The 115,343-nt window shown below is 54.3% G+C and carries 98 protein-coding genes and 2 pseudogenes (1 of these 100 running past the window's edge); 48 read left to right on the top strand and 52 right to left on the bottom strand.

Features of this window, described 5'->3' with window-relative positions; all coding sequences use genetic code 11:
• Together VFA09_02010 and VFA09_02005 are read right to left on the bottom strand one after the other, a co-directional pair.
• Nucleotides 1-186, bottom strand: partial view of a hypothetical protein gene (locus VFA09_02010; protein ID HZU66026.1) — the 5' portion only. The gene continues 1,266 nt to the left of window position 1, outside the view; 186 of the gene's 1,452 nt are visible here — the first part of the coding sequence; its start codon is at nt 184-186; its stop codon lies beyond the left edge, outside the window.
• An 82-nt stretch (nt 187-268) separates the two neighbouring features.
• Nucleotides 269-1,120 (bottom strand): alpha/beta fold hydrolase, encoded by an 852-nt coding sequence (locus VFA09_02005; protein HZU66025.1) that lies wholly within the window; start codon nt 1,118-1,120, stop codon nt 269-271.
• 355 nt (nt 1,121-1,475) lie between these two features.
• On the opposite strand from VFA09_02005, the gene VFA09_02000 reads away from it, so the two are divergent.
• From VFA09_02000 to rlmB, 10 genes and pseudogenes are all read left to right on the top strand, one after another.
• Nucleotides 1,476-2,615, top strand: coding sequence for a cystathionine gamma-synthase (locus VFA09_02000; GenBank protein ID HZU66024.1), 1,140 nt, complete (start codon nt 1,476-1,478; stop codon nt 2,613-2,615).
• A gap of 380 nt (nt 2,616-2,995) precedes the next feature.
• A complete protein-coding gene (locus tag VFA09_01995) occupies nt 2,996-4,705 on the top strand; it encodes a L,D-transpeptidase (GenBank protein ID HZU66023.1) in 1,710 nt (569 codons plus the stop codon).
• Nucleotides 4,706-4,880: 175 nt separating this feature from the next.
• Nucleotides 4,881-5,144: a 30S ribosomal protein S20 gene (gene rpsT, locus VFA09_01990; GenBank protein ID HZU66022.1), complete on the top strand. Its 264-nt coding sequence runs from the start codon at nt 4,881-4,883 to the stop codon at nt 5,142-5,144.
• 99 nt (nt 5,145-5,243) lie between these two features.
• Nucleotides 5,244-5,618: pseudogene (gene rplS / locus VFA09_01985) on the top strand (50S ribosomal protein L19).
• Nucleotides 5,619-5,691: 73 nt separating this feature from the next.
• The gene (locus tag VFA09_01980; GenBank protein ID HZU66021.1) at nt 5,692-6,378 is read left to right on the top strand and encodes a ribonuclease HII; all 687 of its coding nucleotides are present in this window, start codon (nt 5,692-5,694) and stop codon (nt 6,376-6,378) included.
• 17 nt (nt 6,379-6,395) lie between these two features.
• Nucleotides 6,396-6,698, top strand: coding sequence for a hypothetical protein (locus VFA09_01975; protein HZU66020.1), 303 nt, complete (start codon nt 6,396-6,398; stop codon nt 6,696-6,698).
• 85 nt (nt 6,699-6,783) lie between these two features.
• Nucleotides 6,784-7,395 (top strand): TetR/AcrR family transcriptional regulator, encoded by a 612-nt coding sequence (locus tag VFA09_01970; GenBank protein ID HZU66019.1) that lies wholly within the window; start codon nt 6,784-6,786, stop codon nt 7,393-7,395.
• 207 nt (nt 7,396-7,602) lie between these two features.
• Nucleotides 7,603-9,912, top strand: a complete 2,310-nt coding sequence (locus tag VFA09_01965) for an efflux RND transporter permease subunit (GenBank protein ID HZU66018.1) — start codon at nt 7,603-7,605, stop codon at nt 9,910-9,912.
• A gap of 369 nt (nt 9,913-10,281) precedes the next feature.
• Entirely contained in the window at nt 10,282-11,304 is a 1,023-nt protein-coding gene (locus VFA09_01960; protein HZU66017.1) for an alpha/beta hydrolase, read from the top strand.
• 7 nt (nt 11,305-11,311) lie between these two features.
• Nucleotides 11,312-12,061 carry a 23S rRNA (guanosine(2251)-2'-O)-methyltransferase RlmB gene (gene rlmB / locus VFA09_01955; GenBank protein ID HZU66016.1) on the top strand — a complete coding sequence of 250 codons (750 nt, stop codon included), beginning with the start codon at nt 11,312-11,314 and terminating at the stop codon, nt 12,059-12,061.
• Between the two features lie 204 nt (nt 12,062-12,265).
• Here the strand turns inward: rlmB and VFA09_01950 are convergent, their stop codons facing one another.
• The 6 genes from VFA09_01950 to VFA09_01925 all read right to left on the bottom strand — a co-directional run bounded on the left by VFA09_01950 (nt 12,266) and on the right by VFA09_01925 (nt 20,813).
• The gene (locus VFA09_01950) at nt 12,266-12,541 is read right to left on the bottom strand and encodes a hypothetical protein (protein HZU66015.1); all 276 of its coding nucleotides are present in this window, start codon (nt 12,539-12,541) and stop codon (nt 12,266-12,268) included.
• A gap of 143 nt (nt 12,542-12,684) precedes the next feature.
• A complete protein-coding gene (locus tag VFA09_01945; protein HZU66014.1) occupies nt 12,685-14,445 on the bottom strand; it encodes a proline--tRNA ligase in 1,761 nt (586 codons plus the stop codon).
• 11 nt (nt 14,446-14,456) lie between these two features.
• Entirely contained in the window at nt 14,457-14,786 is a 330-nt protein-coding gene (locus VFA09_01940) for a tRNA-binding protein (protein ID HZU66013.1), read from the bottom strand.
• 12 nt (nt 14,787-14,798) lie between these two features.
• Nucleotides 14,799-16,250 (bottom strand): proline--tRNA ligase, encoded by a 1,452-nt coding sequence (gene proS, locus VFA09_01935; GenBank protein ID HZU66012.1) that lies wholly within the window; start codon nt 16,248-16,250, stop codon nt 14,799-14,801.
• Nucleotides 16,251-16,832: 582 nt separating this feature from the next.
• On the bottom strand, nt 16,833-18,269 hold the full coding sequence (locus VFA09_01930) for an aldehyde dehydrogenase family protein (GenBank protein HZU66011.1): 1,437 nt from the start codon (nt 18,267-18,269) through the stop codon (nt 16,833-16,835).
• A 126-nt stretch (nt 18,270-18,395) separates the two neighbouring features.
• On the bottom strand, nt 18,396-20,813 hold the full coding sequence (locus VFA09_01925) for a protease pro-enzyme activation domain-containing protein (protein ID HZU66010.1): 2,418 nt from the start codon (nt 20,811-20,813) through the stop codon (nt 18,396-18,398).
• A 258-nt stretch (nt 20,814-21,071) separates the two neighbouring features.
• On the opposite strand from VFA09_01925, the gene VFA09_01920 reads away from it, so the two are divergent.
• The 5 genes from VFA09_01920 (at nt 21,072) to VFA09_01900 (ending at nt 28,259) form a co-directional block, all read left to right on the top strand.
• Nucleotides 21,072-24,362 (top strand): ATP-binding protein, encoded by a 3,291-nt coding sequence (locus tag VFA09_01920; GenBank protein HZU66009.1) that lies wholly within the window; start codon nt 21,072-21,074, stop codon nt 24,360-24,362.
• A gap of 439 nt (nt 24,363-24,801) precedes the next feature.
• Nucleotides 24,802-25,812 carry an ABC transporter ATP-binding protein gene (locus VFA09_01915; GenBank protein ID HZU66008.1) on the top strand — a complete coding sequence of 337 codons (1,011 nt, stop codon included), beginning with the start codon at nt 24,802-24,804 and terminating at the stop codon, nt 25,810-25,812.
• Nucleotides 25,813-25,899: 87 nt separating this feature from the next.
• Entirely contained in the window at nt 25,900-26,565 is a 666-nt protein-coding gene (locus tag VFA09_01910; GenBank protein HZU66007.1) for an ABC transporter permease, read from the top strand.
• A gap of 18 nt (nt 26,566-26,583) precedes the next feature.
• Complete coding sequence (locus VFA09_01905) at nt 26,584-27,246, top strand: ABC transporter permease (protein HZU66006.1); 663 nt, start codon at nt 26,584-26,586, stop codon at nt 27,244-27,246.
• Nucleotides 27,247-27,308: 62 nt separating this feature from the next.
• Complete coding sequence (locus VFA09_01900; GenBank protein HZU66005.1) at nt 27,309-28,259, top strand: glycine betaine ABC transporter substrate-binding protein; 951 nt, start codon at nt 27,309-27,311, stop codon at nt 28,257-28,259.
• Between the two features lie 177 nt (nt 28,260-28,436).
• Here VFA09_01900 and VFA09_01895 read toward each other — a convergent pair whose 3' ends face one another.
• Nucleotides 28,437-29,678: an FAD-dependent oxidoreductase gene (locus VFA09_01895; GenBank protein HZU66004.1), complete on the bottom strand. Its 1,242-nt coding sequence runs from the start codon at nt 29,676-29,678 to the stop codon at nt 28,437-28,439.
• A gap of 184 nt (nt 29,679-29,862) precedes the next feature.
• Between VFA09_01895 and VFA09_01890 the strand changes: the two genes are divergently transcribed.
• The gene (locus tag VFA09_01890; protein HZU66003.1) at nt 29,863-30,303 is read left to right on the top strand and encodes a TIGR03668 family PPOX class F420-dependent oxidoreductase; all 441 of its coding nucleotides are present in this window, start codon (nt 29,863-29,865) and stop codon (nt 30,301-30,303) included.
• Nucleotides 30,304-30,311: 8 nt separating this feature from the next.
• Here the strand turns inward: VFA09_01890 and VFA09_01885 are convergent, their stop codons facing one another.
• The 3 genes from VFA09_01885 to VFA09_01875 form a co-directional block, all read right to left on the bottom strand.
• Complete coding sequence (locus VFA09_01885; GenBank protein ID HZU66002.1) at nt 30,312-30,932, bottom strand: FMN-binding negative transcriptional regulator; 621 nt, start codon at nt 30,930-30,932, stop codon at nt 30,312-30,314.
• A 17-nt stretch (nt 30,933-30,949) separates the two neighbouring features.
• Nucleotides 30,950-31,519 carry a DinB family protein gene (locus tag VFA09_01880; GenBank protein HZU66001.1) on the bottom strand — a complete coding sequence of 190 codons (570 nt, stop codon included), beginning with the start codon at nt 31,517-31,519 and terminating at the stop codon, nt 30,950-30,952.
• Nucleotides 31,520-31,639: 120 nt separating this feature from the next.
• Nucleotides 31,640-32,671, bottom strand: a complete 1,032-nt coding sequence (locus VFA09_01875) for a protein DA1 (protein ID HZU66000.1) — start codon at nt 32,669-32,671, stop codon at nt 31,640-31,642.
• A gap of 297 nt (nt 32,672-32,968) precedes the next feature.
• Between VFA09_01875 and VFA09_01870 the strand changes: the two genes are divergently transcribed.
• A complete protein-coding gene (locus tag VFA09_01870) occupies nt 32,969-34,249 on the top strand; it encodes a zinc ribbon domain-containing protein (GenBank protein HZU65999.1) in 1,281 nt (426 codons plus the stop codon).
• Between the two features lie 60 nt (nt 34,250-34,309).
• On the opposite strand, the gene VFA09_01865 is transcribed toward VFA09_01870, so the two are convergent.
• On the bottom strand, nt 34,310-34,699 hold the full coding sequence (locus tag VFA09_01865) for a hypothetical protein (protein HZU65998.1): 390 nt from the start codon (nt 34,697-34,699) through the stop codon (nt 34,310-34,312).
• 214 nt (nt 34,700-34,913) lie between these two features.
• Here VFA09_01865 and VFA09_01860 point away from each other — a divergent pair, with 214 nt between their 5' ends.
• Complete coding sequence (locus VFA09_01860) at nt 34,914-35,324, top strand: MSMEG_6728 family protein (protein HZU65997.1); 411 nt, start codon at nt 34,914-34,916, stop codon at nt 35,322-35,324.
• 105 nt (nt 35,325-35,429) lie between these two features.
• Here the strand turns inward: VFA09_01860 and VFA09_01855 are convergent, their stop codons facing one another.
• Both VFA09_01855 and VFA09_01850 read right to left on the bottom strand, forming a co-directional pair.
• Entirely contained in the window at nt 35,430-35,702 is a 273-nt protein-coding gene (locus VFA09_01855; protein HZU65996.1) for a PLDc N-terminal domain-containing protein, read from the bottom strand.
• A gap of 361 nt (nt 35,703-36,063) precedes the next feature.
• On the bottom strand, nt 36,064-37,338 hold the full coding sequence (locus VFA09_01850) for an amidohydrolase family protein (protein HZU65995.1): 1,275 nt from the start codon (nt 37,336-37,338) through the stop codon (nt 36,064-36,066).
• Nucleotides 37,339-37,614: 276 nt separating this feature from the next.
• Here VFA09_01850 and VFA09_01845 point away from each other — a divergent pair, with 276 nt between their 5' ends.
• The gene (locus tag VFA09_01845) at nt 37,615-38,430 is read left to right on the top strand and encodes a hypothetical protein (GenBank protein ID HZU65994.1); all 816 of its coding nucleotides are present in this window, start codon (nt 37,615-37,617) and stop codon (nt 38,428-38,430) included.
• Between the two features lie 4 nt (nt 38,431-38,434).
• Here the strand turns inward: VFA09_01845 and VFA09_01840 are convergent, their stop codons facing one another.
• Nucleotides 38,435-38,731, bottom strand: coding sequence for a hypothetical protein (locus VFA09_01840; GenBank protein ID HZU65993.1), 297 nt, complete (start codon nt 38,729-38,731; stop codon nt 38,435-38,437).
• Between the two features lie 542 nt (nt 38,732-39,273).
• On the opposite strand from VFA09_01840, the gene VFA09_01835 reads away from it, so the two are divergent.
• A complete protein-coding gene (locus VFA09_01835) occupies nt 39,274-40,587 on the top strand; it encodes an AI-2E family transporter (protein HZU65992.1) in 1,314 nt (437 codons plus the stop codon).
• A 65-nt stretch (nt 40,588-40,652) separates the two neighbouring features.
• Here VFA09_01835 and VFA09_01830 read toward each other — a convergent pair whose 3' ends face one another.
• A complete protein-coding gene (locus VFA09_01830) occupies nt 40,653-41,315 on the bottom strand; it encodes a TrkA family potassium uptake protein (protein HZU65991.1) in 663 nt (220 codons plus the stop codon).
• Between the two features lie 160 nt (nt 41,316-41,475).
• Entirely contained in the window at nt 41,476-41,877 is a 402-nt protein-coding gene (locus VFA09_01825) for a TrkA family potassium uptake protein (GenBank protein HZU65990.1), read from the bottom strand.
• A gap of 362 nt (nt 41,878-42,239) precedes the next feature.
• Between VFA09_01825 and VFA09_01820 the strand changes: the two genes are divergently transcribed.
• The 3 genes from VFA09_01820 (at nt 42,240) to VFA09_01810 (ending at nt 48,243) form a co-directional block, all read left to right on the top strand.
• Nucleotides 42,240-43,400, top strand: a complete 1,161-nt coding sequence (locus VFA09_01820; protein ID HZU65989.1) for a peptidoglycan bridge formation glycyltransferase FemA/FemB family protein — start codon at nt 42,240-42,242, stop codon at nt 43,398-43,400.
• A gap of 162 nt (nt 43,401-43,562) precedes the next feature.
• Entirely contained in the window at nt 43,563-44,852 is a 1,290-nt protein-coding gene (locus VFA09_01815) for a hypothetical protein (GenBank protein ID HZU65988.1), read from the top strand.
• 91 nt (nt 44,853-44,943) lie between these two features.
• Nucleotides 44,944-48,243 (top strand): peptidoglycan DD-metalloendopeptidase family protein, encoded by a 3,300-nt coding sequence (locus tag VFA09_01810; GenBank protein HZU65987.1) that lies wholly within the window; start codon nt 44,944-44,946, stop codon nt 48,241-48,243.
• Between the two features lie 71 nt (nt 48,244-48,314).
• On the opposite strand, the gene VFA09_01805 is transcribed toward VFA09_01810, so the two are convergent.
• Together VFA09_01805 and VFA09_01800 are read right to left on the bottom strand one after the other, a co-directional pair.
• On the bottom strand, nt 48,315-49,382 hold the full coding sequence (locus VFA09_01805) for a nitrilase-related carbon-nitrogen hydrolase (GenBank protein ID HZU65986.1): 1,068 nt from the start codon (nt 49,380-49,382) through the stop codon (nt 48,315-48,317).
• 234 nt (nt 49,383-49,616) lie between these two features.
• Nucleotides 49,617-51,047, bottom strand: coding sequence for a cytosine permease (locus VFA09_01800; GenBank protein ID HZU65985.1), 1,431 nt, complete (start codon nt 51,045-51,047; stop codon nt 49,617-49,619).
• A gap of 282 nt (nt 51,048-51,329) precedes the next feature.
• Here VFA09_01800 and VFA09_01795 point away from each other — a divergent pair, with 282 nt between their 5' ends.
• Both VFA09_01795 and VFA09_01790 read left to right on the top strand, forming a co-directional pair.
• A complete protein-coding gene (locus tag VFA09_01795) occupies nt 51,330-52,238 on the top strand; it encodes a hypothetical protein (GenBank protein ID HZU65984.1) in 909 nt (302 codons plus the stop codon).
• A 75-nt stretch (nt 52,239-52,313) separates the two neighbouring features.
• Nucleotides 52,314-52,961, top strand: coding sequence for a hypothetical protein (locus tag VFA09_01790; protein HZU65983.1), 648 nt, complete (start codon nt 52,314-52,316; stop codon nt 52,959-52,961).
• A gap of 20 nt (nt 52,962-52,981) precedes the next feature.
• On the opposite strand, the gene VFA09_01785 is transcribed toward VFA09_01790, so the two are convergent.
• Together VFA09_01785 and VFA09_01780 are read right to left on the bottom strand one after the other, a co-directional pair.
• On the bottom strand, nt 52,982-53,359 hold the full coding sequence (locus tag VFA09_01785; GenBank protein HZU65982.1) for a hypothetical protein: 378 nt from the start codon (nt 53,357-53,359) through the stop codon (nt 52,982-52,984).
• A gap of 264 nt (nt 53,360-53,623) precedes the next feature.
• The gene (locus VFA09_01780) at nt 53,624-54,634 is read right to left on the bottom strand and encodes an RIO1 family regulatory kinase/ATPase (GenBank protein HZU65981.1); all 1,011 of its coding nucleotides are present in this window, start codon (nt 54,632-54,634) and stop codon (nt 53,624-53,626) included.
• Between the two features lie 254 nt (nt 54,635-54,888).
• On the opposite strand from VFA09_01780, the gene VFA09_01775 reads away from it, so the two are divergent.
• Nucleotides 54,889-55,095, top strand: a complete 207-nt coding sequence (locus VFA09_01775) for a hypothetical protein (GenBank protein HZU65980.1) — start codon at nt 54,889-54,891, stop codon at nt 55,093-55,095.
• 139 nt (nt 55,096-55,234) lie between these two features.
• Here the strand turns inward: VFA09_01775 and VFA09_01770 are convergent, their stop codons facing one another.
• The 3 genes from VFA09_01770 to VFA09_01760 all read right to left on the bottom strand — a co-directional run bounded on the left by VFA09_01770 (nt 55,235) and on the right by VFA09_01760 (nt 59,412).
• On the bottom strand, nt 55,235-56,599 hold the full coding sequence (locus VFA09_01770; protein ID HZU65979.1) for a hypothetical protein: 1,365 nt from the start codon (nt 56,597-56,599) through the stop codon (nt 55,235-55,237).
• Nucleotides 56,600-56,696: 97 nt separating this feature from the next.
• Nucleotides 56,697-58,037 carry a S53 family peptidase gene (locus VFA09_01765; protein HZU65978.1) on the bottom strand — a complete coding sequence of 447 codons (1,341 nt, stop codon included), beginning with the start codon at nt 58,035-58,037 and terminating at the stop codon, nt 56,697-56,699.
• A 37-nt stretch (nt 58,038-58,074) separates the two neighbouring features.
• Nucleotides 58,075-59,412: a S53 family peptidase gene (locus VFA09_01760; GenBank protein HZU65977.1), complete on the bottom strand. Its 1,338-nt coding sequence runs from the start codon at nt 59,410-59,412 to the stop codon at nt 58,075-58,077.
• A gap of 342 nt (nt 59,413-59,754) precedes the next feature.
• Between VFA09_01760 and VFA09_01755 the strand changes: the two genes are divergently transcribed.
• Both VFA09_01755 and glk read left to right on the top strand, forming a co-directional pair.
• The gene (locus tag VFA09_01755; protein ID HZU65976.1) at nt 59,755-63,297 is read left to right on the top strand and encodes a hypothetical protein; all 3,543 of its coding nucleotides are present in this window, start codon (nt 59,755-59,757) and stop codon (nt 63,295-63,297) included.
• 229 nt (nt 63,298-63,526) lie between these two features.
• A complete protein-coding gene (gene glk, locus VFA09_01750; GenBank protein ID HZU65975.1) occupies nt 63,527-64,510 on the top strand; it encodes a glucokinase in 984 nt (327 codons plus the stop codon).
• A gap of 7 nt (nt 64,511-64,517) precedes the next feature.
• Here the strand turns inward: glk and VFA09_01745 are convergent, their stop codons facing one another.
• Nucleotides 64,518-65,021, bottom strand: a complete 504-nt coding sequence (locus VFA09_01745; protein ID HZU65974.1) for a helix-turn-helix domain-containing protein — start codon at nt 65,019-65,021, stop codon at nt 64,518-64,520.
• A gap of 193 nt (nt 65,022-65,214) precedes the next feature.
• Here VFA09_01745 and VFA09_01740 point away from each other — a divergent pair, with 193 nt between their 5' ends.
• The gene (locus VFA09_01740) at nt 65,215-66,102 is read left to right on the top strand and encodes a methyltransferase domain-containing protein (GenBank protein HZU65973.1); all 888 of its coding nucleotides are present in this window, start codon (nt 65,215-65,217) and stop codon (nt 66,100-66,102) included.
• 53 nt (nt 66,103-66,155) lie between these two features.
• Here the strand turns inward: VFA09_01740 and VFA09_01735 are convergent, their stop codons facing one another.
• Both VFA09_01735 and VFA09_01730 read right to left on the bottom strand, forming a co-directional pair.
• On the bottom strand, nt 66,156-67,733 hold the full coding sequence (locus tag VFA09_01735; protein ID HZU65972.1) for a HAMP domain-containing sensor histidine kinase: 1,578 nt from the start codon (nt 67,731-67,733) through the stop codon (nt 66,156-66,158).
• 2 nt (nt 67,734-67,735) lie between these two features.
• Nucleotides 67,736-68,482: a response regulator transcription factor gene (locus VFA09_01730; protein HZU65971.1), complete on the bottom strand. Its 747-nt coding sequence runs from the start codon at nt 68,480-68,482 to the stop codon at nt 67,736-67,738.
• Between the two features lie 378 nt (nt 68,483-68,860).
• On the opposite strand from VFA09_01730, the gene VFA09_01725 reads away from it, so the two are divergent.
• On the top strand, nt 68,861-70,306 hold the full coding sequence (locus VFA09_01725; GenBank protein ID HZU65970.1) for a trypsin-like peptidase domain-containing protein: 1,446 nt from the start codon (nt 68,861-68,863) through the stop codon (nt 70,304-70,306).
• A 195-nt stretch (nt 70,307-70,501) separates the two neighbouring features.
• Nucleotides 70,502-71,533, top strand: a complete 1,032-nt coding sequence (locus VFA09_01720; protein HZU65969.1) for a hypothetical protein — start codon at nt 70,502-70,504, stop codon at nt 71,531-71,533.
• A gap of 6 nt (nt 71,534-71,539) precedes the next feature.
• Here VFA09_01720 and VFA09_01715 read toward each other — a convergent pair whose 3' ends face one another.
• The 5 genes from VFA09_01715 to VFA09_01695 all read right to left on the bottom strand — a co-directional run bounded on the left by VFA09_01715 (nt 71,540) and on the right by VFA09_01695 (nt 77,092).
• Nucleotides 71,540-72,853: an NADH-quinone oxidoreductase subunit H gene (locus VFA09_01715; GenBank protein ID HZU65968.1), complete on the bottom strand. Its 1,314-nt coding sequence runs from the start codon at nt 72,851-72,853 to the stop codon at nt 71,540-71,542.
• 194 nt (nt 72,854-73,047) lie between these two features.
• Entirely contained in the window at nt 73,048-73,857 is an 810-nt protein-coding gene (locus tag VFA09_01710) for an aldo/keto reductase (GenBank protein HZU65967.1), read from the bottom strand.
• A 4-nt stretch (nt 73,858-73,861) separates the two neighbouring features.
• A complete protein-coding gene (locus tag VFA09_01705) occupies nt 73,862-74,986 on the bottom strand; it encodes a glycosyltransferase family 9 protein (GenBank protein ID HZU65966.1) in 1,125 nt (374 codons plus the stop codon).
• 2 nt (nt 74,987-74,988) lie between these two features.
• Nucleotides 74,989-75,840 carry a glycosyltransferase gene (locus VFA09_01700; GenBank protein ID HZU65965.1) on the bottom strand — a complete coding sequence of 284 codons (852 nt, stop codon included), beginning with the start codon at nt 75,838-75,840 and terminating at the stop codon, nt 74,989-74,991.
• A gap of 94 nt (nt 75,841-75,934) precedes the next feature.
• The gene (locus VFA09_01695; protein ID HZU65964.1) at nt 75,935-77,092 is read right to left on the bottom strand and encodes an inositol-3-phosphate synthase; all 1,158 of its coding nucleotides are present in this window, start codon (nt 77,090-77,092) and stop codon (nt 75,935-75,937) included.
• A 776-nt stretch (nt 77,093-77,868) separates the two neighbouring features.
• Here VFA09_01695 and VFA09_01690 point away from each other — a divergent pair.
• The 5 genes and pseudogenes from VFA09_01690 (at nt 77,869) to VFA09_01670 (ending at nt 83,144) form a co-directional block, all read left to right on the top strand.
• The gene (locus VFA09_01690) at nt 77,869-79,281 is read left to right on the top strand and encodes an alkaline phosphatase family protein (protein ID HZU65963.1); all 1,413 of its coding nucleotides are present in this window, start codon (nt 77,869-77,871) and stop codon (nt 79,279-79,281) included.
• A 115-nt stretch (nt 79,282-79,396) separates the two neighbouring features.
• Nucleotides 79,397-79,999, top strand: a pseudogene (gene cysC / locus VFA09_01685) (adenylyl-sulfate kinase).
• A gap of 68 nt (nt 80,000-80,067) precedes the next feature.
• Nucleotides 80,068-81,234 (top strand): sulfate adenylyltransferase, encoded by a 1,167-nt coding sequence (sat, locus tag VFA09_01680; GenBank protein HZU65962.1) that lies wholly within the window; start codon nt 80,068-80,070, stop codon nt 81,232-81,234.
• Nucleotides 81,235-81,401: 167 nt separating this feature from the next.
• Nucleotides 81,402-82,517: a hypothetical protein gene (locus VFA09_01675; protein HZU65961.1), complete on the top strand. Its 1,116-nt coding sequence runs from the start codon at nt 81,402-81,404 to the stop codon at nt 82,515-82,517.
• Between the two features lie 33 nt (nt 82,518-82,550).
• Nucleotides 82,551-83,144, top strand: coding sequence for an SIS domain-containing protein (locus tag VFA09_01670; GenBank protein ID HZU65960.1), 594 nt, complete (start codon nt 82,551-82,553; stop codon nt 83,142-83,144).
• 68 nt (nt 83,145-83,212) lie between these two features.
• On the opposite strand, the gene VFA09_01665 is transcribed toward VFA09_01670, so the two are convergent.
• The 5 genes from VFA09_01665 to VFA09_01645 all read right to left on the bottom strand — a co-directional run bounded on the left by VFA09_01665 (nt 83,213) and on the right by VFA09_01645 (nt 88,261).
• On the bottom strand, nt 83,213-83,926 hold the full coding sequence (locus VFA09_01665) for a phenylalanine--tRNA ligase beta subunit-related protein (GenBank protein HZU65959.1): 714 nt from the start codon (nt 83,924-83,926) through the stop codon (nt 83,213-83,215).
• An 11-nt stretch (nt 83,927-83,937) separates the two neighbouring features.
• On the bottom strand, nt 83,938-84,873 hold the full coding sequence (locus VFA09_01660) for an NAD-dependent epimerase/dehydratase family protein (GenBank protein HZU65958.1): 936 nt from the start codon (nt 84,871-84,873) through the stop codon (nt 83,938-83,940).
• 109 nt (nt 84,874-84,982) lie between these two features.
• Nucleotides 84,983-85,831: a hypothetical protein gene (locus VFA09_01655; protein ID HZU65957.1), complete on the bottom strand. Its 849-nt coding sequence runs from the start codon at nt 85,829-85,831 to the stop codon at nt 84,983-84,985.
• Between the two features lie 147 nt (nt 85,832-85,978).
• Nucleotides 85,979-86,992 (bottom strand): hypothetical protein, encoded by a 1,014-nt coding sequence (locus tag VFA09_01650; GenBank protein HZU65956.1) that lies wholly within the window; start codon nt 86,990-86,992, stop codon nt 85,979-85,981.
• A gap of 261 nt (nt 86,993-87,253) precedes the next feature.
• On the bottom strand, nt 87,254-88,261 hold the full coding sequence (locus tag VFA09_01645) for a Clp protease N-terminal domain-containing protein (GenBank protein ID HZU65955.1): 1,008 nt from the start codon (nt 88,259-88,261) through the stop codon (nt 87,254-87,256).
• Nucleotides 88,262-88,637: 376 nt separating this feature from the next.
• Between VFA09_01645 and VFA09_01640 the strand changes: the two genes are divergently transcribed.
• The 4 genes from VFA09_01640 to VFA09_01625 all read left to right on the top strand — a co-directional run bounded on the left by VFA09_01640 (nt 88,638) and on the right by VFA09_01625 (nt 92,864).
• The gene (locus VFA09_01640; GenBank protein ID HZU65954.1) at nt 88,638-90,062 is read left to right on the top strand and encodes a hypothetical protein; all 1,425 of its coding nucleotides are present in this window, start codon (nt 88,638-88,640) and stop codon (nt 90,060-90,062) included.
• A gap of 19 nt (nt 90,063-90,081) precedes the next feature.
• Nucleotides 90,082-90,930, top strand: coding sequence for an MBL fold metallo-hydrolase (locus VFA09_01635; GenBank protein HZU65953.1), 849 nt, complete (start codon nt 90,082-90,084; stop codon nt 90,928-90,930).
• Nucleotides 90,931-91,025: 95 nt separating this feature from the next.
• The gene (locus VFA09_01630; GenBank protein HZU65952.1) at nt 91,026-92,078 is read left to right on the top strand and encodes a PHB depolymerase family esterase; all 1,053 of its coding nucleotides are present in this window, start codon (nt 91,026-91,028) and stop codon (nt 92,076-92,078) included.
• Nucleotides 92,079-92,183: 105 nt separating this feature from the next.
• A complete protein-coding gene (locus tag VFA09_01625) occupies nt 92,184-92,864 on the top strand; it encodes a hypothetical protein (GenBank protein ID HZU65951.1) in 681 nt (226 codons plus the stop codon).
• 112 nt (nt 92,865-92,976) lie between these two features.
• Here the strand turns inward: VFA09_01625 and VFA09_01620 are convergent, their stop codons facing one another.
• Nucleotides 92,977-93,966: a Virginiamycin B lyase gene (locus tag VFA09_01620; GenBank protein HZU65950.1), complete on the bottom strand. Its 990-nt coding sequence runs from the start codon at nt 93,964-93,966 to the stop codon at nt 92,977-92,979.
• A 235-nt stretch (nt 93,967-94,201) separates the two neighbouring features.
• On the opposite strand from VFA09_01620, the gene VFA09_01615 reads away from it, so the two are divergent.
• A complete protein-coding gene (locus VFA09_01615; protein HZU65949.1) occupies nt 94,202-95,047 on the top strand; it encodes a PPK2 family polyphosphate kinase in 846 nt (281 codons plus the stop codon).
• Nucleotides 95,048-95,049: 2 nt separating this feature from the next.
• Here the strand turns inward: VFA09_01615 and VFA09_01610 are convergent, their stop codons facing one another.
• Entirely contained in the window at nt 95,050-95,415 is a 366-nt protein-coding gene (locus tag VFA09_01610) for a response regulator (GenBank protein ID HZU65948.1), read from the bottom strand.
• Nucleotides 95,416-95,869: 454 nt separating this feature from the next.
• On the opposite strand from VFA09_01610, the gene VFA09_01605 reads away from it, so the two are divergent.
• Nucleotides 95,870-98,140, top strand: a complete 2,271-nt coding sequence (locus VFA09_01605) for a transglycosylase domain-containing protein (protein HZU65947.1) — start codon at nt 95,870-95,872, stop codon at nt 98,138-98,140.
• A 168-nt stretch (nt 98,141-98,308) separates the two neighbouring features.
• On the opposite strand, the gene VFA09_01600 is transcribed toward VFA09_01605, so the two are convergent.
• The 3 genes from VFA09_01600 to VFA09_01590 form a co-directional block, all read right to left on the bottom strand.
• Nucleotides 98,309-99,406 carry a ferritin-like domain-containing protein gene (locus VFA09_01600; protein HZU65946.1) on the bottom strand — a complete coding sequence of 366 codons (1,098 nt, stop codon included), beginning with the start codon at nt 99,404-99,406 and terminating at the stop codon, nt 98,309-98,311.
• 402 nt (nt 99,407-99,808) lie between these two features.
• On the bottom strand, nt 99,809-102,187 hold the full coding sequence (locus VFA09_01595; GenBank protein ID HZU65945.1) for a glycoside hydrolase family 65 protein: 2,379 nt from the start codon (nt 102,185-102,187) through the stop codon (nt 99,809-99,811).
• A gap of 153 nt (nt 102,188-102,340) precedes the next feature.
• Complete coding sequence (locus VFA09_01590) at nt 102,341-103,135, bottom strand: alpha/beta fold hydrolase (protein ID HZU65944.1); 795 nt, start codon at nt 103,133-103,135, stop codon at nt 102,341-102,343.
• Nucleotides 103,136-103,608: 473 nt separating this feature from the next.
• Between VFA09_01590 and VFA09_01585 the strand changes: the two genes are divergently transcribed.
• A complete protein-coding gene (locus tag VFA09_01585) occupies nt 103,609-105,108 on the top strand; it encodes a sialidase family protein (protein HZU65943.1) in 1,500 nt (499 codons plus the stop codon).
• A 107-nt stretch (nt 105,109-105,215) separates the two neighbouring features.
• On the opposite strand, the gene VFA09_01580 is transcribed toward VFA09_01585, so the two are convergent.
• On the bottom strand, nt 105,216-105,326 hold the full coding sequence (locus VFA09_01580) for a WD40 repeat domain-containing protein (protein ID HZU65942.1): 111 nt from the start codon (nt 105,324-105,326) through the stop codon (nt 105,216-105,218).
• 190 nt (nt 105,327-105,516) lie between these two features.
• Nucleotides 105,517-105,705: a hypothetical protein gene (locus tag VFA09_01575; protein ID HZU65941.1), complete on the bottom strand. Its 189-nt coding sequence runs from the start codon at nt 105,703-105,705 to the stop codon at nt 105,517-105,519.
• A 429-nt stretch (nt 105,706-106,134) separates the two neighbouring features.
• Here VFA09_01575 and VFA09_01570 point away from each other — a divergent pair, with 429 nt between their 5' ends.
• Nucleotides 106,135-106,968, top strand: coding sequence for a sulfite exporter TauE/SafE family protein (locus tag VFA09_01570; GenBank protein HZU65940.1), 834 nt, complete (start codon nt 106,135-106,137; stop codon nt 106,966-106,968).
• 71 nt (nt 106,969-107,039) lie between these two features.
• Here VFA09_01570 and VFA09_01565 read toward each other — a convergent pair whose 3' ends face one another.
• The gene (locus VFA09_01565; protein HZU65939.1) at nt 107,040-107,327 is read right to left on the bottom strand and encodes a hypothetical protein; all 288 of its coding nucleotides are present in this window, start codon (nt 107,325-107,327) and stop codon (nt 107,040-107,042) included.
• A gap of 261 nt (nt 107,328-107,588) precedes the next feature.
• Between VFA09_01565 and VFA09_01560 the strand changes: the two genes are divergently transcribed.
• The 3 genes from VFA09_01560 (at nt 107,589) to VFA09_01550 (ending at nt 109,255) form a co-directional block, all read left to right on the top strand.
• Nucleotides 107,589-108,407 (top strand): FliA/WhiG family RNA polymerase sigma factor, encoded by an 819-nt coding sequence (locus VFA09_01560; GenBank protein ID HZU65938.1) that lies wholly within the window; start codon nt 107,589-107,591, stop codon nt 108,405-108,407.
• A gap of 164 nt (nt 108,408-108,571) precedes the next feature.
• Nucleotides 108,572-108,871 (top strand): flagellar biosynthesis anti-sigma factor FlgM, encoded by a 300-nt coding sequence (locus VFA09_01555; protein HZU65937.1) that lies wholly within the window; start codon nt 108,572-108,574, stop codon nt 108,869-108,871.
• 174 nt (nt 108,872-109,045) lie between these two features.
• The gene (locus VFA09_01550) at nt 109,046-109,255 is read left to right on the top strand and encodes a carbon storage regulator (protein ID HZU65936.1); all 210 of its coding nucleotides are present in this window, start codon (nt 109,046-109,048) and stop codon (nt 109,253-109,255) included.
• Nucleotides 109,256-109,370: 115 nt separating this feature from the next.
• Here the strand turns inward: VFA09_01550 and VFA09_01545 are convergent, their stop codons facing one another.
• From VFA09_01545 to VFA09_01530, 4 genes are all read right to left on the bottom strand, one after another.
• Nucleotides 109,371-110,144, bottom strand: coding sequence for a class I SAM-dependent methyltransferase (locus tag VFA09_01545; GenBank protein ID HZU65935.1), 774 nt, complete (start codon nt 110,142-110,144; stop codon nt 109,371-109,373).
• Between the two features lie 200 nt (nt 110,145-110,344).
• Nucleotides 110,345-111,343, bottom strand: a complete 999-nt coding sequence (locus VFA09_01540) for a radical SAM protein (protein ID HZU65934.1) — start codon at nt 111,341-111,343, stop codon at nt 110,345-110,347.
• Between the two features lie 71 nt (nt 111,344-111,414).
• Nucleotides 111,415-111,648, bottom strand: a complete 234-nt coding sequence (locus VFA09_01535; GenBank protein HZU65933.1) for a ChaB family protein — start codon at nt 111,646-111,648, stop codon at nt 111,415-111,417.
• Nucleotides 111,649-111,734: 86 nt separating this feature from the next.
• Complete coding sequence (locus VFA09_01530) at nt 111,735-112,271, bottom strand: class I SAM-dependent methyltransferase (protein HZU65932.1); 537 nt, start codon at nt 112,269-112,271, stop codon at nt 111,735-111,737.
• Between the two features lie 112 nt (nt 112,272-112,383).
• On the opposite strand from VFA09_01530, the gene VFA09_01525 reads away from it, so the two are divergent.
• The gene (locus VFA09_01525) at nt 112,384-114,120 is read left to right on the top strand and encodes a hypothetical protein (protein HZU65931.1); all 1,737 of its coding nucleotides are present in this window, start codon (nt 112,384-112,386) and stop codon (nt 114,118-114,120) included.
• 39 nt (nt 114,121-114,159) lie between these two features.
• Here VFA09_01525 and VFA09_01520 read toward each other — a convergent pair whose 3' ends face one another.
• Entirely contained in the window at nt 114,160-114,813 is a 654-nt protein-coding gene (locus tag VFA09_01520; protein ID HZU65930.1) for a Uma2 family endonuclease, read from the bottom strand.
• 317 nt (nt 114,814-115,130) lie between these two features.
• The coding region (locus VFA09_01515; protein ID HZU65929.1) for a hypothetical protein at nt 115,131-115,343 on the bottom strand (213 nt) is incomplete at its 5' end.

The raw sequence follows: 115,343 nt of genomic DNA, 5'->3' as shown, positions 1-115,343 counted from the left end.
TACAGGAGTGCTATTCGTCTGTGTCAGGCCAACAACGAGTAAGCCGGAGAACAGAAGCAGCAACACGCCAATGAGAGTAAGCAAGGAGAAAATTCCCGCTTTCGAAAACGGTGAGCCTGTATTTCCCCGCGGTTTCCCTTCTGGTGGCAGCGTTTGATCTGGTGGGTCACTCACTTGTTGTGTCAAGACTTTCTTTTTCCCCTAATGTTGTGCTACAGTCCCTGAGTATATCTGAAATACGAGCTTGTGTGAAGTCTTCCAGTACCTCTTACGCCGATTGATCCGCAGGCGAATTTTGCCGGTGCAGCTTTAACTTAGCTGCCTGGCGTTGAATAAAGGCCGATGTTTTAGAGAATACCTCTTCGTGATCATGGTCCTTCATAATAATATGATAGGAGCGATGGAAAGTGACGAGGTATTTTTCTTGCGAGCCAATGCGACGATAAATCTCATGCCCATCACGAGCCGGAACCACGTGATCGTGCAGCGCTATCATGATCAGCGCAGGTGCAGTTATTTGTGGCAGTTCCTCGCGCAGCCTGGGCAAAAACTTCAACATGCTTTCGATTGGCCGTACCGGAGTCCAATGGTAGGTGCCGCGCTTGTACCGGCGGCGTGCATCACGGTCGCGCACATCCTCATAAATCGTTGGCAGCAATGGGACAACAAATTTTGCTACGCCAATAAATGGCTTGAGTAGAGGATGCATGTAGATCGGAGCGCACATCACTACGATACCCGCTACATCCTCATGTGCTGCAATATGTAACGCCAGCGCTCCACCCAGCGAGTGCCCTACAAGAAAGACCTGGTCGCAGCGAGCTTTCAGCACGCGCAATTCATTGCTCACTGCCTGCGCCCAATCATCCCAACCAAGGGTCATCAACTCGCGCACATGGTCCATACCATGCCCCGGCAACAACATGTTGACGGCCAGCATGCCATGTTCCCGCAGGTGTTGCTCCAATTCGATCATATCGTCTTGCGTGCCGTTAAATCCATGCACAAGCAGAACACCAATTACCGGTTTGCTGGCGGGGTCTGGTGAACCATGTTGCGTTTGAGAAGTTGTCATATATTCGAGTTTCTTTGAGTACTGGACAGAGACTGACCTGCTTATAATTGTATCATAGGCAGGAGGTCGGAGGGCATAGTCTTATAATGGCCCTCGCAAACACCTGCATCTGATACTATTACGTTTTCACGGGGGCGTTAGTTGGAGAAGGGAGTAGCAGAATAAAACGAGCTTCGTTGCTTGTTTCGATTTGCAGAACTATACCTTTGTCTTTTTCAGGCACCAGGCGTGACTTCTATTCGTCTTATGAATAGAACGTTTTATGATTGAACTTCAGGGCGACCACAAGGGTACGCCCTTACAAGGATACGTTCTCGCCTGTAATCATCTCGTGGTCATAGTAAGGACGTACTCTCGTAGTCGCCCTCAGTAATCATCCAAAGTAAGGAGTAATTTTCGTATGAAGTTCGCGACAAAGGCTATTCACGCTGGGCAGGAGCCTGATCCATCGACCGGCGCGGTCATGACGCCCATTTTCCAGACCGCGACCTATGCCCAGGCAGGACTGGGTGAAAATAAAGGGTTTGAATACTCGCGCACCGATAATCCGACGCGCAGCGCATTGCAGGCATGTATCGCCGCTCTCGAAGGAGCAACATATGGGCTGGCCTTCGCGTCCGGCATGGCGGCGGAAGCAGCCGTTCTCAGCCTGCTGAGCGCGGGTGATCATATGGTGGCCTGCGACGACCTGTATGGCGGCAGCTATCGCATTTTCGAGCGCGTGATGCGTCGCTACAATGTCGAAACGAGCTATGTACCGGCAGGCGATGTTGCAGCATTTGAGAAAGCCATTCGCCCCAACACCAAAATCGCCTGGTTGGAGACACCTACCAATCCGCTCCTGCGCTTGATCGATATTCAAGCTGTCGCAGAGATCGCGCATCAACACAAATTGCTGGTCGTCGTGGATAACACGTTTGCCAGCCCATACTTTCAGCAACCACTAAAGCTGGGCGCGGACATCGTTGTACATAGCACCACAAAATATATCAATGGGCATAGCGATGTCATTGGCGGCGCGGTAGTTTTGAACAATGCGGAGGCATACGAGGCGATCAAGTTCTACCAGAACGCGGCAGGAGGAGTACCGGCGCCTTTCGATAGCTGGCTGACGCTACGCGGCATTAAGACGCTGGCGGTGCGTATGCGCCAGCACGAAGAGAACGCGCGCGCAGTTGCCAGGTTCCTGCACGAGCATCCACGCGTCGAAAAGGTCTACTACCCAGGGCTGCCCTCTCATCCCGACTATGAACTTGCCAGGCGCCAGATGAGCGGCTTCGGCGGCATGGTCTCTTTCCAATTCAAGGGAACGTATGACGATGTAACGGCAATGGTACGTCACTTCAAGGTGTTCGCGCTGGCGGAAAGCCTCGGCGGAGTGGAATCGCTTGTTTGCCATCCCGCGTCAATGACGCATGGCTCCATTCCAAAGGAAATTCGCGAAGCGCGGGGCCTCACCGATACGTTGCTGCGCCTCTCGGTGGGTATCGAAGATATTGAGGATATTATCGCGGACCTGGAGCAGGCTCTAAGCCAGTAGATTATCAAACAAAGGTAAGAATGATGAATGGCATGATGAACTTTCACGTTCAAAACTGGTCATCCGAGTGGCTCCGGCCCTGTCATTCTGAGTGAAGCGAAGAATCTGTGTCCATCGTACCAGAGATTCTTCGCTCCGCTCAGAATGACAGGGCCGGACGGGTTTTCAATGCTATGGCGTCCGGTTGTGATATGTCTCATTCATTGTGATACGTCTCATTCATCATGCCATCGCAAGTCCAACCGGGGCCTTTTGTTACGTTTGCCGCTATTAACCGATGTAATATAATAGGTAAGCGGCGTTTATACCTATATAAAATGCCTATTAATCTTTCTGTATGCATATGTATGCGACAATTTCTGAGGAGGAATGTTTTAACAATGGCATCTCTCTCCCGTCTGCGGCAGCGTCCGGGCAAAGCCGCATTTGTCATGCTAGCAGCCTTGCTTGTGATGCTTTTATTAAGTGCCTGTGGTGACCCTCAAACGCAACAGCAGGCCACTTCAAGTAAGGCCGCGCTCGACCAGAGCATAGCCAATGCGCGAAGCATCGGCGTACCCGCGGATATGCTCCAGCCAATATTGAATCAGGAAGCGCAACTAAGTCAGACCAATGCCCCTTTTGGGCTGTTCAACGGCTCATCAGTTAATGCATATTATACAAACCTGGCACAGCGCTACAGTCTGCTGAAAGTGCAGGTGAGCGGCCTGGAATTGCAAGTGACGCAGGAGTTGGACTACCAGGCTACCGTCGACCTATCCAACTTTGAAAGCGCCCTGGCCCAGCGGCAGGATCAGAACTTCGTCGAGGCGAAAATCTTTGCCACTCAACTGACCAGCGACCAGAACTTACTGGCAAAAGCCCAATATCCCAAAGATTACCTGCAGATCAGCTACAACGCTAAACGTTCCACGCAGGCGCTTCACTTGATGGGGCCTGCGTATAACGCCCTGCTATCATTGCAGCAGGTCATCCGGCAGTTACAAGCTTCGCACCTGGACGTAACGGGCCTCAAACAGCAACAGCAGAACGACCTGCAAGCCTTCCGCAATGCGACCAAACCGGAGGATTACTCGTCTTTGATCGATCAGATCAATACGCAGCTGAATGAAACGACGGTTTACTCATCGCAGGCCATTCCCTACGTAGGCGCATACAAACTGAGCGAACTCAACGCCGATATTAACTTGCTCAAGCAGTATGGTCAGAACTATAGTACGTTCCAACAGCATTATAATGCTGATAAAGCGGCGCTCGCCAACGCTAAGTCGATTACGGATTACCTGAAGTTCTCATCGCAAATTGACAGCGATCTTGCCTCAATCCAGATGCCGTTGATCGAGGGACAGGCCAGCTACCTGCTGAGCCAGTTCCATAAGGAGGTCACCAGCTGGGGCAACTCGCACCAGTACCACGATTCCTACGACGGTGGCAGCTATAACCTGGATTATGAATATGACGAGCAGGGTATAGGGTCGGATGCGGATGCCGCCTTGCAGTACGCCCAGGGCACGCAATCGATTGATGATTTCCAGTCAGCGATTGACCTGATCAACAATGATATGCTGCATCTGAAGATGATGGAGGCCGATTACAGCGACAAAACGCCGTGGAACCAGGTACACGCGACCGATATCGAGCTGATGAAGCATTACAATCTGATGTCGGGCCAGGTACTGGTGGTTTCGCTGATCGAGCAGACGCTGCGCCTGTACGATAACGGCAAGCTGGTACGTTCGTTCCTGATTACTTCTGGCCAATATGACAAGCCCTCGCCGCCTGGATTCTGGAACATTTTCTTGCGGCAGTCGCCGACAGTGTTCAAGTCGAGCGAACCCAAAGGGTCGGCATTCTGGTATCCAGATACCAAGATCAACTATGCGATGGAATATCACGATGGTGGATACTTCTTCCACGATAGCTGGTGGCGAGTGAACTATGGCCCCGGCACCAATTTCCCGCACTACGATGTGGGAGGCGATGAACAGTTTGCCGGCAATGGGAGCCACGGCTGCATCAACATGCAGGAGAATGACGCCGCCTGGTTATACGCCAACACATCCTACGGGGCAGCTGTGCTCCTGTACTAGTAATTTTTGTTTGACATATTCGTAGCCTTTCTGCTATAATCCATGGGCACTCATATGACGGAGCGACCACATGCCGGACGAATCCGCGTGCTACATGCCGGTCGCCCCTGACATAGACGTTTTTTAGATTTCGCCCGTGAGAGGGGCAGATGTTTCGGGGAGGAATAGTACTTACATGCCCAATAACCCGTCTGCGGAAAAGCGCATGCGCCAGGAGCAAAAGCGCCGCTTGCACAATCGCAGCATCAAATCACTCGTAAAGACACGTGTTACAAAAGCTCGCCAGGCTATTAATGACGAAGATGTGAATGCCGAAGCTGCTGTACGGGCAGCTGTGAGCGAGCTGGACCGCGCCGCCAAAAAGGGCGTCATTCATCGTAATAACGCTGCTCGCCGCAAATCGCGCTTGATGAAGCAGCTGAATAGCACCAAAGCATAGGTTTTAGCGCAGAAGGCTCCGCTTCACCACGGATCGGAAATGGACTTACTACTTCTATCTCTACAGGCTGAGCATGACGCGCGCAGGAGGTTGTGAAGGATGGCCGACAAACAAACAGTAACGAAGTCTGCCGGACGTGCGCTGCTGGCCGCTGTTGAAAGCGCCCAGTTGCGTAAAGATATACCAGAAATTCAGTCAGGTGATACAGTTCGCCTGCAAGTGAGGGTCGTTGAAGGGAACCGCGAACGCTTGCAGCCATTTGAGGGCGTTGTGATGCGCCTGCGTGGTGGCGGCGTGAACCGCAATTTTACCGTTCGTCGCATCACGCATGGCGTGGGTGTCGAACGCACATTTCTCCTCAATTCTCCACGTATCGAGAAGATCGAGGTCATTCGCCATGCTCGCGTGCGCCGCAAGCAGCTCTACTACCTGCGTGGGCTGACAGGGAAGGCTGCGCGCTTAAAGGAACTGCGCCCCAAGACGAGCAAAGAGATCGCAGCGAAAGAGGCTACTCGCGCCTCTAAAGCCGCCGCTCCAGTTACCGGCAGTGAGAATAACGAAGAATAGCCGACAAGAACCAACGCTCGATGAAGAAATGGCCCTGCTTGCCCAGGGCTATTCTTTTATCGCCGGACTCGATGAAGCAGGCCGCGGCTGCCTCGCCGGGCCTGTGGTAGCCGCGGCTGTTATTTTACCGCTGGAGAAGGATTGCTTTTCCCTTTTTGCCGGTACGCGCGACTCCAAGCAATTAACCGCACCAGAACGCTCTAGGCTATATGAAATCATTATGCAGCATGCTCTCACGGTTGGCATTGGCATAGGTTCTGTCGAACTGATTGACGAGTGCAATATTTTGCAGGCCACGAAGCTTGCTATGCGTACCGCACTGGCGCAATTATCTCCTGCTCCCCAGGCGCTGCTACTGGATGCGCTGCTCCTACCCGACATTCCGCTTGTGCAGCGCTCCATTATTCATGGGGACGCGTTGTGCCTCTCCATCGCGGCCGCATCGGTGATCGCCAAAGTCACACGGGATAGAATTATGCTGCAAATGCACGAACAATATCCTGAGTACGGCTTCGCCCAGCACAAGGGATATGGCACCGAAGCACACCTGGCAGCGCTACGCGAATATGGCGCTACTCCAATTCACCGTAGAAGTTTCGCGCCGGTACGGGAACTGTTTGGGCTGTTTCATCCGTTTGATAGTGAGCCAGGTGCGGTAGAGCCATAAGCCGGGCGTTTTTTCACTTGCCCTCTTTCTTCACTTCCATTTATCTCAGGCTACAAAGACAATGTCGTCGTGTCCAGTACCTGGTTCCACCGTACGCGCCTCTACTCTACACTCCGGGCTACCGTAGAAGGCAGCTTATCGTCGAAGGCCAGGCCAGCGGAGAGATCGCTTTGCGCGATCCAGACCAGCTGGTGATAGTTATTCTCTCCGCTCTTGATGGCCTATCCAGAAGAGCGTTGTACTATCCTGAGCAGTTCAAAGAGCATTTTCCAGATGCCGAAATTATCCTGAGAATATTCAAACCACAGTCAGGCTTATAGGTAATCAGCGGTTCAGCCCCTTGACTTTATCTTCCATTCATGGTATAAAATGAATGACGTTCATTCAGCATTACGAAGAGGACTTATGCCGGAGACTACTAGAGAAGATACACGTACAAAGCGCCGCGCTATCCTTGATGCCGCAGCCGAGCTTTTTGCCAGGCAAGGATACGAGAATACGACGATTGCCGATATCGCACGCGCAGCAGGTATGGCTGTAGGTACGGTCTATCTCTATTTTCATAACAAACACGAAATTTACAGCAGCGTCTCCATTGACTGGGTAGAAGCGATTGCCAGGGTTCTGCAAGACCCTGCTATTCTTGCTTTACCGATCAGGCAAGTACCACGCGCCGTCATTGAGGCCTCATTTCGCATTTGCCATGATAATCAAGTATTGATGCCGCTCTTCCAGGTCGATGTGCAATCGGCTGAGGAGATCTGGCAACACAAGCTTGCTGAGGGATCGATTACAAAGGCACTCGATGCTTTCCTGCGGCAGGCCATCGAGCAGGGTCAACTGGCGCCTTTCGATACGGAAATGTACGCCAAAATCCTGTTCGGAATGGTACATTCCATGCTTTACGAATGCTATTGCATTGAGCATGGCGAAAACGAGAAACTGTACCGTGAACGTACCATCGAGGTCGTCGAGCGGCTTTTCTTTGGGCCATCGTTGATCGTGGAATCCGAGTAATCGAGCCAGTAAAAATTTTTGCAACCCGAACCAATTTCTATCGTATTGTAAAATGTGTGCGGCGTGATGAATGAACTTCATTCATTTGAAACACACCGAACACTGTACCACAATCACAGTTGGGATGGGAGTAAATTCAAAAAATAAGCGTGAATTTGTTGGTTTTTTGAGCGTAATGAATGAACTTCATTCAGAAAGGTCAGGAACATGTTAACAAGACTTGGCGGCACATTTTATCGCGCGCGCTGGACTGTGCTCGCTATCGCTCTGCTACTTGTTGCGACAGCGGCGATCTACGGTTTCGGCGTCTTCGGTTCTCTGAAAACTGGAGGATTCGTCGACCCGGCCAGTGAGTCGTCACGGGCACAGGATGTGCTGAACACGAAGTTTCCCAACTCGTCGGCTGATGTCATCATCCTCATGAGCAGTAATACACTGCGTGCGAGCGATCCGGCTTTTACGGATGCCGCGACACAGTTGCTCGCGACATTAAAGGCAAGGGCGGAGGTTACTTCGATTACTTTCTACTATTCAACCCATAGCGCGAGTTTTCTCTCTCGCGATGGCCACGAGACGTTCGCCATTGTCCACCTGGCATCGCAGGACGAATCCACGAAGGAGAAAGAGTACAAGGCCATTGCGCCACTGATTCGCTCGCCGGAGTTACAAACGCTGGTCGGTGGGAATGTTCCGGTCAGTGTGGCGATCAATACGCAGACGAGCGCCGATCTTGAGCGGGCCGAGATGATTACATTGCCCATTGTGGTCATCTTGCTGCTGATCGTCTTTAGTGGGCTGGTAGCGGCCGCGCTGCCGCTGCTGATTGGGGGTGTGGCCATTCTGGGAGCATTCGCCGTCTTGCGCGTGCTGGCGGGCTTGACGGATGTCTCGATCTTTGCCATCCAGGTGGTCACGATGCTGGGCCTGGGACTGGCCATCGATTATTCGCTCTTCATTGTTACGCGCTTCCGCGAGGAGTTGCAAGCAGAGGAAAATGATGTACGCGGCGCGATACAGCGAACGATGGCAACCGCGGGACGTACCATCCTGTTTTCAGGTTTGACTGTCAGCACAAGCCTTTTGAGCCTGCTGCTCTTCCCTGAATTCTTCCTGCGCAGCATGGCTATGGGATCTATCGCAGCGACGCTGGTTGCGCTGTTGGCCGCTCTGACTATCCTGCCCGCGGTGCTGGCACTACTTGGAAGGGGCGTCAACGCCCTCTCAACTCAGGGATTGTTTCGTCGTAGAGCATCAAAGAGTCCTACCAGTTCCGGCGAAGCTCATGGAGCATGGTACCGACTCTCACAGGCTGTTATGCGCTGGCCCATTCCGGTCGCCCTGGTTGTCGTCGCCATCCTTGTACTGTCAGGCACACCCTTTTTACATGCTTCATTCGCGACACCTGGTGTAACCGTACTTGCGCCGGATCAACCTGCTCGCGTGGTCTCGGACCGGCTGTCAGGGGATTTTGCGCAGGAGGGATCATCGCAGCTTGAAATCGCCATTAACACTCCTGGCGATGCTCTTTCCGCCTCGAACCTGGCAAGCCTGGATGCCTATGTGCATGCAATTTCAGCCATTCCGGGAGTGATTCACGTAGAGAGCCTGGTCACGGTCGATCCATCGCTCTCGCTTGTCGATTACCAGCAGCTCTATGCGCACCCGGCGGCTAATCCACAACTGGCGACAGTGGCATCTCAACTGGCGAATGGAGATGCCACGCAGATCACCGTAGCTATGCAACCGGCTGAACGATCCGCGGCAGCGGAAGATATCGTGCGCCAGGTACGCGCCATCAAAACACCGGCAGGTTTTGTGTCGCTGGTCACCGGAGTCACTCCCGGGCAGATGGATCAGCTCGCCAGCCTGGGCGCAACGCTTCCCTACGCGCTGGCAGTAATTGCCATCGCCGTCTTCGTGCTGCTGTTCTTGATGACAGGCTCGCTGGTGATGCCGTTCAAGGCCATTATCCTGAACGTGCTTTCGCTTTCGGCCACTTTTGGTGCGCTGGTCTGGATTTTCCAGGATGGACACCTGGAAAACCTGCTGCACTTCCAGTCGCTTGGCAGCCTTGATTCGACGCAGCCGATTCTGATTTTCGCCATCGCTTTCGGTCTTTCAATGGACTATGAAGTCTTTTTGCTCAGTCGCGTGAAGGAACGCTTCGACGCTACGGGCGACAATCGAGCTGCTATTGCTTCGGGCATGCAGCGTACCGGCTGGCTCATCACGAGCGCGGCGGTGCTACTGGCGGTCGTATTAGGGGCATTTGGAACTTCCAGGATCATTTTCGTGCAGGAGATCGGTATTGGACTGGCTATCGCGGTGATTATGGACGCGACGCTGGTGCGTATGCTGCTGGTACCGGCGACAATGCGCCTGCTCGGTCAATGGAACTGGTGGGCGCCTGCTCCCTTGCGCGCCATCTGGCGCCGGGTGGGATTAAGTGAAGGCGCAGGCCATGATTTGCAAGCAACAGAGGTTGAAGATAGGGCTTTGGAGGAGGCTCGTGTCTAGGCTCTAGCGATGCCGTTTGCGGGCGCTGCCCTGATGAATTTTCACAATCACAACCGGTACGTATCGATGATCCATGTCATTCTGAGCGCAGCGAAGAATCTCCGCGGCCACGAAGGCAGATTCTTCGCTGCGCTCAGAATGACATGGCAATTTTGCAGGTGAAAATTCATTAGGGACAGCGCTTTTTTTGTGTCTTCAAAGCAACCGCACTCTATGCAACGTTTTTATCCCGGCAACGATAATTACAGCGAGATCTCAAAACATCGAAGTCAGAGGGATACCTTGCTCTTGACTTGTTCGCTTCAGTGATAGATGCTATACGCATACACATCACTCAGAAACAAGAAAGGTAGACGGCCAGGCTTTCTCATGCGAACTCAAGCTATCCGCGCAGGGATAAGGCATCTTTTCACCGGATTCGCCTTATCCTTGCTCCCTTTATTCATGGCTGGAGCAATTTATCAAGCAATTAGTCTCTTTCTAGATTCGCGTCACTATCCATCGTTGGGCAAACTGGTGGATGTTGGAGGCTACCGGCTGCATATTTACTCTTCCGGTGAGGGCAGCCCTACGGTAGTTATGGACGCGGGCCTGTGCCATACTTCACTGGTCTGGAGCCTGGTGCAGGCGAAGGTTGCCACCTTCACTCGCGTATGCATCTACGACCGCGCGGGCTATGCCTGGAGCGATCTCGGCCCTAACCCTCGCACCAGCCGCCAGATCAGTAAAGAACTGCATGCGCTGCTGAAAAATGCCAATATTCCCGGCCCATACCTCCTGGTTGGACACTCTTTTGGCGGACTGAACATGGCGGTATATGCCGGTGAGTATCCGGACGAGGTCGCGGGTCTTGTGCTGGTCGATGCCATTCCTACCACCATAGCCCGGCATAATCCTGCCGAGTTGCGCTATTTTATTCTGATGAATCGCGTCAAATTTCGTCTCTTATCGCTCATCAACCGGGCCGGTCTGATTCGTTTCTATATACGACTACGAGGAGTGGATGCGGCGCTGGATTTCGCGAGAGGTTTGCCGGCAGTGTTCCAGCCAATGGTGGTGGCCGGAAGCCTGCGTAAAACGCTGCTCGCGGCTGCCCTGGAGAGCAATTGGATGGGAGAAAGCGTCAGAATGGCGACGTCCTGCACGCGGTTCGATTTTCCGCTGGTGGTGTTTTCACACGGCAAGCCCGATATGTTCGAGGGCATGATGTCGGAACGGGAGATAGAAAAGGCCGAGGAATCCTGGCGGCAAATGCAGGCTGAGATGGCCAGGCTCTCACCGCAGGGGAAGCTGATTATCGCCGAAAATAGCGGCCATATCATCCATATCGAGCAGCCCGAACTGGTGGTTGAGGCAATTCGTGAAGTGGTTGAGCATATCAGGGAAAATTGAAGGAGTTATGATGCCTGAATATATCTGGGGGCGCAATCCCGTTTTGGAGACGCTGCATTCGCCGCGCCGGATCAAACGCATCCTGCTGGCCGAGGGACAGCGCGAGAGTTCTCCTATCGCTGCTATCCTGCAAGAAGCTGAACGCAAGCATATTCCTGTCGAAACCGTACCACGCCAGCGCCTCGATCAATTGAGCCAGGGAGCCGTACACCAGGGTTGTCTGGCAATCGTCGAAGCGCGCAAGTATGTGAGCCTGGATGAGATACTCGCCTATGCTGGTAGCAAAAATGAAGCGCCTTTCCTGCTCATCCTGGATGCGATTCAGGATGTCAACAATCTTGGCTCGCTATTGCGCACAGCTGAGGCAGTCGGCGTGCATGGGGTTGTTCTACCCCTGCATCACGCCGCGGAAATCAATGCCACAGTCGTCAAAAGCTCGGCTGGGGCGACCGAGCATCTCCTCATCGCCCAGGAGACCAACCTTACACGCACTATCGATTACCTGAAGAAACAGAATATCTGGGTCATCGGGCTGGTTGGAGAGGCCAAAACCAAATATGACCAGGCCGATCTGGCGGGTCCACTGGCGCTCGTCGTTGGTAACGAGGGCAAGGGCATCAGCCGGTTGGTGCGCGAACACTGCGACCTGCTGGTGAAGCTGCCGATGCGCGGGCAGATCAACTCGCTCAACGCGGCAGTAGCGGGTAGCATTGCACTTTACGAGGCATTCCGGCAGCGCAGCAAGCAGGGACAATGAGCGGCGCGTTACAACTCTCCGCAACATAACGTTTGTAGTATAGAATCTATTTTTGTGTGTTGTGAGAGGTTGTTTTATGTTGCCAAAAATATTTCGCTGTTTCTTTTTACTGGTATGCTGTGGCTTCTGCTTGCTGGCATTCGTTGGCATACTCATACCGCGCACCTATGCAACAGGCGCTGTCCCTGGCGGTCGTGGCTCTTTTCAATATGAAAACAAGGAAGTCAGCTCACCAATCGTAGGCTCACCTTCGCCATCCCCGTCTCCCTCACCATCTCCGTCTCCCTCACCATCCCCATCTCCGTCTCCCTCACCATCTCCATCGCCATCGCCGTCTCCGTCTCCCTCGCCATCGCCGTCTCCCTCGCCCTCACCATCGCCGACTCCGTCGCCGACGGCCACGCCTACAGCAACTCCTACGGCTACACCTACGCCAACAAATGGGACGGGTGGCAATACGAACGGCGGTGGACCTAACACGGCCCTGCTTTTCGCTATGGCAGGGTTAGGTATCATTTTGATAGTGACGGGTATCATCCTGTTTGTTTTTTATTCTAGAGAGGTATGATGGATGAGTTTTGCTTTAATCTCCCCGCCGGAGGGATTAAAGCAAAACTCATCCATCATACTCTGGCGTTTATGGACGCTGTCGCACGCCAGATTTCCTCCTTGATGGCAAGGATTGATTCTTGTAAGGAGACGATGCGAGTCTCATCACGCCTGCGCATTTTGATTTCGACGCCTCCATTTTTCAGCGAACGGCTACTGGCGACCACTCGTACCGGTATACCAAGCAGGTCAGCATCTTTCAACTTGACGCCAGCGCTCTCGGAACGGTCATCGTAGAGGATTTCGATGCCCGCAGCCAGCGCGTAGCTGTAGACATGCTCGGCCGCCATCAGATTTTCCTGTTTGTCGAGATCAAGGCCGATCAGCATGACCTGGTAGGGTGCGATGGTAATTGGCCACGTGATGCCCTTCTCGTCGTGGGATTGTTCGACCACGGCTGCCATCATGCGCCCGATACCCATACCGTAGGTACCCATCACGATTGGATGCGCTATCCCTTCCGCGTCCAGGTAGGTAACATTGAACAGGTCGCTGTACTGCGTCCCTACCTTAAAGATGTGGCCCACCTCGGTGCCGCGAACGGCCCGTAGCGTCCCACCGCAGCGCGCGCAGGTCGCACCCACATAAGCGGAGGCGATATCCTCCCATTCATCGACCCGAAAATCTAGCGGATAGTTCACATTTTTGATGTGATGATCAACGCGATTAGCTCCCGCGACAAAGTTGTTGCCCATCTTTAGCGAGGAATCGGCAATGATGAATACGCGTTCGTCTTTGCCAACCGGCGAGGTATAGCCGGCAACGATTCCGGCTTTCTCAAGCTCTTGCGGCGTTGCCAGGTGTAAATCCGCGGCATTGATGCCCGCGTGGTAGAGCGCGTTGGTCAGTTTGACTTCGTTAATCTCCAGATCGCCGCGCACAATAGCGAGTACGAGCCTGCCACCCGCGACATAGCAGACGGCTTTGATGGTCTTCGCCTCGGGAATGTGCAGGAAGTTTGCCAGGTCGCTTATGGTGGTGGTGCCGGGCGTATACACCTCCTCCAACGCCGCCTCTGGCTCTCGCGGAAGCTCGATACGTACAAACTCGGCCTTCTCGCGATTCGCGGCATAGCGACACCTGTCACATACTATGGCATCATCTTCGCCAGCCTCCGTGATGGCGATGAATTCCTGCGAATCCTTGCCGCCAATTGCGCCGCTGTCGGCCTCTATAGCGATAAACTTTAATCCGCAACGTGTAAAGGCGCGGCGATACGCCTCGGCCATGGCCTGATAGCTGAGTTCCAATCCCTCAAAATCGGCATCGAAGCTGTAGAGGTCCTTCATGATGAATTCACGATTGCGCAGCAGTCCTCCACGCGGTCGTGGCTCGTCACGAAACTTGGTGTTGATCTGGTAGATGAGCTGCGGCAGGTCGCGATAGCTGCGCACAAACTCGGCTACCAGGGAGGTGATGACCTCTTCGTGCGTCGGAGCCAGCACCATATCGCGTCCCCTGCGGTCCTTGAGCTTGAAGAGGATATCGCCCATTTTTTCGGCACGCCCAGGGTGCCCATCAGCAGGCTGTTTCTCCCACAGTTCCATCGGTTGAATGATGGGCAAAATGACCTCCTGCCCGCCGACGCGCTCCATCTCCTCACGCACAATCTCCATAATTTTGTGCATGACACGATAGCCCAGTGGCAGGTAGGTGTAGACGCCAGAGGTAAGCTGGCGTACAAAACCTGCCCGCACGAGTAGCTCCTGGTTGCCGCCTTCGCTGTCGCGGGGAGCTTCGCGCTGCGTTTTCGAGAGTAGTTCAGTTACTCGCATGACGCTTCCTCCTAAAACATCCGCCCTCCCAGGGGAACATCCCTTGTTGGGCTTAAGAGAATGACATTACCGTCGCCGTCAGGAACACCAAGCGTTAATACTTCCGAGAAAAATGGGCCAATTTGCCGTGGTGGAAAATTGACGACGCCCATGACCAGTTTTCCCAGCAATTCCTCTTTGCTATAGTTGGTGATCTGGGCCGATGAACGTTTGATGCCGATTTCCAGCCCAAAGTCGATGCTCAGCTTGTATGCAGGCTTGCGTGCCTGTGGGAAATCCTCCACCTGCACTATTTTGCCGACGCGAATATCGACCTTCTCAAAATCGCTATAGGTAATCATGGTTGTTCTCGCCTAATACGCTCGCGCAAAAATCGCTTCGCAGGTGGCCGGTTTGCCGGTGTAGATGGCCTTGCCCTTGACTCCACCCGCGGGTTGATCGAATGGGATGACGCGCAGGGTGGCTTTGGTCTCTTCCTTGATGGCCAGTTCGGCCTCGCTGTCCTCGGCCCATTTCACACGCACGAAACCGCGGTCCTCGGCGATGATGCGCTTGAATTCTTCGTAGTCTTCGGTATAGTGCGTATTTTTGTCGCGGAATTCGACGGCGCGTTGGAAGAGCGCAGACTGCACTTCCTCCAGCAGTTCCGGCAGGCGCGTTTGCAGGGCTTCGACCTTCACCGATTCTTTGGCGCGATTGTCGCGACGTACGAGCATGACGCTCTCGTTTTTCACATCACGCGGCCCGACCTCCATGCGCACAGGCACGCCGCGCAGTTCCCATTCGTTATACTTCCAGCCAGGCGTGTTCTCGCTTCTATCGACGTGGAAGCGAACCTTGCCTTTGAGCAGTTTTTCCAGCCGCTCGACCATTTCGCCGACCGCCGACTTTTCGCTATCGCTGCGCCAGATGGGGACGATGACGACCTGGTAAGGCGCGAGGCGAGGGGGCAGGATGAGGCCGGACTTATCACCATGCACCATGATGATGCCGCCGATCATGCGCGTGCTCATGCCCCAGCTGGTGGTGGCGCAGTATTTGCGCTGTCCATCGGCATCCAGGAATTGAATATCGAAGCTCCGTGCGAAGTTGTGGCCCAGGTTGTGACTGGTTCCAGCCTGCAGCGCCTTGCCGTCTTCCATCAGTGCTTCGATGCTGTAGGTACGCAACGCGCCGGCGAACTTCTCGTTCTCACTCTTGCGCCCGGCAATAACGGGCATGGCAGCGTCCTCTTCGGCAAAGGAACGATAGACTTCGAGCATCTGCAACGTGCGCTCCTCGGCTTCTTCGAGTGTGCGATGGGCGGTGTGACCCTCCTGCCAGAGAAATTCTGCCGTGCGCAGGAAGAGGATGGTGCGTTTCTCCCAGCGCATAACGTTATTCCACTGGTTGATCAAGATGGGCAGGTCGCGATAGCTCTGAATCCACTTTGCGTAGGTGTGGCCAATGATGGTCTCGCTGGTGGGACGAATTGCCAGCGGCTCCTCCAATTCTTCGCCGCCGCCGCGTGTGACCCAGGCAACCTCCGGCGCAAAGCCCTTGACGTGTTCGGCCTCGCGCTCCAGAAAGCTGCGTGGGATGAGCAGGGGAAAGTAGGCGTTGACGACGCCGGTCTCTTTGAAACGGGCATCGAGCAGGCGCTGCAAATTTTCCCAGATCGCGTAGCCATACGGGCGGATAATCATGCAGCCGCGCACGGGTGAATAGTCGGCGAGTTCGGCCTTACGCACGACCTGGTTATACCAGAGCGAAAAATCATCCTCCTGGTCAACAATCTCTTCAACAAACTTTTCTGATTCTGCCATTACGTGTTCTCCTTCATTAATTGATTAGATGAACCATCTCGCCTAAAAAATGCCATAAAAAAACTCGTCCTTGTGCAAGGACGAGCCTGAATGTTGCCCGTGGTACCACCTCAATTGAGTTATGCCGCGAAGCACAACTCCTCTCATACGGTCGAATGTGATGCAACCGCGCCTCAAGATAACGGTGAGGTACCGGCCAGCTTGTGATTCGCCGGCGCTCTCAGGTGGGTTCGGCGGGCGCTGTATCTACCGGCTTGCACTCTCCCGGTTCGCTATTTGACTGCGCTTTCGTCTACTGATCCTGATCGTTGCGTTTTCGGTCTTCAGTTGATTGTATGTAGGATACATGATTTTAATAACCCTGTCAAGCGCAATTGACTAACGTCCACCCGCAAATCGAGTGAATTCAGCAGCGAAATACTTACTCGCGCAGGCAAAACAGGATAAAATACGAGGCATCACCCATTGCTTGCATCTTGATAGCGGTTCCAGGACAGGCACCAGGCACTGTCCCTACAGGATTACCCCTATTTGATTGGAAAGATTCACCAGGCTCACACGAATAGCATAGAGATTGAGAAACTAGTCCTGCGAAAAGAACACGCTCTTTACTTCCGTAAACAGTTGCACGGCATGCATACCCATTTCGCGTCCAATGCCGCTCTTTTTGTAGCCACCAAATGGCGCCTCCGTATGCACGCTGTGATTGGAATTGACGGAGAGGACTCCGGCGCGTATGCCCTTGGCAACGCGAATGGCGCGGCCAAGATTCTGCGTCCATATGGAACCTGCCAGACCATAGACTGTATCGTTGGCCATACGCACTGCCTCTTCCTCTGTATCGAAAGGAATGATACTGACGACCGGCCCGAATATCTCTTCCTGGTTAACCCGCAGCCCGTTATCGGTGCTTGTAAGTACCGCCGGGCGCAGAAAAAATCCGCTCTCATCATCTGGAATGGTTCCACCGGCTACCAGCCTCGCTCCCTCTTCCTGCCCAAGCGCGATATAATCCAGCGAACGCTGGCGCTGGCCTGCCGAGATGAGCGAACCGATCTCCGTCTCTTCATGCAGAGGATTACCGACCTTGAGATCTTCCACCCGTCGCGAGAAGCGTTCGACGAACTCCTCATAGATTGGGCGCTCAACCAGGATGCGGGAACGCGCGCAGCAGTCCTGGCCGCAGTTGCCGAAGACGGCGAATAGAGAAGATTCAATGCAGCGGTTCAGATCAGCATCGGCAAATACGACATTCGCCGCCTTGCCGCCAAGTTCGAGGGAGACACGCGTGATATTGTCCGCGCACAGGCGCATGATGTGCGAGCCAACTTCCGTCGAGCCGGTAAACGAGACTTTCCCCACCTGGGGATGCCTGACCAGCGCATCGCCGGTGACGGAGCCAGGCCCAGGCAGCACGGAGATAACGCCCGGTGGCAGCCCGGCTTCCATTAAAATATTGGCCAATGCCAGCACTGAAAGCGGCGTGAGCTGGGCTGGTTTCACCACAACGGTATTGCCACAGGCGAGGGCAGGCGCGATCTTCCACGATGCGATTACGAGCGGGAAGTTCCAGGGGGTGATGAGGGCACACACGCCTACCGGCTCCCGCAGGGTAACTTCGAGACCGGCATCCTGCACTGGAATGGTCTCACCAAAAATCTTGTTAGCGGCACCGCCCCAGTATTCGAGGACCGCGGCCACAAGGCCAATCTCATCGCGCGCATCGCGGATGGGCTTGCCTGCATTACGTGCCTCGATCACTGCGATTTCTTCCAGGCGTCCCCGCACAATGGTCGAGGCCTTCAGCAGTATTCTCCCGCGAGCCGTCGCGCTGAGACGCGGCCACTGCCCGCTTTCAAATGCTCTGCAAGCTACCTGTACCGCCCGCTCGACATCTCCGGGGCCAGCCTCAGCCACTTCAGCAAAAGGAGCGCCCGTCCCCGGCTCGATGACGGAAAAGGTTTTACCATCCGCGGCGGAAACGCGCTCTCCGCCGATCACCAGTTGCTCAGTTATCATCAAAAAATACTCCTTCACAAAAGCTGGCCGCCAGAATGCCTTGTTAGACATTCTAGCGGCCAGCTTGCGCGAAATCAAGGTACAGGACAACTACCGGAACGATGCCGGCGGTGTACTGTTTATCTCCTACGAGGCCGTGACTGCTACATCATCGACGAAGAAGGCCGTCGTCGCGTGTGAAGTTGATGTCTGGCCTTCAAAGACGAGCGTTACTGTCTGCCCGGCATAACTTGAGAGCAGGGAGGTGAGATCGGCCTGCACCTGCTGCCAGCTCTGGTTGGCGTCGGTGTTGCAGGATTGCTCAACCTTGCCGATGACACTGCCATTGCTATCGAGCAATGAAACAGTTAAAGTATCTTTGCAACTGGATGAGGTGCTACTGGTATCACCAAACCACCAGTAACTCAAACTGATGCTGGAGGCATTGGTGGGAACGGTGAAATCCTGGCTGATGACATCATCGCAGCTGCTGTAGCCACACAGGTAGGCGCTGTACTGTCCGCTATGTGGGTTGGTAGTGTCGATGAGTTCATAGCCGCCCGCCGAGGATTCCTGCCAGATGCCGGGACCATCTTCAAAGCCGCCATCCTGAATCAGCGAGTTGGAAGGTCCCGGCGGTGTGGATGTAGGCTCAGGCGTATTGGTAACCGTCGGACTGGGTGGCGGCGTTGAAGTTTCCGTTGGACTCGGCGACGGGGTGGACGTTTGTGTGGCCGTCGGGCTGGGCGATGGAGTCGCAGTCGGGCCTGGCGTTGGTGACGGAGGTGGCGGATTTACTCCACCGGCAATGTCCTGGGCGATGTTATAGATATCGGGCGAACCCCAACCACTGGCTTCGTCATAATTGGTCGTGGCCGGATAATAGAGGTTGTTGCCGCTGGTCACGTCGTGGAAGGGCGTTTTGGGCTGCTGCGCGTTCTCCAGGCCATAGAGGACGGGATTGGCATAGCCGATACGCGATTTCGAATGCTGTTGCAGGTAATCGTTGATGCTGGCAGTGCTGCCGGCCCAGAGCGGGGCGGCGGCACTGGTGCCACCAACGACAATCCAGCCGCCACTTGAGGAGCAACCGGCGGCAGAGACGGTACAATAGACGGCATAGCCGGTCTGGGGATCGGCATCGGCGGAGACATCGGGCACTTCGCGGTTGCCGTTGCTATACTGGTTTTTGACGCCGGGGCCGGTTTGCCAGCTGGGTTCTGGGAAGAAGCTACTGAGGCCACCACCACCGCCGGAACCTTCGGGGCTGCGCTGCGTGTCGGTGGGATTGCTCCAGACCGATTCGCTGCCATACGCGCCATTGCTGATTTGCAGGTTCGTACCGCCGACGCCGGTGATGTAGGGGTCGTCGGCGGGCGAATCTACGGCGAGATTGGTGTCATTGCAGTCATAAGCCCCGGAGTCGCCTGCTGCGGCATACATGGAGATGCCCTGCGCGGCGCCCTGCTTGAAGATGTTGTCGAGCGTTTGCAGTTCGGCATTGCCGCTCTGCGCTTCACATTCGCCCCAGCTAACGGTCATAACCTGGGCTTTATTGTCGGTCACAATTTGATTATAGGTGTCGTTGACGCCCTGGGTCGTATTTGGCCCTTCATAGACGATCTGAGAGGCTTTGGGCGCCATAGCGGCGACGACCTCGATATCCAGCTCGACCTCGATGGCGCCCGCGCCTGCTGAGCCGTCGAAGCCATCGACCGTGACATTGGTGATGCTGGGATTACCAAGGTTATAGTTCTGGAAATAGGTGGTGACATCGCTGCTCTGATAGCCATCCAGTTCGAAGACGGCGACGGACTGGCCGTTGCCCTGGCCACCTGCCTGTTCGAGGGCGGTGCCGTCGTAAGCGCCGTTGAGGTCTGATGGGCCGTAACCACTTTGCGCGGCCTTTGGAGAGGTCTGCGTATGCGGAACACGAGTATTCAAGCCGGTTGATGGTTTGCCACGGCTGATAACCTGATAGAGTGGGTGCATTTTGACGCTGTTATCGAGCCCACCGATAGAGGCAATAAGCGATGAGAGCGAAGACGGGATGACAGGCGGATTAGCGTTCGCGAAAAAAGTATTCGATCCCAACGTATAGTTGTTGATCGTTACTGAGAAGGCAGCTTCGGCCTCGGCAACGGTGGCAGTAGCATCAATCAGAAGCCCATTGGGAGAAACATGAGTAATGACTAACCCCTGCTGCTGGAGATAGTCTTTGACCTGCTGCACCTGGTCAGGCGTTGGGCCAAATTCGGCGGCAAATGCCTGGGGTGTGAGAAAGTGATGATACAGGGAGGAATGGGGATCATAGATAGCCGCGAGCAGGTTGTCCAATTCCTGCTGATTGCGCAGTTGCAGGCCGACAGATAAGTTGAGTTGCTGCTGCGAACTGGCGGGTCCGGCGAGGTGAGCGCGGCTCACGAGCGGAGGGACCTGGCTTTTGAGAACGAAAGGTGCATCATTCTGGGCACGTGCAATTAACGCAATACTGAGAATACTGATTCCTACAAAGATAACGACTACGCAGGTGATTCCGAGCTTGCGTACAAGAGTGCGCTGCATGTAGCTCTTCTCCACATCTAAAATATACGAGACGATAGGAATGGATGGCGATGCAAGACGTTTAAACGGCCTCTTGCGATCTGCATCATTTTGATCTACAAAGATAAACGTTGGTACAATTCCCCTTCGTGGAAATGAAGCGGGAAATAGACGTGCTTGACTAAACTCTACCCGTTGTTTAATATATGACCGTCATAGTGACATACTGGTGATATGGAGAGAGCCATCAGGAATTATTTATTTTAGAAGGGGCCAGTTATGGACAACATCTTTGATCAGGTCAAAACAGCACATGACGACAAGATTGAAGATAGCATGGAAACTGGCGAGATGACGCCCAGAACGGGTGATTTATTTGAATACCAGGAGGTCCAATTAACACGCATATCGCATGGCAATGCCCCATCCCGTTTGAAGGCAGAGATACTGGCGGGCGGCGGAGAGATGGGGGCACTGATGCGCTCGATAGACTGGTCTACCACCATACTCGGCCCCGTCGAAAGCTGGCCACAGAGTTTGCGCACCGCGGTAAGTATCTGCCTGGCATCGTATTTTCCAATGCTAATCTGGTGGGGGCCAGAACTTGTGATGCTCTACAACGATGCCTACAGGCCAATGCTGGGAGCTACTAAACATCCACAAGCCATGGGGCAGAAGGGTCGTGAATGCTGGCCGGAGATATGGGATATTATTGGACCAATGCTGGGGGGCGTTTTGACGAGGGGACAGGCCACATGGTCGGAGAATCAGTTACTGCCCCTTGACCGCAACGGTTACGTTGAAGAATGTTATTTCACTTTCTCTTATAGCCCGATTCGAGACGAAACGGGTGGTATTGGTGGCGTTTTTACGGCGGTGACCGAGACGACACAGCAGGTGCTGGGAGAAAGGCGCCTGCGCACACTGCGCGAGCTTGCGGCAAGTACGGCGGGGGCAAAGGCAGATGAAGAGGTCTGTTCGATTGCTGCCAGAACCATCTCCAACAACCCGGCCGATATTCCTTTCGCGCTGCTGTATTTGCTTGACACGGATGGAAAGCAGGCCCGGCTGGTGTGTACCGCGGGTCTGGAAGACGATACATCCATCGTGCCTTCCACCATCTATCTCACTGGCCTGGATAAGCATGCTGAGCAATGGCATACTATTTTTAAGCAGGTAGTCCAGACAGGCAAAGCCGAATTGATAGACCGGCTGGATAAATTTTGTGGCGAACTGAAATTGCTGGCACATAACTCTATGCTGCCTGAGATGCGGCCCTCTTCAGCAATGGTGCTGTCTGTGACGCGACCGGGGCAGAATACCCCTTATGGATTACTCATCACGGGCATCAGTCCTATGCGAATGCTTGACGAGGAGTACCGCGGTTTTTTTGAGCTGGTCGCCGGGCAGATTGCGACGGCTATAGCCAGCGCGCGCGCGTACCAGGAGGCACGCGAACGGGCCGAGGCGCTGGCCGAGTTAGACGCGGCCAAGACTGCTTTTTTCAGCAACGTCAGCCACGAATTTCGCACACCACTTACCTTGCTACTTGGACCGGTTGAAGACGCGCTTGCGGATAACACTCATGCACTTCCACCAGAGCAAAAGGAACGCCTTGAGATTGTATGGCGTAATGCTTTACGCCTGCTGAAGCTGGTAAATACGCTGCTTGATTTCTCTCGCATTGAGGCCGGGCGCATCCAGGCTACATATGAACCTGTTGACCTCGCTGCCTATACGCGTGAACTGGCCAGTTCGTTTCGTTCTGCTATAGAGAAGGCGGGGTTGTACTATGAAGTATTTTGTCCGGCTCTGCCTGAGCCGGTTTACGTTGATCGCGAGATGTGGGAAAAGATCGTCCTCAATCTGCTCTCAAATGCGTTGAAGTTCACGTTGGATGGCGGGATTCGGGTCGAACTGCGTTCAGTCGATGAGCATGTGGAGCTTGAAGTAAGCGATACCGGTGTAGGTGTTGCACCTGAAGCACTTCCTCATATTTTCGAGCGCTTTTACCGGGCACGCGATATACGCGCCCGCACGCATGAGGGATCCGGGATCGGCCTGGCACTTGTGCAAGAGCTTGTTCAGTTGCACGGTGGGACGGTGCAGGTACATAGCACTGTGGGCAAAGGAACCAGCTTTGTCGTGTCCATTCCAAAGGGGAAGGCCCACCTGCCTGCTGAACGTATTGAAACCGAGCGTACATTACAATCTACGGCGGTTGGCGCGGCCCCCTATATTGAAGAGGCTTTGAGGTGGTTACCGGGGGCTAGCGGGGCCGATAAATCGGCGGTGGGCACGATCAATCGGCCCCTACGGGACGATGATTCGGTGGGACGGGCCGAGGATGCGACGCGGGGGGTCGAGGATGCAGTGGGACGGGACGAGGATGCGACGCGGGAGGCCGAGGATGCGAGGCAGAGAGAGGTGAGCCGGAGAGAATCAGAGCGACAGCGGGAAATGCGCGTTTTGCTCGTGGATGATAATGCCGATATGCGCGACTATTTACAGCATATATTAAGTTCCCGCTGGACGGTGGAGGCGGTGGCGAATGGCGCGGCTGCGCTGAAGGCTATCCAGCAACATCTACCCGACCTTGTTCTGAGTGACGTGATGATGCCGGGATTGGATGGTTTCCAACTGATGCAGGCGTTACGCAGCAACCCACGCACCCGCTCCATTCCTATCATCCTGCTTTCCGCTCGTGCAGGTGAGGAATCGACGGTAGAGGGATTGGAAGCCGGAGCCGATGACTATCTGGTGAAGCCCTTTTCTGCCCGCGAGTTGTTAGCACGCGTCGGCACGCATCTTGAGATGGCCCGCCTGCGCCAGGATGCTATTCTCGCGCGGGAAGAACTGTTTTCCATTGTCTCTCATGATCTGAAAAATCCCGTGGCAACGATCAAGGGATACGCGCAATTGCTGCGACGCGTTGCCCAGCGTTTAGGACCCGCGAATGTAGAGAAGGAATCGCAGCAACTCTTGAGCGGTTTGAGTCGAATCGACGCGACGGCGTCCAGGATGACGGCACTGATAAACGAGCTACTTGACCTCACAGCCTTGCATATAGGGAAACCCCTTGAACTCGATAAGAAAGAAACCGACCTGGTCGCTCTTACGCATCAGATGGTTGCAACATATGCACAAACCAGGGGACAGCACGATTTTCGTATTCATGCTGAAGTACCACAACTGGTGGGTTACTGGGATACAACACGCCTGGAACGAGTTATTAGCAACCTTATCTCGAATGCGATCAAATACAGCCCTGACGGGAGTGAGGTTGTTATCGAAATGATGCGAGAGGATGACGAAGCTACTTCCTGGGCAGTGTTGAAGGTTCGCGATCAGGGAATAGGCATTCCGGCAAAGGACTTGCCTTTTATCTTCGACCGTTTCCACCGTGGCAGCAATGTGGTCGGAAGAATAGAGGGCACCGGCCTCGGTCTGGCGAGCGCGCGTCAAATCATCGAACACCACGGCGGCACCATTGAAGCTACAAGCCAGGAGGGCGCCGGATCCACATTTATCGTGCGACTTCCTCTCACATCCCTTGATGCCAGCAACTAGACCCGTAGGGGCCGGTTCACCGTACACATCGCCGATTGATCGGCCCGCATGGATTACCACAGACCTTCGTCATGATGCATGATCGCGCCCCAGGTGCATCACCACTTCATATCTCCGATTTCCAGCCTGCCACAGGGAATTATACGACAGGACAATTTGTTCTAATCTCAAGATGGTTGGTTGCTGTTTTTTGGGAAATTGAACTGGAACGCAACGTAGTACGTATACATGAGAACGGAAAAGTAGGGATAGCGCCTGGTGCCTGCCCTTGTACTCCGACCGGGACAGGCACCAGGCGCTATCCCTACAGGAAGCCTCAGTGTGATTCCCAAAGTTTTGTTTACCCTGGCAATAACGAACCATATCTCATATAATCTCTTTATGTGTTTTGTGAGCAGAACGTTATTTTTAATGGTTGAGTATCAAGGAGTTCAACGGCATGGCAAAGATCGTGTTCCACGAGATCACCAAGCAGTTTAAGGGAACCAGTAAGCCTGCCGTCGATAAGGTAAGCTTTGAGGTGCCGGAAGGCAAAACGTGCATGCTGGTTGGCACTTCGGGATCAGGCAAAACGACGCTGTTGCGTATGGTCAACCGCCTGATTGAACCCACCGCGGGTGAAATTATCATCGATGGTAAAAACGTGCTGGAGGAAAATCCTATCGAGCTGCGGAGGCGCATCGGATATGTCATCCAGCAGGTTGGTCTATTTCCACACATGAACATCGCCGAGAATATTCGCGTGACCGCCGAAATCGCGGGCGGCTGGACGAAGGATCGCCTCAACAGGCGCGTCGACGAGTTGCTGGAACTGGTTGGACTGCCACCAGGTGAATATCGCAAACGTTTTCCGCGCCAGCTTTCAGGCGGCCAGCAGCAACGCGTTGGCCTGGCGCGAGCGTTGGCAACCGATCCCGCGATCCTGCTCATGGATGAACCGTTTGGGGCGCTCGATGCCATAACGCGCGAACGCATGCAGGATGAATTGTTGCGCATCCAGCGCGATGTGCGTAAAACCATTCTGTTCGTTTCGCATGATATTCAAGAGGCATTCAAACTGGGTAATATGATTGCTGTTCTTAATGAGGGCCAATTGATGCAGCTTGGCACACCTGTCGAGTTGCTTGCGCATCCCGCCAACGAGTTTGTACGCAGACTGGTAGGAGCGGATAGTATCCTGCGCCAGCTTGAGTATCTACCGGTTACAGATGCATTGGATAATGAACCAGAGGCCGTGTCTTCGGCGCATTGGGGTGACGTTCCGACAAGTTCTTCAGATGCCACGCTACTGCAAGCTATGTTGAAACTCCTCGAAACCAATGCCCCCGCCCTTGCCGTTCAAGACAAAGACTCAGACGTACCTCTCGGATACATTACCCTCGCCAGCATCAACCGGGAAATCACAAGGACGCAAAGTAACAAAACCACCCTGGAAGAGACAACGATATAGGACAGCGCGTTTATTCGCGCCTTGCGGCTAACCGCGTACGGACGCGATATATCGCGTCCCGCATGCGTGGTAGATACGAGGGATTATATGAATTTTATCCTGCAGCCCGCGAACTACGATTTGAGCGATCCAGAGAGCATACCGAACCTGTTTCTTGCGCACCTGGAACTGGTTGTAATCGTCATGCTCATCTCGCTCATTATCGCTATTCCCCTTGGGATAGTGGTAGCGCGCTATCGCCGGCTCTATCTTCCGGTGGTAACGGCATCGGGCATATTGTATACCATTCCCAGCCTGGCGGCTTTTGCGCTGCTCATCCCAATTACGAAATTGACGCCTGCAACTGCTATCATTCCCCTGGTCCTCTATAACCAGCTGGCGTTAATTCGCAATACCGCCGCCGGCGTAAACGGTGTCGATCCTCTGCTCCTTGAAGTAGGGCGAGCGATGGGCATGAAATCGTGGCAGGTGCTTTTGCGCGTGACACTGCCACTGGCGCTGCCTGTGATTGTGGCAGGAGTTCGCATCGCGACGGTGACTACCATAGGTATAGCGTCGCTGGCATCACTGGTAGGCCAGAGAAGTTTGGGAGATTTGATTTTTCAGAGCCTTGCTACAGGCGCGGCGGGCGATCTCAATACGGTTTACGGAGGGGCTATTTTAATCGCCATCTTCGCGATAGCCGCCGATCTGCTTTTACTGGGGTTGCAAACAGCGCTCAATCGCGGGCGTAGTGCGTTGTCCGTCGCGTAGAAAGGAGAGCCAGGCAAGATGGATTACATCAACTTCATCACGAATCCACAGAATAATTATGTGGGAGAGACCGTCGAATATCTCAAATTGTGCGGCTTTTCGATTGTGGTGGCAATTATCATAGGCGTGTTGCTTGGAGCTGCTGTTTCCCGCAATCCTTTCCTCTCCTTCCTTGCGGTCAACTTGAGCGGGCTGATGCGCGCCATTCCTATCATCGCGGTTTTGATAGCATTTGTGGCGCCATTTGGTCTTGGCTTTGAGCCTTCCGTCATCGCGTTGATCATACTGGGGATTCCACCTATCCTGCTCAACACTTATACGGGCATTCGTGGAGTCGATCCGGCGATGATTGATGCGGCCAGGGGAATGGGAATGACGAGATTGCAGATTGCCACCCGCATTCAAGCCCCCATTGTCCTGCCGGTTGTTGCGGCAGGTATCCGCACCTCGGCAGTTCAGATTGTCGCTACGGCAACGCTGGCGGCCTTCATCGGCGCGGGTGGATTTGGAGACTACATCGTTGAGGGGATTAACCTTTTCAACTATACCGAACTGATCGTTGGCGCAGTCTCCGTGGCTGTGCTGGCCATATTGATAGAGGTATTTATGAGCTGGCTGCAGCGCGTCTTGACTCCTGAGGGCCTTAAAGTGCAGGAGCAGGCAGCGGTGGTCAAGGCATAACCTGGCACGCAGTTTCGTAAACTGCATACATCTATTCGTTTAATACGCTTAAGGAGGAAGAAATGGTTTTTTTCACACGTTCATTGCGAGCAAAGTCTTTGATATTGCTCGCCCTTGTCCTCTCGTTGACTCTAGCGGCCTGTGGTGGTTCCTCAAATACTGGAGGAGGCTCCAATACACCGGCGAAGGTACCGATAACGGTTGGGAGTAAACTGGATACAGAAGCCCAGCTGTTGGGCGAGATGTACGTTTTGCTGCTACAGAAGGCTGGTTATACTGTCAATCCAAAATTAGCATTGGGGCAGACGCCAACTGTATTTGCCGCCATACAGAGCGGGGCAATTGATCTCTACCCCGAATTTACCGCAACCGGGTTGAATCTCCTGCACGATCAATCATCTTTCGATCCAATGAAAGATTACCAGACGGTCAAAGCAGGCTTCGAGCAGCAATATCACATTACGTGGCTCGATTACGCGCCATTGAATGATGGGTATGCTCTCTGTACTTCACAGGCCCGATCTCAGCAGCTTGGAGTCACCACCCTTTCGCAGCTAGCTCCAAAGGTACCACAGTTGACGCTGGCGACGCAAAGCGATGGAATACCTTTCTTTGACGATCTCAAAGCTACCTATGGCTTTAGTTCAAGTAGCTTTAAAGCGCTGAAGAAAGTTGACTACTCGATTGGTTTTGCCGCGGTGAAGAGCGGGGCTGCAGATGTGACCGAGTGCTATACGACCGATGGATCTGTCACGTCACAAAACTTCATCTTCCTGCAGGATGATAAACATGGCTTCCCCGAATTCCATCCGGCCCCTATTGTGCGTGACTCGGTATTGCAAAGCGACCCTGGCATTAAGAATGCACTCAATCCTCTGGCCCCCGATTTGACGACCGATGTGAGCATCATGTTGCAGCAGCAGGTGGCCTCAAAGACGGCGTCTGGCATTTCCAAGAGCGAGGCTATTAAGCAGGTGGCAATGGCTTTCCTGCAAAGTAAGGGATTGTTGTAGTTGTCCATATTCCAGTAGGAACAGGGACAAGCCGCTATCCCTACTGGCCAGTGAAGTAGATGAACCAGAGGGACCTCTTGTGGAGACTCGCCGCTCCAGGTCAACAATGAAGGCCTTGTTGATGTGGAGGAGCGGGTTTCCATAAGGGGCGCCTCCGTAAGCCTCGCGTCATATGTCCTACGAAGAAGCCATATTTCCTGCCAGCGCCGCCTCCATCGACCGCGCATCATGCCCTTTTAAATGCTCGCGGATGGCAAGCGCAGCTGCCGCACCCTCACCGGCCGCGCTGACAAGCTGCTTGGTGCTGCCTGAACGTACATCGCCGGCGGCAAAAATGCCCTCCGTACTGGTCTGGAAATCGATACCGGTCAGAATGAAACGCTGGCTATCGAGCCTGGCTACATCCTGAAATGGTTCGCTGTTCGGTGATAAGCCGATAAAGACGAAGGCGCCCGGAACATGTAGTTCCTGTATCTCACCCGTCTGGTTATTTTTGGTCACGACCGTTGTCAGGTGATTATTTTCGCCCTTGAATTCGATCACCTCAGTATTGAAGCGCACCTCCATTTCGGGCGAAGTGAGAGCTTTATCCACGGCAATTTTGTTGGCATTTAGCTGGGAGCCACGCGCCAGAATGGTAACTTTTGGACAGAAGCGCGTCAGGAATGCGGCTTCCTCGACGGCGCTATTGCCACCACCAATCACGGCTACTTCGCGCCCCTTGTAAAATGGGCCATCGCAGGTCGCACAGAAATGCACGCCCGCGCCGATGTAATCATCTTCGCCGGGCACGCCGAGGCGCTTGTAGGTTGAACCGGTGGCGAGTAAGACGGCGTTGGCACGATAGGTATGGCCGGACTCGGTGGTAACAAAATGGGCATCCAGATCGTTGCCCACCTGCACCACGTTCTGCGCCGAAAGCAACTCCACACCATAGCGCCTGGCCTGTTCAATAATGCGTTCGGCGAACTCGGCGCCCGTAACACCTTCAGGAAAGCCGGGGTAATTATCCAGGCGCTCGGTGATGCCGGCCTGACCGCCCAGGCCGCTGCGCTCGATAACCAGCACGTCGAAGCCATCGCGCGCGCCATAGATAGCGGCGGTGAGCGCAGTGGGACCGCCACCTACGATAATCAGGTCATAGAATTCGCATTTCGCGCGCGTTTCGAGCCCCAATTTCGTCGCCAGTTCGGCATTTGTTGGCTCGATGAGGATCGAGCCATCCCCAAAAACAATGGTGGGAATGGTCAGGCCACCGTTCTGTACCTGCTGCACAAAAGCCTGACCTTCGTTATCTTCCTCAATGTTGATAAAATCATAGTGGACGCGTTGCTCGCCCAGAAATTTTTTGCTGCGCTTGCAATCGCTGCACCAGTTGGTGCCGTACAATTTGATGTTGCTTTGAGCGTCAGGAGACACGGTTATTATTTCCTTTCTCTCGTATGAAGTATCAACAGATATACTTCCATACTGTTGATTGCACAGATGTGCCGTGGGATTCTTCGCTGCGCTCAGAATCCCAGGCGCCTTACAGTTGACGAAATAGAGCCTACTGAAGTGTATCATCGTTACAAAAGAATGTCATCCGAAGGAGCTATTCATCATGTCCAATCGCACTACGCTAAGGGAAGCCGAGATAGCATTCATGCAGGCGCACAAGGTCGCGCGGCTGGCTACCGCCGATGCCGACGGTCATCCTCACCTCGTACCCGTTTGCTATGCCTTTGACGGCAGGCGCTTTTACACACCGCTAGATGAGAAACCCAAGCGTGTAGACGAGAGCAAGCTACGTCGTGTGCGCAACATCGTAGCGCGACACGAGGCTTCGCTGCTGATCGATCACTACGATGACGCGGATTGGTCGCAGCTGGGCTACGTACTGGTGCATGGACGCGCGGAGTTGATCGCGCCGGAAGATGCGGGTCACACAGAGGCAATTCGCCTCTTACGCGACCGCTACGCACAATACAGAACAATGAAGCTGGAAACGAGTACGGTGATTGCGATTACGCCGGAGAGCATCGTATCGTGGGGCAATATTTGAGTGTAGGATTAGCCAAAAATTTCGCTCATTAATTCTGCCACTTGAACGTTGGATACATCCTGACTTTCTCTTAAAGCGGCTATCACCCGTTGCTGTTCGCTGGCAGAGCGATTCTGGCTCATTTTGAATTTCCCTTCAAGGCGAGTGATCTCGATTTCAAAGCCAACGGTTCCCTGCATCATCTTTTGCAGGTAATCTTCCGGCAGTTGGAAGTCCCACGGCTTCTCAAACTGAGCCTCGTGCCTCTCAATGAGCGCTTTTAAGAGATCATATAATGTCGCCTTATCATCAATAATTCTTGGGACGCCATAGGCATGTACGGCCGCGTAGTTCCAGGTTGGCACGCTCAGTTCGACCTCATACCAGGAAGGCGAGATGTAGGCATGCGGCCCCTGGAAGATCACCAATGCCTCCTGCCCACTGTTAAACGTTCGCCATTGAGGGTTAGCCCGGGCCATATGGGCCATCAATGTTCCATATTGACCGCGCTCCATATCCAGTAGAAAGGGCAGGTGGGTTGCGACGGGCACACCATCCTGCTGCGTCACGAGGGCAGCAAAGCTGTATTCTTGCATGAGCTTATGCAGCTTTTCCAGGTCATCCTCGCGGAAGGCTTTGGGGATATACATAGATTACTATTTTCCTCCTACTCACTGCTCGCACCAGCTTTGGCACGGCTGACCCAATCAGTGGTTCCGGCAATGGCATGCTGTCCCAAAAACAGATTCAGCTGGGCCGCGTGTTCCTGCACGTGGCGCATGGTGTACAAGAGAAGTTCAAAAAAGCTGACCTGTTTTCCGCGCGCCCAGGGAAAATTGACCTGCTGGCGGGCTTTCTCGTCTGACAGGCCTGCAATCGTTGCATGGCACTTCTTGCGTAGATACACCAGATAGGCGTGTAACTCATCCCTGGTATAGGGACGTTCGGGATATTTACCTGCCGGGTCAAGCTCATCCAGCGTGAAAGGCCGGGGAGGAGCGAAATCTTCAATCGAGCCGGTCAGATATAGGTCAAGCCAGAAGAGGGTGTGATATGCGATGTACCAGAATGCCGCGGATTCGGGCGGCAGAGGGTGGTCTGAGTAGTCGCTCCAGAGTTGCCCATTCCAAAGCTCGCCGGGACATGCGAGTACCGCGCTTTCGAGCGTGTCAATCGCCGCGCCGAACTGCTGCCAGAGGGCACTCTTCCACAAAGGTTCCGCCTGAATTTCTCTCATAACCACTCTCCTTAAAAACTCAAAAAACGCTATCGTTCAAGAAGGATAGCACGAATGTTCTGTTCTGTATACCCTGACTTCCTTCCCATCAGGGCTTTTGAGAGGCTCTCAACGTTGCAATCAGGCTGATGGCAGGTGTTTCGTCGTGCGCAGGGTTTCTACAAAGCGTTGGAAGCCCATGGTATCGGCCAGGGTGCGGATACGGCGGAAACCATCTCCATAGATGGGGCTGGGGTTTTGTTCGATATTATGCGCGTGGTAACGGCTCTCGTCCGTATCCAGATTCATGTAATAGCGATAGGAGAGCAGTTCGCAGAAGCCCTCTTCGGCCCATAGCGGCAAGGGCCGGATATTATGAACAGCAAGCCAGGCATGTCCCAGTTCATGGATGGTAACCCCCTGGAACAATGTGGATGGCATGCCCCGCAGCACGGCAATGCCATCGACCCTGGTTTGTAAGGCATACCCATTCTGCGTGTGGATCGAACTCAATGTGACCCCCAGGGAATGGGGTTCGGCACGGCTCTGTAGTAATGCTGACAGCCTATCACGATCACACAACTCGAGGCTAAGAGGAAGATTATTGTATGTGAGTCCCTGGCTACTCACCCATTGCTTCGCCTTTTGGTAAAAAGGCCTGGCCTGTTCGATTGTATCAATGGCAGTGGAATCACAGATGGGACAGCGTATCTCCTGGCCACCACTGGGAAGATGCTTCTGCTGCTGGGGCGGCACCAATCGGCCGCAGAAAGCGCAGGATGGATACTGGCGCTGGTGCTCTTCACAATATTTAGTACCCCAGTGATCAATCAGGTATTCACCCATCAGTGGCTTACCGCAGTACGCGCAGCGGGGCACTACGTTATTCCGGTAGCATTCCTCGTGATAGGTCTTGCCGTCTGAAACCAGGTATTGCCCCATAAGAGGCTTGCCGCAGTACGCGCAGCGAGGCGCTATCAGATTGAGATAACAGGCATTATGATAGGGCGCGCCCTCGTGTTCCTGGAAACTCGCGCCGGTGATCGGCCTGCCACAGCCGGCACAGACAAAATGCTCTGGATGCCAGACCGCTCCAAGAGCATTGAGATAGCCTCCATAAACAGGCCGCCCACATCCTTTACAGATAAGTTGCGGTGATCTATTGATACTCATTGTGAATATTATTCTATCACCTCTATGAGGTTGCCGCTCTATACGGCCCGATGAAGCAAATAGAGCGTTCTCTTGCCATCCTCTGATTCCTGCTCTCAGCAACCCTCGAATTCATCTCGTAAAAAAGAGAAGGCTGGCGTTATCTAAGTAAACAGTGAAATGTATCATGAGAAATAGGTGAGCAGACTAATAGACATACTATGGACTCAGGTATACAATAGGCTCAGGTAAACGAAGTTCAACCAATTGTGGTTGATTTATTTACCTTCAACAGGTCACCTGGTAAGGAGTTAAGCCATGTCACAGCTTCCGGGGCGTCCTTGTCCAACATGCGGCACGCATGTTCCTGCCGGACAGCGTTTTTGTAGCAACTGTGGAACCGCGATGGAGGTTCAACAACCAGGCAGTCAGCACGGTGGGCCGCCGCCACAGAATTTTCCCCCGGCCTCACCCGTTCCACCCTACGCGCAAGCACCCGCCGGTCAACAACAGCAGTACCAGCAATATCAACAATACCAGCAGCCGCAAAAGTCCAGTCCTATCGCAGAGGCCCTTGGCGCATTAGGTCTCTTATTCTTCCTGCGGCGTTTCCGACCAGGTTACCGGCCACGGCGGCAAAGCAACGGCTGCTGCGGCTGCCTTGTCCTGCTGGTCATCCTGCTGGTCGTGGTAGGTATTCCTGGATACTTCTACTATAAAGGCCATCCTAACGTCATCAACCAGATTCAGAACCAGACTCAGAGTTCAAACAACAGCGTTAGTAATGGTAGCGCGAGCAAGACGCCAACGACCTCACCGCGTATTATAACCGCCAACATCAATCAGCAGGTAACCTATGCGGGCGTCAATATCACCATCGAATCGGTGCAACAATCAACCGCCTTTGCTGATGATAACAGCGCGACGAGTGGGGTAATTCGTGTCAAAGTCAGAGAGGTGAACAACAGCGGGCAGGATGTTGTCTACTTCTTCCACGACTTTGCTCAACTAATTTTGCCGGATAAGAGCAGCGTCGCGCCGGTCAACGCGTTACAGGGAGGTGGAATTCAAAACGGGATCACGCGCGAAAACTGGATAGATTTTGCCGTGCCGACCAACGACAAAATCGACCAGCTGACGCTGATCTTAGGAACCAATCAAGAAGCCCAGATCGTCATTCCATTAACGGGCCACGCCAATCTGAGCGCATTCCAGACCAAAACGGTCAATCTCAATAAACCCATCAGCTACAATCATCTGAACTATACATTGCAGTCCGCGACCGAGACGTTGAGTATCGCCGGCAAGCAGGCCACTACGGGCATGCGCTACATTATTCTCGCGTTCAAAGTGGACAACCCCAGTTCCAACAATCTGGACGCTGGTTCGGTGAGTGACTATATGCGCCTGATGGTCGGCGGGATCACGAATTCGCCGATGAGTACTACCCTGCCAGTCTTTGTAAACGCAAATACGACCGGCACAACCGGAACTGTCACCTTCCTGATGCCGGCGAACAACAGCGCGTATACATTGATCTTTCTTGCAACCCAGGGCTATTCGAATGTGCAGGTGAATACCGATTTTACGATACAGTAGAACAGGTCAGGTGGATACTCACTCTCTGCAATGCTCCTTCTTTGCTGTAGCCGTGATCGCTTACGCACGCATTGGTGTCTGTATACGCACTGGCCGTGCAAGGGCGGAGATGGCCAGCACTACGACAATTGCTTCAATCACAAGTGAGAGAAAACCCATAGGTGCTTGCCAGGGTAGCCTGGGAATCCCTGGTAAGCCAACGGTTCGCGTCAGGATATACCCTACAAACGGTCCTAATGCGGCTAACCCGCCAGATATCCAGGCCAGGCGTGCATCCTGTAAGGCCAACCACAAGGCACTGGCAAACGCAGCTACAACATCAATGATAAACAAAATGCCGAGGTACAATTGTATATAGAGTCCTGACTGAATGAGCATCAAGTGGATGACTCCGATGATAATCAGGCAAATGACACCCACGATACGACGGACTGGAGCGAAACTACTCATGGCTCTCTTTCCCCTTTCTATGCACTCATCTGTTCGCGCGTTTTCGTACCTCGGAAAAAGCATCCGAAGTACCTTTCTCTCGTACTATTTTAAGGAGAAAGCGTGATGAAAGCGCTAAGAGCCGCGCTATGAACCGCGTCATGCTATAAGTTTTCAGGTTATCTGTTGCACCTTGACATCCCATGCCTGCGTGTAATCTCTAGAGGAGGAGTAGATGCAGACATTTCTTCCCTATCCTGAGTTCGAGGATGTGGCGCAGGTGCTCGACTATCGCCGGCTGGGCAAGCAGCGAGTCGAGGGGGTTCAGATCATCAATATCCTGTCTACACCAGACTACGTGGGAGCCTGGGCGCATCATCCCGCCGTGAAGATGTGGCGCGGCTATGAAAATGCCCTGAAACAGTATGTAAATGTCATGATTCGCGCGTGGAAGGAACGCGGGTTCCGCAATACTTTGCCCTATTATGAAGTGTCCTCACATGAGATCGTGTATCCATGGTGGCTGGGGGATCCCCGCCTGCACGATTCGCACAAATCGAACCTTTTGCGAAAAGACTTCGCGTACTACCGCCAGTTTGGTTGGGATGTGCCTGATGATTTGCCTTATTTCTGGCCGGTGCAGTAGCGATCACCGCTATTATAATGGCACGTGGAGCACGTACAAACGAAAGGGAGAGCAGGATACACATATTTGTCCATGCCATCCTGCTCTCCCTGAATGTTTATATCTTTAAGGCCACTGTTGTTGCTGGTACGGCGGCTGGCTATAGCTGTAGCTGGGTTGGCCGAACATGACATGTGATCGTCGCTGGCCAAAAAGCAGGTACAGGAAGGCGCCTAAGAATGGGATCAGCCAGATGACGGCCAGCCAGAGAATAGTAGCGGAAGGTGAATGACCATCTTCAAGCACCATAATGGTGGCAATGATATGACCAAGCAACGGCACAAAGACGATGATCAAAAACAGTATTGAATTGAATAAGCAACCGCGATTTCCCGACATTGTACAGGTTTCTCCTTCTATTTCAATATAGACCAACAGATTGCTCTTTTGCTCTCCATGAAATATACGTGCCGGGAATATATTGTGTTGCGTAGAGAAAGAAAAACCATGGCAAAACCCGACCGGGACAGGGACGAGCCACTGTCCCTGATGAATTTTACCTTTCAAAATCGAGAAGGACCCTCTGGCCATGTCATTCTGAGCGCAGGAGCCGAAGCCCTGAGCGGAGCGAACGGGGAAGAATCTGTGCCTCGTCGCGCTGAGATTCTTCGCTTCGCTCAGAATGACATGGCATGGACCGCTCAGATTGCCGATTTTGACCGGAAAAATTCACCAGGGTTATCTATTCGATTGGAAAAATTCACCAGGTTCCGGCCAGCGCGGGCACATTCGCATCGAGCAGATTTTTTGCTGCTCGTCCTGCTTTGAGTACCAGTTTTACATTGGCAGGGTCGGCTATCCTGCTGATATCGTCCAGCACGTTTCCGTCCACGATGATTACATCGGCGAGCTTTCCTACTTCAAGCGTGCCCAGATGTTCGTCTAAGCGTAACAGGCGGGCCGCGCTTGACGTGCTGGCCTGGATTGCCTGCATAGGAGTCATGCCGTTTTCAACCATCAGCTGCAGCTCGCGGCCATTTTCGCCATGCCGCCCTACACCGGAATCGGTTCCCATCGCTATTTTTACCCCTGCCTCGACCGCGCGGCGGAAACTTCGCTGGTGCGCCTCCACTACAGATACAGCCTTGGCTGCCATCATTGGTGGGAGCAGGTCAGGATGCTCGCGCGCGTACTCTACAACGGCGAGAGGAGCTACGAGCGTCGGTACCAGGTAAGCATCTTTCTCCAGCATCAGATCGATCAATTCATCGTCCAGGTAGACGCCGTGTTCGATAGAGACAACCCCGCCCAGCAAGGCGTTTTTGATGCCCTGGGTTCCCTGCGCGTGAGCCATACAACGTTTCTCCTGCGCAGCTGCCTCATAAACTGCCGTCGCGATTTCCTCGACCGTCAGTTGCGAGGATGTAGGAGCATCCGCGGTGGAAAGTACGCCGCCTGTGGTTGCCAGTTTAATCCAGTCTGCCCCTGCTCGCAGCACCTCGCGCACCGTTTTGCGTATTTCCTCGATGCCATCGGCTACACCTCTGGGGATATCGGTGAAGCTGCCACCGAAGAAACCGATATCCACGCAGCAGGGATAGAAGCCATCTCCATGCCCTCCTGTCTGCGAGATCAAGGTGATTGCAACCTGCATGCGTGGCCCCGCGACGATGCCTCGCTCGACGGCCATCTTCAGGCCCGCGGGCGAGCCTGCCGCATCCCTTACAGTGGTGACGCCTGCCTCCAATGTAGCGCGCATGCGTGGGATCGTCTGGAGCAGGCGCAGCGAAGGGGGCGTCAGAAGCCCACGCAACACATCAGGATACTCCATAGTAAAGTGAACATGGGTATCGATGAGAGCAGGCAAGATGCTTCCTCCATTGGCATCAATCACCGTCGCTTCGCGTGGGATATGCACCTGTCCCTGGCGACCGAGCGCGGAAATATGCTCTCCATCAATCACTATCGTCATCCCGGTTTGGGGATCACCACCGCGCCCATCGATAAGCGTGCCGTTTGTAATCGCAATTACCATTGTCTACATACTCCTATCAAAATGGATGGCTGTAATATCTCCACCCTCATTATAGCCTATGACATGCCGCTCTTTTGCTTTGAACAAAAGTACTATTTTGCTACGAAAAGCTCTTGATAATTTGTTCTAGAAGCGTGTATACTGATCATAGTAGAACGCACGTTCGCCTATCTACGCGTGATCTGTTACATGTTTGGATGTAAAGCTATTTTTGTTTGAATGACCTTTAGCTTTGGAGCCCGGGCTAGCAGAAAAAAACAGGAAGTTGGTGACACTATGGACCAGATGCGAATGCAACAGCGCAACAGGTGGATGTCCGCGCGGCAGGAACCGGTAACCGACGATGCTATGGAATTTGAAGATGAGCTTGATGATATCTGGCCGACGCGTTCGCCTAGTAGTGCGCGCCGCTACCTGTCCAGGCCAGATGTCCGTAACGAGGTGGAGAACAGGCTTGCCGACGTGCGGCCTTTTCCACCGCAAAGAGGCTCGGGCAATAGCAGGCCAGAACGTTATACGGACGTTCCGCCCCGTCGCAGCGCGACACAAACAAATATACCCGCGATTCAGGCTACCAGGCCGCGCGCGACGCGTACGGCTGATATGCCCACGCGTCGCGAGAGCTACGATGACCGCTTCGAACGCGGGCGTCGTGTCCACTGGATACTATTTGTGGGCCTGGCAATGCTCATCATGGTGCTTGGATGGGTTGCATTCAACGCGCTGGCAAACTGGTGGCAGGTGACCCAGGATGATTGGCACTATGGCCGACCGCGTACCTTCCAGACCGACGCTGTGGTGGGCCATAACGACTCGCCGCAGAATCCCAGTCATTTTATCGCCATCAACCTGAACCGGCAGATCATGATTATCGAGATACCCGGTGGAGACGCATCGAAAACCAGGATGTTTTACGGTCCGACGCTGATGGGGAATGGACAGGACTTAACGCCCGTCACACTTACTTTTAAGGATGTCAATGGCGACGGGAAGCCGGATATGATCGTCAACATCCAGGATACCCATATTGTCTTTATCAATACAAACGGTACCTTCCGTCCCGCGCCTGCTGGCGGGAATACTCACCCATGAGAGGTTATGCCTCTCCCTGCAAGTATCCGCCCTCATGAGAGGCTTCGACCCCAGCCATTACGGGCGGAGCAAGCGTCGCCCGCACCGGTTTTGGTGATGTTTTCATTATCTTAAGCGTTGCGGGCGCGGAGAGCGCCGGAAACGACCTGGATGGAGTGGGCATAGCATCTGGTTCAGTTTTTTCTTTCGACGATGATCGAAGGGCCAGGACTGTAAAGACGATCAACCAGGTTAAAAGCAACCCAAGGAGTGTCCAGACCAGAAGTAGTTGTGTTTGTGTCAATATAGGCGTTCCATTCATGGGCACATCCTCATTTTATAAGAAATTCTTCTCATCAATCTTACAATCAATAACACTATGGTTTACCGGACAGGTCGCACCACTTAGTACCACGTAAGATGATAGAAGTTATTCAAATGCGTCACAGGCATAATACTCTGGTTGTCCACCAGAGCCATATGCATCCATCTCAATATTTAAAATTTATCATCTTTATAACAAGACGAAGAGAAGAGAGGAAATTAACGTATAGCCTGCATGCCTGCCAATACCTCCTGATCATCCGGTAACCCCTGCCGGATATCCAGAATTGTCAGGCAACTCCCTCTATCCAAATGACGCAGTAGCGGGGAAAAAAGTTTCATGCCTGCGCTTTGAAAAGTTGCTCGCGACACGTTCTCTTTTACTGATGGAAGATGGCCGATGATGCACTTTGATGAACTATTCTGGTAATTGACACGGGGCCGATTCATCGGAATCGCAAACAAAACCTTGTACTTTTGGATGAAACCTGAGACAATAACGAGAGAGGTCAAACATTGCTAAATACGAGGCAGAACCATATGGAACGTGTCAACTGGGAACGCGTGCGTGATGTACTGATCAGTATTCTCTGTGTTGGTGTAATGCTATGGGCCACATGGTCGTTGCTCGGCCTGTTTGTGCATGCCATTGTGTTGCTCTTACTCGCTATGGCGGTCGCTTTTCTGGTGACGCCGTTAGTAGACCTCCTCAATCGTTATCTACCACGAATACTTGCCGCGCTGCTCGTCTACGCGCTCGTTCTAGCTATACTGGGTGGTCTCTGTTATGCCCTGGTCTTCTCACTCATCCAGCAGGTGAATTACTTCTCGCAGAATCTGCCTGGCTATGTGCAGGATCTGCCAACTACCTATGCCAACACCCAAAAATGGCTGATCCAGCAGGGAATTCCCCAGCAGACCATTGATGCGACGATCAACTCGATTAACCAGCAGGCAAATGCGTTCGCGGCATCGCTCGCGAATAATCTCGTTTCTATCATTTTCGTCGTCACCGATGCTATCATCAATGTCCTGGTGGTTGTTGTAGTAAGTTTCTACCTGGTCCTCGATGGCAAGCGCATACGCACCAGTATCATCGGCATTGTGCCCAAACCTTCGACGAAACACGTTCTCCTCTTCGAGGATGCGCTCAACCGGGTCGTGGGGAATTATATACGAGGTCAACTTACCCTGGCCGCTATCATCGGTATCCTGGCGGGAGCAGGCTGTTACATGCTGGGGTTGAAAAACTTCGCGCTCATCATCGGCGTGCTGGCATTCTTATTTGAGACAATTCCAATGGTAGGGCCTGCGCTTGCCTCTATTCCCGCCATTTTGATCTCGCTGCTCCTGCCGGAGCCATTTCCTCGTAGCTACGAGATCCTGATCTACTTCGTGATCGTTCAGATCTTCGAAAGCAACATCCTGGGTCCGCGTATTGTCGGGCACGCGGTTGGCCTGCACCCGATAGCCTCCATACTTGCCCTGATAGTCGGCGCCCAATTATTCGGCGCCTTCGGAGCCTTGCTTGCGACTCCCATTGTCGCGGCCTTCTGGGTGGTGATCGTGAGCCTGTATCGCTCGATACGCGGCGAACCGGCGGATGTTATGCTGGCGCGCCGGCGTTCCTCCTGGATCAGGCGCCGCCCTCACGATATTCACACCAGAACAAATACAGGCAGGGGACATCTGAATAGTATTCCTGGAAATAATAGCATGGCAGAACATATACAAGAGGTGCCGCTGCAGATAAAGGGCCTCGCCACGCCCGGTAAAATAGAACATCTGGACCTGCTGCGCCACGTCCATACGCAGGAGCAGCCAGCTTCTGAACAAGAAGATTCGATAGAGTAAGAGCCGGATATCAGGGCTCCTGAAATCAGGCGCCCTCGCGAGGGCGCCTGAAACCGCTTGTATGCTTACTCTATCGTACCGAACGCCCTGCGGAGTTCTTCCTCGCCCTCGCGGTTGACGAGCGCGAAGACATCGTCATTAGGCAAAATTTGTGTATCCGCTGAGGGCGTAATATTTTGCTTATTACGAATGATCAGCACGAGGTTGCCGCTGCGAGGTAAATGAATTTCGCGCAATGCCTTTCCCGCTACGGGCGATTCCGCGGGAACACGCAGTTCAACGATCTCAAGGCCCGCATTTTTAAGCGTCATCAACTGGATAAAGCGGAACGTGGGCAGTTCGGCTTCGATGAGCGAGAGGATCGATCTGGTCGGACTGACTGTTATATCGATACCCAGCTTCTGGAAGATCTCAGCATGCTTCGGGTTATTTACACGCGCAATTGTACGTCCAACTTTGAAGCGCTTTTTGGCAACCTGGCAGATCACCAGGTTGTCTTCGTCTTCACCTGTCACAGCAATAACCACATCCGCACGGCTGGCCCCAACTTCCTCCATTGTTCTGGCTTCGCAGGCATCGCCTCGTACCACCGCCTGGCCCAACTCTTCGTTCAGAGCCGTAAAACGGGCGGCATTTTTCTCGAGCAGCAGCACTTCATGTCCGTGGTTGAGCAAACCTTTAGTGAGGTAGTAGCCAACATCGCCACCGCCTCCGATAATAATGTACATCGCTTCCCTCTATTTTTATCTGATCGCGGCCTAATGCATACACACTTGACATATTCGGATTGGCCATTATACTCTCCCCAGGGAGAAGCGGCAGAAACTGGACCTTTTCCCGGCGGGGATTGAAATAATGAGAGCCCCCGGCAAGAGCCGTGGGGCATGGTTATTTTCTTTCAATGGCCTCAAAAATGAGCCGCGCTCCCACCTTCGTGGGGCAGATCGTCTCCAGGCCAAGTTCTTGATAGATTTCCTCACGCAGCGGATCGTAGATACGGCAGACGACCTTCTTGACTTTGAAGATCTCTTTGGCAATCTGGCTGGCCATAATGTTACGATTATCGCCATTGGTGACGGCGGCAAAAGCATCGGCCTCTTTAATACCTGCCCTGATCAGCACCTCCTCATCCACGCCATTGCCCACAAATGTCTCACCGGAGAAATCGGGACTTAAGCGTTGAAAGGAATCGCTACTATAATCGATCACCGATACGTTATGACCGGCCCTATCCATCATCGTCGCGAGGGCCGCGCCCACACGTCCACATCCCAATATCACAATTTTCACGGGTTGCCTCCATCTGGTTGAGAGCGAGCAGCTTACAGTGTAGGCCACCGCGTGACGAATGCGATGAATCAAGTACATGCTAGATAAATCCGCACTCTACTCTACGGTGTACCAGGCTGCTACGATCAACCTGTTTGTTATGTCCAGTGGTATTGTATCATATACGCCAATAGAGAATGTAGAGTTATGAGATACACCACCACGTTTTCGCTCTTTATACGATGTATAGTATGAAATCGAAAACTCTTCGAGGAAATATATGCGACAATTGAACGCCGATGAGGGACAAGGGGATTCCGATTAAAATTAGTGGAAGCTATCCTCCTACGACAAAGCATACATGATTGGCGGAGCGTGCGATAATGTATAACGAAAAGATAAAGAAACCGGGAGTTCGTAAGTTATTGCATCGTTACACATTATCCGCTATCTCAGGCGACCGGCAGGAGCAATGGGATAACTTTGTCGCCGGACAACCTGTGGGCAACCTGCTGCAAAGCTGGGGCTGGGGAGAACTGAAGGCAAGATTTGGCTGGTATCCCCTGCGCCTGGCACTTTTTGATAGCGAACAGCAAACTATAACAGCGGCGGCACTGGTTCTGCGGCGTACAGCGCCTGGACTTCCCTTACGGGCCGGTCACCTCGCTTACATTCCCAGGGGCCCCATCTGCGACCGGTCATCTCCCAGCTATCAAATCCTGCTCTCCGAACTGCACAGGTACCTGAAGAGACAGGGGGCAATCGCACTGCAAATGGAACTGCCATTTGAGATCGATCAGGATTCCCCTGTAGGGACAGCGACTCGTCCCTGTCCTCCTCCGGGGTCTCAGGACAGCGACAAGCCACTGTCCCTACAGAGCATACCGAGATTCCCCCATGCGGTTGGCAAAATTCAGCAGGATAGGGGTTTCCGTAAAGTGCCGGCGATACAGCCTGCCCGCACTATTTTGCTGGATATAACACCGGACGAGGAGAGCCTGCTCGCGCATATGAAAGAGAAGTGGCGCTACAACCTCCGCCTGGCACAGCGCAAGGGAGTACAGATAAGGGTTGCACAGACGGTCGAGGATGTACGCAACTGGTACAGGCTGCTGCAAACGACGGGCGTGCGCGACGATTTCGGCATTCACACCTTTGACTATTACCTTGCTGCCTGGCGCATCTTCGCCCCCCGCAACCAGGGGTGTTTGCTACTGGCCGAGTATGATGGACAACTGCTGGCGGGTATTTTCGTTGGATTGATGGGCAGGCAGGCTATCTACCTGTATGGCGCGTCGAGCAACGAACACCGCAATCTCATGCCCAACTACCTGCTGCAATGGGAGGCCATTCGCTGGGCCAGGAGCCAGGGCGCGACCTGCTATGACTTCTGGGGCATTCCCGAAACCGACGACGCAAACGAGGCGATGGCGGGGGTCTATCGCTTCAAAAGCGGCTGGGGCGGTAGAGTTGTGCGTTTCCCCGGCAATTATGAGTACGTGTATCGCCCATTAGTGATGAAGATTGCTAGAAATCTACTATAGAAAAAGGGCGTACCCTTGTGATCGCGCTCAGGCTCTAACACTGCTCCGTAAAAACTGTCTCATCTTCATTCATCTTGTTCCAACATTGACCGATAAACATATGTGGATAGCCGCAAATATCTACATACGCAGCTTGTGGAAAGGAGAATGGAGAGAGATACTATGCAACACGGATTTCTAAGGCAATTGAGGCAGAGCTGGAATGTGGCGATGCTGCTGTTGTTACTGGTGGCGGCAGCTGGAATATTTTATGTTGCGAGAAATCTGCAAGGCACGCCGTCGCTGGCACACCCTGCTATGGAATCAGGCAGCGGCGTTCCGGCGCATGCAAGTTCAGCTTCTACGTCTTACGTTTACTATACACTCAAGGCAGCCAACGGATTCGTGCTGGCGCGCGCCCCAAAAGGCGACGAGGGCCAGCCACTTGGCGAGCCTCAGCCGGTTGCGCAGTTCGGAAACGGCTTTGGACTCGCGGAAAGTGACAGCGTGTTGTTCATGCAGCTTTCACCGGATGGCCGCTACCTGGCAATCGATGGCACACAAGACCACGGCGAGCAGGTATGGGTATTCGATACGCAGCGTATGACGCTGAACCCGAACCCAAAATACGTCATGGGTAATTTCCTGCACTGGATTCCTGGCGCCAGCAGCCATATGTTCTTGTATCGTCCCATGTTGCCGCTTGGACCTGATGCGCCCCTGGACGGCGGCAATTGGAACCCCGGCCTGTGGGTGGTAGATGCGGCAACGGGCGCACACCACAATATCGATATTCATATGCCATCCGCCTACCTGGTTGACGCTGCCGCCTCGCCCGATGGCAGCCACATTCTCTATTCGACCTCAGCCGGAATGGCTATGGGAAGCGATACCTGGATGATGCGCAGCGATGGCAGCCAGGTGACGCACCTGTTCCATATTCCGGCGGGAGCGCAATCCATCGCCGGATTCTTCACCTGGTCGCCCGATGGCAAAACTATCGCCTATGAACTACTCTCCGATAGCCCCACCCCGTTCTTACCGGCAGGCCTATGGATCATGAATAGCAGCGGTGGAGCGCGGCGTTACCTGGCTCAAGTCGATGGAGGGCATGGCTTTGCCCCCGTCTGGTCGCCCGATAGCCGCGAGATAGCCTATGTGCAGCGCACGAACTACGGCAGTCGCCAGGCTGATCTCTCCGCGCAGTCTCTGCAGAGCGCAATCGCAGTCGTTGATGTGCGCGCGGGCCGCTCCTGGATCGTCGCCGCTCCTGCTCAAACCGGCATGCAGATAAATGCCAACCCGCAGTGGAGCGCCAATGGAGCAACGATCACCTTTACCGCTTTCAATGCGATCAACCGTGTCATTGGGGGCACACCGCGCTACTGGTCGGCCAGCGTTGCCGTCTATGGCTCGCGGCCATCCGTAACGCCACTTTCCCCAACAATTCCGCACGTCGTAGCCATGGCGTAGGCCCCGATTTATCGCGGGCAGCGCCGATTTATCGGCCCCCGGTTAACCACAAACAGGCCAGCAAGACCACTTTTTATCAGGAACTAAACACATGAGACATCGATTAGAACGTTTCGTAGCTATCTTACTAGCAGGTGAGCATAAAGGTCGCCTCACCGCGCATCTCCTCATCCTGCTCGTTATCGTAACGAGCATTCTGGGAGGGACTATCATCACCTTCGCCACGCCCAGATATAGTCACGTAGGGGCGGCTCTTGTGACCACCCACCAAATCAAGGCCATCCAGAAATACAACAGCGCACCCACGCCTTTCATGCACCGGCCCTATTATGGGAGCCAGAGCATCGCCCAGCGCACCGTCTCGTTTGTCGATCACGATCAGCCGTGGTATTCCAATGACGGCGTCTTTGTACGCTATGACGGGGCGAAATGGACGCATGTTTCTATCGGTTCCTGTACAGGAGGCGTCAATTGCTACGATGGGCATAACGGCTATGATCTGGATATGCGATTTGAGCCGGTTCTGAGCGCGGCGGCAGGCACGGTCATCCGCGCCGGCTGGTACAACCCGCTCGATCATAATAGTTCGCTGGGCTTATGGGTAGCCATCGATCATGGTAATGGCTACTACACCGCCTATGGACACCTGAGCGCTATTCTTGTACACACCGGAGAACAGGTGGGAACGCAATGGCAGATCGGTACAAGCGGCACAACGGGCTCCTCTACAGGCCCGCACCTGCACATGGCGACCTACTATGCCGGCACCTGGAGCGCAACCGATCCATTTGGCTGGAGTGGCAACTATCCCGACCCCAACGTTGTGCCGGACAACTACCTGTGGGTCAGCAATCCAGGCACGAACAATACTATCCCTGACCTCAGCGCCGACGGTAGTTCCGTCTACCCCGGCGCCACGCTGGTTGATGATGGCCAGGCAGGTTGGAGCAGCACGGGTACGTGGAATGTGGCAACAGCTAGCTCTGACATCGAGGGAGATCTGCATTGGACGCCAACTACGAGCGGCTCTGCTACGGCCATCGCCACGTGGCAGCCTCAACTGCCCGCCGACGGCTACTATGAAGTGGGCGTTTTTGTCGATGATACCTACGCGAGCAGCAGCTGGGCGCCTTATACCATCTATAGCGCCGATCCTAACCATCCCGGGACGCAGGTAACTTCGACGGTATATGTCGATGAATCGCATATCGGCTCGTTTCAAGGGCCATATAGCTGGGAGAATACGGGGCCGCAGTGGATCGGCCTGGGCACGTACTACTTCTCAGCGGGCGCGAATGGCCGGGTCGTCCTCAGCAACGCGACGGGTGAAAATGGCGCGCAACTGGCCGCCGATGGCATAGAATTCGTTCCCGTCTCGGTACAATCTCCCCCGCCACCCTCGAAGACCTACGGCTTTTCTGTGACCAGCGATGGCACGCCACCCGCTATGCTGCCCGGTACTATGAATACTGTAAACATCACGCTCAAAAATACCGGTAACTTCACCTGGAGCGCGTCCGGCTCGGACCCGGTTCAGGTGATCTATCGCTGGCTTAACGCGCAGAACCAGGTGATCGCCACCGGAACTCCGGCGAGTTTGCCGCAGGATGTTGCCACCAACACCAGTCTGTCATTAACGGTACCCGTGCAGGCTCCCGCGCAGGCCGCAAGCTATACGCTGCAATGGGACATGATCCAGGATTCTACGCCTTTTTCGCAACATGGAGCGCAGGTGAAGAACGATGCAGTCAACGTGTTCCGCTATGGCGAGAAGTTCAGCCCGCTATCGCTGCCCTCGACCCTGACTCCTGGCGCTACGGTACAGGTGCAGGTCAGCGTCCAGAATACCGGTGCGCTGACCTGGCCCGCGTCCGGCAGCAATAGCGTGGCGCTTGGTTACACATGGCTGGACGGCAACGGACACGTCGCAAGTCCCGCTCCAGGTGACGCGCTCTGGCAGACAGGCATACTGCCCAACGATGTTCTCCCAGGCGCCACGGTCTCTATCCCGCTCACACTGCACGCGCCCGCGCTGGCCGGAAGTTACTCACTGGTGCTGGATTGTTGGCAGCAGGGCATCTCATTCGCCTCGCAGGGTGCCACGCCGCTCACAACGCAGGTTGCCATCGTGCCCGGCCTGCCCAGGGTCTACTACTTCGCCGAGGGCTATACGGGCAGCGGCACAACCGAATACCTGACGTTGACCAATCCTTCGGCTGCGCAGGCCACTATTACAATCACCTACCTGTATTCAGACAGTACCAGTCGTACCAACGTCTACAGCATCCCGGCGCAATCGGTGCAGGTATTGAACATCAACCAGGAAGCGGGCGCGAATAAATCGGTGAGCATGATCGTACAGGGAAATATGCCGTTCGTGGCCGAGCGCACAATGTATACGCAAAAAGGCGGCTTTGTTGCCGCCACCGACAGTATGGGGTCATCCATCCTGTCTAGCAGCTGGTACTTTGCCGAAGCCAACACGACCTACGGCTGGAATACCCTGCTCTCGGTCATGAACCCATCAACGCAGCCCGCGAAACTTACGGTGACCACGTTGCCGAACGCGCATACACCCTCGCAGAGCAAAGTGTATACGATCCCGGCGCACGCTCGATCCACCATTGTCCTTAACAGCGCTCTACCCAACCAGCAGTTCGGTATGATCATCAGCGCCAGCACACCCCTGCTCGTCGAGCGCGATGAATACCTTGTCGCCAGCAAGATGCGCGGCGGCAGCGCTACTATCGGGGCTACCGCGCCACAAAAGACCTGGTACTTCGGCGAAGGGGATACCAACCCGGGCTTTATCGAACGCCTGGTGCTGGCAAACCCGGCACAGAGCGTTGCCAGCACGCAGATTCACTACCTGACAACGGATGGACGCGTGATTACTTCAAACGTTGTCGTACCCGCCAGGACTCGCATCGAGGTCAATGTCAATAGCGCTCTCGGCCCGGTGCTGCATGCCACCACAATCACGGCAAACGCGCCCATCATCGCCGAGCGGCAAACCTTCTTCAACTACCTGGGATCGCTCTCCGGCAGCACCACCTCTATGGGCAGCACGAACGCTCATACAAGCTGGTATATTGCGCGCGGCGATACCGGCAGCGGGCATATGGAAGCGCTCGCTATAGCCAATCCCAACGCGTCGGCAGCCATCATGCAGGTCGTCTATTACACGGCTGCGGGCCAGCCAATCGTGAAGACATATACGCTGGCCGCTCATTCAAGGATGACGATTACTCTGGTGAATGAGGTGGGAGTGAATACCATGGTTGGGATGGCAGTGTATGCGACGGCGCCGCTGGTGGTGGAGCAGGCAATGTTCTTCAATAACGGTGCTGGGATGACGGGAGGGTATACCAGTATGGGGCTGGGGTCGTAGGGTATATGGAGAGAGGCCAGGGCTATGTATGGTCCTGGCCTCTTTTTCGCTGGGATAGCCATAAAGCTAGCTTATCGCTCCGGTTTGACCCAGATGCCGCGTTCGTGCATCAGGTCGATCTGCTTCTGAATAACCTGCTCGCGGTACTCGGCGTGTTTCATCGGCTCCCGGTTGAGGTAGAGGTTTTTGGGGTAAATCGGCTGCTCATAGAGCATCTGGTAGAGTTCGGTGCGCAAGTCTTTCATCCAGTTATCCCATTGGGCGCGGGCACGATGATCGCGCAGGGCTTCGATGTCAATGACCCCGCCGACGTAGGTCGAGCCGGCGCCATATTCCTGTTTGCCGACGATCTGCCCCTTGTAGTTGATAATGAACGAGCGGCCACCAAATGTATCAATGGGCGTATCCTCTTCCGGGAAGAGATAGTACGTACCCATGTTGGGGGCGACAATGTACATGTTGTTATCCAGCGCGCGAGCACGGCTCTGGATTTCAAATAGTTCGTTTCCGGTGGCGGGGTGAGGATAGGATGCGCGATAGACCACTTCGGCACCGTTCATGGCTAGCGCCCTGGCGTTTTCAGGATACGATCCCTCATTGGCCATCATGATGCCCAAGCGACCGATTTCGGTATCCACTACCGGCCAGAATGCATCCAGGTTTCTTCCATAGCGCTCAATCCACCAGTCCCAGATATCATGCGGGCAAACCGAGTGTTCTACAGGAAAGAGCGGGGAGACCTTGTAGTGTTTGAGGATGACTTCACCTTGCGGGTTGATGATGAAGCCGACATTGAAAAAGCGATCTGGTATTTCGGGGTGACGCGCTTTGGCCTGAGCCATGATGAACGCATTGTACTGTTTGGCAATATTACCCAGAAAATCTGTCTCTTCGCCAGGAATGTCGATAGCGCCTTCCCTGGCAAATTGGACATGATCGAGATCAAGTACCTCATCGTTAAACCCCTGCAGCGCGCCTTCGGGAAAAGCGATGAGGCGCACAGGCAGATCGAGGCTAGAAAGCCAGGAGGCAGCCTTGACCAGGTGCGAGAGGTGTTCCAGGTTGCGTTTGATATCGGCGCGGGTGCGAATACCCCGCACCGTGGGGATGAGTCCGACGGCGGTGTAGGGCTTGATCATGCGATGCTCCTTTTGTGTCTGTGGAACAACAATACAACAGAAATGGATAGTACGGCTCTCATTTTGTTATATCACAGTTCCGGGTCATCACGTGATGGAGTCGGCGAAATAATTACGGCTATCCCTGGAGCCGGTGATGAGTTGTAACAGAATGCTCCGGCAACGGCGATGGGCGCGACCAATCGTCCTATTGCCGGAGCATTCTGTTACAACTCATTATAGGCTCGATGGCTCTTAGCGCCTTGAGATGGAGAGCTCGAGACGGCGCAGCACCAGGTAGGCGAGAGCGGTAAAGATGACGCCAAGCTCGAAGCCGATGTCCATACCGTATGGCGGATTGAATAGTTTGGCAATGGGCCCGACATAATACAGCTGCGCGGCCCCAAGTAGCACTCCTCCTACGCCGATCAGGAAGGAGATGATCGCCGCCCAGCCAATCGGCAGCCTGCGCCGGTTATTCCAATCTTCGACATTATAGTTTCCGCGACGGAAGACGAAGTGTTCCAGGACCAGGATGATCGACCAGGGACCCAACCAGTAAGCGATGATATCCAGGAAGTTGGAAAGCGTCTCATTAAAGTTACCGCCAACGCCCACGGCAATGAGGACGTAAATGACGGCAGCGATCAAAGCCCAGACTGAGCGGTTGATGCGCTGGAAAGGTTTCCCAAGCACCTGCATCGACAGGCTGAGGCTGTAGTCGTTGGGGATGTTGTTGGCGACGACACTGAGGGTCAGCAACAGAACCAGGAAGGTACCAAAACCACCCAATGGCCTGGCGGCTGCAGTTAACAATCCTCCTCCCTGTTGATCCATGAAGGCGAAAGCAAGGGCCATACCCACGATTTCTAAGATAATGCAGGGCACGACCACACCCAGGTAGGTAAAGAGAAAAACACGGCGCGCAGGGGTATTTTCAGGCTGATAGACGGAATAATCGGAAGCATAGGAACTCCAACCAACCGCAAAGCCAAAAATGGCTCCGCCGAACGAAACGAAAGAGGCAAGTTCGGCTACGCTTAATGCAGGGGTAGGTGGAATGGTAAATTTGGGTGCGGATACAGCCACCAGGATAAAGAAAATGATAGCCATGGGAACCCAGGCATAGCGTTCGTAGCGGTGAATGTACTTATAACCATAGATACTGGCTATCGTCGTCAGGACACAAATGACAAGCACACCTACCGGTTGTGGAATCGCTCCATTACTGAGCGCCTGTACCAGCTGGCCACCAACAATCACATTCACCGTGGACCAGCCGGTGCATGCCGCGACATTGAAGATAACCATGATCATGGCGCCAACCCAGCCGAATGAGAAGCGGGAAATCGTCATCTGGCGCAGGCCGAGTTTGGGCCCCAGCGTCGACAAGAAGGCTACCGGCAGGGCACCGAGAAGATTAAAAAGAAGAATCGCCAGCACGCTGTCCCAAAAGCCAAGCGCAAATACACTATTGGCAATCGCACCCAGCGCCACTGTAGAGATGACCAGGTTAGCTGAGAGCCACATCGTAAAATTATCGAGGATACGAAAGTGCGCTCGCTCGCTCGCCGGTACGCGTGCAATACCGCGTGTCTCGATACCCGGTTGAAGTTCGCGCGTCTCAGCGCCTGTCTCAATACCCGGCTCAAACCCCGGAACGGTAGAAATATTCGTCGTTGCCATTGCACTAGTACCTCCCCTAACTAAAATCCGTCCAACTACAAATTAACCTTACTCAGCGTATGCTGTGAAAAAGTGACCGGGACGTGCGAGAGAGCCTTTTTCATGGCATACCACACCCATTGCTGAGTAGTATACTGCTTTCTGTATCATCCTGGTAATGCTCTAGTACGTTATTCCTATAAGTATTGATGAGACACATTTTGTCTGCTATTCTTAAGAAGGTTTATTACGTCAAGTAAGGAGTTCAGACGCCGGGCAGTTTATTCGAAGGAGGACTTCAGGATGATGGCAAGGGCCGATGATACCTTCTTTCCACAGAATATCCGAGGGTATCGCCTGACCATCCTGACGCAGCTGCGGCAGGTGATTGACAATATGCACGCGCCTGAGCAAATGTTTCAGTGGCTAGGCTCTGTCGTCACTCAAAGCTTCGACGTATCAATTGCTCAATTCTGGACATGCGAGAATTCCCGCTCTGCTCGCTCTCCGGCTCAATTGCGAGCAATGGACTACCGCGACCCTTCACAACCGGTGCATATCATCGGCGAGAAGGTTGCCCCCACCGTGGAACAAATCGCCAGGGGAGCAGGCGCCCCTTTTGCCCAGCCGGTGGAGCAGGTATTCCCTCAATACCTGGCATCATTATTGAAACGCTATGGATTGCATTTTTGCATCTGTTGCTTCAGTAGCAGGAACATGTATGCGCGGCCCGGGCAGCAGTTTCTTCCTTCCGGCCCTCCGGCTCAAATGGTGATAGTGGCATTGTTGTTTATGACGCACTATCCACAGCGCGAACTGGTCTCAACCATGAGCATCATCCTCGAACAGGCCATCGCGGTCGCCGAAGGCCGGGGCCTTTTCAGCACCGTCACTGGCAATGCTGGCAACGTAACAGCAGGCCAGGAGCAGTCCTCATCAGGAACACTACCGGCGCTGGCGGAACTGATTCCGCACAAAAAACAGGATGCACGCTTGATGCTTTCCAGTAATCCTTTTGCCAGTCCGGTCGTGATCTCAGATAGGTTAGCGCGGCGCTTTTATGATGCCATAGATAGCCGTAAATCGGTGACCGAGATTTGCACCGATGCCTCTATGACGATGCAGGAAGCATACAAGGCGCTACAGATACTGTTGTCCTTGCAATATATAGAACTATACACTCCCCAGGGCGTGCGTGTTGAAGGATTCTAGTAAGGGGAACACCGGCCCGTATGCGGATAGTAGATCAGGTATGATATGTAGTGATCTGGAAGGAGAAGCAACTTCATGAATAATAATGTGATACCCAACCTGCTGGATGTGTCGCTGTGTCTGGTATCGTTGTTTATCTCGGTGCGTTCGTTTGATATTTACGCGCATTTCCGCCAGTACCGCCTCTTTATCCTGGGGTTGTCGATGTTGCTTGTGTGTATCTCTGCCGCGGCCGATTACACCGCCAACTACATTACAGTAGTACACTTGCAAACTGATTGGTTCTTATACATCGGACAAACGATTGGCTTTTTATTTATCTTGCTCAGCCTGGCACAAAGTTCGGATAGCTACCTGCGTGGTCTGATGAATTTGAATATCATAACCTTCGCCCTGCTTTTGATACTCTTGCTGCTATCCCCCGCCCTACCGCCAATTGCCATTACGGCACGCGCATTGCTCGGCTTCGCGCGGGTCAGCGTCTGTATTCTCATTCTCTGCGGTTACTTCTGGGCGTACACCAACCAGCCAGCGCGCTTCAGCCTGTTCATGAGCAGTGCATTCTTCTTGTTCACTACCGACTACCTGATGTTCATGCTACAAGATTATGTGCCCGCCGCCAACCAGTTGCTCTTCCGCGACACCGCCGACATTGCCGGTGTGCTTGCGCTGATTGTGCTGGTCGCCTCTGTTTCGTGGGATGAATCAAAGAGCCTGGCGTAAGAAGTGCCCGCGCGAAGAGTTCAATGAATCTCAACATCGTAGTTGTAAGCGCCATCACTGCGTAGAATGCTCAATGCCTCTTGCTCGCGGCCAGGGGCATGCACAGCGACGATATAATTTCCATCTTTGAACTCTTGCTCATAATACTGAACCTCGTTGCGAGGCAAGCCCAGTTCATCGAGTTCATTTGCCACGTTCTGTTCAGAAACACTACCTCTACGGCCGGAGAAGAAATGTTTGAACCCCTGCCAGAAGTCTTTCTTTGCGCTTCCGTAAGGGTCTGCATAGTATATCTGGTTCGAGTCAAACCCTGCCTGCTGCAAATCATGCACCGCCTGCCGCGCTATTCCTTCACTGCTGAAGACGCCAATGACGGTGGATCGTTCTGTTGCTGCCATGTGTATTTCTCTTTCTAAAGAGCTGTTGATGTACTTACCATAATGCAGTCTTCTCTTTCATCACGAATCTCATTCAGAAAGTGGCGCCAGGCCGATAAATCGGCCTGACGTGCTTTGCCGGAGTAGTTTATCAAACACCATAATCGGCGCTGGGCGCGGTATGCCTGTCCCCAGACAGGGCTGCCCGGCTCCGACGGATACTCCCGGTTGGCCCACCAGCCCAGACTTTTGATACTGAGAGGGCTGCCCGGCCCCGACGGATACTCAGACGAGCTGGGGGATCGGCCCCATATGGCGCGTCCATATGTCGTGTGCGAGCTTGCGCGCGTCGGACTTCAGACCGTAACGGGCAAAGTACTGGCAAGTACGCTCCACATCTCGGGCAAGCAATGAATACACATCCGAATTGTGATAGGGATCGACCGCCTGCGCGAAGTCGATCAACGTGACTTTGCCCTCAGAGTAGAGGATGTTATGCGCCGAGAGATCGCCGTGGATACGCCCGTGTATCAACGCCAGCTCGATATTCCATAGAATACAGGCGAAGTGTTCCCGCGCTTCCTCTGGCTCAAGCTCCACGTCGCTCAGGCGTAATGCCGCCTGATCTCTTGCGCCGATGTATTCCATCAGAATGGCGTTGCCGGCGTGCGCGAATGGGCGCGGAACGTCTGCCCCATGCTCATACATGAGACGCTGCGTCAGGTACTCGTACTCGATCCAGGAGGCGACCTGAGCAGCTCGCCCGCGCTCGGTCTTGCGGGTGGCAGCACTCCCACGGCGACTGTTGCCATGTTCGGCCTGACCCTGCTCGTCGCGCTGGACGCGGCTATAACGATACACCGCATCGTTGCGCAGGGCGCGGAACATACGCGGGCGGTAAATCTTGGCGGCCAAAAACTCCTCGCCGGTATCGGGATGAGCTACGCAGCAGAATACCGTTGCTTCCTTACCACTGCTGACTTCATGCACGATGTCCGTGATGAGTTTCTGGTCATACAGCGGCGTGAGCGACGAGAGTATCCAGGGGGCATCCCGCCGTCCGGTCAGAAACGCCGGACGAAACGACGATTGCTGCTGTTGCTCAACCTCCGGTTCGTAGTCGTAGGCCTGCTCCTTTAACCAGCGTTGCACCTGCGAACTGCCTTCGTAGCTGTTTTTTTTCGTTGGTTTGACGTGAGTCGCTTTGCGCAAAAGGTAGCGTTCGCGGGCATCCGGCTTCATTTTTACAAAAGTGACGGTTTCTTCCTCGAAATCATCTTGGAAAGGCTGTTTCAAGCTCTATGCTCCTTCATGGTTAAGATGTTGAACCTGTTGAATTGAAACTGTTTTCGCATTGTTTCCCGCCGTAATTGCTGTTGCTTCACAGGCCACCTCCTTTCTTTCGCGCATCACATAAATGGGATATGTATGACATCTGGCGATGTGATCGTGCCCATAATGGTACAAAGACAGAGCAAGAACGCCTCTTGTACGAACATGCCAATGGGCAAAAAATCACATCAAAAGGATCGGGTTGAATAGAGTGGAAAATGTATCTTCAGAGGTGGTATTCCGGCAGCCTGAAAGGGGGCTGGAGCATATCGCAGGCTGCGCATAACCAGAAAGGCTCGCGAACACGTATCATGCTCGCGGAAAAGCAGGGAGATGTCGAACGAGTTACCGCGCAATTTCAATCTGCGCAGGTGAAAACAACGACTTCCTATTTTTTCGATCTGTTGCAGGCCGGGTATGCTTAGCGAGGATAACCACTCCGGGTGAAGACACAAGGAATGACCTTCGCTGACATATTTGCTACCTCCATTTTCTTTGAATTTCACGACAAGCGTACCATATTTTAACGAAGAAATCAATGGCAATCGACACGTAACATTCCGCTCAGTCTCCATCATCCACATCAGGGGGATTGGAGCGAGGTGATACGAGCGTCTTCTGATTGACGGCCACCTGCTGAGATTGCTGCCAGAGGAGATCAAGGGCATTTTTACCGGCGGTGGTGATAGTATCGGGATGCTTGCTGATAAAGTCCGTCGCGGTCTTAGTACTCGATAAAAACCACGTGCGGATAAAGGGAATGGTTGCGGCTGCGGCAATAAGCGCCGTTACCGTGTTCTGAATGGTATCCGTAATGGATTGCCCTTGAGGGTTAGCAGGCATCGCTTGCATTGAGGGAGCAACGCGTGCCTGCAAATACGTAAGAATAACAAAAACAGCCACGGCAAGAAGAAGGCCGCCCAGAAGGAAAGGTAGAATAAAAAGCAGCAGCCTGCCAACGAAATGCCGGATGATTACTTGAGGGTTTATGAAAGTGGTAGGATCGCGCTCACCTGTAAGCAGGTCATGCCAGATGGTGGCTTGTTTTATCAAAGCGCGCTTCATCTTCACATGCTCGCTATTGTGTTGCGCCTCTTTGCTCAGCGCTTGCGGATTCTCTATGATAGCTTTTCCCCAGATGATGAGGCTGTTCGTCAATGCCTGCGGAACGAGTGGCTGTAAGTAAATAGACAGGCTCTGGAGATGATCATGCAATTTAAACAGTGAGGCTTCGCTTATCAAGGCATTTCTTGCCTCGCCCTGTAAGGCATTTTCTTCTGGTCGTCGCCGGTGATTATTGCTATTGGCGTGAGATTGATAGAAGGCAGGATCGGCTTCACCAATACCGATGTACCAGCGAATGGTGGAAAAGCCGCGCCCAACGGTATATCCATTGTAGACCGGCGGAGGCAGCTGCTGGAGAATCACCTGAATCTCTTCGTTCCAGAAGTAGAGCAGGGCATTTATGCTGGCGCTTATGTTCTTGTAGGCTTCCGGCTTCGTATCCACACTGCACAACTCATTGACTCTATCGTTCAGCATGTCTATATAATATTTACCGTTCTCGCTGATCCTATAGCCGTTATTCGGGGTTTCATCTTGCTCTACGACCTTCGAGCCATTCACACCCAGCTGCTTTGCCAGAAAGCGGATGCGACCTACCACAGCAAGCGCTCTTTCGCGTTGATCACGAATAGGTGAAAGGATTTCCGTATGAGCGAAAAAATCAGGTTTATGAGGGGGCATGATTTCTAAAACACGCCTGAGAATGACGCAGCGACCTAATAATTCGGTCATGGACCAGCCAAGCCCGGTCGCATAGCGTATCTGCGTGATGAGATCGGATACCGAGATCTCATCGGCCTCGCCGGTATCAGTGTTCTGTTGCTCGGTTTTAGTGACTGTAGTAGCAGATGCAGTTTCAGGCATGATACGAAATCCATTTTTCTGAAGATATCGCATCACTCACAATATATGCGCTTCGTATCAATTATACTTCTGCTTGCTCCAAAAATCCAGTGTTTTGCTAAGCGGTTCCTCCGTTCATGGCTGCAATGAGGGCGGGCAGTAATTTTTCGGCGTTGGGCGAGCCCCAGCCTGTGATGGGGTCCCAGCCCTGGAGGGCATTATAGCCCTGCACATCCACCTGACTATTACTGACCGAATTGTTGCCCGACGTAATGTCGTGGAAATCCTGCGTGTAGCTGCCGGATTCGGCCAGCTTGTAGAGCGTAGGATTGATGTAACCCAGCGGATGACCCGCCATCTGATCGCCTATTGCCATGATGGCGGCCCACAGAGGCGTGCTGGCACTGGTGCCGCCGCCCAGGTCCCAATGACCGGCAGTATAGATCGCCAGCCCCGTGTTGGGATCGGCGTCGGCGGCTACATCAGGAACACCGCGCCGGTGGTTCAGTTCGCCCTGGTCGCCAGACGGCAATGTCTGCTGGAATGAGGGTTCCGGGAAAAATGAGCTAAACCCGCCGCCGCTCATATGCCAGGCGGTTTCTCCAGAACTATCCAACGCCGTTCCACCAACGCTGGTAACCCATGGATCGTCGGCTGGGAAGCTGGTTGTCGGAGTAGGCGAGAGTTTCGATGCCTGAAGGTCGGTATAATCGGTGGCCCCATTATCGCCGGAAGCGGAGAAGAAGCTGATTCCCTCCTGGGTGGTAGCCTGCTTGAAGAATGCATCCCATTTGTGTATCTCCTGTTGCCCCGCGGAGTCTTTCAATGTCACCTCGGATGCGCCCCAGCTCTGTGAGACGATGTTACCCAGGTGATGATCGAGGGCGTATTGCTCAAGTTGCAGAAATTCGGGTAGGCCAACGGTGCCCTCCGTTTCAGCAACGGGACTCACCAGCACAACGATTCCGGCGCCGGGAGCGATGGCATGAATGATCTCTACGTCCAGTTCGGTTTCGAGCGCCCAGCCGCCGCGGTCGCCGTTGGGGTCATAGGGCGGTTCATTGATCGGCGAAATGACCTTGATCGTTATTGGTGGCAGGCCAAATTGCTTATCGAACACATCCATATCTTGCTGCAAGGTCGGACTGCCAAAGGAAACAATATCGACCACCGTCTGTCCCTTCCCGGTATAACCGCGCTGGATGAGCGATTCCACTCCATAAGCAACGCGCAAGGACTGAGGAGTCTGGCAAGTTGGCGAGCTAAAAATGGTCGCGGGGCATGTCTCGGTAATCGTGTCATCGGGAGTCTGCGTGGGACTCCCGGTTTTCACCGCTTGCCTTGTGGGTCTGGGGGTAGGCGTACCTGCTGCTGTATTGCCTCCCAATGGCGCGCATGCTGAAATCAGGAGTAGCAACAGGACCACTACAGGCGCGAACAATCTATTTTTCTGCATCATTCCTTGTGTTCTCCTTCAGTCTCTGTGAGATGTTTCCTTATTTTAAGGCGGCAATCAAATCCGGCAGCAGTTTTTGCGCATTGGGCGCGCCCCAGCCGGTAACAGGGTCCCAGCCCGGGACCGCATCGAATCCGGTAACCCTGGCCTGTCCCTGTGAGAAACTGTTATTGCCAATAGTGATATCGCGGAAATCCTGCTGCACACTGGGCGAGGTAGCCACTTTATAGATACCAGGATTGATGAAGCCGAGGGGATGGCCGGCCATTTGATCAGCCACGGCGATAATTCCCGCCCAGAGCGGCGTACTCGCGCTGGTGCCTCCCACCTGCTGCCACTGCCCACCGATATAAAAGGCCATGCCGGTCGCGGGATCGGCATCAGCTGCTACATCCGGTAGACCACGATGACCATTCAATTGTCCCTGAACTGCGGCAGGCAGGCTCTTCTGGTAATCCGGTTCACCAAAGAACTTGCTGATACCACCACCACTATCGGGCCAGGCCGTTTCAGTAAAACCATTGCCGTTCCGCTGAAGCCTTGTGCCTCCCACGGCAGTTACCCAGGGGACATCCGCCGGGAAATCGACGGTGGGAGTGGGCGAAAATTGCGTGGCGGCAATATTCGAGTAATCGGTGGCGCCATGATCGCCCGAACCCGAGACGATTGTCCATCCCTGCTGTGTCGTAGCCTGCTGATAAAAGTCGGCAAATTGCTTGACCAGCTTTTGCCCGGCGCTATCGGTAAGCGTGACCTCCGTCGCTACAAAGCTCTGCGAAAAAATCTGGCCCAGGTGATGCGAGACGGCGTATTGCTCCAACTGGAGGAATTGAGGCAGGCCAATAGTGCCCTCCGTTTCGTCAACCGGGCTGGTCAGCACAACAATACCCGCATCCGGGGCCATAGCGTGAATGATCTGCACATCCAGTTCCGTCTCAACCGCCCAGCCCACCATATCTTGATTGTTGGGATCAAACGGTTTGGTGCCGATTGGGGATAGCACCTGAACGTTGATCGAGGGCAGGCCAAACTGCTGATCAAATACATTCATGTCTTGCTGCAAGGTCGGGCTGCCAAACGAGACAATGTCAACGACCGTCTGTCCCTTACCGGTAAATCCCTGCTCCGTGAGGGTCTCCATGCCATAGGCTACGCGTAGAGCATGAGGGGTAAAGCAATTGGGGATAGAACGCAACTGGCCCGGGCAGATATCGGCGGTTGTGCTGGTGGGCGAGGCAGCAGCTGTCGGCGTCTTTACAACACGCGGTGTAGGCGTTGTTCCCGCATCGCTACTGCCGCCCGGCGGAGCGCAAGCAGTCAGCAAGAGAAGCAGCGCAATGATACACACAAATGTTAGCTTCACTTTATGCAGAACCATTCGTTATCTTTCCTTCTGTACAGGATACGCGGGCATATCAAGCCATCGCATAGCAGGATTAGTAGCTGCCGCTATCCTGCGGGCGCTTCAATCGTAAAAATGGAAATGTGTTGGCATTTCGTCTATTATACTATACGCTGTAAGGCACCTCATCCCTGCTATTCTCCCTTGTGCTTTTGGCAAACATAGTGTAAGGTAAATCCGACAACATAATGGACATGCTTTCATCATTTTTCTGGAACAGTACAACTGCTCCCAGCAGGTGACGTACATAATAACATACGGACCGGTCATGGATTTTTGACAAAACGCACGACATTCGCGAAGACGAAAGGGATTGAGATGATACCACAAACACCACAGGTAGACCATGATTCCTCTGTACATATTACCGATTATGCGCTGGTTGAAAGACTTGGAGATGCCGCACTGGTAGGCAAATGGTTTGTCTTCCTCAAGGCGAACTGGCTTGCTCGTTCAGGTATGGATCGTGTCCTGGCCAGCTCTGGCGTCCAGCAGGGCGAGGCGCAGGCTGCGATTCTCTTCCGGGGAAAGGACGAGATAGCGCTGCCAGGAGCAACTATCGCGGCTTCGCCTGTGCCGCGCCCGGAACTGGTCGCGCTCACAAGCGATAAGGCGCTCTACGCAGCCAATCGTGATACTGTGCGCCTGCTCATTACCGCGCCGCAGCATCCCAAAGCCGGTATGAAGCTGGCACTGCGTTTGAACGGCAATCCCTATGCCACCTACCCATTCACACTGGATGAGTTCGGGCTTTGCCTCTGGTCGATGCAAGGCTTGCCGGAGGGCAGATACGAAGCCGATCTCGAGGGCATGGATAGCGACCTCTGCCATTTTGAGGTCGCGGAGTATCGATTAGCGCCCTTGAACGCGGAGTTGACCGAGCAGAATTTGAGTGGCAATACACTGCGCTACGTGCTGAAAGTCACTGCTTTTGGACAGCCCTACAGCGGCCCGCTAGAGGTGGAATTGCAGGAGCGAGGGCAGCGGGCCGGTAATCGCGAGAAACTGACCTGCAATCGCGAAGGCCTGTGCCGGGGCGTGGTGAAGCTGACCGGCGCCGGACCCTATACCCTGAACATTTTCGCAGGAGAACGCACGGCCACCGTCGCCCTGAAGGGATCGGAGCAGGCCCGGCGCGAAACCCTGGTCATTAGCGAACTGGGCGAGATACGCGAGATCAGCCTGTTGCCCTCGGCGCAATCGAATCCCTGCCGCGGCATCTACATCTCGCGCGGCGGCAGTAACACCGAGCCATTCCTGGTGCAGCGCGTGGTTGGCAGCGAGGTCGAAATTACCGCGCGTGTCGACGCTGAATTGCTGCGCGTGGTGGTGGTCGATCCCGCGCGCGGAACCAGCGAGGAACACCTGTACAGGCATGTGCAGGCGGAAAAGAGCCTGCATTTGCCCATCCCCATACCTTATGGCATCGTGCTGCTGGGAGCGTTCATCGAAGGTAAGGCCTGGGAGGGCTGGTGCAGCGTGCTGCGACCATCTACCATTCACCTGCATTGCGAGGCTCCCAAAGAGGCGAAGCCCGGGGCGCGCATTCATATCACGCTCAAAACAGGCAAAGCCGGTAGCGTTATACCGGTGCAATTGATCGTAAAGGATCAGCGCCTGGTTGCTCCCGGAGACCCACAGGTAGAACTGGCCGCTCGCATCAAGCAAAACCTCACACAATGGCGCGATCAGGCGCGTACCGGTGCCGTCGAGCGCAAACTGTCAGAAGTGGGGCCGAGACGTATCATGTATCGCACCGCCAACGGGGGAGGTGTGCGTCCCCTGGTAGCGGCTATGCCCCTGGATCAAACCGTCATCGCACCTCAATTCACTGCCGCGGCTCGACCCCTTCCCCCCGCGGCAGCATTACCCAATGAGGGGCAATTTATGCCGTCCACTGCCCAGGCCACCTCAAATGTCGCCGTCGCATCGCCCGTTCAGACGATCCAGGCAATGCCCCAGCTACGGCTGCAATTTGCTGAGATTGTCTACAACAACATCGTAAAGGTACAGGGAGAAACGAGCGTTGAGGTAAAGCTGGGGGATAGCATGACGCGCTACAGCATCGAGGCTTTTGCCCTTGCGCCCGATAGCCTGGACTGGCAGCGAGTTGAGACCACGCTTGATACTGTGCAACCAGTTTACGGAGAGCTGACCATCTCGCCTTTTGTGCGCCCAGGCGACCCTGTATTGGGCAGGCTCGATGTTGGGGCGGCATCCGGCGGTGCCATCGTCGAAGTGCGGCATGATAATGAGGTCGTCCCGCTGTTTTTTGAGAATGGTGAGGCGGTCACGCCCGGCCTACCCATTCCATCCGGCTCCGTGGTGCGTTTTCCGGTGAAGCCTGGGGCAATTACGGCAACAGTACGTGATGCGCGCAAGGGTGGCATCGATGCCAGCGAGCGCTATGTCACCGAACCGGGAAAATTGCGCCATATTGTGCGCCACCTGCACATCCTGACTCCGGGTGAAGAGGTCACTGCCCGCGAACCACGCGTGCTGGAGATTCGGCCTCTGCCTGGACTCGATGCGCCGTTCCAGGTCATCGTGGAGGGCGCGGCGATGTATCCTTTTGGCTGCGTCGAGCAAACCTCCACCAAACTCTTCGCCATGTTCACGGGCTATATCGTCAACATGGAACATGTTGAAGTCGCTCGCGAATACGAGGCCGCCATTCCGATCTGGTATAAACGCCTCAAGAGCATGTACCTGCCGAAACACGGTTTCTGCTTCTACCCGCCGGAGGAGGGCGGCTCGCGCAAGCCCGATACGCACTACGCGCCGATGGCCGTGAAAAATCTGCTCAAGCTGCCATCAGCTGACCAGGCGGGCATTAAACAGCAGGCGCTGCGCGAAATGCTTGACGATATCGCAGCCATGGCGCTGGACGCGGCGAGCTACTACAAGATCGAGAATCCACCGGAAAAGATCAGCGATTGCCAGTCCGCGTACCAGATTCTCACGAAGAGTAGCTCGCAGAAAGATAGGGATGACGCGGCGGCATACGTGCGTTCGCGTCTCACCGAGCATAACGGCCAGACATACGTAGAAATGCAGTCAGACCGTTCGATGCCGCAATTCTTCGGCATGGCCGTTTCGACACGCGCGGAAACCGCCTACGCAGCGGCGGCCCTGCTTGCCACAAAAGAGGCGAGCGATCTGCCAAAAGTTATCGCAGCCACCAACTACCTCACCGGCCAGTTGAACGCGGAAGGACGGCTCTACAGTACGGTAGACACGGCAGCATGCCTGGCCCTGATGCTGGGCCTGCGCGAGTCAGGTATCGTGTCCGCTGCCGAGGGCGGACGCGTGCAACTCAATGGGCAGGAGATGTCACTGGCGGAGGCCCTGGCTTCCAGCGGCAAAGTTGAGACATTGCGCTGCACGCAAGGGGTTATAGCCGCGGAAGTGACCTCGGAGTTCATTGAAGACTGGAGCGCCTTCAAAAGCAGCTTGCCCGTGAAGGTTCGCCTGGAGCGCGGCGGTCATGCGCAGGATCACTTCAAGGCCGGTGACGCGCTTGACCTCGTCATCAGCGTACCGCGTTACGAGCCGGGCCTGATCGCGCACGTCTGTCTCCCAGACGCGCTGGCACGTATTGCTGGTGGCGGCCAGGTCAAACGCTTCAGCCTGGATTTCTGCGAGAAAAACGAACTGCGCGTACCATTAGCTGCCATCAGCCCAACCAGCTTGCCGCAGCTAAAAGATGCAGAAGCGGAGCAAAATCTCCTGCGCTGGCTCGGCATCTCGGACCGCGAGCAGGCCAGGGAGAATGGGCAGCACTGGGCCGTCATCGTGCGCAACATGTTCAAGGAGGAGCAAGTGGGCAATCCAGGATTGATGAGTGTCGTGGTGGAGTAAGAGGATTTCGCGCCGGAGATGCTTCACTGCGTTCAGCATCTCTGGCAGGCTTCTGGGTAATCGCCAGTTATTTTCCCTTGCGAACACCTTCACATTGCGGGTAACATTGAATTATCTATATGATAGGTAGCACCCATGCACGTATCATTGCTAATTGCTGGCCATTTTCCAGGGAAGAAGAAACCTATCTGTATATCACATTACGTATAAATGAAGGAGAAGCCTTTTCATGTTACTTGCCGGTGATATCGGTGGCACGAAGACAAAGCTCGCGGTCTTTTCGCAAGAGCAAGGATGGCGCGTACCCCTCGCCGAGGAAATATTCCCCAGCGCAGACTATACCGGCCTGGAAGTAGCTGCGCGTAAGTTCCTGGCAAAGCACGATTTCAAAATAGAGCAGGCCTGCTTCGGTGTAGCGGGACCCGTCGTCGAAGGCGCGGCCACGATTACCAATCTCTCCTGGGTTATGAAAGAGAGCCAGCTAGCGCAGGACCTCAATATTCCCACCGTCAAACTGCTGAATGACCTGGAATCCATCGCTCATGCCGTGCCTTTTCTCGAGGCAAGCGACCTCGATACGATCAACGTGGGCCAGCCGGTTCCGCATGGCACATTGGCCGTAATCGCGCCCGGCACAGGGCTGGGCGAAGCCTATCTTACCTGGAACGGAACGGCGTACCAGGCGCACAACTCGGAGGGTGGGCATGCCGATTTCGCGCCTACTAACCTCTTCGAACTCGAACTGCTCCGTTACGTTATGCAGCGTTTCCCCCATGTCAGTTACGAGCGTGTCTGTTCAGGCAAGGGCATACCAAATATTTATGATTACCTCAAAGATAGCGGCTACGCGGAAGAGCCAGGCTGGATGGCCGAACGCCTGGCAGGGGCCAGAGATCGCACACTGATCATTATGAACACGGCTCTCGATCCCGACCTGGATTGCGAACTCTGCACGGCCACCCTCAATACATTTGTAGCCATTCTAGGCGCGGAGGCAGGCAACCTCATGCTGAAAGTGCTGGCCAACGGCGGCGTCTACATCGGCGGCGGCATCCCACCACGCATCCTCCCTTATCTACATGAAAAGCGTTTCATGCAAGCGTTCCAGCACAAGGGACGTTTCACCCACATGATGTCTGAGGTGCCGGTGCATGTCATTCTCAATCCCGATATCGCGCTGCTGGGAGCGGCTTCTTATGGATTCGGGATGTAGAAGTAGTTCATGTATGAATAATCGCCTGCTTCGTCCGATACTGCGCCGTCTCCCAATCCAGCACGTCCGCTAATTCCTGTCTGAAGCCTTTCAGTTCATCCTGGACTACGGACTCGTCGGGCATTTCGGTATCTTTCCAGATCAGCGTGATGGTCACATTGAGGGGATCGGCGTCGTCCGCGAAGATGTAGCGCTGCATGGTGCCGGGAAAGAGGTATTGCTGGTTTTCCTGCATGGCCTTCAGTTTCTCTATCAAGCGCTGCTGCTGGCCCTCGTGGGCGCGCACCTGAATATCCATAGCACGCACTTTGGCTCCGGCCCGATAAGAACGCCAGGCGGGTGGCTTCGTGCGGGTACGACCGGTCGGCCTGGGACGAAATTCCTCAACCGCCTTTTTGGGGATCATGTAGATGCCACCGACAATCTCCGCGACTAGCCGTTTCTCACGAATATATTCGTAGACGGTATAGTAGGAAAGGCCGAGCATTTCGGCAGCCTCGTTCGTCGTCACGAAGTCTCGTCTATTAATATTCTCTCTATCTTCTTTCATGGACATACTGTAAAGACGTAAGTCATTTTATGTAAAGATACAATTGTAATTCGGAAGTTATTGAAAAAGACATAGGCAATTTGTTATAATCTCTTCATGAACATAATCTGCCGATTCCCTGGCAGAAAAACAATACTTTTTGGGAATAGTTGTTATGAACACAAATGCTTCTACTCCTCCTCCTGAGGAGAATCAAAAGCGGCTCGCAAATAGCTCCGTGCCTTTTTTCATGGAGAACGAGGCCGAGGTGGCGCGTTTGATGCTGCAACACCGGCGTTTGACCGAATTGATGGGTGACGTTTTGCCATCCGGGCTTGATCTCTCTCGCGTTCGCCAGGTTCTCGACGTGGGCTGCGGCGTTGGCGCGTGGGCCTACGAGATGGCGTGGCGGCATCCCGATATGCGGGTTGTCGGGATCGATAAAAGTTCCTACTTCATCGACCAGGCCCGGCGGTATGTTTTTGGACATATATCGAATATCAGCTATATGGTGCAGGATATGCATCATCTCCGCGGTGAAATGTTTGCGCCCGGTTCCTTTGATCTCATTCACATGCGTTTCTTGCTGGGTGATGTGACGGTGCAAGCGTTTCCGTCGTTGATTCATTCTCTGGCTCACCTATGCCGGCCAGGAGGCTTTTTCGTGTGGACTGAAGCGGAATTGCCTATCACTACCAGTCCCGCGTGCCAGCGCCTGTCCATATTGGTGTTGCAAGCGTTGCAGGCGACGGGACGAGCGTTCGTGCCTGGCTACTCGCTGGGCATTACACCGCGCATGGGCCGCTGGCTGCGCGATGCCGGGTTTCGCATCGCGCAGGACAGAGCCTACGCGCTCGAAGTATCGGTCGGCACAACGGGTCACGAGGTGTTTGCGCGCCAGGCATTCGTCTCTGGCAACCAGGTACTGCCTTTCCTGTTACAAGCAAAAGTGACAACAGCAGAGGAGTTCGAGGCAGTTTTCGCGGAGGCGCAAAAGGAGATTCGCGACGAATCGTTCTGCGGTATGTGTTTTCTGAGGACGCTGGTAGGCGTAAGATCGTGAGGCAGAGATGTGGAGGCGAAAAATCGGCGATTTTTCGCCTCCACATCTCTGCCTCACGGCTTTAGATCAACGGCAGCGTTCTGCTCCTGATTCTGCGGCTGTTTGATGGCGATGGGCAGCGTAAACGAGATACGAGTGCCCATGCCGGGCGTGCTTTCGGCCCAGATTGTTCCCCCGTGCGCGGTGATGATCGCCTTGACGATGGAGAGGCCGAGGCCACTTCCACCGCCGCTTGAGCCGGTGCGCGAACGGTCGATGCGGAAGAAACGGTCAAAGATGTAGGGCAGGTCTACGGGACCGATGCCGACTCCTGTGTCGCTCACCCATATGGTGAGCCATCGCGAATGGCCCGCGGGCGTTCCCTGCTGCCGGGACGGCTCCGATGCGTCGATGCTGGCGCCGATGATGATCTTGCCGCCGGATGGAGTGTGGCGGCGCGCGTTGTCCAGCAGGTTGAGCAGCACCTGCGTGATGCGGTCGCTGTCCGCGAGCACCGGTGGAGTTGTCGGAGCAATCTCGTTATAGACCGCGATGCCTGCCTGCTCGCACTCGGGACCGATAACGGCCAGTGTTTCATCGACCAGCGATTGCAGGTTCAGTGGCGCGATATCCAGCGAGACACGGCCCGTTTCGAGCGATGACATTTGCTGCATATCTCTTACCATGCGGCGCAGGCGCTGCACCTCGCGGCCAATCAGCTGCGCCGTCTCCTGCCGCGATTTGGGATCGGCAATCACATCGTCGGCCAATGCTTCGCTGAAGCCCTGGATGGCCGTCAGGGGAGTGATGAGATCGTGGGCGATATTGGCGACGAGATCGCGGCGCACCTGCTCCTGGCGGCGCAATTCGTTGACATCGGCCTCGATCCTGGCCGCCATCGCGTTAAAAGACGATGCCAGCGCCCCTATTTCATCCTGGGATTTTGGCGGCTCTACTCGTTGTGAATAGTCGCCGTTTTTCATCTGCTCGGCGGCAGCTGTGAGCGATACGAGCGGCGAAGCCAGGCGGCGTGCCAGCAGCAGGCTAAAGATTACCGCGCCCACGGCAATCACCGCGCCCGCGATCAGGATGATCTGGTCGACATTCGCCAGAAACTCATACGGCGAAAAGCCCCTGGGATATTGATTTGGCTCGGCGAGTAGTAAAGCGCCAACAATGTGGCCATTGGTTTGCCCATTATCATAAATTGGTACGCTGATGTATGGGCCTGAAAAAGCATTGCTATCACCGGCAGAACCTTGCAGGCTGCCTTCCATTTCATGGCCCTGCAGCGCCTGCTCCAACGCCTGATTGATAGCAGGAAAATCTTCCTGGGCTACTTCGTGAAATGAACGCCCGCTGTGAGCATTACCGCTTTGATCGATGACGATAAAGAGGTCAGGGCCGTAGAGATCGATTGGTGGCACATTGCTCCAGTTGCTTCCATCACGCTGGTAAAGCTGGCCGATTTGCTGCGCGTAAGATTCGGCGCTTGAGCGTAGTTGATCGCGCTGCGCTGTATAAAAGTAGTTCTGGACGGCAATTGAAACCACAATTACGAGGACAAGGATAGCGCTAAGGGCGACGGCGAGATAACTTAGCGCGAGTTTTGTACGTAGACCCAGCGAGGGGAAAGAGAAGCGTTCCAGCATGGCTAGCCCTCAGGCACAAATTTGTAGCCCACCCCCCAGACCGTTTTGATCATATGGGCCGCCTCACTACCGGCTGCTCCCTCTATTTTCTTACGCAAAGTGCCGACATGCACATCGACCGTGCGGCCATCGCCCAGATAGGTGTAGCCCCAGATCTGATCCAGCAATGATTCGCGGGTAAAGACGCGATCCGGTGAGGAGGCAAGGGTTACCAGCAAATCAAATTCCTTGGCCGTCAGCGGCACATCCTGCCCTCTGACCTCGACGCGACGCGCGGGAACATTGATATGCAGGCCGCCGAAATGCAGGTGCTCCCCGGACTCTGCTATCTTGCCTTTATCAGGAGCGGCGGCCCCATTTTCGCTCGCACCGCTCATAGCGGGCACCTGGACGGCCGTCCTGCGCAGGATGGCCTTAACGCGGCTCACTACCTCGCGAGGGCTGAATGGTTTCACCAGGTAATCATCTGCTCCAAGCTCCAGGCCGGCGATGCGATCCTCTTCGCCCTGGCGCGCCGTGAGCATCAGAATAGGGGTATTGGCCCAGGCGCGTATGCGGCGGCAGACTTCCATGCCGTCGAGCGCGGGCAACATCAGGTCGAGGATAACAAGGTCAGGATGTTCGCGCGCGTGCAATTCCAGGCCAGCCACCCCATCGCTTGCGACCAGCACGGTATAATTTGCCTGCTCCAGGTACAGTCGCAGCACCTGGGCGATATTTGCTTCATCTTCGATAATAAGTATTTTCATGTATCTATTCGTTTAAAGATAATTCCTGCCGGGCCATTGACTCTGAAGCTCACCCATCACGCTCATCCACCTTGCCGGTTGTAGCGTTCCCTCTCTATTGGATAGATAAAGGGAAAGGCTCTTGCAGCAGGAGAGCCTGTGACCAACTCTCCATACTGCACATTCTACAGCATACAGCTAAAATATCAAGAAGGCTCTCAGAAATTGTAAAGTTTTTGTAAGACCTGCGCGATGGACGAGTAAGATGTACCCTTACAAAGATTTTACATTTTCCTGTTAGAATTCTCAAAAAGGTGAGATACAGTATACGCAGATGCAATAAATGCGTGTTAAAAACAGTCGTTATCATACTTTTTAAGAAAGTTATGGAGGTTCATTATGATGCGCGATCCATATGAAGATCATGAAGAACCGGTACCCTATTCGGATAATGCGGGCAAGGCAAATAACCCAGGTAATGCGGAGCAAGGACAGGTAGCGGGCGAGCATTCATCCGGCCAGGGACAGGGCTGGACTCCCGATCAGACAGCAGGCTGGCAATCGCCGTCCTGGTATGAATCTACATCGCGACCACCACAGCCACAACAGCCGTCCGGCCAGGTGCCTTCGGGGACGTGGCAAGCCCCAAACAACTACTCGACTCAACCTGGACAAATGCCGGGGCCTGCTATGACGGGGCCCAATAGTCCGCGGCCCAGGCGCTCGGGTGGGGCACGCGCCGGGGCTATCCTGCTCCTGGTAGTTCTGCTGATCCTTATCTTTGGCATTGGCCTGTTTGCTGGCTGGCAATTTGGCAGAACAAGCGCTGCTCCTGGCACCGGAAGCACGGGAACATTGGAACCGGGCGCTACGCCGGCAGCCACCGTCCCGGCGCTTACCGGCAACAATATTGAGGCCGTGCGCGAAGCGGTGATCGCGAAAGTAGAGCCTGCCGTCGTGCAGGTGAATGTCACTACCCCCAATGGTGGCGCGATTGGCTCCGGCGTGATTATCGACCGCCGGGGATATATTGTCACCAATAATCACGTCGTTTCAAGCGCGCAGAGCATTCAGGTCGTTCTCTCCAATGGCAAGAAGCTCACTGCCCAGCTAACCGGCACCGATCCCGCCGATGACCTGGCGATTATTAAAATCAATCCTCCGGCGAATATGGCGGTGGCAACCATTGGCGATTCCTCAAAGTTGCAGGTAGGGCAGGACGTACTCGTGATTGGCAACCCGCTGGGGATTACCGAATCCGTGACCAATGGTATTATCAGCGCCCTTAATCGCACCGTAAGCGAAGGGCAGGGCGGTTCAACCATTCCAAACGCTATTCAAACCGATGCTCCGATCAATCCGGGCAATAGCGGCGGCGCGCTGGTAGATATGCAGGGAAACTTGATCGGTATCCCAACGCTTACACTGGTTGATCCAGAGTTTAACACTCCTGCCAACGGCATTGGATTTGCTATTCCATCCAACCGCGTCAGTTTCATCGCGCCGCAGATTATCGCCACCGGGCATGTGACGCACACCGGTCGGGCAGCTCTCGGTGTAGAGGTGGTAAGCGTCGATCCAACACTGGCCGCCCAGGATAACCTGTCCGTCAATTCAGGTGCGTTGATTGTCAATGTCGTTTCCGGCGGAGCCGCGGCCTCGGCAGGCCTGCAGGCTGGCGATGTGATCGTGGGAATCGATAACACCCAGATAACCGATACCAACACGCTCGGCAGCGTACTTGCCAACCACAATCCCGGCGATACCGTTGCCGTTCACATCTATCGCGGCAGCCAGCAAAAAACCATCAATGTCAAATTAGGCGAACTGCAGCCCGGCAGTTAGTACTAGACGAATTCATTCAACACAACGAGGCCCAGGCGTCGAAATGCCTGGGCCTCGTTATGTTCGAGGCTTATGTATTGACAAATGTCGATCTTGACCGTTTAAGAATAATATGAGATATAGTATTACGGTGTGGCAAAGCATGAACAACAACTGAGTAAACCCGAGAAGAGCAAGCAAGGGGTAAAAATATTTATGAATAGGTGTCAATCTACGTTTAAGGTGGCAAAAGGGCAACTGACCTGGCTGCCAGTACTGCTTATTACCGGGCTATTATTTCTCTCCAGCTGTGCAGGGGTTGGACAGGCATCACCACAGAAACAGGCTATAAAGACTGGTACGCCAGATCCTTCTCCGACGGCGATAACTAATACTGACCCGGCGCTAGCAGACCAGAATGCCGAAGCCGAGCTTGCCTTACAGCGCAAGGCACAGGGTCCCAATGGCTGGATGTGGCGGGTATCGCTGCCCACCAATCGCTTGGTGCTCTATTATGGCAATCCCCTATCTTCGGCTATGGGTCCAATCGGCGCCTATTCAGATGATGATCTAATTGCGCGGCTGCGGCAGCAGGCGCAGGTCTACGCCGACCTCGACCCTACGCATCCCGTCGTAACAGGGCTTGATTACGTATCACCTGTGGCACAGCCGGTACCGATGGCCGATGGCTCCTGGACCTATCGCATGCCTGATGATTCCATCGAACACTATATCGACCTCGCCAACGCCAACCAGTCCCTCTTTTTCTTTGATATGCAAATTGGGCACAGCACGGTTCAGAAGGAAGTCACGAACGTCTGGCCCTATCTTGAGAGGCCTGGAGTTGATTTATCGCTCGACCCCGAATTCGATATGGCTCCCGGCGATATCCCCGGCGTGGAATTTGGCCGTATGTACGCCTCTGAGATCAACTGGGTGATTGACCAGCTCTCCAATCTCGTCGAAACGCAGCACCTGCCGACAAAGATACTGATCATTCACCAGTTCCGCGAATCGATGCTGCCAGACTGGCAGAAAATTCGCATCCAGCCGGGTGTAGAGATTGTCACGAGCGTCGACGGCTTCGGAACTCCCGGTGAAAAAATCGACGATTACCAGATCTTCGATAAGGATCAGTTGATCCAGTACCCCGGCTTCAAACTGTTCTATAATCTGGACAAGCCGTTGATGACGCCACAGGATGTGCTGGCGCTGGACCCTCCACCATTGATGGTGATGTACCAGTAGTTGTCCTCATGCTGTCTCAACATGTTCCGGCAACTGTGCAGCGACTCGCCGCAACGCGGTTGCGTGCATTGCCGGGGCCTGCGCATGCCGCGTCGAGTTCACAGTCGCACGAGCCACCAGCCGGATGAAACCAAAGAGTAACAGCCAGTTAATTGCGCCCACTATCACCAGGAATATCACATTTGATAGCCCCAGACTGCTCACTACAAGGTAGAGGATTGCCGTGAGCACGATGTTACCCAACGTTGCCGGGATAAGGATCAGCCAGGCAAATTGCATCAACTGGTCGGAACGCAACCGGGGCAGCGTGCCGCGCACCCAGATGAATACGCTGCAGAGCAGGTAGACCTTGAGCATGAAGTAGATGAATCCCAGTATATTCCCTAGCAAGACCCATCCGAAGGCCATTCCAGGAGCCGTCAGGTAGCCAACGCCCGGACCGGCCCAGCCGCCCAGGAACAGCGAAGTCGTAATCGCCGAGACAATTGTCATATTGCCATATTCGCCCAGGAAGAAGAGTCCCCAGCGAATGCCGCTATACTCGGTGAGATAGCCGGCAACCAGTTCTGATTCTGCCTCCGGCAAATCAAAAGGTGAGCGGTTCGTCTCAGCCAGTCCGCAGATATAATAGATGAGCAACATCAAAGGCTGCACCAGGATGAACCAGGCCCAGGGCGTATTCCCCTTGAAGAGGAAATCGAAGAATGGTATGCCCTGACCCGGCCACGCGGAAGCATTCTGAAAATTCATGATCTCCCGGATGGAGATGGTGCCGATATTCGCGCTCCCCAGATATCCGGCAGAACCCGCCAGCACGCTCGTCAACATGATTACTCCCACCAGCGCCAGCACCAGTGGCAGTTCATAGGAGATCATTTGCGCAGCGGACCGGAGTCCGCCAATTAGAGAGTACTTGTTATTGGAACCCCAACCGGCCATTACAACGCCGATCACATCAAGTGAACTCATCGCTACCAGGTATACGATGCCGGTTGCCAGCGCTGTCCCAGGGAGGCCGATGAACGGCGAGAAAGGCAGCACGGCGAATGAGGCGATCATAGGAGCAATGAAAACGGATGGAGCAAGTAAGAAGACATACTTATCGGTCTTTGCCGCGTTTACGTCTTCTTTCAGCAGCATCTTACCGACATCGGCAACCAGTTGCATGCTGCCCTGGGGACCTGTGTGCAGCAGTCCAATGCGGTCCTGCATCCATGCCATGATCTTGCGCTCCAGGTAGTTGATGACCATCGCGCTCAGAATAGGCACCAGGAATGCGAAGAGCAGGGTGAGAATAATTTGTATGATGGTTGTAAGCATAGGGCTACCTCCTGTTGGATAGCAACTGCCAGAATATTTTCTTGATCACCCCTATCTATCGAAAATCACAATCCCCTGCTCAGATTATACGATACAGCTATCCTTTTTTAGAATACCCGGAGGCGCCGGGGTTCAAGCCAGGTGTTCCAGTTTTTTACTGCCGGCATAAATGAGAAGTTCTTTACTTTCTCATCTCAATATCCTGCCAGTCGCTGCACATAGGCGCGCTCATCCGGTCCAAACCATGGTGGCTCGCCGGCGGCTGCGTTCTCCTGCATGCGCCCGGCACGGCGAGTGGCGGGAATAGCGACGTGGCAGCGTGGATCGCTTAATACCCATTTCAGCAATACCTGCCCCCAGGTCGTCACGCCGAAGCTTTTCAGTGGTTCCAGGTCGCGCTCCGGGGGGCTGTAGCGCGTCAATTGACCCTCCGCGAATGGCCGCATCACGACGACGCCCAGGCCAAGATCATGCGCAAGCGGCAGAATTTCGCGCTCAACCTCACGCTGCACAGGATTGTAGGGTATTTGTATAGCGGTAATGCGGCCCGTCTGCATTACCTGGCGTAATTCTGGAAACGAGGAACTGCTGTAGTGGGTAGCGCCTATGGCTTTTATCTGACCCGCGTCGCGCAGACGCTCCAGTATAGGCAGATACTCGCGCCAGTTGACAAGATTGTGTACCTGGTAGAGATCGACATGACCACCAAAGACTTTGAGCGCGTATTGTATCTGCCTCTGCCCCTCGCTCGTAGCCTGCGCCCAGACTTTGGTTGCTACAATAGCCTGATCTCGTCGCCCCTGCAACGCGCCGCCAAGTACGCGCTCGGCTTCACCATACATTGGCGAGGAGTCGAAAAAGTTCGCGCTCGCTGCCAGCGCTGTATCCACAATTTTGCGCGCATTGCTCTCGGCCGCTGCTCCACGCACGTCAAAGGTACGCCAGGTGCCCATGCCGACGACAGGCACCCGCAGGCCAGTTTTTCCCAGCGCTCGCTGTTCCATGTTTCTACCTCGATTCTCCCTTCTGTTTCACTGGATATACGTCACGAGTATTTGAATGGTAACATGTACGCGCCATCACCTCTTCCGCGGCCTCCACCACCTGCTGTACCGTGACACCCTCCAGGCATTGATAGCCGATTGGACATTCAGTATAACCGCAAGGACGACAGGGCACCTTATAAACTAAGGGGCGAAAAGGGCCGGGCGATAGCGGCGCGTATGTTTGTGGATCGCCACTACCGAAGATCGTGACCACCGGCGTTTTCAATGCATAGGCAATGTGGGCAGGCCCCGTATCATTCGTTACCAGCACGGCAAGTCGTGAAATGACGGCTCCCAGCTCAGCAAGCGATGTCTTTCCCGCCAGGTTTCGATACGAGCCGGGCAATTCCTGGGCCAGTTTCTCGCCCGCGGGGCAATCTTCTGCCTCGCCAATGATGACAATCGTTCCACCGTACCTGCGCTGCAACTGGAACGCTACGGCGGCGAACCGCTCGTATGCCCAGCGCCGCGTCAAATCGCGCGCACCCATGTGCAGGCCAATCAATGGTTGCGATATTCCTGCCAGCAGTATTTCCGCCGCCATGGCATCCTCTGCCCACAGTGGAAACTCTGTCTCCTCGCCCTGCTCTGGCACGCCGAGAAATGTCATCAACGCCAGTATGCGCCGTATCTCATGGCAGCGCTCAGGAATGGGGAAAGCTGCATCCAATCTGCCGGCGCTATCACCCTGGCGTATAAATCCCGCGGTGGCACGCGCTCCCATCAGCAACATAAATGGATTGGAGTTGACCCCTGACCCTTGCATCTGTATCGCGAGGTCGAATTGCTCCGCCTGCATCTGCTGGAAGAATGAGAGCGTTCGCCGCGCATCAAAAAATTGTTCGGCGATGCCGGGAAAGCCGGGGAAGGCGATGAAGCGATCCAGGTACGGCGAGCGCAAGACCAGGTCGCGCAGCATGGGCAGTGTAATCATGCTGATCTCTGCCTGTGGTAGCGCGGCGCGCAACGCACGGAATGCTGGAGTCGCGCAAATGAAATCGCCGATGCGCGAGGCTCGCAGTAACACGACTTTACGCGGAGATTGGGGAAGGCGTCGCAATAACCCTGGTAACAACGGATTACTCATAGTTATATAGACCCGGCCTCAATACGTCCCGGCGCATAGCGCTTCACCATCTCAGGCAGCAGAGCCAGCGCGTGTCCATCAACCGTGCCCGCGTCGTTCAGCACGGTCGTAGGAACCTGGGTATAATAGGTGCCCGAAGGCATGATGGCGCACCCACCCCAGCGGCGCATCAGCAGGTTTTGCACCAGCACCTCCTCGCCCGAGTGGTAGCGCGGCAGGCGCGGCCAGAACGAGAAGCCGCCCACTTCCCATAGTTTGGCGCGATCATAGAGAATGCACGAGGCAATCCAGGCTACCTTGTACAGTCGAAATTCTCCCGGCGGCAACGATTGACTGGCGTGATAGAGATTGGCGGCGCGATGCAATTGCCAGCGCTCCCACCGGGGCGAATCCGGCTCGACTACTTCCGGCCGCACCGGCCCTTCCCAATACTCAACAATCTGCTGCTCTGGACGCACGTCGTCGCGATGCGATAGTCCGGCAGGAAAGGCTCCTACAAATCCGCACCGTTGCTCTTGCAGCGTTTGTAGCAGGCGCTCCACTACCCACGGTTCCATAAAAACGTCGTCATCGAGGTACAGCACAGCTTCCGCGGTCGCCTGCCGCAAGAGAAAATCGCGCTGTTCGGCAATGCCGTGAATTTGAGGGCGTGTATGCCATGCGATGGAGCCACCGCGCGCTTCAATTACGCGCCGCAGCGTTTGAATAACCTGTTCTTGCTCAACCGGTTGCTCGCTCTGGTCGGCGACGATCACCCTCAGATCGGTAAGCGTTTGCACTGCCACACCGGAGAGGGTCATTACCAGTGATGTGAGGCGATTATATGTCGGCAAGAGGATATCGACGGTCGCCATTCCTATCTCCTTTCCCAATTGGATGCTACACTTTCAGCACGCAAGAAGCACCCGATTGGCGTCAAGAAGATAGGAACTTGCAATCACCTGATTTTTATTGAATCACATCCACCGGAGCATCGGACTTATGGCCATTAGAGAGTTCAATCGCCGGGGTCTCCTGCTTTTTATCTATGCCCTCGCCCCGGATGAAGGCTTCCGTCATTTCGCGCGCCAGGTCGTCGTGATACTGGATGGGCGGAGATTTCATCAGGTAGGCGCTTGGCCCTTCGAGTGTGCCACTGATGCCGCGATCCAGCGCCAGCTTCACCATGCGCACGGCATCGATGACCACACCGGCTGAATTGGGCGAATCCCATACTTCCAGCTTCAGTTCCATATTCAAAGGCACGTCACCGAAAGTGCGTCCCTCCAGGCGAATGTAGGCCCATTTACGGTCAGTCAGCCAGGCTACGTAGTCGGACGGCCCGATATGCACATTGTCGCCTCCCAGCTCATAATCCAGCTGGCTCGTCACGGCATTTGTTTTACTGATCTTCTTGGATTCGAGCCGCTCGCGCTCCAGCATATTATAGAAGTCGGTATTGCCGCCTACGTTGAGCTGCATCGTGCGCTCCAGCTTCACACCACGCTCGCGGAACAGGCGTGCCAGCATGCGATGCACGATGGTCGCGCCCACCTGGCTCTTGATATCATCGCCGATCATCGGCAGATTGGCGGCCTTGAAGCGATCTTGCCAGTACTGCTCGCGCGCAATAAACACGGGGATACAGTTCACAAAACCGACCTTTGCCTGCAAAACCTGCTCAACATACCATTTCGTCGCCGTCTCCGAGCCAACAGGAAGGTAGTTTATCACCACATCCGTGCCGGTATCATTCAGAATTTTGACGATATCAGACGTCTGCTTCGGTGCCCTGGTAATCACCTTCGAGAGGTATTTCCCCAGCCCGTCATGAGTCATACCACGATAGACCTTTGCTCCTAATTTCGGCACGTCTGCAAAACGATACGTATTATTTGGCGGAGCATAAATTGCCTCACTGATATCTTTTCCCACTTTATTTACATCAATATCAAATGCCGCGGAGAATTCGATATCGCTTATATGATAGCCGCCCAGATTCACATGCATGAGGCCGGGCACAAAATCATCAGCCTGCGCTTCACGATAATAATGCACGCCCTGCACCAGCGAACTGGCACAGTTGCCCACTCCGACAATAGCGACGCGCACTTTTTTACTACTCATTCTAATTGTTCCTTTCCTACTAACTGAGTAAAAGTGAAGGACGGCACCAGGCAAAACAAAAAGGGAGCCATCCTGCGTTACACGTAAAGGGTATCACCTGAGATACCCTACCGTTTTGATGTTCCTATCGCACCTACCCCCTCGGCAAGGTCGGCAAGCGTGTCAGGCAGCCGTATCGATAGATGTAGCTGTGTATATCGTACTATATCCCGAGACAGGCTTGACTGCCATAACGGAGCTTACAAAATTCATGTGAATTATCCAACATGAAGCAATCTCGATTCTGGCCGATGATGAATTGTACGAGGCAATACTGATTTTTTGGGTCTACGTCGAAATAAGCACACCGGAAGTGACGTATCTGATTTCCGCAGCACTTTCATGCCAGGAATCAGAATGTGACGAATGTTGCTTTTATTGGTACAAAATAGCCATTTTGGGCGTGACTCTTCCAATCAAGTGCAACATCTGTTACAATCCTTATTGGAGACAATGAAAGATGTGGTTGAGTAAGCATAACGATATATGTAAATTCATAACCACTTCTTCACTGCTTAGTAACACTATTCAAGGGTCGGTAGTGTTATGCTCAGTTCGAAATTGTTGGACCTCTGCAGAGGATGACCACACAGGTGAGGGGGAAATCGGGGGCGCCCACAAGGGTACGCCCTTGCAATGATAACGCCCAACCCTTATGGAGCTATCTAGTGATCATTGTAAGGGCGCCACAAGGTGCGCCCTCCCGGCAATGACCATACTTTGAAAGGCAGATTTGCATGAGTCTCGGCACAAAGCGAAAAAAAGTTCTGGTGATCGGCCTGGATTGCGCCCCACCGGAACTCGTTTTTGAGCAATGGCGCGATGAGTTGCCGAATTTCAAACGGGTGATGGATAACGGTGTCTGGGGTAAGCTCGAAAGCTGCATCCCTGCCATCACCGTTCCCGCGTGGAGTTCGATGATGTCGAGCAAGGATCCGGGCACATTGGGATTCTATGGCTTTCGCAATCGCGGCGACTATTCTTATGAGAAGAATACGCTCGCCAATTCCAACTCGGTTAAGACCGACCGTGTCTGGGATGTGCTTTCACGCGCCGGTAAAAAAGTCATCACCGTCGGTGTGCCACAAACCTATCCTCCCAAGCCGGTCAACGGCATTCAAGTCGGTTGTTTCCTGACGCCGTCTACCACTAATCCCGAACGGCCGTATACGTATCCCGCCTCTGTGATGCAGGAGATCTCGGCCACAGTGGGTGAGTACCTGGTAGATGTCCCGAACTTCCGTACTGAGGATAAGGATTACTTGCTGCGCCAGATCTATACTATGACCGAAAAGCGCTTTAAACTGGTCAAAAAGTGGATTGCGGAAAAGGACTGGGATTTCTTCATGTTTGTGGAGATGGGGACGGATCGCATTCACCATGGCTTATGGAAATATCATGATCCCACGCACCACAAATATGAGGTGCATCCGATCTATAACGAGAGTATCCATAATTATTATCGCTATCTCGACAATGAGATTGGGCAAATCCTGGACCTGATAGATGAGGAAAATACGACCGTTTACATTGTCTCCGATCATGGCGCTAAGAAGATGGATGGTGGCATTTGCGTCAACGAATGGCTCATCCGCGAGGGCTACCTCACACTGAAATCGCAGCCGGCGACCCTTACGGCTATCGACCGGTGTGAAATCGATTGGAGCAAGACGCGTGTCTGGGGAGACGGCGGTTATTACGCTCGTATCTTCCTCAATATCGAAGGGCGCGAACCGCAGGGCATCGTCAAGCCCTCTGAGGTTGAGGCGCTGCGCGACGAACTGAAGGCGAAATTAGAGGCCCTGCCCGACCATACCGGCGCGAATATTGGCACGCGCGTCTTTAAGCCACAGGAAATCTACAAGGCGTGCAACGGCGTGCCACCAGACCTGATCGTCTACTTCGGAGACCTCTTCTGGCGCTCTGTCGGCTCGGTTGGTCATGGTTCAATTTACACCTTCGATAACGATACCGGGCCAGACGATTGCAACCACGCGCAGTTTGGTATCGTGATTAAGCATGACCCTGACGCGCACGAGGGTCCGGGCGGACGCGAACTGTCTGGCCTCCAGCTGATGGACATGGCGCCATCTATTCTGAAGCAACTCGACGTACCGGTCCCTGCCGATATGCAGGGCCAGGTTTTTTAACACAGGCAGGGGCATGGTATACTATGTCCTTGTGCGAGCGAAAATGAAATATCGTAGGGGCCGATTCATCGCGCCCACCGCCGATTGATCGGCTTTGTAAGTAGAGGAGAATAACACATACATGGCAAATACCGGTTTTACCATCTGGTTCACAGGGCTTTCTGGATCAGGCAAAAGCACCCTTTCTGATGTCATCGAGAAGCGCCTGCGCGAGCGCGGTCGCAACGTTGAAGTGTTGGACGGCGATATTGTGCGCACGCACCTGAGCAAGGGCCTTGGCTTTAGCCGCGAGGATCGCGATACCAATATCAAACGCATCGCTTTCGTTTGTAGTCTGCTGACGCGCAATGGCGTGATTTGTATTTCCGCCGCCATCGCTCCCTATCGCGAGGCACGCGAATGGGCGCGTAAAGAAATCGGCAATTTTGTCGAAGTGTATGTCAAATGCCCCATCGAGGTTTGCCGCCAGCGCGACGTAAAAGGCCTGTACAAGCTGGTCGACGAAGGCAAGATCAAGGGCTTTACCGGCGTTGATGATCCTTACGAGGAGCCGGAGAACCCCGAGTTGATCGTCGAAACCGATAAGGAAACCGTTGAAGAGAGCGTTACGCGCATCTTTGCCAAGCTGGAAGAACTGGGCTATCTGGAACCGGAAGAGATGCCCGAAGAGGATGCCAAAGTCGTCACCGACCGCCTGGCGGCCCTGGGCTACCTGTAAATTGTAGAGACCAGATTAGAGAGTTTGACAGGGTTATCACACTTCACTAGAAAAAAGGTGTTAAACGTATGATAAATGGATTGATCGCTCCTCACGGAGGAGAACTGGTAGTGAACATGGCAGGCGAGCAGGAACGCGCCGAATTGCAGGAGCGCGCAAGAAGCCTGCCGCGCATAGAAGTAGGCTCGCGCCAGCTGGCCGACCTGGAAATGCTGGCCAACGGCGCTTACAGCCCCCTCGGCGGCTTTATGAACCGCGCTGATTACCTGGGCGTCGTCAACGACATGCACCTGGGCAATGGCCTGCCATGGTCGGTGCCGATCACGCTTGCTACCAGTACGGAGCAGGCAGCTTCGCTCAAAGAAGGCTCACAGGTAGCGCTGGTCAATGCAGAAGGAACCCTACAGGCCGTCATGACCATTCAGGAGAAATTTGGTTATGATAAGGAGCACGAGGCCAGCAAGGTCTATCGCACGACCGAAGACGCGCATCCCGGCGTAAAAGTCCTTTACCAGCAGGGCGATGTGCTGCTGGGCGGGCCGGTACGGGTTGTGGCGTTGCAAAACCAGGCTTTTGCCAAATATCGTTTCACGCCCACGCAGTCGCGCCAGATCTTTGCCGAGCGTGGCTGGAAGCGTGTTGTAGGCTTCCAGACGCGCAATCCTGTTCATCGCGCGCATGAATATATCCAGAAGTGCGCGCTTGAGACCGTCGACGGCCTGTACCTGCATCCGCTGGTAGGAGATACCAAGGGCGACGATATTCCCGCCGATGTGCGCATGCGCTGCTATGAAGTGCTGCTGGAGAACTATTATCCGGCGAACCGCGTCGTCCTGGGCGTCCTTCCCGCCGCCATGCGCTATGCAGGGCCGCGAGAAGCCGTCTTCCATGCATTGATGCGTAAGAACTATGGATGCTCGCATTTCATCGTTGGGCGCGACCATGCCGGTGTGGGCAACTACTACGGCACCTATGACGCTCACCACATCTTTTCAGAATTCGACCCGGCGAAGCTTGGCATTACACCGATGTTCTTCGACCACACCTTCTTCTGCCGCGCCTGCGATTCGATGGCCTCGGCAAAGACCTGCCCGCACGGTAATGATCAACATGTCACGTTGAGCGGCACAAAGGTGCGCCAGATGTTGCAGGCAGGAGAGATTCCACCGCGCGAATTTTCACGCCCAGAGGTCGCAAAAGTACTAATTGAAGCTATGCGCCAACCTGTAGCGTAATATATGGATAGGAATGCGATTTCTTCCATTCCCGTTCAGAGAACAATACGAGATTTCTTCCAGGGCGACCGCAAGTTGTCCTGGAAGAAATATTTCCGTTCTGGGCAAAGGACAGGCACAAGGCGCTGTCCCTGGAGACTGTGGCATCTGTGTAGGAGAACGAATGTATGCTAATTGCTAGAGCCCCGATGCGCATCAGTTTTGGTGGAGGTGGGACCGACCTCGAAGCATATTACGCTAAATATGGCGGTATAGTTGTAAGCACTGCTATTAATAAATATTTCTATGCCATTATTACTACCGATGAATCCGATGATCTCCAGGTTATCTCTGCTGATTACCGCTCACTGTTTCGCCACTCACCCTATAATGATCTCTTCTGGAATGGTGATCTTGCTCTTCCCAAGGCTATTCTGCATCATTTCGGTATTCGCCGCGGTATCAATCTCTTTGTTGCTAGCGAGGTGCCTCCCGGCACCGGATTAGGCTCATCGAGCGCCGCCGCCGTGACCATGGTGCGCGCGATCTCTACCCTGCTCGAGCAACCGATGACCAAACAGCAGGTGGCGGAACTCGCCTCCTATATCGAGATTTCGAAGATGGGTATGCCGATCGGCAAGCAGGATCAATACGCTTCAGCCTTTGGTGGCCTGAATAAAATCACTTTCACCAGTAGCGGCGTTACAGTCGAACCAATCAAGATTGCGCGCGATGTTCAGCAGACGCTCGAGAGGCGTCTGATGCTGTTCTTTACAGGCAGTTCGCGCGAATCGACCTCGATTTTGAAGCACCAGCGCAAATCCACGGAAGAACGCGATGACGCTGTGCTGCAGGCGCTGCACAACATTAAGCAGGTGGCAATCGATGTGCAGGCATGCCTGGAGCGGGGCGATCTGGACGAGTTCGCGCGACTGCTGCACTATTCGTGGCAGGAGAAGCGGCGTCTAGCACCAGGCCTGTCAACGGGCTTCATCGACGAATGCTACGCGATGGCGCTGGAGCATGGCGCGGCAGCAGGTAAGATCACCGGCGCCGGAGGCGGGGGCTTCTTGATGCTCTATTGCCCCGAAGAACACCAGGATACGGTGACGACTGTGCTGGAGAACCGCGGATTGAAGCGCATGAATTTCCGCTTCGATCATCAGGGGGCCTCGGTTATACTCAATGTTGCCAGCTTCAGCCCGCACTGGGTTGAACCCTATACAGAGCCAAAACTGACGAAACTGGAAGATTCTCAAGTGCCTGACGAGCAATCGCCGCAGCTGCAAACGCGCCGGCCTTGATTTCCTAGTAAATTGTTAAGGGGGAAGTAATCTTTGGAAACCGTTAAGCAGTACTTCAATGAACTCGAGCAGATGATGCGAGCAATATCGCTACCCCATCTTGAGCAGGTCTTCCTGTTGCTGGAGGAGGCATATTATAACGGGCACCGCATTTTTATTATGGGCAATGGCGGCAGCGCGGCTACAGCCTCACACTTCGCGCTTGATCTCTCGAAGAACACGATTACAGCCGGTGCCCCACGTCTCAAAGCCATTTCCTTAACCGATCACGTGCCATTGATTACCGCCTGGAGCAACGATACGGCATACGAACATATCTTTGCCGAGCAGCTGGCGAACATGATCGAAGCTGGTGATATCGCGCTCGGTATCAGTGCCAGCGGCAACTCGCCGAATGTGATTAACGCTATGCAGCTGGCGAGACGCACGGGTGCCGCAACCATCGGCCTGCTGGGCGCAAAAGGTGGCAAGCTGAAGGATATCGTCGACGCCTATGTACTTGCCCCCGGCCAGAACATCGAGCAGGAAGAGGACGCGCACATGATTCTCACCCATGTGATTACGCGACATATGCGCGAAGTGGTGCGCGCCTATGCGCAGACGCTGGCGCTGGCAGGAACGAATTGAGTTTTCTCTTAACAGTAGGGCACACTCTTTTTTGCAAAGTAGTGAGGAGTGCGAGAAGCTGACATACATTACAGAGCATCCGAAATCAGCGGATTCTCTCTATCCAGTATCCCTGCTTTAAACCTCCCGCCCGCGTACTCTTCCAGCAGCGCCAGCAGATCATGCAGCGCGGCCTCAACATCCCGGCGCCCGTTCGAGTGATGCGCCTCGACTGTAATGATCGCGGCGGTCGTATCTTCCTGGGCCGCGCTTTGATCGCTCTGCCGCCAGCACCAGCGGCGCGCGATTACCAGCCCGGTTTCATCCGAGAATACAACCTCGCCCGGCTCTGGATGGTCTACTTCGCTCTCACCCAACGTTGTATAACGTTCGGAGCCGCCGGCAAAATGAACTGTCACCGCTCCCTGTAAGGCCCGCGTATCGAAGACTGCCACCGGCAAGGCGTAGCGAATGCTGACCAGGTTTCCAAGATCGACCAGCAAATTGATGCTCGGAATATCGCCTTTTTTGGTCAAACGGCGCAGCAATGATTCGGCAGCGCTTCGATACTGTGTCGGGTCTACGCCGAAGCCGCGAAAGGCGCTTCGCCACGCCGCCAGCGCGGGAAGTTGGCTCAAAGGTGTGTCGCCGAGACGATTCAGCACGGCTTGCTGTTCAGCTTGAAATGCGGCCAGCAAGCCTGGCGGCGTTGGACCATTGGTCATGCCCGATGCCAGGATAACGCCGCCCACGACACCGGGATAACGAGCCAGTAGTTCAGTAGCATAGCGGAAGGTCGTCATTTTCCAGCTGCTCAAAAGTCCGGGTGTTCGCGGAAGAAATCAACGGTGCGCTCGATGCCCTGCTCTATCGATACTTCAGGCTGCCAGCCAAGGATGCGCGCGGCCTTGCTGCAATCGAAATGGGCCAGGTAGATATCGCCGGGACGCTTGGGAGCGCGCACGATCTCCGGTTCGTAATGCGTGATCTGCACCAGGATGCGATAGATCTCGTTAACGGAAGTGCCGTGGCCGGTGGCAACGCAGAAGATATCGTTATCGCCGTGGTCGATTGCCAGCAGGTTGGCGTGGGCTACATCTTCGACGTAGACATAATCTTTCTGCTGTTCGCCGTCCCAGTCAATGCGCACCGGCTCATGCTTGAGGAAGCGTTTGGCAAAGATCGCTATTACACCGGCTTCTCCATTGGGGTCCTGGCGCGGGCCATAGACATTTCCGTAGCGCAGCGCAGTATAGTTGAGACCGTAGGCATCTTGCCAGTAACGCAGGTAGTGTTCCGTTACCATCTTGGTGATGCCATAGGGCGACTCGGGGCGTTGCGGCGTTTCCTCATTGATGGGTAGATGCGTAGGGGTGCCATAGGTGGCGCCGGATGAGGCGAAGATGATCTTGCGCGTTCCGACACGCGCGCAGTTCGTGAGGACGTTGAGTAAACCAAGGACGTTGACACGCGCATCGAGTTGAGGATATTTCGTAGAGATCGATACGCTATGCTGCGCGGCCTGGTGGCAGACAATCTCTGGGCGCACCTCATCGAAGATGGATTGCAGGCGGGCTTCGTCGGTAATATCAGCCTGGAAGAATCGGGCTTCAGGATTGATATTGACCTTTTTGCCTCCCCCTTCGTGCCACAGATTATCGACAATACTGACCTCGTGACCGGCTGCTATATATTGATCAACAATGTGCGAGCCAATAAAACCGGCTCCACCTGTAACGAGAATTCTCATCAGGAATGTATCCTTTCACCACATTTGATACAACAGAAAAATACGGGTCTCACACCCGGTGGCACCCTGCCCAATTATAACAGTAGATTGGAGAAGCTTCAAACGTTTTTCACACCAATTGTTCTAGAGCAGTTTCTAATGCATGGGGATGCGCCAGAACAGGGAAGATATGCAATCCGGTTTCCTGGTGCAAGCGATCCAGGGCGGAGCGATCTTGAGGGTTGAGCATCGCGACGGTAAGCATATTGCGCTCGCGCCCAAGGGGGTAGCAGTGCAATTCATGGGCGAGCTTAGGGTTGACGATGTTCTGTAAGCCATGCGGCAATTTGTTTGGCAGGAGCGTAAGGTAAGGAATGCCAAGTTTGCGTGCCAGGGCGGGTAGTTCCTCATCGTTCTCTGCTTGCAGCAAGGAGTGCCGCGATTGCCGGGCACCAGTCTTACGGGTAGTTTTTTCGGGCAGCAGGTCGAAGCGCATACGCGCATTGCTCGCTTCCTCTAGAAAGTCAGGGATGCTGGCAGCAGTGCCAGGATAAGCGCTGTAGCCGATGGACATAGCACGCGGGCGTACAACTTCTCTCCCCGTCATATTGTGGACGCGCCAGAGCAGGGCTTCCCAGAGGCGGCTCTGTACAATTTGTCCCCCTTGCTCATTAGCGCCCAACAAGAGGAAATACATGCGGTGATCGAGGAGAAAAGCGTGATCGGTTTTGCGCACGAGCGGGCGCAGGTTCTGCATCAGATGATCGGTACTATGCCGGGTCATCCTTGTATGTTCGAAGGCAGCCTTCTCTTCATTCTCGTAGGCAAGAGTAATAACTACCAGAGCCACAGGATCAGCATAGGTCGTTAGAATGCGTTCGAAGGCAGTTACAACATCAGAAGATGTATCTACTGTTTCATATACATAGGCATTGATTGCCTGATCCTTCAAAAGAGGAGAAGTAGCTTCATTGCCCATCCTACGGCTCCTTGATATGGTTCTCTATAGTTGTAGTTATTACTACTTAATGTTACGGAGCGGACGTTGGGAAAAGTGCTTGATTGCGGTTACAATCGTGTTAAAAGAGCCTGTTTATGGTTAAGATACGTCTCCCGCGTCGGAAACTCACACTGTGGCATTACGTATAGAGAATTGTTGTAGCAAGGCGCTGATGGGTTCAAGCGTGATTTCGAACTGTACCAGTAACTGGTCAGACTGCTGCATCAAGTCGAACAATAGGGCCGCGATGACAGTATCATCAATCTGGGAAGTAGTGCGGAATGAAGGCAAAATATCGCCAAAAATGGCTCCGCCGCAATCCAGCAACGTAGCAAAAGCGCTATCGAGCTGAGCGAGTGAGGAGGGCGCTATAGCCGGCAGGTGGACAAATTGCGTGGCGAAAGAAACATTGTTCTGGTAGCACTCTTCCCAATGTATCAGGCTTTCCGTAATTGTTGTAAGAGCCTGCTGCCAGTGTTCTTGATCGATCATATGCGGCCAGTCTTGTTCCTCGCGGGGCGGACAGGCACCAGGCGCTGTTCCTACAGGTGCAGCCTGGAGAGATGGTGTTTGTGGCTGCTCAGCACCGGTCGCAAGTATCACGGAAATAGAGCTATCAAAAGCATCGAGAATACATTCTGTAGCATCGCTGAGCAACTGACAAAGCGGTTCCATGCGGTCAAGGGCGCGATTGATGATATGGAGCTGCTTCCAGTACTGTTGGCGAGGACAGGCAGCAGGCGATGTCTCTATGGGGCGTTCGTCTGGCTTTGGCAGCTGCATCAAAGCTGGCAAGGCCCCGCGGAAAAGGAGATCGAGGCGGCAGAACAGGTGATGAAGGCTGAAGCTGAGTACGTCCAGGTCATCGGCATCGGCCTTTCCGCTGAAATAACCTACCAGTTGCCCTAGCATCATTGCCAGCGCTGCTGTACCCGCCACGCGGCTCTCATCGCCTTCACTCCCTTGCCACCCGTTTCTATCCATCCCGCCCTCGTTGCTGCCTTTCATAGATTCCTGAACGAGATCGACAGTCTGTTCGTTTTCCGGTAGCTCCTGCGATAGACTCCTGGCATCCTGGGCGGTGACTGAGCTGTTGCTCTGTACGCTGTTTTCCGTAGTTGCGGTTTTCTGGCTTTCCATCCACATCCCTCCCACGTAACATATCTTTTGCCAACTATTTATTGGTGGCTTCTTACTAATTATTGTACTGATGCGTCATAATCCGGCGCTGGCCGATCAATCGGCGATGTCCACGATAAATCGGGACCTACGGGAATGCCTGTGGCGCTGGCCGATGATGAACTTTACCAACCACAACCGGGAATGACACAACTGAACCACTCGAATGGCCAGTTTTGCTAATAAAGATTCTTCGCTGCGCTCAGAATGACACGGCTGCCCTCACGATTCTTGTTCATGAAGTAGTCGTAGCGTCTCTCTGCGCACTTTGTCCAGATTGAGGCCCAGGCTTTGCAGTACGCCTGCAGCGATACCCTGACCTTCCTCTAACAAGCCGAGCAGCAGGTGTTCGGTTCCGATGTAGGGGTGATTCATGCGGCGCGCCTCGTCAACGGCCAACTCAATCACTTTCTTGGCGCGCGGGGTGAGGCCGATTTCTCCCAGAACGACGCGATCTCCACGACCGATAATGAATTCCACCGAGCTACGCACTTTATCTAGACTAACGCCAAGATTTTGTAGAGTCCGTGCTGCGATACCCTCCTGTTCGCGTATCAAGCCGAGTAACAGGTGTTCCGTACCGATGTAATTGTGCTGGAAGCGATGGGCTTCTTCCTGCGCATAAGCGAGTACGCGCTTCCCCTGGTCGGTAAATCCATCTTCGGCACTTCCTGAATAGGAAGTGGAGCGCTTCCCCTGATCATCCAGAGGAGCCGGTATATCATATGCTGCCGCCTGGTTTTCTTGAGGCGGTTCCTGGGATTGCTGAGTGCGTCCAGGTGCGCGGCTAAGTGTAGCAAAAGTTTGCATGCGGACTCGCTCCAGATTCAGGCCAAAGCTGGCCAGTACCCCGGCGGCAATTCCTTCGCCTTCGCGTACCAACCCGAGGAGAAGATGCTCTGTGCCAATATAGTGATGATTCAGGCGGTGCGCCTCGTCCACGGCCAGCTCTATCACTTTCTTGGCGCGCGGGGTGAGGCCGATTTCTCCCAGAACGATGCGATCTCCACGACCGATAATGAACTCAACTGCTTCGCGTACCTTCGGCAGTTCCACACCAAGCCCCTGCAAGACTTTGGCCGCGACTCCATCGCCGTCACGTACAAGCCCCAACAAAAGATGCTCCGTGCCGATATAGTTGTGCTGGAAATGCTGCGCCTCTTCCTGCGCGTATGCCAGTACACGCCTGGCCCGCTCGGTAAACTTGTCAAATCTGTCGCGATTGTGCATTTTTCGCTCCTCTTCTTAAGGACAGGCACGACGCACGGGACAGGGACAAGCCGCTGCCCCTACTATAATGATGTTCTCGTTTCCAGAATCATCTCATGGGTATTATACTGTAACGTGGATATAAAACATAGATATTGATACGCGAACTCTTCGCGTCTCTTGCGTTGGTTATAATAGTAGCATCATCCAGGAACTGTGATGAAAAGGAGTCCAAGGAAGCAACTTCTGATGCCCCTTGATCGATATAATATACATGGTGGACAGCAGAGCAGGAGCCATCCCTACCGCCCTTTAACATGCGAAGGCAAAAATATGCTATATTGTACTATATTGCGCTATAATACATGCTAAAAGTAAAGACGAGTCAGAAAATACGATGCATCAATATAACCTTAACATTCCAGCCCCTGATACTACACGCACGCCGAATGACGCGGCGCCTGATCGTTTGATCTCCGGCAGGCCGTTAGATATACCGGATGCCGTTCGAGCAGCAGAACGAGCTCGCCTGCGGCAAGGCATTATGCATGTGCGCATTCGTCACTTCTACTGCACGCTTGAGGAGCTGTTTGATCCTTCACTGCGCGGGCAGAGTTTCGTAGTTGGTACGGGTACTGGCCGTCCAAACGAGCCGGGACGCGTGATTGACGCTTCGCCTGGCGCTATACGATTAGGTGTCAGTCCTGGTATGCCGCTGCGCCGCGCCTATCGACTGGCTCCGCGCGCACGCTTCCTGCCGGCCTCATATGATCGCTATCAACCGTTCCTTCATCAACTGCGCGAGCGTTACCGGGCCTACTCACGCATTATCGAATCGATTCCGATAGCCGATACCTTCATTGACCTGCGCGGCTGCGAGCTGCCTTTCGATTCGCCCGTCTCGCTAGCCGAGCGCTTGTGCGCGGAAATCGCGGAGATCGGCCTGACTGCGCTGATCGGCGTTGCTAACGGTAAGGCGATAGCCGAACTGGCCGCCCTGATGAGCCGCAAAGATGGCCGGCAGGGGGTGCTGTATATTCCACCTGGCCGCGAGGCCTCGTTTGTACAGACGCTGCCGCTTTCCATGCTGCTGCAATTACGCGCCGCCGGAACAGGTGTACCGGGCGCCCTGCCGGAACTGGCGGAACAGGGCAATGGCAGCCATGCCTCACGCCCACCTGAAGTCGAGGGCAAGAGCGAGCAATTCGACGCGGTGGCCGTGGCTGAACTGGTCGCGCACCTCAAAGATTTCGGCATCACGACCTTCGCACAGGTAGCGTCTTTGACGGAAGAGGGATTGCGCCGCCGCCTGGGTCGTCTAGGTAGCTGGCTCTATGCCGTCTCACGGGGTGAAGATACCAGCCTGGTTGTACCTGACGCGCCACCGCTGAGCCAGAACGCGCGCGTGCGCTTCAACCACGCCGCCGATGCCGATGAGACATGCGCGGCCATTCGCAGGCTCGCCAACTACCTTAGCGAGCGACTGCGCGAGCAACGCCTGAAAGGGCGTATCATTGCCCTGATGCTGTGGCCGAACCAGCTTGTGCGGCGCGAGACACGCAAGCTGGTGCTGGGAGAAGATGGAGAAGAGATGGCCGTCACTTCGGCAGAAGAGACCATCGGGGGGCAGATGATCCTCTCGCGTCACACGGATGAGGCCGATGTGATTGCGCACCACGTGCTGATGCTGTTCGCGCACTATCACCGCCCAGGCACACGCTACCTGCAAGTGCAGGTACGCATCGGCGATATCATCAGCGTCACCCCCGCCTACTACCCCCCGCCGGTGCGTAGTCGTGGACGAGCGACCCGCAAGTTGTAGCGAACGTGAGGGAGATACCATGCCTGACTATTCCCGCACCATCCAGCTTGGCACCGCCCGGATCACCATCATCAACGTCGGTGACCTGACGTTCAAACTGTCGGAAGTGATGAACGTTCCTGAAAGCGAGTGGCGACCTCGCTATGCCGCCGAATTTGAAAAACCATTGTCTTTCCCCAGCCAGTGCGTACACATTGCCCTGCCAGGAGCCTCGGTGCTGGTCGACGCTGGCGACTACGCGGTCGCGGTCGAGCTGAATACGCCCTATGTGCCGCCCGGCTATACACCGCCTCCCAGCCTGATCGATCAACTGCTTGAAAGAGGCATTGCTCCCGGCGATATCACACACGTCGTTATTACCCACCTGCACTTCGACCATTATTCGGGCACGACAATCGAGCGCGATGGACACTATGTGCCCGCTTTCCCCAATGCCCGCTACTTCGTTGGGCGAGCAGATTGGGAAGACCCCGACATCCAGGAAGCGCTTAAGGTCCCTGATTCTTTAGAGAGCCGCACGCTAGGAGTACTGCGCACGGCAGGTGTATTGGAACTGGTCGAGGGGGATGTTGACCTGCTTCCCGCTGTTCGTATTCTCGCCGCTCCCGGCGAATCACCCGGTCATCAAATCGTGCGCGTCCATTCAGAGGGGCAGACGCTCTGCTGCCTGGGCGACCTTTATCACGACCCCATCGAGATCGAGCACCCGGCATGGATGGCAAGTTGGGCGAATGTCGATATGACGCTCGCCAGCCGACAAAGGCTCGTAGAGGCCGCGCTGGCCGAAAATGCCTTACTCCTTCCGGCGCATATGCCGCCAGGCCGCCTCGAACGGACGGCAGAGGGTACCAGGTGGACAAAAGAGTAACTGGGGGAAGTCCTGCGCACGTAACACAAGTCCTTTCCGGCAAAAATGGGCAATGCTACAATATGCATTAGATCATACTAGACGGAGCATAATAATTGCGTATACTGAACCGAACATTCCAGGGATGCCAGGGAGTTTCTTTCCGTATCCGCCTTTTCATCGTCTCGCTATCCATTTTTGTAGTGCCTGCCGCATTTCTGGCGCATGTTCACAGTGGAGCGCACGCAAGCAGTTCGCAGTGGCAGCAATTTCTCTACAATGGCCCCGCCGGTAGCCGCCCATATTTTGTCTACACGCCCGCGAACTACCAGGCTGGTACGCCGGTTCCGCTCCTCGTCATGCTGCACGGCTGTACTCAAACGGTGCAGGATTTCGCGGCCAGCACTCAGATGAACCGGCTGGCAGACGAATACAATTTTATTGTCGCCTATCCGCAACAATTGAGCATCTACAACGCTGATCTATGCTGGAACTGGTATGATCCGGCGAACCAGTTTCGTGGTAGCGGAGAACCGGCCATTATCGCCGGAATCGTGCAGCAGATCGAGGGCCGGGTTACGCAATGGACGATTGACCCGCGTCGCATCTATGTCACGGGCATCTCTGCCGGTGGCGCAATGTCGGTTATTCTGAGTGCCACTTACCCTGATATCTTCGCGGCCATCGGCGTCCATTCGGGAATGGAATATGGCGCTATCACTTCTATACAGAGCGGCGGGGGAGCATTTCTCCAGGGAGGGCCAGACCCGATTCAGCAGGGGAAAGCCGCATTTGCCGCGATGGGTAGCTATGCTCGCGTCGTTCCAACCATCGTTTTTCACGGCACATCTGACCCTGTCATCGCGCCTATCAACGGAACCCAGGTGGTGCGGCAATGGATGGAAACAGATTTTCTCGCCTCACACGGCACCTATGACGCCGACTTCAACCATCCCAGCAGTATTACAGATGGCCAGGTTCCAGGTGGTCACTCTTATACTGTATACCGCTGGAACGACAACGCGGGGAACAAGGTTCAGGAATACTGGCTCATCAACGGTATGGGACATGCCTGGTCGGGCGGCAGTGCCGGTCTGTTCAGCGATCCATTGGGGCCGAGCGCGAGCCTGGCAATGTACAGGTTTTTTATGGCATATCCTATGAGCTGATTATCCAGGCACTTGAGTGCAACCACTACAGCATCTGAGGAGTAGCGGCAGCCAGAATTTTATGGCAAACTTGCTACAGAACTTGCTCATAAGGAGGAATGCTACATGGCTTCTCAAGGACTGACTCAGAACGTTCGCCCGCGCCTGTGGATTGCTGTGGCTGCGACCATCATCACATTCATCGTCTCACTACTGGTCAGTATCAGTCTCTATCTGCTCGAAGATGGCAATCCTTTGACCCAGGCAGCCTATAGCGCATCGCCGCTGGTACGCTTCAGCTACGATGCTGTTTATCTCTCGGCGCTTGTGGCCTGCGTCGCCGTCTGCGCTATCGTTGGATACGCTATCACACGCTCCACTCCCTCTGTTGTATTCGGGCTTATTCTGATCTCGCTCCTCATCATCTTCGGCGGCTTCGGTGGGTTGCTGGTGCGCTATCCCGCGACCTTCCTGGTCTTCTTCATCGCTTTTGCGGGCCTTCTCCTTCTCAGTCTTGTAGCAGGACGAATGGTGGCCGGCCTCTCTACCCGCTATTTGGGGCAGCGGACGGCTGCCATCGTAGGAGCCTGCCTGGGGGCCTTTATTGTCATGCTGGTCAATGCCATAGCTCTGGTCTTGCATACGATGGCCCTTAATCCTGCCAGCCACGCGCTCTTCATGCAGGGACAGATTGGAGAAACGCACTACAACTCCCTGATTATTGGCATGGCTATTGAGGTAGTGCTGGTACTATTTTGTGGATTGAGCATCTGGTTCGTACTGAGATCGCCTGGGCGATTGCCATAAATTTAGAAGGCAAGCGAATACGGCTCCTGGAAGGCGACCCCAAGGGTACGTCCTCCAGGAGCCGTACAACGCCTTTTGCTCTAGCATTGTTCCATTTGCTTGTCAAAGCTCATCAATGTGTGGTAATACGCCCAATCTTGTTGCCACCAGATTCGGCAAACCAGATATTTCCGCCTACGTAGGGCGTGATGCCGGTTGGAGCGCTGCTGGCGGTGGGGATGGGGTATTCCGTGATCTGGCCGGAGAGAGTGATGCGACCAATGTTGTTCCCATCCAGTTCGGTGAACCACATATTACCATCCAGTCCGGCGGTGATGGCGAATGGCACGCTGCTGGGCGTGGGAATGGCAAATTCCGCGATCTGGCCAGAGGGAGTGATACGCCCAATCCTGTCTTTATTGGCTTCGGTGAACCAGAGATTGCCGTCGGGACCCTGGGCGAGTCCGAATGGATCGCTTTTGGGCGTGGGAACCGGAAACTCTTTGAACTTACCTTTAGGAGTGATGTACGCAATCTTCACAGTAGTCTGTTCCGTGAACCAGAGATTGCCGTCGAAGCCGAGCACGAGGTAGCCGGGGAAGCTCTTTGGGCTGGGAATGGGATATTCTGTGATCTGACCAGAAGTAGTGATGCGGCCAATTTTGTTGCCTTTGAATTCGTCAAACCACAGGTTGCCGTCGGGACCGGTGATGATGAAGTCGGGCCGGCTATCAGGAGTCGGGATGCGAAACTCTGTTATCTGGCCGGAAGGGGTGATGCGTCCGATCTTGTTCCCCTTGAACTCATCGAACCACAAATTGCCGTCGGGACCGAGGGTGATGCCAATAGGAATGCTGTTCTTTGTAGGGATGGGAAATTCGGTGAATTTGCCGGAGGGCGTGAGGCGTCCGATGTTGTTGCCGTTGTTCTCAGTGAACCACAGGTTGCCATCAGGGCCGGGCACAACGCCTTCGGGCGAGCTTTGAGGAGTGGGAACCGTAAATTCCTTGATGTTGCCGGCCTTTGCCAGGGCAGGCGAGACTGTCAGTACCAGCAGGAAGAGCAGTGTGACAATGGGTGCGAGTAGCTTGAGGACGATGCCGCGCGGGTAGTTGATGTGCATGATCTGATCTCCTTATCCGATGCATACGACTGAACTGGAGCCCCCCTGGCTCCATCACAAGGGATACGACCATTGGCATACCGGGAAATTTAGAGGTCCGGTCTTAAGTATAGCCAGCGCCTGGCACGGGTGTCAAGGATAAAATCTCACGTTCTCAGCTTGCTTTAAGCGATTTGTGCTATAGTTATCTCTAAGGAATAGTTTGTTGAACGCGCCCATCAGGAGGAGCACGCACATGAAATACGTCTGGAAGATTGAAGAGGGCAGTAAGGTACATCTCCAGGATTACGACCCGGATTATACGGACAAGCATGCCAGTCACCATGACGCTGAGGATGAACTGGCCGATTTGAGTAAAGAACTGAGCGAGCTACAAGAATTGCTGGCGGCGGCGCAGCAAAATAGTCTGCTGATCGTCTTGCAGGGAATGGATACCAGCGGCAAGGACGGCACCATTCGTCATGTGTTCTCGCATGTAAATCCGCAGGGCTGCTATGTGCATTCATTTAAGGAGCCGACACCGGAGGAACTGGCGCATGATTTCTTGTGGCGCGTTCACAAGGTTACGCCAGGCAAGGGCGTGCTCGGCATTTTCAACCGTTCTCACTATGAAGATGTGCTAATAGCGCGCGTCCACAACCTGGTGCCGGAAAAAGTATGGAGCCAGCGCTACGCTGAAATCAACCATTTTGAGCAACTGCTCGCTAATAGCAAGACTATCATTCTCAAATTCTTTTTGCATATCAGCTTCGATGAGCAGACAGAGCGACTGCAGGCGCGGGAACAGGATAAGGATAAGGCCTGGAAGCTTTCCGCCTCCGATTGGTCCGAACGCAAGTACTGGAACGACTACCAGCAGGCATACGAAGATGCCTTATCACGGTGCAGCACCAGCGCGGCCCCCTGGTATATCGTCCCCTCCAACCACAAATGGTTTCGCAACCTGGCCATCGCCCACACCCTCGTACACACCATGCGCCAGTACGCAGATGCATGGAAAGCCGAACTGGAAGAACGCGGCAAGGAGGAACTTGCCGAATTAGAGAAAATACACGCGGTGCCAAACGAACAGGAGAAGTAATATTAAATAAATTTCGCCACCTTCTCCAACAATTCATCGATCTCGAACGGCTTGGCGAGAAAATCCTCGGCCCCCGCTTCCTTTGCCGTTTGTTCGGCGCTCGGATGCGCCGAGAACATAATGACGGGAATGTGCTTCGTCTCCTCCTGCTGCTTGAGGTATTTGACGATCTCACGGCCATCCTTGCCCGACAGCAGCACATCCAGCAGGATGAGATCGGGCAACCCTCCATTATGCAGTTGCTCCAGGTACTCCGCCTTCTGTGAGGTCAGAACATTGTATCCCTCTTCCTCCAGAATCACCTGAAGAAACTCTAAAATATCTGGTTCATCATCGACAACCAGAATTTTTTTCTTCTTGCTCTGCATAGATTTTTTCACCCGCTGTATCGTTTTGATTACTATAGCACCCCTGATCAGATTAAGCAATGTGAACAATACAAAAGGCTTAAGCAAATCAATTTTTTCGGAATCTGCTCGATCATAATACTCCTTCCGGTACCAGGCGGCTCAAATGGTTTTAGATTATTGATATATCTAAAAATTCAATCGCTATAGAATGCCAAAAATGAACATCTTATTAAGTGCGACGAATGGCACCTCACGAACGTAGTATATTACAGGGGTCTTCGTGAACCACCTGCTTGTTAGTGTTCTGCTTAGTGCTTTCCAACCAGAAATTCGTTCTTAACTAGAAGCAAATGCTGGTCATGTGTTCTTTGGTAACTCTCCGTTTCTCTACTATTAGTCTCTTTATCTTTATTCTTCTTCCCATCCAGGATGGAATCTACCCGCCTGGTAACGACTGCGAAAGGAGGTCGCCATGCAGACCCACAGGTCGGCAAACACGGTGCCTAAATTACTACCCAACAACAACAAGCCTCTCGTAGATCGTCCAAATGAGCGCGTGCCCTCCTCTCAAGTCAGGGTCCATTACGATTTCCCGGATCAACGCATTCATCCCGCCGGCTGGTATGTGCGCCGGCATTTGAAACGTAAGAATCTGCGCCGCACCAATCAGCAATATCAGGCCACGGATCGCGTTGGCATACGCTGGTCGATCATGCCCCTGAGCTTCGCCATGATCATCGTAGCGGCACTGGCGGGGGGCTTTTTTGCCGGGTACAACTCCTTCACGAACGCGGTCAACGAACACTACCAGGGAAAAATCGCCACGCTGGTTGATTTGCTGCCTGGAGATAGCTTGCGTATGTATGACGAACATGACATCTTGATCTATGAAGCCGTGGACCAGGGCCTGCAGGTATCTGAGCCACTGAACAACATTTCGGCAAATCTTATGCATGCTGAAATTGCCATCGAAGACCAGAATTTCTGGACGAATCCCGGCTATGATATTACCGGCATCGTGCGAGCCGCCCTCTCGGATGTGACAAACGGGCGCGTTGTGGCTGGTGGTAGCACCATCACGCAGCAATTGATCAAAAACGTCGTCGTCGGCAACCAGGATACGATCATGCGCAAGCTCCAGGAGATCATCCTGGCCCCGGAGGCTACCCGCTACTACACCAAGCAGCAGATCATGGATATGTATCTCAATACGACATATTACGGTAACCAGGCCTATGGAGCCGAGGCAGCCGCATTTATCTACTTTGACCTGCGAGATACATCCACTACTACGGGCGCGGCGCAACTTGACATTGCGCAGGCGGCTATGCTGGCCGGCATCCCCCAGAATCCCACGCTATACAATCCTTTCTTGCACCCGGTGGCAACTTTCACGCGTATGAGGGCGGTGCTAAACGAGATGTACCTGCAAGGATATATCACCTCGTTGCAGGAGCGCGAGGCCATCGTTGAAGCACAGAGGCCAGATTTCTTGCATCCCGGCATAGTGAATAACTCGCTGGCCCCTCACTTTGTGAACTACGCGCTGAACGAACTGGCCAACACCTTACACATCAAGCTACCGGACCTGTCGCGGTCAGGACTGGTGGTAGAGACAACGCTTGATCTGCCGCTGCAAAACAAGATCCTCAAGATTGCGCAGGAGAATGTGCAGGCCTTGTCCGCGGCCCATCATCTTACCGATGCAGCCGAGGTCTTGATCAATTTCCACACCGGCGCCATCAATGTCCTGCTAGGCAATATCGATCCGAACAATCGACAGTACGGGCAGTTCGACGTGGCTACGCAGGGATATCGCCAGCCAGGCTCGGCTTTCAAGCCTTTTGTCTATGCTACCGCATTCGAAAAGGGTCTAAGCCCGGGCATGCCGGTGCTGGACGCGCCGGTCAGTGTGCCTATGTGCTGTGGCCTGCCCTCATATTCGCCGCACAACTATGATCAGAGCTATCATGGCCTGCTCTCCATTCGCGCCGCGCTGCAAAACTCGTTCAATGTGCCGGCCGTTAAGGTGCTGTATAAAACGGGCGTGGATGACGCGCTCAACACTGCTCTGAAGATGGGCATCACCAGCTACAACGGCACGCCCAACTACACGATGGTGCTGGGAACACTGGGCGTTCACCTGCTGGATATGACCGCGGCCTACGGCGTTTTTGCCGATGGTGGGGTGCGCGTACCGCCGCATGCGATCAGCGCGGTTTACGATACGCAGGGAAAGTTGATTTACCTGTTCGATACCAATGGCTACCGCGTCATCAGCCCGCAAATCGCCTTCCTGATGACCAACGTACTCAGTGACAACCAGGCGCGCACCTTCGAATTCGGAGCATGCAGCATGTTGTACCTGTATAGCAACACGCAGTCGCAATGTTACGCGGGCGACCCTGGCACCGTCTATCCATCGGCTGTCAAAACCGGTACATCGCAGAACTTCGCGGACAACTGGACCATCGGCTATACGAACGACTACGTGATGGGTGTCTGGGCGGGCAACAACGATAATTCGCCGATGATCAATGTGATCGGCGTTGATGGCGCGGGTCCCATCTGGCACGAGGGCATGCTGCTGGCCGAACAGGGCCACACGCCCACGGGCTTTGCCGTCCCACCCGGTGTAGTGAAACGCACCGTCACCTATCCCGAAGGTCTGACCACTACCGACTGGTATATTAAGGGCCTCCCGTGGACAGATTGGGGCCTGGGATGGCCCGGTGTTCTGTAGGGACAGCGACTCGTCCCTGTCCCGGTTGACTTACACGTGCAGGTTTCTGACCTGCAGCGCCCGGGAGCCTGCCATTGACCTTGAGGCATGTCATTCTTCGCTGCGCTCAGAATGACATGTCCCTGGGTCAATGACAGGCCCCTGGGGCGCTGCAAAACCCTACGCGGGCTACGCCGCGTCTGCAGCCTGTGCCAGTTGGTGCAGGAGATTAAAGAACTCTCGTGATTGGCCGATGAACAGCCCATCATCCGTCAAGGCCTTGACCGCGCCCATTGCCGCTCCCTGCGTCGCCGTCGGGCGAATGATCGAAACAGGCGGGAACTTGCGGCTCAGGAAAATGGTCGGTTCGGGCATAATCAGGTTGGTCTGGAATTCCTCGCCGCCAAAGGGAGGGGAATTGAGGTCGGGAAACACCAGCCCATTGGTAGGATCGGTCAGCGGCTTCGCATTACCGGCCTTGTCGTGCCAGGTCTGGAAGTGCGCCGTCTCGGTTGGCCCGATGCTGAGCAGGATACGCAGCACTTCTGGATTGATGACCCGCTGGGCCAACGAGGGATAGAGGCTCGTACCCCCCTGTTCGATAAACGCGAAGTGGAATCCAGCGGTGTTGGCAATCGCCTGCAGGTGGTCCTTGGGGTGCAGGTCGGCGTCGGAACGCGGAATGGCCGGGAACTGGCCTTTCAACAAACCGGGAACGGCCGGGGGGAAGGTATCGCCGAAATCGGGATTCCCCGTGCTGCTGCGATAGCGTGTCCACCAGGTAGTATCTACAGTGAGCTGCATAAGGTTGGTGAGGCGTCCGATCTGCTGCGCGCCGGTGGCTTGACTGCTCGGCAGCGTGCGGAACTTGTCGAGGTTGACCGGCTCCGCGCCTTTGGAAACCAGGTAGGCGTTGATGAAAGCAGCATGGCTGAACTCATCATCGGTATTGTCGTGGATGTACTGCGGCATGTCACTATCAAGCACTTCCAGAGCCTTGACGTAGGCCGGACTACCACTTCCGCCCGGAACCTCGCTGTCCTGGATGCCGCCAAGTTCGTTGTACTGCTGCCACAGGTCGCTTTCGATAAGCTCGGCTGCGGCCAGGAAGCGGAGAATAGCCGCGTCACCTTTGGTGATGCCACTGCTTTTTTCTCTGGCAAGGGCCGTTACGCCATTGGCAAACAGGCCGGTGCCGAGAGCGCCCGCTCCTGCTGCTGCCAGCCCGTTGCGCAAAAAGGAACGGCGGCTGGTAGTATTAATCGAGTGTCGCGTGATTTTTGGCATGAAATCTTCTTTCTGCGCCTTTCGCGCATTGTGTGTTCTATAAGGTGCTTCGAAATCTGGGCACAACTTTCCCGTAGAGAGAGACAGGCCTGACACCTGTATACTCTGTGAAAAACGGTTGGGCGTTGTATGCGGAGGTCCTTCTCTTAAGCACGTCGTGCTGTAAGTGAATACGTGGGGAGGTTACAGGGCTGCCTATTTTAGGCAGAGAAGTCTTGGCGCTCCATCTACGCGCTGACCGCGTAAGTGGAGGGCAGGGATATACAGCTTACCGATTATAAAGTTTGACAAAATACTCCGGCACCACGCTGCATCAATCGACCCCCTGGCTGTGCCGTAGGGGCCGATTGATCGTGCCTATGCGCGATCCCAAAAGTGGAAGCTTACGCGGCCTCGCCCCGCTTACTCCAGTTGCCTCGTGGTGCGTGCGCCTGCCTTCCTCGGAATCGGCACACGCCCAGGCGGCTGGGGCGGGCGCGGCCCCGCTTTTATGGGCGGAATGGGCCGTGTGACTCTCGCATCCACGTCCAACAGTATCTCCTCACCATGATGGCGCACCTTCAGCGGCGGGCCATCAAGCAGGCGGTACGTTGCCTCCGTAGCTGTCACCTCGACGCGCAAGCGACTGCCACGGAACATGATGTGGAAAGCCAGCCGCCCCAGCGCCTCAGGCAGCCGCGGTCCGAAGGAGAGCGAACCGTCCTGGATGCGCATACCGCCGAATCCCGCGACCAATGCAGACCAGGCTCCTCCCAGTGATGCCATGTGAAGCCCGTTCTGTACGTTGTGATGCAGATTGTGGAGATCAACAAGCGCGGCCTCACCCAGGTAATCATAGGCGAGTTGAAGCTGGCCTACTTCAGCCGCCAGGACTGCCTGCACGGCAGCCGACAGCGAGGAATCGCGCACGGTCAAAGGCTCGTAGTACGCAAAGTTACGCGCCTTCTGCTCCGCGGTGAATGCGTCGCTCCGCAGGTACATCGCCAGCACCAGGTCGGCCTGCTTGAGAACCTGTTTGCGATAGAGCTCAAAGTAAGGGAAGTGCAAGAGCAAGGGGTATTGATCCGGCGAGGTACCGGCGAAGTCCCACACCTCGTGCTCAGTAAAGTTCTCATCCTGTGTAGTTACTCCCAGGCGCTCGTCATAGGGAATGAATATCTTCTCAGCTGCCTCGCTCCAGCTGGCGACCTCTTCGCTCTCCACACCAAGCGCGCGTGCTTTCTCGGGATGACGCTGCACCGCCTCAGTTGCCCAACGCAGGTTATGCTGTGCCATGAGGTTGGTATAGACATTGTTATCGACGAGCGCGCTGTACTCGTCAGGCCCGGTAACTCCGTCGATGCGGAACTGGCCGGTTGTGGAATTGAGGAAGCCAAGCGAACACCAGAGCCGCGCCGTCTCGATGAGCAACTCCAGGCCCACTTCCTCCTCGAACGCAGTATCGCCGGTAACGCTGATATAGTTGGCAACCGCGTATGCGATGTCCGCGTTGATATGGAAAGCGGCGGTGCCCGCGGGCCAGTATCCCGAACACTCGGTTCCACGAATGGTTCGCCATGGGAAGGCGGCTCCGCGCTGCCCCAGTTGGCGAGCATTCGCCCGCGCCATGTCGAGCGTCAAATAGCGCCAGCGTAAGGCGTCGGCGGCGGCGTTAGGCGCGGTCAGCGTCAACACAGGCAGGACGTAGATCTCTGTATCCCAAAATGCGTGGCCATCGTAGCCGGTGCCCGTCAATCCCTTGGCCGGGATAGGCCGGCGTTCCGCCCGCGCTCCTGCCTGCAAAACATGGAAGAGGGCAAAGCGCACGGCCTGCTGGATCTCCGCATCGCCCTCCAGCTCGACGACTGCACGCGACCAGAAGTCGTCCAGGTAGGCCCGCTGCTCAGCGAGCAGGCCCTCCCAGCCACTCATTTGAGCAGTAGTGACCGCCGCGACGATCTGGTCATGAATGGCCGGCCGCGAACGCAGGCTCGACCAGCCATAGGCAATCAGTTTAACGATCCGCAAGCGTTCGCCTGGCTTCAGCCGGCCGGCAATAGACACTCGAACAACATCCTCCGAGCTTCCAGACTCGATGAGCATTCCAGGTGGGCCCTCGATGTGATGGTCCATTACGGCCCCCATGAGCAGACCACTGACCCTGGTACGATGGAGCAGCAGCCCGGCGGCGTTTTTAGCCGTGTGTTCCTCAGACACAAGCGCGGACTGAAGAGCGGCCCCTACCCGCGGATCCCTGCTCTGCTGGGGGAGCGCCTCATTGGCGACCAGTTCAGACTGCACAACGAAACGTATCTCGGCATCAACAGGCTCGACCTCGTAGTTGATGGCCACGATGGCTCGCTGCGTGAACGAGACCAGGCGCGTGGACGAGACCTTGACCGTGCGCCCCGCGGGAGAGGTCCAGCAAACGTTGCGGCGCAGGACGCCATCGCGAAAATCGAGTTCTCGCTCGTGACTGCGGACGGTGCCATAGCGAACATCAAAAGGTTCATCGTCGACGAGAAGGCGAATGAGCTTGCCATTGGTGACATTGATGATCGTCTGCCCCGATTCCGGGTAGGCATAGCCTCCCTCTGCATAGGGAAGAGGGCGCAATTCATAGAAAGAGTTCAGGTAGGTACCGGGAAGGCCGTGCGGCTCCCCTTCATCCAGATTGCCTCGCAGTCCAATATGTCCATTGGAAAGAGCAAAAATTGATTCCGTCTCCGCCAGGGAATCGAGTTGAAGTTCTGTCTCGCGAACACTCCATTCCTCAATTGCGAAAGTTGGATTTCCGTTCATCGCTCGTTCTCCAGTCTAATTATGCGGGAAACCGTGACGAGGAAGAGAGCCGTTCTATCCGGCAAAGTAGAGGTGGGCAGTTCAGACATAAATCTCTCCTTCATGAGCGTGGGAGAATAACTTATCATATTCTGACTATACCATATAGCGCGCTCACAGGCCCAACTCTTCAAGCCACACCAGTATGCGGTCTGCCACGGCCTGCCAGCCCTCTTCCAACATCAAATCATGCGCCATGGTAGGAAAAATTTCGGCCTGCGTGCCATAAGCACGCCCGGTCGCCTCGACTTCCTTACGAGTAAAGATGCGATCCCTTCCTCCTCCAAGCACGAGCATGGGGGTGTTTACTCGCTTTGGATGCGGCAAGCTGAAGATCATCATGTCCAGGAATGCGCGATACGATTCGTCTTGCATGCGCGCAAAGTATGCCTGCACCTTCTCTTCGGGCATATCCGGCGAGAAAAATGCCTCGCGCGTAAGGGCCGGCGTGCCGATGATTGGGTAGAGACTTAGTGTAAGATTGGCTTTGAGGAACGCAAGGGGGTGGCGAACGGCAATGCTCAATGTGGTACGCAGGGCACCGCTCGGCGGTACAGAGGCAAGCAATACTGCCGCCGGCGCTGTATGCTTCTCGAGATATTTCTGTACGACCAGCCCTCCCATCGAATGACCAATGAGAACCGGAGCCCTCTCCAACTGGCTCGCGACCTGCTCAATATCCGAGACATAATCGGCGATGGTCGTCCAGCGCAGCCGGTCACGTCCCTGACTTTTGCCGTGCCCACGCAGGTCTAAGGCATAGGAGATATAATCGTGTTGCGCGAAATAGGGAAGAAAATGCTCCGCCCAGCACCACGCATCGTGCCACGCGCCATGTACAAAGAGCAACGGCGTGGCATGTGGATCGGATTCAGGCAGTTTCGTGCGAATTTCCAGGTGCGTTTCCATAACACCTCCTCATTGGGCACATAGAAGTATATGCGAAGGTTCAGTCACAGCAATTGACGAGCTACCGAGCGCATTATACTCTACCTGGAGCATGAGCGCAATAAGGCCGAGAGGGTGATCTACAATTGACAGGGGGATTTCTATATGTTACTCTTTCATGGGGGCAGTAACTATTGTTTCACCAGTTTCTACATGCTTAACAAGCGTATATCCATCACATCAATAAATCTAAAACAAAGATGATGCTATCAGGAGACTGATGAATGTAAAACGGGTTGGCTGTACAAATTCGGTAATCCTGATATGCATCCTCTGCTGATACATTTCTAGAAGATACTTCCGGTAATAGCGATTCTGAAGTACTAGAATCAAGTCCTCTCCAGGCGTTCCTTGTAGGGGCCTTTATCAGGCCCGCCCTTATAGTCCAGCTATCTGAGGGGTGTATTATCTCTTGACGGTAAGGAGGAACAAAGATGCTTCGCGTTATTCGACTTGCTGGAGGAAGCAGACTTATTTTAAGCGCGATGCTTGCATTGCTGCTTTCCCTCGCATCAACCGGCCTCGTCTTCGCCAATGAAACGCTCATCCAGATCAGTAGTGATCCATACACCAACGGCACCAGCCAGCACAAAACACAGGTTGAGCCGGATGTCTATTCCTTTGGCTCGACGGCCGTCGCGACTTTCCAGTCTGGCCGCTTTTTTAATGGGGGAGCTTCCAACATTGGCTGGGCAACTTCCCACGATGGTGGCCTTACCTGGAAACATGGCTTCTTGCCAGGTACGACAATCTATGCAACACCACCTGGACCATATCCCCGTGTCAGCGATCCCTCGGTTGCCTACGATCCCCGGCACAGAGTCTGGATCATCTCATTGCTGGGGATTGTCAATCCCTCGACCGGGCCTGTTGATGTGATTGCCAGCCGCTCGACCGATGGCGGATTGACATGGAGCAACCCCGTAGTGGTAAATAATTCGGGTGATTTCAACGACAAGAACTGGACAACGTGCGATACCTGGAAAAGCAGCCCTTTCTATGGTAACTGCTATACCGAGTTCGATGACCCCTCCAGGAATAACCTTGTGCAGATGAGCACATCCACTGATGGCGGATTGACATGGGGGCCCGCGAAGACGACCGCCGATCATGCTCTGGTCATTGGCGGGCAACCGGTTGTGCAGCCCAACGGGAACGTCATCGTCCCCATCACCGTGTTCAAGAAGAACTTTTCTATTGCCAATGTCTCAGCTTTCCGCTCTACCGATGGCGGAAAGAGTTGGAGCAAGACTATCAAAATTACTGGATTTGACCTGTTCATCGAACCGTCTTTCGTGCGCAATGGCCTGGGCCTCGTCTCCGCCCAGGTAGACGCTTCTGGCACGGTCTACGTTGTCTGGGCGGACTGTCGCTTCGAGCCAGGGTGTACGGCGAACGATATCGTGATGAGCACCTCTAAGGATGGCATCTCATGGACACCGGTTCAGCTCATTCCGATTGATCCTGTCGGCAGTGGGGTCGATCACTTCCTGCCGGGTATAGGAGTCAGGATATTCCAGGGACAGGCTCATCTCGGGCTGATTTACTACTCTTACCCGAACGCAAACTGCTCGACCAGTACATGCATGCTCGATATCGGTTTTATCTCGTCAGAAAATGGTGGCAACAGCTGGAGCCCGGCGGAGCAGGTGAGCGGGCCGTTCAAACTGACCTGGCTGGCGCACACCGACCAGGGCTATATGCCCGGTGATTACATGGCGACTACCATCGTGCCAGACGACGACGCGGTGCCAGTGTTTATGGTGGCCCAGAAACCGGATACCGGATCAACGTGCATGTTGGGCGTAGTTTGTCACGAGGCGGCATACACAACGCCTGAGGATGCACTCTTAATAAAGGGCGGTACGATCACTGCGCAGGCGAATCCAACCGGCTCCGGTTCGCTGGCGCCTCTCTGGCACACGGCCAATTAAGGATGGTCCTGCTTCCCCAATTATATGCTGCCTGAAGTGAATACACGGAAGGCGCAGAAAGAGGTGAGCGGAGTGGCGGGGGCCCTTGTGGTCGCCCGCCACAGAATTCATACCTTCCAGATATTAATATAGCCACTCCCATCCCCGGCAGCGACGCGCGTGCCATCCGGTGACCAGGCAACGGCATACACAGCATTAGAATCCGGAAATGTGCGCATCAGGTCGCCTGTTTGTACATACCATACCTGCACCGTTTTATCAAAGCTTCCAGAAACGATGCGTACCATCCGGCGACCAGGTTATAGCCGTTACCCCACTTAAGCCTGAACTAAGAACTATGCTGCCAGAAAAAGCCAGCCCTGCCACACCAAACATGGGGAATTTTAGAAAGAACAGAATACATAGCACTCAGAAAGCGGTGGTGATGAGCAACATGGTGACGATCTGGATGATCCTCTCAAGAATGCGATGAGGAAATATTTCCGAAGTGAGATACATGAAGCCAAAAATGCCCAGTATAACACCTAAGACTGTCAAAAGCTGAAGCTGGCTATCAGAAAGTGCGTTTAGCCAGGCCGCCGGAGCAAAAAGATTCATCTCTACTGTCCCTTTCTAGCTCATTTGCCCATCTGCCAGTAGAACGGATACTTCATTTCATGAAGTATATCTATTTATACTTACCTGGTCAATAAGTATAGCGCCGGCGATTCTTAGAAGTTAGGCAGGGATTCTTCGCTACGCTCAGAATGTCATGCCCCCGGACACAGCCAGGTGTCTCCGGGGCTATGTCATTCTGAGCGCAGCGAAGAATCCCGCGCCCGAAGACATCGGCCAGGGCACATTCTATAACCATATTGAATGTGATTGATAACTTTTCAAAATGATACTCAGCAAAAATCATAGCAATATTTCATAACATAAAAGAATGTCATAAATGACTTGAAGTTATGAATAAAATATGTTACAGTGGTTTCAAGCGGTTGAGCTAGTTGAAACATATTTCAATTCAAACGGAAGGGGTGCCACTTGGATTATCGTTTCTCGCTCGTTGGATTGCTGATCGGCTTCCTGGTAGGCCTTACCGGTATGGGAGGCGGTTCGCTGCTCGCTCCCATCATGATTCTGGTTTTCCGCATTCCACCTGTATGGGCTGTGAGTACGGATATCGCCTATTCCACCGTAACCAAAGCGGTAGGATCGATTGTACACATACGGCAGAAGCAGGTGGATTTCAGTGTCGCCCTCTGGCTGGCCTGTGGCAGCGTACCGGCCACACTCCTGAGTGTTGGGCTGGTGCAGCTCATTCGCAAGCACTATGGCAATCTGATCAATGGCGTCATCCTGCACGCCCTCGGTTTCACATTGATCCTGGTCGCGGTGCTGCTGGTCTTGAAGCCATTCCTCATGCGCCGCATAGAGCAGAGAAGGTTGGAGCGCGAGAAGCAGGCAGCTCTGGCACAGGGTGATAGCCAGGCCGTGACTGCCGGGCCAAATCTCTGGGAGAAGCGCTACCGGCCTATCGTCACCATTCTGGTTGGTGCGTTCGTCGGGTTCCTGGTTGGTCTGACCTCGGTAGGCAGTGGCACATTGATCATCGTCTCAATCGCTTTCCTCTTCCCCAGGCTCACGCCGAAGCAACTGGTGGGAACGGATGTTTTCCAGGCCTTTATGCTGCTGGCGGCCGGCGCGATTGGCTACCTGAGTTCCGGCACGATTAATTGGGGAATCGCGGGTATGCTGCTGATCGGCTCGCTGCCTGGCGTACTGATAGGCAGCCGGGCAAGCAAGTACATCCCTGATCGCTATATGCGTCCTGTCCTGGCAACGGTGCTGGTGATTTCGGGCGTCAAGTTGATATAATGGCCAGAAGCCGATCAATCGGCGGTGGGCACGGTAAACCGGCCATCGCCCGCCGCCGATTGATCGGCTTTCTATGCTTCTTTTATCTCCCCCTGTTCGTAGAGCCAGCGAGCAAATTGCATGCGGCAATCGTCAGCCATACGTTGCCGCATTTCGCTGTTCTCGCAGAGATTCTCGCGTAACTGAATCAGTTTTTGCGCCTCCTCCCACGTGAAATCCATCTCCAACAGATAATCCAGGAAAACCTGCTCCTGTCTGTTGCCTACCACAGTTTTCTCGACACCGGTGTGCTGCCTGTTACCGCCTCGCTCGTTATGTTCTGGCTTCCCTCCCATAGATGAGGGAGTCTGGTTTTTCATAGTGCTTCTCCTCAATATCACCACAAGAGGGTATATGGCATATCCTCTCGCCTTATCTTCATTTCTATCAATTCAATCGACCGGCAGGCCGCCAACAATAGCTCTTTCCCCTGCTTTTCCGCCCATCGACACAAAAAGGGGACTTCTGGTATAGCAAGCAAGCGACCAATGTCAATATTCGTCACACCGGAAACTGGCTACACTCGACTCATCAAGTACCTGCTCAGGGCAGGTAAGGGGTCTAGTTAGAAGGACAAACATATGAGTGTATCAGCAACCATAGACGAGCTTTGGGCGGATTTTGTTGCCACCAGGCGTCCGGAATTGCGTGAAGAACTGATCGCCGCATATGCCCCTCTGGCTCGATATGTTGTCGGAAGGCTGGGTATTCCCTCCACCAGCCTGCTCGAGGCAGATGATTTGCTCAGCTATGGCATGATAGGATTGATTAACGCTATCGATCGCTACGATCCCGCGCGCGGTATTCGCTTCGAGGCCTTTGCGACCTCACGCATTCGCGGCGCGGTCATAGACCAGTTACGCACCCTCAACTGGCTACCACGCTCCGCAGTAGCGCGGGTGCGACAGATCGAACAGGCGCTGGCACAACTGGAGCAGCATTATGGACGACCCGCGACAGAAGTTGAAGCCGCAAAGGCCTTGAACGTCTCGCTTGATCGCTACCGCCAGATGTTACTCGAAGCGGGTGCCATGATCTTATCCCTGGACGCTCCTCTTGGAGCAGTGGCGCAGCAGGAGAACGAGGGAGCTCTTTCGCTTGGCGATTTGATCGAGGATCACTCGACACCTGATCCGCTCGAACAAGCAGAGAAGCATGAAATGCTGCAACTACTCAGCACCACCATTGACCAGCTCCCTGAGCGCGAACGTTTACTACTCTCTTTATACTACCAGGAGGAACTGACGATGAAAGAAATCAGTAAAATCATGGGCGTATCCGAATCGCGTGTATGTCAACTGCACATGCAGGCCATCCTGCGCTTGCGCTCAGCCTTTCATCTCCGGCAGGAAAAGGCGCGTAGTAAAAAAGTGCAACATGCGCACGTAATAGATAAGTAGAGGTAAGTTCGCGGCGGAAAAGTTTCGGGCGACATCGTAAAAACACTGCCATTGGCCTCTACTGAATTGCCAGCGAGTGCCGATACAGAAAAGTGTGGTTACATGGGTACAGATGGAGTGACTGGTAGCAAATACGCATAATATTGAGATTGTGAGGAATGTTCATGAAAACAGGCATTAAAAATGCTGGTAGTGATTTACAGGTGGCTCAAGAGACTATGGCAGTCCGTGTATGGCAAACCATCGAGCGGGTGAGTACCGAGGCCGCGACTGTTCCTGTTGCCTCCACTACAAGCCCGGTTCAGGCGAGTGAGCCGCTTTCGCCTGCAATGGAGCAGGGGATGCGGGTCGCTCGCAGCCAGCCGGAAATACGCACGGCGCTGGTCGAAGCGCTCGTCACGGAAATCGCAGCGGGCACGTATTTTATAGATAGCAAAGCAATCGCGCAGAAAATGCTCAAGTAAATAGTACCTGTTCCACAGAACCGGCGCGTCTAAGGGATGTGAGTATCCTCTACGCGCCACTAAATAATTTATTGCAGTTATGTTGAAACATAGAAGTTTAAGACCGACATGTGTCTTTGTCGCAACGCGGCGCGAGGACGCCCCGGTTAGCCTCTTCTAGAGAAGGAGCCAGGCATGCTTGTATTGCGACGTAAAGTTGGTGAAAGTATTATTGTCGATGGGGACATCAGCATATCCATCCTGGCGGTCGAGGGCGAGCGCGTGAAGATCGGCATCAGCGCGCCGTCCGATGTCAGTATTGTGCGTGAGGAACTTATCGAGCGAGCGCCCGAAACGCCCTCGCCATTCCCACCGCTGGTGAATCTCGCCAACCAGAATATCTGAGATAGAGCGCGTCCGCGAGTGCTTACACGTACAGGTTTTTAGGAAGCGGCTCGGGCCATTGCAAAAGCTATCCATGTAAGACTGCCAGGGGTCGCTCTGGACAGGGTCTATGCCTTTAGCATTTGCGCGCTACGATCAAACGGCCCCCACCTGGAACGGAAGCCGCAAGGTTCAACTGCGATGCTTTCCGCGCGAGGCGATCCATCGAAGATGATGGGATACGTCGCCAGATCATCCCGACCAGCCGTTTATCGGCTATCCATACCTGCTGAGCGAGCTCCAGCGCGTCCCACAGGCTCACCCATCCATGCCTCAGATAGGGGCGTACCAGTTCCACCTCAAGTCCGGCATTATTGAGATGTTCTATCCAGCGCTCCGTTGGCCACAGGTTGAGATGGCGGAGTTGGCGGTTGCGCCAGGCTGCATAGCGGGCAGAGGGCAGGACAAGCCACCTGCTGAATGCTTCCGTGGGACAGGTAAATATCAAGTGCCCACCCGGGCGCAGCACCCGCGCGACTTCCGCAAGCACGGCATCCAGGCAGGGCAGGTGTTCAAGCACAGAATTGCTCAGCACTGTTCCAATACTCGCATCCGGCAGCCGCATTTCCTCGGCGGGAACAGCTTCAAACCGTTCATAGACGTGGCGCTGTGCCGCTCGTTCCAGCACTTTTTCGTCCGGGTCCAACCCTATTTCGACTTTCGAGAGGACCATCGAAGTGACCAGCCCATCCCCGCAGCCAAGATCAAGCACGGGCGGTTCAAATACCTGCTCGCGCAGGGCAGCTACCTCAGCCGCGCGCCATAAACCCAATGATGGGCCTTGCAATTGCAGTAGCGTGCGGAATGTCGCGGCATCAAGGTGCAATGGTTCGGTGGTCTGGATGTGCATGTGCTATACCCCCAAAGGGCCGATAAATCGGCGGTGCCCACGATAAATCGGGGCCTACGGGCCGACACATACCCCCACGGCTGCGCCGTAGGGGCCGGGCAGTCCTGTCTGGGGGACAGGCATACCGCGCCCATCGCCGATTGATCAGCCCGTGTCCCTTGCCGGACTATGTTATCAAACACCATGATCGGCCCCGGCCACTAAAACGTCCCTGAATAGATGGCGCACGAGCGGCAAATCTCCGGTGGTTCGTCCGAGGCGAGTTGATCGCGGAACGCCTGGAAGTCCGGGCTGTTCCATGTCTCCTCGACTCCCCGCTCGGCCATATTGCCGAAGTTGATGCGGTCCGGGGTTGACACCATGCAGCATGGCATGGCATAGCCCTGGTAGCTGATATAGGCGCCCTGCCACGGCCAGCTACAGCGCTGCGAACCAGGAGTGCTGGGCGCATACTGGCGCGGCTGCGTGCGCGGCAGGCGCAACTTCACTCCCAGTTCCTGGGCCACAGCACGCGCTTCGTCAAAATAATAGGCGACGCGTTGTGGATCTTCCTCAAGCAGCGTTTGTTCCTGCACAAACTCTCGCATCGGCCGGTAGTATGAAGGCAGGCTCGACTCACCAAAATCATGGCACAGGTGCTGCACAAACATCTCCTCTACTGACCAGCCATGCGCCAGGCGCACGATCTGCGGCAACTCATGCAGGTTCTGCCGCATCACAACCATCACCAGGTGTATATGGGGATGGTCGCTTCCCAGGCGTTTGCGCGCGGCCAGCAGTCGCTCCAGATTGGCGACGACGCGGTCATAGTGCGCGCGCACGCGAATACGCTCGTAGGTCTGCGCCGTCGCGCCATCCAGCGAGACGTGCAGGCAATCCAATCCGCTGGTCACGCACCGTTCCGCCCGCCTCTCATTCAATAACGTGAGATTGGAATTGGTGCTGACGCGGATGCCTTTTGCGACGGCATATGCCACCATATCAAAAAAGCGCGGGTGCATCATCGGTTCGCCGAGTCCTTGCAGGTGCAATTCTCGCACATCGACGAACTGGTCGATCATGCGCGTAAACGCCTCGAAGTTCATAAAAGCGGGCGGGCCATAAGGCGGACCATCCCGGCGAAACTGGATCGAACACATCTGACAGCGCAGGTTGCACTGGCCCACAGGTTCCATCTGCACATAAGCGGGGAGTTGCATAGACTAGGTTCCTTACATTGTTGATGGGAAGGTTTCGGGCATATCCCCTCGTTCCCACTGTTCGCTACGGTCTAATGGTTCAAGCGCGCGTGTTTCATCGATGTGGATGACGGCTCAGAAGGGCCTTTCTCCGCTTTCCTGACCCATTTGTCGCCTTTTTTCTCGTATTCATGCTTTAAGGCAGCATAGGCGACACGATGGGCACGCCCTCCTTCTCCATAGGTTTTGACGGCGCTATCATGCGCTGCTTGCCAGAGATGCTGCGCGTGTTCATCTGAGCGTAAAATCGTTTGTGGTATTGCCATATGCTCTCCTTCATACTAGAGAATCACTCCCTTTCAGGAACTAGCACGATGAGAAGCAAACCTGTGTATACATTGTGGGAAAGCTTTTAAGATGGGAATAGCAGGCTGGCAGCGGAATAAATCTCGCCAAAAAAACGGCTGGGAACGGTCGCGAGCAGGTGTGTGTCGCTGAATCCATTTTGCCGGGCCAGCGACTCCCAGGTAGGATACGAGAGGGGATAAGGTACCCACATATTGCCGCGATCAGCGTTGTACTCAACCAGCAAGAAGCTGCCTCCCGGTCGCAGGTAGCCCCGCACCAGTTGCAAAACCGGTTCCTTCTTACGCACAAAATGTAGCGAGTTAGCCATGACGATGCCATCCAGCGAGGGCAAATCGAGCTTACGCGTAAAATCGGCGTTGATATAATGGACAGTCACGTTGGGAAAACGCGCTTGCATGGCCTTTTCCTGCTGCCGCAGCGCGCCGGCATCTTTATCGATAGAATAGATTTCTCCCGTCGCTCCGATCAAATCGGCCAGCGCGAGGGTAAATGCCCCGCCGCCCGAGCCGAGATCGGCCCATACGCCCCCTGATTCAGGTATGCCCTTGCGCAGCAAATGTACGTGGTCGTCGTGGTTCATTATGGCTCCTTTGCAACTGGACAGAATACTGTCATAAAGGATACTATTAAGATACAACAATATATTGTCAGGCAGGATGAACTGCCTGTTTCACATGCTCAGGAGTATATGGATGCTCAACGACGAATGCTTCCTCATCCTCGGCGGCGCCGGATTGGCCGGAAAACAAATCGCGCACCGCGTCGCGGCTCATTTAACCCCACGTAAGATCGTCATCGCCTCGCTGGGCGACGAAGTCTATCCCGCTCTTCAAGAATTGCAAGAGACACACAAAGATCAATCTATCGAATGGGCTGCCGAAAAGGGCAACATCTTTGTGCGTCAGGAATACGCCTTTCTGCCACCGGGAAAATTATTAGAAGATTCCGCGCGTAGAGAAACGCTCTTCGAGGATTTGTTTGGCAGGCTCGAAGACGCATATGAACGCTCGCACCTGGTCAACCTGGTGCGCAAGCACCGGCCTGATATCATTATCGATAGCATCAATACTGCCACCGCCATCAGCTATCAAGATGTGTATTCAGCTTCGATAGAAACGCGAAAACAGTTCGATAGCCTGTTACAGGATATTCAGCAGGACAATCTCACACGAGTGCAAAGCCAATCACCCAGGGCCGAACGCCTCATCTACGAACTGCTGTTGAGCCAGTCGATGCCCGAACTGATCCGCCACGTGTTGTTGCTGCACAAAGTGATGGTGGAAGTCGGCACGCGCATGTATCTCAAAATTGGCACCACCGGCACCGGCGGCATGGGCCTCAACGTCCCCTATACACATAGCGAGGACAAACCATCCGCCAAGCTGATTACCAAGTCGGCGGTTGCTTTCGCGCACACCGGGCTGTTATTCCTGATGGCACGCACCGCCGGCGGCCCCATCGTGAAGGAGATCAAGCCCGGTGGTATGATCGGTTATGCCGATGTGGCCTGCCGCCCTTTCAGGGGTCATGACAAATCAGGCAAGTTGCAGGAGCGCTTCGAGTACCATATTGAAACGCTGGGCCAGCGCCTCGTGTTACGCCAGGATGAGGGTGAGTATCAAAACCTCGGCACGCTTATGCTCCCGGTCGTCGATACCGGTGAAAATGGGCTGTTCACCAAGGGTGAGTTCGAAACCATTACCGACCTCGGCCAGATGCAGTTCGTCACTCCTGAAGAGATCGCGCACGAAGTGATACTGGAGATTCGGGGCAGCAACACCGGGCGTGATGTGATCGCGGCTATCGATGGCGCGGTGATGAATCCAACTTACAGGGCAGGATACCTGCGACCGCGCGTCCTGGAAGCATTGACGCAGCTCGAGGAGGAGACCGATACGCACAGTGTCGCGTTGGGCCACCTGGGGCCACCGGAGCTTTCCAAACTGCTGTGGGAGGCCGAACTGCTCAAACTGGTCTACAAATCCTTGCGAGAAGCGCTGGCAGTAACGCCGGAGCAGATTTCCGAGCAGGTGTACGCGCTCCTGCAATCAAGACAGCACGAAAAGATGTTGCAGACCATCGTTTCGCTCGGCCTGCCTGTCCTCGTACCCGATGGCACGCGCATTATACGCGGTCCCTACATCCGCATCCCGGAATGTAGCGATTGTGACATCGAAGTGACAAACGACGACATCGACATCTGGGCAGAGAAAGGCTGGATCGACCTGCGGCCCAGGAATTTTGCCAACTGGCAGAGGCGCTTCCAGGAAATGGAGAAAAGCCGCCAGCACGCCTATGGGAAAGGCTCCGCCGCTGTCACCCAGGAGATTTACCTGTACGACGATATTCAAATCGGCGCGGTCGTCGGCTGGATCTTCAATAACGAGAAGGACGGAGACAGGCTGAAGTATGGGTATAGGATCAAGTAGACGTGCCAAGGATGATTATGCACATCCTGTTCCCATACTTCAAATCAGTTGATCTGGATCAATGCCGAGAGAGCGCAATTTCCTGGCCAGGGCCTCGGCTTCCGTGAGGCGTAGTTGCTTTTGTCTATCATAGAGACGCAAATACGCACCTTCCGGTACTAAGAAACTCTCAAGGCGAGGACTCCACAGACTGCCATCCGGCCTATATTCTACCGGAAGCATCTGCCCTGTAGCGCGGTCAAGGCGCCAGCCGAACAGGCGGTGCCCTCTTTTCCGGCTATGCGCCAGCGGGAGCTTATGCGGATCATAGGCATAGTACTCTTCTATACCGGCGTGGGCATAGAGCCATGGCTTCTCTTCCAGGTCCTTCCTCCAGGTTTCTTTCAAGGCAATCTCGAAGACGACCTGTGGCGCAGGCCCATCTACGCCGATATAGTAGCTGGGTATGAACTGCCACAAAACGCCCTTGATTACCGCAATATCGGGGGCAAAAGGATGCTCATCCTCCTTAGGAGTCAGATAGAAATTGAGGTTCTCATGCACAGCACAGACCTGCTTGTGCATCAGCCAGTTGAGAACCTCCATGAGATAGTGAACGAGCATGGCATGAACAGATGTTTCCCCCATCACGTCCTCCTCGGTGGGGTGGCAGTCATAGTAGCGTTCGATTGGATTGCTGGTTTGTTCGATCATGGCACGCTCCTCTTGTATCTTGTCATGTGTTGCTTCGCGTCCAGGTCGCTTCCCCCGGTGTGCGCCTTGACCCCTACCTTGTTTTTGAGTGATAGTCTCCTTCATTTTTATGAGAGGAAACCGATTATCACCGATATAATAGCATAATTCCGGCGGCACTACAAGCCATTTCTCTACTGGTGATTACACTGAAATCGAGACGGCTGGACGAGTTGGGGGCGGGGATTCTTCGTTGCACTCAGAATGACAGACCTCGGACACACCCGGCTTTATCCGGGGCCTGTCATTCTGAGTGCAACGAAGAATCCCTGGCACGCTTATGGGTAATCACCAGGTTTCTCTAAGAAAGCAGGGGGTATCAAAAAATCACGACAGGCTATTTTACAATTTTTGTAACTACTCAGGTGTCCTAGAGATTTGCCAAAGAGTTCAACATCCTGTAGAGTAAGGGCATGACGCCAGAAGAAGAACTGCTTCAGCTTCGACAAGAGAATAAAGACTTGCATGAGCGACTGGCCCAACGAGATGAA

It is taken from the genome of Ktedonobacteraceae bacterium (assembly GCA_035653615.1).
Classification (GTDB): Bacteria; Chloroflexota; Ktedonobacteria; order Ktedonobacterales; family Ktedonobacteraceae; genus DASRBN01.
Note: the sequence above shows the minus strand (reverse complement) of the source record. Positions and strands in the feature narration are given on the sequence as shown.

Coding starts and splice junctions, on each gene's coding strand:
- VFA09_01620 (HZU65950.1), bottom strand. CDS start 93,966: ATGCACATCAACTACCCGCGCGGCATCGTCCTCAAGCTACTCGCACCC.
- VFA09_01625 (HZU65951.1), top strand. CDS start 92,184: ATGGCTTCTCAAGGACTGACTCAGAACGTTCGCCCGCGCCTGTGGATT.
- VFA09_01835 (HZU65992.1), top strand. CDS start 39,274: ATGGAACGTGTCAACTGGGAACGCGTGCGTGATGTACTGATCAGTATT.
- VFA09_01650 (HZU65956.1), bottom strand. CDS start 86,992: ATGGAAAGCCAGAAAACCGCAACTACGGAAAACAGCGTACAGAGCAAC.
- VFA09_01845 (HZU65994.1), top strand. CDS start 37,615: ATGGACCAGATGCGAATGCAACAGCGCAACAGGTGGATGTCCGCGCGG.
- proS (HZU66012.1), bottom strand. CDS start 16,250: ATGGCAGAATCAGAAAAGTTTGTTGAAGAGATTGTTGACCAGGAGGAT.
- VFA09_01610 (HZU65948.1), bottom strand. CDS start 95,415: ATGCAGAGCAAGAAGAAAAAAATTCTGGTTGTCGATGATGAACCAGAT.
- VFA09_01765 (HZU65978.1), bottom strand. CDS start 58,037: ATGATGCAGAAAAATAGATTGTTCGCGCCTGTAGTGGTCCTGTTGCTA.
- VFA09_01920 (HZU66009.1), top strand. CDS start 21,072: ATGGACAACATCTTTGATCAGGTCAAAACAGCACATGACGACAAGATT.
- VFA09_01535 (HZU65933.1), bottom strand. CDS start 111,648: ATGGCAATACCACAAACGATTTTACGCTCAGATGAACACGCGCAGCAT.
- VFA09_01820 (HZU65989.1), top strand. CDS start 42,240: ATGTATAACGAAAAGATAAAGAAACCGGGAGTTCGTAAGTTATTGCAT.
- VFA09_01635 (HZU65953.1), top strand. CDS start 90,082: ATGCCTGACTATTCCCGCACCATCCAGCTTGGCACCGCCCGGATCACC.
- VFA09_01605 (HZU65947.1), top strand. CDS start 95,870: ATGCAGACCCACAGGTCGGCAAACACGGTGCCTAAATTACTACCCAAC.
- VFA09_01580 (HZU65942.1), bottom strand. CDS start 105,326: ATGCGCACATTTCCGGATTCTAATGCTGTGTATGCCGTTGCCTGGTCA.
- VFA09_01800 (HZU65985.1), bottom strand. CDS start 51,047: ATGGCAACGACGAATATTTCTACCGTTCCGGGGTTTGAGCCGGGTATT.
- VFA09_01720 (HZU65969.1), top strand. CDS start 70,502: ATGAATAGGTGTCAATCTACGTTTAAGGTGGCAAAAGGGCAACTGACC.
- VFA09_01640 (HZU65954.1), top strand. CDS start 88,638: ATGCATCAATATAACCTTAACATTCCAGCCCCTGATACTACACGCACG.
- VFA09_01995 (HZU66023.1), top strand. CDS start 2,996: ATGGCATCTCTCTCCCGTCTGCGGCAGCGTCCGGGCAAAGCCGCATTT.
- VFA09_01730 (HZU65971.1), bottom strand. CDS start 68,482: ATGAAAATACTTATTATCGAAGATGAAGCAAATATCGCCCAGGTGCTG.
- VFA09_01850 (HZU65995.1), bottom strand. CDS start 37,338: ATGGTAATTGCGATTACAAACGGCACGCTTATCGATGGGCGCGGTGGT.
- VFA09_01770 (HZU65979.1), bottom strand. CDS start 56,599: ATGCCTGAAACTGCATCTGCTACTACAGTCACTAAAACCGAGCAACAG.
- VFA09_01675 (HZU65961.1), top strand. CDS start 81,402: ATGCTAATTGCTAGAGCCCCGATGCGCATCAGTTTTGGTGGAGGTGGG.
- VFA09_01660 (HZU65958.1), bottom strand. CDS start 84,873: ATGAGAATTCTCGTTACAGGTGGAGCCGGTTTTATTGGCTCGCACATT.
- VFA09_02000 (HZU66024.1), top strand. CDS start 1,476: ATGAAGTTCGCGACAAAGGCTATTCACGCTGGGCAGGAGCCTGATCCA.
- VFA09_01905 (HZU66006.1), top strand. CDS start 26,584: ATGGATTACATCAACTTCATCACGAATCCACAGAATAATTATGTGGGA.
- VFA09_01865 (HZU65998.1), bottom strand. CDS start 34,699: ATGAGTAGTTTCGCTCCAGTCCGTCGTATCGTGGGTGTCATTTGCCTG.
- VFA09_01585 (HZU65943.1), top strand. CDS start 103,609: ATGCTTCGCGTTATTCGACTTGCTGGAGGAAGCAGACTTATTTTAAGC.
- VFA09_01550 (HZU65936.1), top strand. CDS start 109,046: ATGCTTGTATTGCGACGTAAAGTTGGTGAAAGTATTATTGTCGATGGG.
- rlmB (HZU66016.1), top strand. CDS start 11,312: ATGATGCCTGAATATATCTGGGGGCGCAATCCCGTTTTGGAGACGCTG.
- VFA09_01840 (HZU65993.1), bottom strand. CDS start 38,731: ATGAATGGAACGCCTATATTGACACAAACACAACTACTTCTGGTCTGG.
- VFA09_01940 (HZU66013.1), bottom strand. CDS start 14,786: ATGATTACCTATAGCGATTTTGAGAAGGTCGATATTCGCGTCGGCAAA.
- VFA09_01600 (HZU65946.1), bottom strand. CDS start 99,406: ATGCCAAAAATCACGCGACACTCGATTAATACTACCAGCCGCCGTTCC.
- VFA09_01525 (HZU65931.1), top strand. CDS start 112,384: ATGCTCAACGACGAATGCTTCCTCATCCTCGGCGGCGCCGGATTGGCC.
- VFA09_01520 (HZU65930.1), bottom strand. CDS start 114,813: ATGATCGAACAAACCAGCAATCCAATCGAACGCTACTATGACTGCCAC.
- VFA09_01655 (HZU65957.1), bottom strand. CDS start 85,831: ATGGGCAATGAAGCTACTTCTCCTCTTTTGAAGGATCAGGCAATCAAT.
- VFA09_01855 (HZU65996.1), bottom strand. CDS start 35,702: ATGTCGGGAAATCGCGGTTGCTTATTCAATTCAATACTGTTTTTGATC.
- VFA09_01615 (HZU65949.1), top strand. CDS start 94,202: ATGAAATACGTCTGGAAGATTGAAGAGGGCAGTAAGGTACATCTCCAG.
- VFA09_01540 (HZU65934.1), bottom strand. CDS start 111,343: ATGCAACTCCCCGCTTATGTGCAGATGGAACCTGTGGGCCAGTGCAAC.
- VFA09_01595 (HZU65945.1), bottom strand. CDS start 102,187: ATGAACGGAAATCCAACTTTCGCAATTGAGGAATGGAGTGTTCGCGAG.
- VFA09_01560 (HZU65938.1), top strand. CDS start 107,589: ATGAGTGTATCAGCAACCATAGACGAGCTTTGGGCGGATTTTGTTGCC.
- VFA09_01830 (HZU65991.1), bottom strand. CDS start 41,315: ATGTACATTATTATCGGAGGCGGTGGCGATGTTGGCTACTACCTCACT.
- VFA09_01810 (HZU65987.1), top strand. CDS start 44,944: ATGAGACATCGATTAGAACGTTTCGTAGCTATCTTACTAGCAGGTGAG.
- VFA09_01575 (HZU65941.1), bottom strand. CDS start 105,705: ATGAATCTTTTTGCTCCGGCGGCCTGGCTAAACGCACTTTCTGATAGC.
- VFA09_01960 (HZU66017.1), top strand. CDS start 10,282: ATGCGAACTCAAGCTATCCGCGCAGGGATAAGGCATCTTTTCACCGGA.
- VFA09_01785 (HZU65982.1), bottom strand. CDS start 53,359: ATGGCAGCAACAGAACGATCCACCGTCATTGGCGTCTTCAGCAGTGAA.
- VFA09_01890 (HZU66003.1), top strand. CDS start 29,863: ATGTCCAATCGCACTACGCTAAGGGAAGCCGAGATAGCATTCATGCAG.
- VFA09_01900 (HZU66005.1), top strand. CDS start 27,309: ATGGTTTTTTTCACACGTTCATTGCGAGCAAAGTCTTTGATATTGCTC.
- VFA09_01695 (HZU65964.1), bottom strand. CDS start 77,092: ATGAGTAGTAAAAAAGTGCGCGTCGCTATTGTCGGAGTGGGCAACTGT.
- glk (HZU65975.1), top strand. CDS start 63,527: ATGTTACTTGCCGGTGATATCGGTGGCACGAAGACAAAGCTCGCGGTC.
- VFA09_01760 (HZU65977.1), bottom strand. CDS start 59,412: ATGGTTCTGCATAAAGTGAAGCTAACATTTGTGTGTATCATTGCGCTG.
- VFA09_01725 (HZU65970.1), top strand. CDS start 68,861: ATGATGCGCGATCCATATGAAGATCATGAAGAACCGGTACCCTATTCG.
- VFA09_01815 (HZU65988.1), top strand. CDS start 43,563: ATGCAACACGGATTTCTAAGGCAATTGAGGCAGAGCTGGAATGTGGCG.
- VFA09_01880 (HZU66001.1), bottom strand. CDS start 31,519: ATGAGAGAAATTCAGGCGGAACCTTTGTGGAAGAGTGCCCTCTGGCAG.
- VFA09_01735 (HZU65972.1), bottom strand. CDS start 67,733: ATGCTGGAACGCTTCTCTTTCCCCTCGCTGGGTCTACGTACAAAACTC.
- rpsT (HZU66022.1), top strand. CDS start 4,881: ATGCCCAATAACCCGTCTGCGGAAAAGCGCATGCGCCAGGAGCAAAAG.
- VFA09_01965 (HZU66018.1), top strand. CDS start 7,603: ATGTTAACAAGACTTGGCGGCACATTTTATCGCGCGCGCTGGACTGTG.
- sat (HZU65962.1), top strand. CDS start 80,068: ATGATAAATGGATTGATCGCTCCTCACGGAGGAGAACTGGTAGTGAAC.
- VFA09_01805 (HZU65986.1), bottom strand. CDS start 49,382: ATGATCAAGCCCTACACCGCCGTCGGACTCATCCCCACGGTGCGGGGT.
- VFA09_01705 (HZU65966.1), bottom strand. CDS start 74,986: ATGAGTAATCCGTTGTTACCAGGGTTATTGCGACGCCTTCCCCAATCT.
- VFA09_01710 (HZU65967.1), bottom strand. CDS start 73,857: ATGGAACAGCGAGCGCTGGGAAAAACTGGCCTGCGGGTGCCTGTCGTC.
- VFA09_01795 (HZU65984.1), top strand. CDS start 51,330: ATGATGGCAAGGGCCGATGATACCTTCTTTCCACAGAATATCCGAGGG.
- VFA09_01925 (HZU66010.1), bottom strand. CDS start 20,813: ATGCAGCGCACTCTTGTACGCAAGCTCGGAATCACCTGCGTAGTCGTT.
- VFA09_01645 (HZU65955.1), bottom strand. CDS start 88,261: ATGCACAATCGCGACAGATTTGACAAGTTTACCGAGCGGGCCAGGCGT.
- VFA09_01565 (HZU65939.1), bottom strand. CDS start 107,327: ATGAAAAACCAGACTCCCTCATCTATGGGAGGGAAGCCAGAACATAAC.
- VFA09_01740 (HZU65973.1), top strand. CDS start 65,215: ATGAACACAAATGCTTCTACTCCTCCTCCTGAGGAGAATCAAAAGCGG.
- VFA09_01930 (HZU66011.1), bottom strand. CDS start 18,269: ATGATAACTGAGCAACTGGTGATCGGCGGAGAGCGCGTTTCCGCCGCG.
- VFA09_01590 (HZU65944.1), bottom strand. CDS start 103,135: ATGGAAACGCACCTGGAAATTCGCACGAAACTGCCTGAATCCGATCCA.
- VFA09_01945 (HZU66014.1), bottom strand. CDS start 14,445: ATGCGAGTAACTGAACTACTCTCGAAAACGCAGCGCGAAGCTCCCCGC.
- VFA09_01715 (HZU65968.1), bottom strand. CDS start 72,853: ATGCTTACAACCATCATACAAATTATTCTCACCCTGCTCTTCGCATTC.
- VFA09_01555 (HZU65937.1), top strand. CDS start 108,572: ATGAAAACAGGCATTAAAAATGCTGGTAGTGATTTACAGGTGGCTCAA.
- VFA09_01860 (HZU65997.1), top strand. CDS start 34,914: ATGCAGACATTTCTTCCCTATCCTGAGTTCGAGGATGTGGCGCAGGTG.
- VFA09_01530 (HZU65932.1), bottom strand. CDS start 112,271: ATGAACCACGACGACCACGTACATTTGCTGCGCAAGGGCATACCTGAA.
- VFA09_01885 (HZU66002.1), bottom strand. CDS start 30,932: ATGTATATCCCCAAAGCCTTCCGCGAGGATGACCTGGAAAAGCTGCAT.
- VFA09_01875 (HZU66000.1), bottom strand. CDS start 32,671: ATGAGTATCAATAGATCACCGCAACTTATCTGTAAAGGATGTGGGCGG.
- VFA09_01700 (HZU65965.1), bottom strand. CDS start 75,840: ATGGCGACCGTCGATATCCTCTTGCCGACATATAATCGCCTCACATCA.
- VFA09_01690 (HZU65963.1), top strand. CDS start 77,869: ATGAGTCTCGGCACAAAGCGAAAAAAAGTTCTGGTGATCGGCCTGGAT.
- VFA09_01870 (HZU65999.1), top strand. CDS start 32,969: ATGTCACAGCTTCCGGGGCGTCCTTGTCCAACATGCGGCACGCATGTT.
- VFA09_01545 (HZU65935.1), bottom strand. CDS start 110,144: ATGCACATCCAGACCACCGAACCATTGCACCTTGATGCCGCGACATTC.
- VFA09_01665 (HZU65959.1), bottom strand. CDS start 83,926: ATGACGACCTTCCGCTATGCTACTGAACTACTGGCTCGTTATCCCGGT.
- VFA09_01755 (HZU65976.1), top strand. CDS start 59,755: ATGATACCACAAACACCACAGGTAGACCATGATTCCTCTGTACATATT.
- VFA09_01915 (HZU66008.1), top strand. CDS start 24,802: ATGGCAAAGATCGTGTTCCACGAGATCACCAAGCAGTTTAAGGGAACC.
- VFA09_01970 (HZU66019.1), top strand. CDS start 6,784: ATGCCGGAGACTACTAGAGAAGATACACGTACAAAGCGCCGCGCTATC.
- VFA09_01910 (HZU66007.1), top strand. CDS start 25,900: ATGAATTTTATCCTGCAGCCCGCGAACTACGATTTGAGCGATCCAGAG.
- VFA09_01775 (HZU65980.1), top strand. CDS start 54,889: ATGTATCTTCAGAGGTGGTATTCCGGCAGCCTGAAAGGGGGCTGGAGC.
- VFA09_01790 (HZU65983.1), top strand. CDS start 52,314: ATGAATAATAATGTGATACCCAACCTGCTGGATGTGTCGCTGTGTCTG.